The sequence below is a fragment of the Streptomyces sp. NPDC087844 genome, assembly GCF_044742785.1.
GTDB lineage: Bacteria > Actinomycetota > Actinomycetes > Streptomycetales > Streptomycetaceae > Streptomyces.
Genome location: NZ_JBIUVD010000002.1, coordinates 458,907 through 571,962 on the forward strand (window position 1 = coordinate 458,907; position 113,056 = coordinate 571,962).

The window sequence follows — 113,056 nt, forward strand, 5'->3', positions numbered from 1 at the left end:
CAGGACCGACAGGCTCAGCGTGCGGCGCCGGGTGCCGAAGGCGACCAGCGCCGAGAGCAGCTTCTTGCGCTCGCGCAACTGCTCCAGCTGGGAGACCAGCAGGCTCGCCCCGATCAGCGCGAGGACACAGGCCGCGCCGACGAACAGCCCGGTGCGGATGGAGTCGAAGCGGTCCGACCGCTCGCTCCCCGTGTACGCCATGGAGTCCGCGAGCGGGCTGATCCGTGCCGCGGTGTTGCGCACGAGCTCCCTCCCGTCCGGGACCGTCGCGTCGAGCTTGAGGTAGACCGTCCCGCTGGCGGCCGGGACCGCGGCGGCGGGCAGCGCACTCGTGGTGAACAGGAAACCGCCCCGCTCCCAACCCGTCGGGTCCTTGCGCGGATCGGCCTTCTTGATGTCCTTCGGCACGGTCCAGGCCACCTCCGTACCCTTCGTGAGGTCGTCGTAGGAGGGGTCGATGACGAGCTTGTGGCCGGGATCGGCGAACTTCGCGGTCTCCGAGTCGTACTCGGCACCCCGCACGGCGAACACATCGCCCTCGCGGCACGAGGGCAGCTTCGCCACCTCGCGCAGGGCGGCGCAGTCGCCGACCGTGATCAGCGAGGACGTGTCGGGGTTCTTCGCCCGCTCGCTCAGGATGGTGTCGGACAGCGCGACGGCGCCGCGCACACCGCGGGTGTCCGCGAGCTTCTGCCGGGCGTCGGCGAGGGGGACGGACTTCGGTACGGAGATCTCCATCTGGGCACGCGAGAGGTCCTGGCCGGTGGACTTCGTGAAGTCGTCCTGGACACCGGCGAACAGCATCTGCAGGGCGATCGCGCCGGCCACCGCCACCGCGATGCCGTTGACCATGCGGGCCGCGGTGCCACTGCTCAACTGCAGCCGGCGAACTGCCAGTTGCCAGGAGACCGGTCCCGAGTTCAGACGGGCGACGACGGCTTCCACGATCCACGGCAGCAGCGCGGTGATGCCGACGAGGAGCAGGATGACACCGCCGGTCACCATGTACTCGTTGAAGTCGCCGTTGTTGTTGCCCTTGCCGATCATCGGGGTGAGCAGACCGAGGCCGCCCAGCGGCAGCAGCAGCCGCCACCACAGCCGGCGCCGCGCGGGCCTGGCCGTACGCACCACGCCGAGCGGCTCGATGACCACCCCGCGCAGGGCGAGGAGCGTCACCGCCACCGCGGCGGCCGGGACTGCGACAGCGATCAGGAAGGCGAGTACGGGCGTCGGGTTGAGGTAACTCGGGAAGACACTGATCCCGAAGAGCTCCAGGGAACCGGCGATCTGGCGGCCGATCAGGAAGAAGCCGATGCCGAAGAGCAGCCCGAGCAGGGCTCCGGCGAGCGCCTCGCCCGCGGCGATCCGGCGGGTCATCCGGCCGTCGGCGCCGACCAGCCGCAGTGCGGCGAGCCTGCGGTCGCGTCGCTCGCCGCCGAAGCGTACGGCCGCGGCGATGAAGACGCCGACCGGCATCAGCAGCACCACGAAGACCGTGAGGACGAGCAGGAGAAGGACCGGGTCCATCTCCTCCGAGGGCCCCTTCGTCGCGCCGAAGGTGCTGAGGCGCGTGATGCGGGAGCCTTCGTCGAACTCGGCCAGGTCCTGGCCGCCCGTGTAGTAGGCGAGTTCGGCCGAGCCGATCAGGCCGCTCTCGGCGATGGTTCCCGTGACGCGGTACGGCAGCCGGTCGCGCAGCAGATCGGCGTCCTTGGAGTCCAGCAGTTCCTTCAGCGCGGGGGACACGGCCATCTCGCCCGGCGCGGGGAACTTCTCGATCCCGGGCGGCAGCGGTGCCCGCAGGCCCTCGGGTTCCAACTGGCGGCCCCGCACGTCCAGGCCGCGGAACTCGGTGTCGACGTTCGCGACGAGCACCGTGTTGTCGGACTTGGCCGGTTCGACACCGTTCATCACCAGGTCCATCCGGGCGTACTCACGGTCGGACCGTGCCTGCAGCGCGCTCGGGATGGCGGTGGTGAGCAGCAGCAGCGCCACGCCGAGCCCCACGCCGACACCGGTGAGCAGGACCCGTACCCAGCCCTCGCGACCGCCGTTGAACGCGAACTTGACGCCCATGGCGAGGTCCCTGGACCACTGCCGCAGCATGGAGGTCCGGTGGCGCGGATCGTCCCAGGCGGGCGGCTCCGGGGGAGCCTCGGGCGGGGCGGCGGCGGTCGACGCGCGGGCGCTCATACGACGCGCTCCATGTCCCGAGACTTCCCGTCGCGTACGACGATCTCGCGGTCCGAGTACGCGGCCACCCGGGTCTCGTGCGTGACGAGGACGACGGCGGCGTTGGCGGACCGAGCGGCGTCCGTGAGCAGCTCCATCACGCGCTCGCCGTTGAGCGAGTCGAGGGCGCCGGTGGGTTCGTCGGCGAACAGCACCCGCGGGCTCGTGACCAGGGAGCGGGCCACGGCGACGCGCTGACCCTGGCCGCCGGAGACCTCGCCGGGCCGCTTGCCCGCCAGGTCGTCGACCTCCAAGCGCTCCATCCACGACAGGGCGGTGCGCTCGGCCTCCTTGCGGGAGGTGCCGTTGAGGCGCAGCGGCAGGGCCACGTTCTCCACGCAGGTCAGCTCCGGCACCAGCTGGCCGAACTGGAAGACGAACCCGAACTGCGAGCGCCGCAGCGCGCTGCGCCGGGAGTCGTTCATCGTCGCCATCTCGTGGCCGTTGTACGTGATCGAGCCCGAGTCGGGCGTCACGATGCCGGCGAGGCAGTGCAGGAGGGTCGACTTGCCGGAGCCCGAGGGGCCCATCACGGCGACGACCTCGCCCGGGTGGATGGAGAACTCGGCGCCGTCGAGGGCGTTGGTGGGGCCGTACGCCTTGCGCAGGTCGTGGGCCACGAGCAGGGAGCCTGCGGGGGTCATCGGGTCACCGCCTCAGCGAGTTTGCCGAGGCGCGCCGCGGTGAGTTCGAGCCACCGCAGGTCGGCCTCAAGATGGAAGAGGGCGTGGTCGCAGATCAGCTGGTCGGCGAGATCGCCCCTGCGTTTGCGGTCGGTGAGGATGCGCATCATGCGCAGGTGTTCCGAGCGCTGGGTGTCGAGGATCTCGGACGCGTCGCGGTGCGTCAGGAGGGCGAGGACGACCTTCGTGTAAAGGGTCGACTGGAGATACGGCTCCGGCTTCTCCGGCGTCGCGAGCCACCGCTGGACGTCGGTGACGCCCGCCTCGGTGATCGCGTACCGCTTGCGCTCGGGGCCGTCGCCCGCCTCTATCCCGTCGACCTCCACGAGGCCGTTCTTCAGCAGCCGGGACATCGTCGAATAGACCTGGCCGTAGTGGAGCGGCCGGTCGTGACCGAACTTCTCGTCGAAGGCCCGCTTCAGGTCGTAACCGTGACGGGGCCCGGACTCCAGGAGTCCTAGGAGCGTGTGACCGATGGACATGCGGAGCACTCTACACAGTGCGTATACACGCCGTGTATACGCACTGTGCATACCTGCGCCAGGGCCGGGTGTCCCCGCAGCTCAGACCCGATTGTCACGGTTCTGCGACTGCCCGCACGGGGCCGGATCGCGCAGTTCCCCGCGCCCCTGCCTTTGCTTTTCAGGGGCGCGGGGAACGGCGCAATCTTTGAGGGGCGCGGGGAACGGCGCGAACGGCGTCACCCAGCCCGCGCCCGAAAACGGGCGCCGGCGCCTACTCCTCCCCCTCCTCGGAGAGGGGAGGCCGTCCCCGCCGGGGCATCGGACCGGCCCCGCCGGGCAGGCGGCCCGCCTCCCCGAGCGCCCGCCGCAACAGAAACTCGATCTGCGCGTTGGCCGAGCGCAGCTCATCCCCGGCCCACCGGGCCAACGCCTCGTACACCAGCGGATCCAGCCGCAACAACACCTGCTTGCGCTGCTGCGGCGGCCGCCGCCGAGGCGGATCAGGGGGAGTCGGAGGGGCGCCCTCAGGAGATGAGCTCACTGGTAGAGGGACCCCGTGTTCAGGACGGGCTGCGGAGCACGGTCGCCGCACAGGACCACCAGCAGGTTCGACACCATCGCCGCCTTCCGCTCGGAGTCCAGCTCGACGATGTCCCGCTCGGAGAGTTGGGCGAGCGCGGCCTCGACCATGCCGACCGCGCCGTCCACGATCTGGCGCCGCGCGGCGACGACCGCACCCGCCTGCTGCCGCTGGAGCATCGCCGAGGCGATCTCGGGCGCGTACGCGAGATGCGTGAAGCGGGACTCGATGATCTGCACGCCCGCCGCGTCCACGCGCGCACGCAGCTCGACCGCGAGCTTCTCGGTGATCTCCTCCGCGTTGCCCCGCAGCGACAGGCCCTCCTCCTCGTGTGCGTCGTACGGGTACTCGATGGCGATGTGCCGCACGGCCGCCTCGGTCTGGGTGGCGACGAACTCCAGGAAGTCGTCCACCTCGAAGCTGGCCTGTGCGGTGTCCTCGACCCGCCACACCACGACGGCGGCGAGCTCGATCGGGTTCCCGTAGGCGTCGTTGACCTTGAGGACGGCCGTCTCGTGATTGCGTACCCGCGTCGAGATCTTCGTACGGGACGTGAGGGGGTTGACCCAGCGCAGCCCGTCCTCGCGGATCGTGCCGCGGTAGCGGCCGAAGAGCTGGACGACGCGGGCCTCGCCGGGCGCCACCATGTTCAGACCGCACATGGCGACGAAGGCCGCGATCCCGATCAGGATGCCGGCCACGATGAGTACGGCCTTGCCGCCGGTGGCGTCCACCGCGGTGGCGGAGACGACCATCGCGGCGCCCAGCAGCAGTCCGACGAGCCCGAGCAGCAGGGCGAGCCCGCCGCCGATGCTGTGCGCGGTGACCTCCCGTACGCGCGGAGCGGGCATCTCGGGTACGTCGGCGATGTCCTGGGCGTCGTGGCCCGGAGAGCCGTGTGCGGACATGGGTGTTCCCCGTTTCCTGGTGCTTTCGGCGGTGCCTTCGTTGGTGCGTTCAGTGGCGCGTTCAATGGTGCGTTCGGTGCCGTCGACCTGCGTGCGGACGCCTGACTCGATCTATCTAAGTGATATCACTTTACCCGTCACAGCAACCTTCCACTCCCGCGAATCGTCGGTTCCATAGGGGTGGGTGCTGATTCTCACGTCCGTAAAAGGCCGGATCGACAGGCGTTTGTCCGCAGCTGCGGTGTTAGTTTGCTGAGCTGACCTGAGCGATGAACCTGTGAGACACGAGAGACGGAAGCGGAGCGGACGTATCCATGGGACGAGCGGATGAGAGACGAGCGCGGCAGCGCGGTGGACACCGCGGCGCGCCGAAACGCTCGTCCAAGGCGGAGGGCAGGAGCGGCAAGAGCGGTATACGCCGTTTCTTCACCTGGAAGAAGATCCTCGGTACGTTCTTCGGTCTCTGCCTGCTCGTGATGGCCGCCTTCGTCGGGCTCTACCTGATGATCGACGTTCCCAAGGGGAACGCGGCAGCGGTGCAGCAGAGCAACATCTACAAGTACGCCAACGGCGACACGCTCGCCCGTGACGGTGAGGTCAACCGCGAGCTGGTCGACCTGGACCAGGTCTCCAAGGGCGTCCGGATGACCTTCGTCGCCGCCGAGAACAAGTCCTTCTACAAGGACTCCGGCGTCGACATGCGGGGCACGGCCCGAGGTCTGCTCAACACCCTGTCCGGCAAGGGCAAGCAGGGCGGTTCGACGATCACCCAGCAGTACGTCAAGAACTACTACCTCACGCAGGACCAGACCGTCACGCGCAAGCTGAAGGAACTGGTCATCTCGCTGAAGGTGGACCGCCAGCAGTCCAAGGACGCCATCCTCGCGGGGTACATCAACACCAGCTACTACGGCCGTAACGCGTGGGGCATCCAGGCCGCCGCGCAGGCGTACTACCGGGTCGACGCGGACAAGCTCACCGTCGCCCAGGGCGCGTATCTCGCCGCCCTGCTCCAGGCCCCGAGCCAGTACGACTGGGCGGTGGCGAGCGACACCAGCAAGGAGCTCGTCAAGAACCGCTGGAACTACGTCCTGGACAACATGGTCGAGGAGAACTGGCTGGACTCGGCCAAGCGCGACGACATGACGTTCCCCGTGCCGAAGGACCCCAAGGGCGCACCCGGCCTGGAGGGCCAGGCGGGCTACCTGGTGGAGGCCGCCAACTCGACGCTGGAGAAGCAGCTCGTCGAGGAGGGCACGGCCTCCGACATGGACGAGGCCGCGACGCTGGTCAAGGCGGGCGGCTGGACCATCACGCTGAACATCGACAAGAAGAAGCAGGCCCAGCTGGAGAAGGCCGTCAAGGCCAGGCTGACCAGCAAGCTCGACGGGAAGAAGCGGGACGTGGACGCCGACGTCCAGGCCGGCGCCGCCTCCGTCGACCCGAAGACGGGCCGGGTCCTCGCGATGTACGGCGGCGTGGACTACGTGAAGCACTTCACGAACAACGCGACGCGCCGCGACTACCAGCCCGCCTCGACCTTCAAGCCCGTCATCCTGGCCGCGGCCGTCGACAAGGACGCCACGACCCAGGACGACGACCCGATCACGGCGAACACGATCTACGACGGCACCAGCAAGCGTCCCGTCCTCGACGACGGCACGAAGGTCGGTTTCTCCCCGCCGAACGAGGACGACGTCGACTACGGCGACGTCGACGTCCAGACCGCGATGAACAAGTCCATCAACTCCGTCTTCGCGCAGATGGGCGTCGATGTGGGCATGGACCAGGTCATGAAGACCGCGGGCGAGCTGGGCATGGACGTCGAGGGCGTCAAGTCGGTGCCCGCCCAGACCCTCGGCACGATGGGCGCGAGCCCGCTGGAGATGGCCGGCGTCTACGCGACCCTCGACAACCACGGCAAGAAGGTCACCCCGGCCGTCATCAAGTCGGTCGAGCACAAGGACCGCGCGGTCAAGTTCCCGGACGCGATCGGCGAGCAGGTCATCAGCCGCGAGGCCGCCGACACCGTCACCTCGATCCTGACGGGCGTGGTCGACGACGGTACGGCCAGGACGTCGGTACGTGACAACCCGGCCCGGGACGGCCAGCAGGTCGCGGGCAAGACCGGCACGTCCGACTTCAACAGGTCGGCCTGGTTCACCGGTTACACCCCCGACCTGGTCACCTCGGTCGGGATGTTCGGCGAGGACGCGAAGACCCACGCGCAGGTGACGATGCAGGGTGCCACCGGCCTCCTGCCCGGCAAGGGCCGCGTCAACGGCGGTGGCTATCCCGCGCAGATCTGGGCGGCGTACACCTTCGACGCGATGGGCGAGGTGACCAGGTTCGACCTGGAAACGAAGCAGGGCGCGGCCGTCAGGCCCACCCCGACGCCCACGGTCACACCCACACCGACGACCCCGTCCGCGGAACCCTCCACCGAGGACCCGACGACGGAACCGCCGACGAGCACCTCACCACCGGAGTCCTCTCCCGAGGAGACACCGTCGGAGGAGGAACCCACCCCGACGACGAGCGCCCCGTCCTCACCGGGCGACATAGAACTCCCCCCGGACCCGGACGATCCGCAGTCGGAGGACTGACGGGACCCCCGCCAGGGCCGCCCCGTCAGGGGCGCCCCGTCAGGGGCGCCCCGTCAGGGGCGCGGGGAACTGCGCGCTCAGCCACGACGGGCCCGCAGCTCCCCATCGGCACGAGCGCCCGGGGGCCATCGGGGGACGCGGCGCGTGGTCGTCCCTCAGCTGTTGTGGTTCAGCTCGAACCACACGACCTTTCCCGTGCTGAGCCGGGTCGCGCCCCACCGCCTGGCCAGCTTGTTCACCAGGTAGAGACCGCGTCCGCCCTCGTCCGTGGCGCGTGCCTGACGCAGCCGCGGCAGCTGCGGGACGTCGTCGCCGACCTCGCAGCGCAGCACGTCGGTACGCAGCAGACGCAGCGTGACGGGCTTGGTGGCGTACCGCACGGCGTTGGTGACGACCTCGCTGACGAGCAGCTCCACGGAGTCCGTGAGCTCCTCCAGGTCCCAGCGGGACAGCGCCTTGCGGGCCAGCCGGCGGGCCCGGCCGGGCGCCGCGTCCTCGGGGTCCAGGTGCCAGAGCGCGACATCGCTCGGCGCGATCCCGTCGAAACGGGCGGCGAGCAGCGCGATGTCGTCGTCCCGGTCACCCGGACCGAGCATGTCGAGCACCTCGTCGCACAGCGCCTCAAGGGGCGGCGGATGGTCCGGACCGGTCAACGCCGCGGTGGCCGCGATCCGCTCCCGCAACTGCTCTATCCCGGTCCACACGTCACGCAGCCGCGACTCGACCAGCCCGTCGGTGTACAGCAGCAGCGTGGCGCCCGCGGGCGCGTCCAGCTCGACCGCCTCGAAGTCCACGCCCCCTACGCCGATGGGAGCACCCGGCGGTACGCGCAGAACCTCGGCACGCCCGCCCAGATGCAGCAGTACGGGCGGGGGATGGCCCGCGTTGGCGATGGTGATGCGGTGCGCGACCGGGTCGTAGACCGCGTACAGGCAGGTCGCCATGCGGTCGGTGCCCAGGCGCTGGGCCTGCTCGTCCAGGTGGTGCAGGACCTCCTGCGGCGGCAGGTCGAGCCCGGCGAGGGTCTGCGCGGTCGTGCGCAACTGGCCCATGATCGCCGCCGAGGTCATGGAGTGGCCCATGACGTCACCGACGACGAGGGCGACCCGGCTGCCGGGCAGCGGGATCGCGTCGTACCAGTCGCCGCCGACCCGCGCGGTCTCGGCGGCCGGGAGATACCGGGACGCCAGCCGCACACCGGTCGGCCGGGGCAGTGTCTCGGGCAGCATCGTGCGCTGCAGTTCGTCGGCGATGTACGCCTCGCGCCCGTACAGCACGGCCTTGTCGATGCCGAGCGCGCTGTGCGTGGCGAGCTGCGCCGCGACCAGCAGGTCGTCGGTCTCGAAGGCGGGCCGGTCGGGGCGGCGCAGGAACAGCGCGGCCCCGATCACCCGGCGCCGGCCGCGCAGCGGCGCGAGGATCGCGCGCTGGCCGCCGGGCACGGTCAGGTCGTCGCCGATCAGCTCGGGCAGGGCGGCCCGGGCGGCGGGCGCGTCCGCGAAGACGGGCCGCACGCCGCGCAGCACCTCGTTCAGCGCGCCCCCGGGCCGTACGGTGCACAGCTCGGCGGTGACGCCGACGTCGGGCTCGGGCTGGAGCGCGGGCAGCAGGAAGCCCTCGGTGTCCCGGTCCTCCGGGATGCGGTCCGTGCGCCGCAGCCGCAGCACGACGGGCCCGGTGGGCCGCTCGTCGCCCACCGGCAGCGGGTCGCGCAGATAGACGAGGATCGCGTCCGAGAAGGTCGGCACGGTGGCCCGGCACAGCCCCATCACGATCTCGTCGAGGTCGATGCCGCGGGCGATCCGCCGGGTGGCGGCGCCCACGAAGCGCAGCCGGTCGCCGTCCCGGCGCATGGGCATGGGCGCGCCGGGCGCCGTGCCCTGTCCCGTACGACGGTCCTTGCCGCCCAGGTGGACGGCAGGCTCCGCGCCGGACCCGGCGCCCAGGGACTCGGGCCGCGGCCGGTGCGGATCGGGTTCGGTGGCCGACGGCTGGGAGTGCTCGGGCCCGGAACCGGCGGGCGCACCCGTGGCGGCGGCCTGCGCGTCCGCGGTCACGGGCGTGCCGACCGGGCCCTGGCCGTCGGGGACGGGCATGCCGACGGCCCCCGGGGAGTCGGGGGTGTCGTCAGGCCGTCCCTGCGCCGGTAAGCCGGGTGAGCCCTGTGGTGGCGGCTCCGAGGTACGCAGAAGCGCCCCGCGAGGGTCCGCGGGGGCCGTGGGCCTGGCAGCGCTGGGCTGTCGGCGCTCATGGGAGGTGGGGTGCTCCGTCACGCGTGTCGAATCCATCCGTCCGGTGCTGCGCGCCGTGCGTGCAGTTCGTCCCGCAGAGAGCCCGATACCCGGAATGCGTGCCCCAGGAACGGAATCCCCGCGTGATCAGACAGCCTCTCAGAAGAATGACCTTCGGACACCGGCGGGAACAGTCTGATTCGCCGACTCCGGGTCGTACCGCTGTGACCCTCGTACCCCACGCTCACGTCCTGCCGCCCCTCGGTGACGTTCAGTCAAGCTCAGCGCCTTGTGCGGGAGTTGTCGTAGCGCACCCGCCCGCCGTCCGACCACCACTCCTCAACGACGGTGTCGCGCACCGACTCTGACTGTTCGTTCTTCTCCGTTGCGGAGGACGATCCTACGGTTCTACCACGGGGGCGCATCAAGGGTCTCATGTGGACACGTGCGCGGGCGTGCGATCCCAGTCGTCGGGCAGGGACGGTACGGACCAGGCCGGATCGGGGCGCCAACGCTGCCAGCCGTCCGAGAACGGCGGGCCCCAGCGCCGGATCACATCGACCGCGGCGCGCCCGGCCTCCGCCACGCGCGCGGCCAGCCGTTCGTCCATCAGGCCGTCCCGCTGGGCCTGCGCGAACTCGTCCTCGTCGCGCCAGCCCCAAGTCCGGTCCGGGTGCACCGAGATGTCGAGGAAGTGGTCCTCGGAGTCGACCCCGCCGTCCCATCTGGCCAGCGGCTCCTCCAGGTTGACGTACCAGTTCTTGAACTGCCAGCCCGGTTCCCAGAACAGCCACACCGACCAGGGCTCGCCGGGCCGCGCCAGTTTCAGGACACCCGTGCCGAACCAGCGGTCGCGCTGCACGGTCCGCGGCTTGGTGTAGCGGGACTCCAGCGGCTCCGCGTGCACCGGCGTACCGTCCGTGAGGACGGGCCTCACGCACTCCGTACCCGGGGCAAGCCAGACGGCGAGCAGGTCGCCGTCGTCCCGCACGACGGTCACGGGGCGCGCGATGTGGAAGCGATCGCCGGCGTTCTCCCGGTAGCGCCACAGGATCTGACTTCCGGGGTTCCAGTACGCCGCCGAACCGCCCGCTTCCACGTGTGTCACCGCTCCGCCCTCTGCCATGAACAGATATTAGGTGCCCGGGGCATACGACGCTGCGGTAAGCGCCAGGGTTCGCCTGCTCGCCGGACGACGTTACGGCCTTGTCATCCGCAGGACATCCAGGGCCTCGTCCAGCTGCTCCCGGGTGAGGTCGCCGCGCTCGACGTACCCCGACTCCAGGACGACCTCGCGGATGGTCCTCCGCTCGGCCAGGGCCTTCTTGGCGACCTTGGCGGCCTCCTCGTACCCGATGTACTTGTTCAGCGGGGTCACGACCGACGGCGACGACTCGGCGTACTCGCGGGCCCGCTCGCGGTTGGCCGTGATGCCGTCCACGGTCCGGTCGGCGAGCAGCCGGGAGACGTTGGCGAGCAGCCGCACGGACTCCAGCACGTTCTTCGCGATGACCGGCAGCATCACGTTCAGCTCGAAGTTGCCGGAGGCGCCGGCGGCGGCGATCGTGGCATCGTTCCCGGTCACCTGCGCGGCCACCATCAGCACGGCCTCGGGGATGACGGGGTTCACCTTGCCGGGCATGATCGACGAACCCGGCTGCAGATCGGGCAGATTGATCTCCGCGAGCCCTGTCCGCGGCCCGGAGGCCATCCACCGCAGATCGTTCGCGATCTTCGTGAGCCCCACGGCGATGGTCCGCAGCTGCCCGCTGGTCTCGACGATCCCGTCCCGCGCGCCCTGCGCCTCGAAGTGGTCGCGCGCCTCGGTGAGCGGCAGCCCGGTGGTGCGGGCGACCTCGGCGATCACGGCTCCGGAGAATCCGGGCGGCGTATTGATCCCGGTCCCGACGGCCGTCCCCCCGAGCGGCAGCTCGGCGAGCCGCGGCAGTGAGGCCTCCAGCCGCTCGATCCCGTACCGCACCTGGGCCGCGTACCCGCCGAACTCCTGGCCGAGGGTCACCGGCGTGGCGTCCATGAGATGGGTCCGCCCGGACTTCACCACATCGGCGAACTCCTCGGACTTGCGGCTCAGCGAGGCGGCGAGGTGGTCGAGCGCGGGAACCAGATCACGGGTGACGGCGGCGGTCGCGGCGATGTGGATGGAGGACGGGAAGACGTCGTTGCTGGACTGTGAGGCGTTCACATGGTCGTTCGGGTGTACGTCCCTGCCGAGCCGTTCCGTCGCCAGCGTGGCGACGACCTCGTTCGTGTTCATGTTGGACGACGTGCCGGAACCGGTCTGGAAGACGTCCACGGGGAAGTGCGCGTCCCACTTCCCGTCCGCGACCTCGGCCGCCGCCTCCTGGATGGCCTCCGCGACGTCCTTGTCCAGCACGCCCAGACCCGCGTTCACCTTGGCCGCGGCCGCCTTGATCCTGGCCAGGGCCTCGATGTGGGCGCGCTCCAGATGCTGCCCGGAGATCGGGAAGTTCTCGACGGCGCGCTGGGTCTGGGCCCGCCACTTGGCGTCCGCGGGGACGCGGACCTCGCCCATGGAGTCGTGTTCGATGCGGTAGTCGGTCATAGCAGGTATATCGCCCCCACCGCCCGCAACCATTCCCACCCCTGCCTCGGGGGCGCTGCCCCCGAACCCCCGTTGTCCTCAAACGCCGGACGGGCTATCTCCTAGCCCGTCCGGCGTTTGAGGACGAGCGCGCAGCGCGACAGCGGGAGCGAGGGGGCGCAGCCCCCATGCAGTGGACGGGACGGGAAGGGGCGGCGGGGGCGAAAAACTCAGAGCCCGGGCCCTCGCACCGGAATCGACGTGAACGTAGGAGCCGGCGCCGGGTCCTTGAAGAAGTCGTTGCCCTTGTCGTCGACCACGACGAACGCCGGAAAGTCCTCCACCTCGATCTTCCACACGGCCTCCATCCCGAGCTCCTCGTACTCGACGACCTCGACCTTCTTGATGCAGTCCTGGGCCAGCCGCGCGGCAGGACCACCGATCGAGCCCAGGTAGAAGCCGCCGTGTGTCCCGCACGCGTCGGTGACCTGCTGCGACCGGTTCCCCTTCGCCAGCATCACCCGAGACCCGCCCGCCGCCTGGAACTGCTCCACATAGGAGTCCATGCGCCCGGCCGTGGTCGGCCCGAACGACCCGGACGCGTACCCCTGGGGCGTCTTCGCGGGCCCGGCGTAGTACACGGGGTGGTCCTTCAGGTACTGCGGCATCTCCTCGCCCGCGTCGAGCCGCTCCTTGATCTTCGCGTGCGCGATGTCACGGGCCACGACGAGCGGCCCGGAGAGCGACAGCCTGGTCTTCACCGGGTACTTCGTCAGCTCGGCGAGGATGTCGTCCATCGGCCGGTTCAGGTCGATGCGCACGACGTCACCGGCCTCGTCCAGGTGCTCGTCGGTGGTGTCGGGCAGGAACCGCGCCGGGTCGGTCTCCAGCTGCTCCAGGAAGACGCCCTCCGCGGTGATCTTCGCGACGGCCTGGCGGTCGGCCGAGCAGGAGACGGCGATGGCGACCGGGCAGGACGCGCCGTGCCGGGGCAGACGCACCACGCGCACGTCGTGGCAGAAGTACTTGCCGCCGAACTGCGCGCCGATCCCGATCCGCTGCGTCAGCTCGAAGACCTTCTCCTCCAGGTCCTTGTCACGGAAGCCGTGGCCCAGCTCGGAACCCTCGGCCGGAATCTCGTCCAGGTAGTGCGCGGACGCGTATTTCGCGGTCTTCAGGGCGTACTCGGCGGACGTGCCGCCGACGACGATCGCGAGGTGGTACGGCGGGCAGGCGGCCGTACCGAGCGAGCGGATCTTCTCCTCCAGGAACTTCATCATGGAGGCCTCGTTCAGGACGGCCTTCGTCTCCTGGTAGAGGAACGACTTGTTGGCCGAGCCGCCGCCCTTGGCCATGAAGAGGAACTTGTAGGCACCGCCGTCGGCCGCGTACAGCTCGATCTGGGCGGGGAGGTTCGAGCCGGTGTTCTTCTCGTCCCACATGGTGAGCGGGGCCATCTGCGAGTAGCGCAGGTTCAGGTTCAGATACGCGTCGTAGATGCCGTGGGAGAGGGCCGCCTCATCGCCTCCCGCCGTCAGCACGTTCTGGCCGCGCTTGCCCATCACGATCGCCGTGCCGGTGTCCTGGCACATCGGCAGCACGCCGGCGGCCGCGATGTTCGCGTTCTTCAGGAGATCGAGCGCGACGAACTTGTCGTTTCCCGACGCCTCGGGGTCGTCGATGATGCGCCGCAGCTGAGCGAGGTGTGCGGGCCGCAGATAGTGCTGGATGTCGTGGATCGCCTCGGCCGCGAGCGTACGCAGCGCCTCCGGCTCCACCTTGAGGAACGTGCGCCCGTCGGCCTCGAAGGTGGACACACCCTCGGTGGTCACCAGCCGGTACGGGGTGGTGTCCTCTCCCTGGGGGAGCAGATCGGTGTACGCGAACTCAGGCATCTCGCCAAATCCTTCATCGACAGACAGCGGCCGGCCTCCGTTGGCGGCGCCACCAGCGTAGAACCTGCCTCGGACATCTAGCTTGTGAGGTAAGGCTCAGTTCGTCGTCCACACCCGCCGTCCACACCCTCTAGTCGCGATCTATCGCGTTTGGGTACGCTGCTGCCGTGGACCTTCAGAAGCACACCGAGCCCGACCTTCGGAAGCACACCGACCTCCGCGCGTCCGACGCGGACCGTGACCGGATAGCGGACATGCTGCGCGACGCCCACGCCGAGGGCCGCCTCACCGCGGAGGAGCACGCGGAGCGGGTCGAGGAGGTCTTCCGCGCGAAGACCGTGGGCGAACTGGAACCGCTGGTGCGGGACCTGCCCGCGGCCCACCGCCCCCGCCCGTCGGCCGCGTTCGCGACGGCCCCCAGCCGGCCCGCCCCGGGCGCGATCCCGCCGTTCGCCGACGAGAACGTGGTGGCGGTGTTCAGCGCGGCGGTGCGCAGGGGCCGCTGGCGCGTGGGCCGCCGCACGCACGCGTACGCGATCTTCGGCAGCGTGGAGATAGACCTCAGCGAGGCGATCTTCGAGCACCAGCAGGTCGTGATCAAGGCGATATCGGTGTTCGGCAGCGTCGAGGTCCGCGTCCCGGAGAACGTGTCGTTGCGCGGCAGCGGCGGCGGAGTCCTCGGCAGCTTCGAGGTGGACACCCTGGACTCGGGCGAACAGGACGCCCCCGTGGTGTACGTGGACGGGCTGGCCGTACTGGGGAGCATCGAGGCCAAACCCAAGCGGGGCAAGCTGATCGAGGACATCCTCGACCGGGTCACCGGCAAGGTGAACGCCAAGTTGCGCAAACATCTGGGACATTGACGGTCGCGAATCCACGACGACCGGAAGGACGCGGTCCGGAGCGAGGGCTCCGTGCCCGGCCCGGTACCGGCCGGGATCTTCGACGCTTGCCAACTGAGTGCATAGGCGCGCGTACAGCGGGTAGGCCTTGCTGCATCGTCTCTCGCTCGCGAAGCCGTCGTCAGGAGTAGACCGTGCTGCATCCGCCGCGTCAGTCCCTGCAGGTCGCTGCCGTTCCGCCCCAGCCGGTGCCGGTGCGCGAGAGGGACCAGGACGCCCCCTGGCACACGGAGGCCGTGTGCCGCCGCGACGAGGCCGGGCTGTTCTTCGCACCCTCGAAGGAACCCACCGCGGCCCGGCTGTCCCGCGAGGAAGCGGCGAAGCGGGTCTGCGCGCGCTGTCCGGTGATGATCGAGTGCCGGGAACACGCACTGCTGCAACCCGAGCCGTACGGCGTCTGGGGCGGCCTCACCGCCGCCGAGCGCCGCGTGGTCCTGGCCCGGCGCCGCCGCCGCGACCTGGACCTCCAGAAAACAGCCCGGGCCCCGGGCCCGATAGCCGCGGCGGGCTAGCCCGACACGAGCGATGGGGCGCCCCTCCGCACAAGGGACGCCCCATCGACGTACGCGATCACGACCGAGCCCCCGCACCCCCGGCACGCGCCCCGTCAGGGGCGCGGGGAACCGCGCGGCCGGCCACGACGTACCCGCAGATCCCCCGGCCCGCACCGCTCGCCCGAACGGCGGTCTACTTCGCCCTGTCGAAGTCGATCGCGCTGTACGCGCGCAGCTTCTCCAGCCGATGCTCCGAGCTGATCTGCCGAACCGTCCCCGACTTCGACCGCATCACGATCGAGTCGGTGGTAGCGGTCTCGGGCCGGTACCGAACTCCCCGCAGCAGCTCCCCGTCAGTGATCCCCGTCGCCACGAAGAACACGTTCTCCCCGGACACCAGGTCATCGGTGAGCAGCACCCGGTCCAGGTCGTGCCCCGCATTCACGGCGCGCGCCCGCTCCTCGTCGTCCTTGGGCCACAGCTTGCCCTGGATGGTGCCGCCGAGGCACTTCACGGCGCAGGCCGAGATGATGCCCTCGGGCGTACCGCCGATGCCGAGCAGCAGGTCGATGCCGGTGCCCTCGCGCAGCGCCAGGATCGAGCCGGCGACATCACCGTCGGAGATGAGCTTGATGCGCGCGCCGGTCTCCCGGATCTCCTTGATGATCCCGTCGTGCCGCGGCCGGTCGAGGATGACGACCGTGACGTCCTCGGGCGTGACGCGCTTGGCCTTGGCGACCCGGCGGATGTTCACGGATACCGGGGCGTTGATGTCGACGAAGTCGGCGGCCTCGGGCCCGGTGACCAGCTTGTCCATGTAGAAGACCGCGGACGGGTCGAACATGGTGCCGCGGTCGGCGGCGGCCAGCACGGCGATCGCGTTGGTCATGCCCGCCGCGGTGAGCGTGGTCCCGTCGATGGGGTCGACGGCGATGTCGCACTCGGGACCCGTCCCGTCCCCGACGCGCTCTCCGTTGTAGAGCATCGGGGCCTCGTCCTTCTCGCCCTCCCCGATGACGACGACGCCGTTCATCGAGACGGTGGAGACGAGGGTCCGCATGGCCCGGACGGCGGCGCCGTCGGCGCCGTTCTTGTCGCCGCGGCCGACCCAGCGGCCCGCGGCCATCGCGGCGGCCTCGGTGACCCGGACGAGTTCAAGGGCGAGGTTGCGGTCGGGGGCCTCGGAGGGGACCTCTAGTTCGGACGGCAAGTGATGCTCGGTCATCGGAGCGCACCTTTCTGACACGGCGACGGCCGGATGAGGGTTCGGGCCGACTCTATCCTCAGTCCGACAAAATGAGCAGGGGGCCCCACGGATGAGCGGGGCAGTGCACCTGCGACGATGGGGGAGTGGCAGGCAGAAAAGGCAAGCAGTCGGTCCGGGACATGGTGCTGTCCCTGGGCCTGATCGGCATCGTCGCGGGCTTCATCTACGTCTTCATCCCGAAGGACGACTCGGAGCCCCCTCTCGAACGGGTCGACTACCGCGTGGAGCTCCTCACGGCACGCCGTGCGGCCACCTATCCGGTGGCGGCGCCCGAGGGGCTGTCCACGGAGTGGAAGGCGACCTCGGTGCGGTTCCGTGGAGTTGACTTCGACGCGTGGCACCTAGGCTTCCACGACCCCGACGGGGAGTACGTGGCGATCGAGCAGTCGACTCAGAAGCCCGTCACGTTCATCGAGGACGCCAGCCAGGGCGCCCGGGAGACGAACGTCACGCAGCGCATCGGCGACAAGTCCTGGAAGCGGTACCAGGGCGGGAAGTACGACGCCCTGGTGCTCCAGGAGAAGAACTCCACGACCGTGGTCACCGGCACGGCGTCGTTCGCGAAGCTGACGAAGATGGCGGAGTCGCTCAGGACGTCGTGAGTACGGGCGGACGTGGGGGGGGGGGGGGGCCCCCCCCCCGGGGCGCCCCCCCCCCCCCCCGGCCGGGGGGGGGGGGGGGGGGGGGGCGGCCCCCCCCCCCCCCCCCCCCCCCCCCCCCCCCCCCCCCCCCCCCCCCCCCACGTCCGGGGGTACTGTCCGGGGGTCCTGTCCGGCTCAGACCGTCGTGATGACCTGGTCGGCCGCAAGGCGCGGGGAGCGCGGGAACCAGGCGTCCTCGGCGGGCCGGCCGATGTTGACCACCATCAGCGGGGTGTGGTCACCGTCGAGGAACTCCTTCTGGACGCCCGCGAAGTCGAAGCCCGTCATCGGGCCGGCGGCCAGACCCGCGGCGCGGACACCGATGACGAAGTACGCGGCCTGCAGCGCGGCGTTGAGCGCCGCGGCACCCTCGCGGGCCGGGCGCTCGGCGAAGAAGAGGTCCTTGGCCTGCGGGAAGTGCGGCAGAAGGTGCGGCAGCTCCTCGTGGAACTCGTTGTCCGCGGAGAGGATCGCGACGAGCGGGGCGGCGGCCGTCTTCGGCTGGTTGCCCTCGGCCATGTGCCGCACCAGGCGCTCACGGGCCTCGGCGGAGCGGACCAGGGTGATGCGCAGCGGCGACTGGTTGAAGGCGGTCGGGCCGTACTTGACCAGGTCGTAGATCGCCTGCACCTGCTCGTCGGTCACCGGCTCGTCGGTGAAGGCGTTGGCGGTGCGGGCCTCGCGGAACAGCAGGTCCTGGGCGGCGGGGTCAAGAACGAGAGACATGAAGCAAAACCTTCTCGGAGCGTGCGTCGGATCCCGGGGGATCGGCTGGCGGGTCTGACGCTACGCCGGTTAGGTTTAAGATTCAATCAAAAGTGGACCAGGGTGATCCGCTTCACAATTTGCATGGCCAGACCAATCACTTTGGGACGGGAAGGGACAGGGCGGGATGAGGCGAGACGGGGACAGGGCGAGGCGGGGACAGGGTGAGGCGGGTCAGGGCGGACGGGGACGGCTCTGGCCCCACGCCGCTCGTAGTCGACGTCCAGACGTCTACTCGGAGCCGGCGTCCGCAGCCGGCTCCGCCTTCTCTTCCTCCGCCAGCGCCGCGTCGAGGCGGGCGCGGGCCCCGTCCAGCCATCGCCGGCACACCTTGGCCAGCTCCTCACCGCGCTCCCACAGGGCGAGCGACTCCTCAAGCGTCGTACCGCCCGTCTCCAGGCGGCGCACGACCTCGATGAGTTCGTCCCGCGCCTGCTCGTACCCGAGCGCCTCGTCCGTCGTGCCGGCCGTACCGGTCCTGCTGGTCATGCGTCCACCCTAGGGTCTGCCTCAGACATCGACTCGTACCGTGAACTCGCCCTCGGCGACCCGCGCCCGCAGACTCTCGTCCGCCGTCACCTCGTCCGGGGACCGGACGGCGTGGCCGTCGGACTTCTGCAGGACCGCGTACCCCCGCTTCAGGGTCGCGGCGGGGGAAAGGGCCACCACGCGCGCGTGGGTGTGGGTCAGCTCCGAGTCGGCCCGGTCGAGGAGATGGCCGAGCGTGCGGCGACCGCGGTCCAGGAGCGCGGCGACGTGGTCGGCCCGCTCGTCCACCATCCGGTGCGGATCCTCTATCGAGGGGCGGGCCAGCGCGTGCGCGAGCCCCCGCTCCTCGCGCTCGATGAAGGACCCGACGCACCGGCGCGCACGGTCCCGCAGGAACCGGACCCGCTCGTACTCCTCACCGACGTCCGGTACGACCTTCTTCGCGGCGTCGGTCGGGGTGGAGGCGCGCAGGTCGGCCACGTGGTCCAGGAGGGGGTTGTCGGGCTCGTGACCGATGGCCGACACGACAGGCGTACGGCAGGCCGCGACCGCCCGTACGAGCTGCTCGTCCGAGAACGGGAGCAGGTCCTCCACGCTGCCGCCGCCGCGCGCCACGACGATCACGTCGACGTCGGCGAGCGCGTCCAGCTCCTTCACCGCCTGGACGACCTGCGGAACCGCGTGAACGCCCTGTACGGCGACGTTGCGCACCTCGAAGCGGACGGCCGGCCAGCGGTGGCGCGCGTTCTCCAGGACGTCCCGCTCGGCGGCGGAGGCGCGGCCGGTGACCAGTCCGACGAGCTGGGGCAGGAACGGGAGCGGCTTCTTGCGCTCGGCGGCGAACAGCCCTTCCGCGGCCAGGGACTTCTTCAACTGCTCCAGCCTGGCGAGCAGTTCGCCGACGCCCACCGGCTTGATCTCGACGGCCCTCAGCGACAGTTGTCCGCGCGGCGCGTACCACTCGGGCTTCGCGTGGACGACGACGCGGGCGCCCTCGCTCACCACGTCGGCGATGGCGTCGAACACCTGCCGGTAGCAGGTCACGCCCACGGAGATGTCGTGCGACGGGTCGCGCAGCGTCAGGAAGACGACGCCGGCGCCCGGCCGGCGCGACAGCTGGGTGATCTGCCCCTCGACCCACACCGCGCCCAGCCGGTCGATCCATCCCCCGATGAGCCGCGACACCTCACCGACGGGGAGGGGGGCGTCGGCGGACGTGTTGAGAGCCATACGCCGAGCGTAGCGGCACCCTCTGACATGGCCGCTCGTCGGTCGTGGCAGGGTGCGGCCGGGTGGGGGTTGCTCGCGCCGTTCCCCGCGCCCCTCGAAGACGAAAGACTGCGCCGTTCCCCGCGCCCCTGGGCGGGACGGGGCGCAGCCCCTCCCCGAGGGGCGCGGGGAACCGCGCGATCAGCCCTCACCGGCCCCGCAGACGAACATCGGCGCACGGGGCGCAGGCCCAGGGGTGAGAACGCACAAGCTCAGCCGGACGCAGGTGCCCGCCCCCGCTGAGCCACCAGCACTCCGACCCCCACCAAGAACCACACGCCCCCCACCACCTGCGCCGCCCCGGACGCCTCGAAGATCACCAGCACGGTGATCGCCGCCCCCACCACCGGCACCACCACATGCCGCCACCACACGACTGGCCCACCCCGCCGCCGCACGGCGAACCACCCCACCACGCTCGCGTGCAGCAGCGTGAAGGCGGTCAGCGCGCCCACGTCGACCACCGACACCAGATGGTCCATCCCGTCGTCGCGCCGCGCCGCCCACACCGCGGCGACCAGCGTGATGACGGCCGCGCACAGCAGCGCGACCCGCGGCACCCCGGAGTCCGTCTTCGACAGGGCGCGCGGCAGCCGCCGTTCACGTGACATCGCGAACAGCAGCCGCCCCGCCGCCGCCTGCCCGGCCAGCGCCGCGAACGCCGCCCCGATGGCCTTGCTCACGGCCACCAGGTCGTGCAGCCAGGCGCCGACGGAGGTGTCCACGGCGTCGTAGAAGGCCGACCCCTGCTTGACCGGATCGTCGGCGAGCCGCGCCGACGACATCGGCTCCAGGAGAGCGACGAGATACGTCTGTGCGATGAACAGCACACCGGCGAGGGCGAGACAGAACAGCACCGCCCTGGCGACCTTCTCCGAGCTGCCGGTGACCTCCTCCGCGAAGGAGGCGATCGCGTCGAAGCCGAGATACGACAGCACCGCGATCGACACCGCTCCGAGGACCGCGGACAGCGCGAACGCCCCCTGCGAGCCGTCTCCGGAGAACGGCGACAGCCAGCCCCGCTGCGCCCCGTCGCGCGCGAGGACGACGATCGCCGACACGAAGAAGACAAGGAGGACCACGATCTCCATCGCGAGCACCAGAAAACCGACGCGCGCGGCGGCCCGTACGCCCCACAGGTTCAGCAGCGTCGTCACGACGACCGCGAGCGCCGTCCACACCCATCGTGAGACGCCCGGGACCAGGGAGTTCATGGCGATCCCGGAGAAGAGGTACGCCACCGCCGGGATGAGGAGGTAGTCCAGCATCGCCATCCACCCGGCGACGAACCCGGCCTCCTTCCCGAGCCCCACGCGCGCGTAGGCGAACACCGAACCCGCCTGGGGGACGACCCGCACCATCTGCGCGTAGCTGAACGCGGTGAACGCCATCGCGACCGTGGCGACCAGGTAGACCAGCGCGACCGCCCCGTGCGATCTGGCGTCGAGGGTTCCGTAGACACCGACCGGCGCCATCGGGGCGATGAACAGCAGCCCGTACACGACCAGGTCGCGGAAGCCGAGACTGCGCCGCAGGCCCTGTTCGCCGTCGGCCGTGCGGGCCGGTGAATCCGTACCGGACATCCATGCCTCCCGAGAGTCGTGCCGCCTGCGCCCCCTCCCGGCTCCCCAGCCTTCGACCAGTCTCCCCAAAGGGGTGATCCCTGACCTGCCGGGCGCGGCCTTACGATGGGACGCATGACTGCTTCGACTGGCCGCCGTGTCCTGCTCGCCGCTCCCCGTGGCTACTGCGCGGGTGTCGACCGTGCCGTGATCGCCGTCGAGAAAGCCCTGGAGCAGTACGGGGCACCGATCTACGTCCGCCACGAGATCGTCCACAACAAGTACGTCGTGCAGACCCTGGAGAAGAAGGGCGCGATCTTCGTCGAGCGGACCGCGGAGGTCCCCGAGGGGTCCATCGTCATGTTCTCGGCGCACGGCGTCGCCCCCGTGGTCCACGACGAGGCCGCGGCCGGGAAGCTCGCCACCATCGACGCGACGTGCCCGCTGGTCACCAAGGTCCACAAGGAAGCCGTCCGGTTCGCGGACGACGACTACGACATCCTGCTCATCGGCCACGAGGGCCACGAGGAGGTCATCGGCACGTCAGGAGAGGCGCCCGACCACATCACGCTGGTCGACGGCCCCGGTGACGTGGCGAAGGTCGAGGTCCGCGACCCCTCCAGGGTCGTCTGGCTCTCCCAGACGACCCTGTCGGTCGACGAGACCATGGAGACGGTGGACGCCCTCAAGCAGAAGTTCCCGCAGCTCATCTCCCCGCCGAGCGACGACATCTGCTACGCCACGCAGAACCGCCAGCTCGCGGTGAAGCAGATGGGCGAGCAGGCCGAGCTGGTCATCGTGGTCGGCTCGCGCAACTCGTCCAACTCCGTACGGCTCGTCGAGGTCGCCAAGCTCGCGGGCGCGCGGGAGGCGTACCTCGTGGACTTCGCCGACGAGATCGACGACAGCTGGTTCGAGGGCGTCTCGACGGTGGGCGTCACCTCCGGGGCCTCGGTGCCGGAGATCCTCGTCGAGCAGGTCCTGGAGTACCTCACGACCCACGGTTACGAGGACGTCGAGCTCGTGAAGGCGGCCGAGGAGTCCATCACGTTCTCGCTGCCCAAGGAGCTGCGCCGCGACCTGCGCGCGGAGGCGGCGGCCCTGGTGGCGCAGCGCACCGGAACCACCCCCTCGGCCGAGTGACTGTCCGTCCCACGACGTAACGTAGAGCCATGCAGATCTTCGGCGTGGACATCGGCGGTTCAGGGATCAAGGGCGCTCCCGTGGACCTGGACAAGGGCGACCTGGCGGAGGAGCGCTACAAGGTGCTCACGCCGCATCCGGCGACACCCGACGCGGTGGCGGACGGTGTGAAGGAGGTCGTCGGTCACTTCGGCTGGACGGGCCCGGTCGGCATCACCTTCCCGGGGGTGGTCACCGGAGGCTCCACCATCCGCACGGCGGCCAACGTGGACAAGGACTGGATCGACACCGACGCGCGCGCCCTGCTCGGCGACCGGCTGGGCGGGCTGCCGGTGACCGTCCTGAACGACGCGGACGCGGCGGGCGTCGCCGAGATGCAGTTCGGCGCAGGCAAGGGCCGCAAGGGCACGGTCTTCCTCCTCACGTTCGGTACGGGGATCGGCAGCGCCCTCTTCGTGAACGGCACCCTCGTCCCGAACACGGAACTGGGCCACCTCGAACTGAACGGCCACGACGCGGAGAAGCACGCCTCCACGAAGGCCAAGGAGGACCACGACCTCTCCTGGGAGCACTGGGCGCACCGCGTCCAGAAGTACCTCGCCCACGTGGAGATGCTCTTCTCGCCCGAGCTGTTCATCATCGGCGGCGGAGTCAGCCGCAAGTCGCAGAAGTTCCTGCCGCTGATCGAGGGCATCAAGGCGGAGATCGTGCCGGCCCAGTTGCAGAACAACGCGGGGATCGTGGGCGCGGCGATGCGGGCGGCCCAGACGGACTGAGTGCCCGGCCCGCCCCCGTCCCGGGCGCTTTCCGGGGGCGCGGGGAACCGCGCGGCCGCCCCCACCGAACCGCAACTTCGTCACCGTCGGCCAGCCGGGCAGCCAGATCGCCCAGCCGGGCGCTCAGACCGCCCGGCGTCGCTGTGCGGCCTTGCGGGTCATCATCCGCGCCTTGCGCACGGTCACGATGACCCCGGCCAGCAGGGTGCCCCCGTACAGCCACCCGGCGTGCATCGCGAGTGCGGTGACGAGACCCAGTAGCCGGCCGCCGAAGCCGCCGTCGCTGTCGGCGATCGGGAGCAGCCCGACGGCGAAGGCGATCGGCACGGCGACGACCGCGGTGACGAGGTCGGCCCGCCGCACCCACACCGCGGTCAGCACGCAGACCGGCAGGAACAGCACTCCGTAAACGACGAGCGACGCCCCGAACAGCAGCTGGATCAGACAGGCCAGCGCGAACATCGACGCGGTGCAGAACAGTCCGCTGCCCAGCCCGGTGAGCCGGGGGTTGGGAAACCGGCGTACGGCCTGGACGAGCGGTGAGCCGGGCAGTGCGGTACGGGGGGCACGCGGGACACCGGCCCCGGCCTGCCGGGTCGTACGGGCACCGCCCCGCCTGGCCTGCGGGGGAAGGGGAGTGCCGCCTCGTGATGGCTGTGACTGGGGAGGACGTGTCCTGTGTTGCTCCACTGGGACAACTTAGGTCGGGTTATGTGCGGAATGACCCTCTAGACACGCGCTTTGGCCGAGCTTGGCCAAGCGTTCGATACGTCGCCGGTGCGAGGCGCGGCACGCCGTAGACTGGTGGATCGGCCCGAGCATCCTCCTGGCCCAGTCCTCGCCCCACACCCTCACGTACGGGAAGTCGCAACGTGTCGCTCACGATCGGAATCGTCGGTCTGCCGAATGTCGGCAAGTCGACCCTTTTCAACGCCCTGACCAAGAACGACGTGCTGGCGGCCAACTACCCGTTCGCCACGATCGAGCCGAACGTGGGCGTGGTCGGTGTCCCCGACGCCCGGCTGACCAAGCTGGCGGAGATCTTCGGCTCGCAGAAGATCCTGCCCGCCACCGTGGACTTCGTCGACATCGCGGGCATCGTGCGCGGCGCGAGCGAGGGCGAGGGCCTGGGCAACAAGTTCCTCGCGAACATCCGCGAGTCGGACGCGATCTGCCAGGTGATCCGGGCCTTCAAGGACGAGAACGTCGTGCACGTGGACGGCAAGGTCTCGCCGAAGGACGACATCGAGACGATCAACACCGAGCTGATCCTCGCGGACCTGCAGACCATCGAGAAGGTCCTGCCGCGCCTCCAGCGGGAGTCGCGGATCAAGAAGGACGTCGTGGCGAAGGTGACCGCGATCGAGGCGGCCAAGGAGATCCTGGACGCGGGGCAGACGCTGTTCGCGGCGGGCATCACCCAGGGCTCGGACCAGGAGGCCCTGCTCCACGACCTGCACCTGCTCACGGTCAAGCCGTTCCTGTACGTCTTCAACGTCGACGAGGACGAACTGACCGACGACGCGTTCAAGGCCGAGCAGAGCGCCCTGGTCGCCCCCGCCGAGGCGATCTTCCTCAACGCCAAGCTGGAGTCGGACCTCGCCGAGCTCGACGACGAGGAGGCCATGGAACTCCTCCAGTCGGTCGGAGTCGAGGAGCCGGGCCTGGCCAGGCTCGCGCACGTCGGCTTCAACACCCTCGGTCTGCAGACCTACCTCACGGCAGGCCCGAAGGAATCCCGCGCCTGGACCATCAAGAAGGGCGCGACCGCCCCCGAGGCCGCCGGAGTCATCCACACCGACTTCCAGAAGGGCTTCATCAAGGCGGAGGTCATCTCCTTCGAGGACCTCGTCGAGATGGGCTCGGTCGCGGAATCCCGCGCCAAGGGCAAGGCGCGGATGGAGGGCAAGGACTATGTGATGCAGGACGGGGACGTGGTGGAGTTCCGCTTCAACAACTGAACTCCACCACGTCGCTGACGTGGTGGAGTTCAACGCAGAAGTACAAGTGGCCAAGGGGGGCTGGGACGGTTCGTCCCAGCCCCCCTTGGCCATCCTTCGCTGTCACAGGGGCTTGTTCTCGGTCGTATGTCCATCGTGGAAGGCGTAGGGAAGGACTAGCCTTGCCTTCGTCGGCCTGTCACGCTGGCTTCCGAGGCCGAGAACGTAGAGCAGCCACGGCGAATTGGGAAACAGAGTCGTCAGCGTCCCAGCGAGTGATGGTCTTGCCCTGGTCTCGGGGCAGGAAAGGACTCCCCCGCCGCGGTGTGCGGTGAAGGGGAGCCTCGGAGAGCCGACCGCGTACCGGATCAGCTCCCGTCCCCGTCCTCGTCCCGTGCGCGAGGTGCGGCGGGCCGGTGCGGGCTGTGCGAGGTGTCCCAGAAGTACGGAGGCGTCACGTCGTCCTCGCTCGTCTCCCGCCAGTCTTGGTTCCGTTCGCCTGCGCCGCTCTCCGCCGCCCCCGGAGTGAACGTGCCTGCGGTCGCGTCGGTGAACGGTGAGCCCTCGGGGGCGGGGAAGCCCGATGACCAGGGCCCCGAGGTCTCCCCCCTGTCCGAAGGCCCATCTTCCGGCCCCTCGCCCTCGCCCTTGTCGGGCATCGGGAGAAGTGTCCGCCTAATCTCCTCGGCAGCCTCATCCAATCCTGCCGCTTCCAGGCTCCGCACCACACGGTGCACGAACACCGTGTACTCGTCCATGTCCGGCTTCAGGCCCAGTGCCGCTAGCAGCAGGAGCAGCCGATCCGAGACCCCTACTTCCTCCTCGCGGTCGAGTATCCCTCCGCTCCGGCCGTCCCCGCCCCACAGCGGGTCCCCGACGGTAGCTTCGCTCCGCGCGCCCACGGGCGGGACGAGCAGGTGGCGGAAGAGCTCGGGCACCTCCTTGTCGTTGGCCGCCGCCGCGATCTGGGCGAGCGGGCCGATCATGTCGACCGCCTTCTCGATTTCGTTCTCGTGACGGGCCAACCACCACACCACCGCGCTGCCCGCGCTCTTGAGCACGTCGTCACCGAGATAGCGCCGCTTGTTGCGCTCGTGCTGACGCTCGTACTCCCAGATCTCCTCGTCCTTGCGAAGGTCGTTCAACTTCCGCAGGCGCTCACGGTCGGCTGGGGTGAGGGTCAGCGTCACATCGGCCGCCATGGCCGTCACCCGGCCGCTCCGGTTCGGGAGCGGGACGCCCAGGTCCCCCTCCAGGAGATACCGCGCGAAGCTCGCCCGGCCGGGCTGCTCGCGGCGGACGACCTCCACGGCCCGGCTGACGACCGAGGAGACGGCGAGAGCCGGGGAGGCATCATCGGACCGGTCGGCGTGACTGGAGACAGACCTCCACAACACAGTGGCGGAGAACAGGAAGTCGTAGCCGTCCGCCGCGCTCGGCAGCGCCGCGTCTTCCACCCGTGTCTCCTGGTACGGCCGCTCCGTCGGCGCTGCGGGCGGTTCGGGTTCCCTGGGCTCGTACGGGTCGGCCGACGCGCGGCCACCGCTGAGGACCGTCATCACGAGCAGTAGGGAGCCCGAGGCCGTGACCATGGACATGAAGCCCCACAGCAACGCCGACCAGTGCAGGAGGTTTCCGAGCACAGCCGGTGCGAGGCCGCAGAGGGCGACGAACAGCAGGCTGGAAATGCGGTGTTTCATCGTGCCTCTTCCGTGGTCCGTGGTCCGGCGCCCGTACTCTCCGTACGGGCATACTGCGCATGGTCGATGTGCTGCCAGAAGAGGGCGGCGACGGCCGCTCGGGAGGAGTGGTGCGAGCCCCCCGCCCAGCCGCAGGCGATGGCGTAGAGGCGGTGGAGAGCGGCCGCGCGGCAGTGCGTCGCCCCGACCATCACGTCCAGCGCCATCTCCCGCGTACTGTCGCCCGCCACGGCGTTCAGCCAACTACTCACCAGCGGGATCCAGAGCTCCGTGGGCGGCTGGAAGAAAACCGTCTCCCAGCCCAGGAACAGGTCCGGCCACGGCGGGGGGTCCGGTGCCCGGTCGCTCCTCAACAGCTCCGTGAGCAGCCGGAGCTGAGGCTCCGCCGCGTGCGGCTGCCCACGCGTCCGGTCCCGGAGGCGGTCGATCAGCAGCCGGTAGAGCCGACGGTCACGGCCGGCCAGGTCGAGAAGTGCCTCCCGGGCCTCACCCGCTGCCATCCCCTTCCGTACGGCGAGGTAGTGGAGCCGCACCATCGCCTGATCCGGGTGCGACGCGCCGAGAGTCTGGAGACAGGCGGCGGTCAGGACGCGGGCGAGACCGTCCGACAAAGGGCCGGATCTCGCGCATTCGTACATCCGTCTGCGGAACCATCCCCCGAACCTCTCGTGGCTGAGACCGAGTTCGAGGGCAGCCACGGCTCGCGGGTCGATGGACGCCCCGGCCGCGCGGTCAGCCCAGCGCACCACGAGGTCGAAGAGGTGGTCGGGGCGCCCGACGGCCAAGGACCGCTCGCCGAAGCGGACGATGACGTTCACTCGGTCGTCGGTGGTCAGACCGCGCAGTCCGGTGGCATGACCGATCCAGTCCCTGAGGTCGTCGCGCACCCCGGGGAAGTTCGCCCAGAAGTACGTCCGTACCGCGTCGGCGTAGGCCAGCCGTCCGAAGCGGAGCCGACCGTCCGGGCCCCGCTCGATCCCGAGCGCCGCCAGCCGTTCCCCGAAATCCGTCCGCGCGAGCTCGGTCGTCTCCTCTTCCGCGTGCCGCACCGTCCTCATCAGGCCGTGCCACGCCTCGTAGACGGTGTCGGCGCGGGCCTCCTCGAACACCGCCGTCGCGAGTAGGAGAGCCCGCTCGGGCGCGGAGCGGACCATGGCCACCTGTCGACCCGCCTCATCGGCACGGTCGGTCACCGCGTGTATCGCCTGGTCGAGCCAACCTGCGAAGTCGGCGCCGAACCGGCCGCTATCGCGAGCGGCCCTCACCAGCCCCGCGAGTCGCGCCAGTTCCCGCATCGGGGAGCGGTCGCACAGGCGCTGGAGGTCGGCGCTCCCCAAGTCGGCGGAGCGGAAGGCCATCCGGTCCATGCGGAGGTACCGGGTGACGACGGCGACGCCCCGCGGGCGCCCCAGCGTCACCGTGTGCGGTTCGAGGTCGGGCGCATGGGTGTGCTCCAGGCCGGACGGCAGGACGACGACCATGTGGGCCTCCGCCTTCTGGACCTGCGACCGGCGCATGGCCAGGAGGCGCTGGGCCTTGGCGTACGCCTCTTCGTCGGCGATCCCGGAGAGGTCGAGGAGGAAACGGTCGCCCTCACCGGGGGCGAGAGGGGTCTCGTCCTTGTCCGTGGCGGGAAGCTCCTCGAACCGGGCACCCTCCTCGTCGGCGCCCCCCTCCTCACCGAGGCCGTGCAGCAGCATGATCGCCGCGGCGCGGCGGCCGCTGCCGGGCGGAGCAGTCAGCAGCACCACCGATCCGGGCTTCGCCAGGCGGTCGGCGGCGACGCGGAAACCCACCGGCCGAACGAACCGGTCGGCCAGGCGCACCCGGTCCTCACGGGTGATCTGGAGGGACTCGACCCCTTTGCGGATCATCCAGTCTGCGCCGACGCCGTAGAAGACGTACTGGTGCCCCTCGCCGTTGTTCACCGGGCCGCGCGGATCATTGACGGTGACGTGGTCCTGCTCGGTCATCGTCCGTCGTCCGAGCGCCGGCGCTCGCGCTCGAAGTGCTGGTGGACCGTACCGCTGTTGTCGCCCGCCGTGAACTGGACCCCGGTGTTGTCACCCTGGAAGTGGGGCGCGTTGTACTGGTGTCCCCGACCGGTGTTCACGGACCCCTGCGGCTCGTTGACGAAGGTGCCGGACAGGTCTCCGTTGAGGTTTCCGATGCCGCCCCGCACGCGCTGCTCGACGTCGCGCGTCCGTATCCTGGTGGGCTCGGCGTCCTGGACCGACTTCTTGCGGGACTTCGTCTCCGCTCGCTCCCGCGCCGCACGGGCGTCGCGGTCCACCGCGCCCAGCTCGGGCAGCAGCCGGGCGAGGGCGTCGCCGAGCGCAATCAGGTCAGACTCGGCGTTGCGGTGATCGAACCGCCTGTACTGGCAGTCCGCCAACTCCCGCAGATCGCCCGGGAGGACAGCGTGGTCGATCCGCGTGGCCTTTCCGACGAGCACGGGAATCACCAGGATTCCGCGGTCGAGCGCGGTCTGGATCTCACGACGGGTCCAGTCCTGCTCGGCCTCGAGGGCGGGGCGGCCGTTGGCCCCCCGCACCTCCGCCCAGCGCGGGCCGATCACGGCGAGGAGCGCCTTGCACTCCTCCACCGCCCTGGCCAGTTCCACCGGGAAGCGGTGTCCAAGCTCGATCGAGTTGCTGGCGAAGAAGATCCGCTCGCCGCCGAACCGCCGAGTGAGCTCCCGAGCGATCATGGTCGCCACGGATTCCTCGTCGCCTGTGCGGTAGTTGACGAAGACGTCGGACATGAAGGTTCCCTTCGCGAGAGGAAGACGGGGGTGAATGGGTACAAGCGCGGGGGCTGCCGACCCGGGCTCCGAGGCCCCGGTTAGCCCGGGCCATGAGGTCCCGACCGTGTTACGGCATGGCGGGTCCACGGGGGCGGATGGCGGTGCGCCGCCTGGCGCGTCACTGGTCGCGGGCAGCCCGAAGAAGCCGGGGCGCGGTACTAGGCGTCGGGCGGGGAGCAGAGGGGCCCGCCGGGGATCGTGGGATCTGGAGGGCCGCGAAGTCCGGCGAGCCGGGCGGCTCGAGCCGGTGTCGGTCGTGGAGCCGGTGTCAATCGTGCGCGGGGGCGAGTACCCGTGCCAGGGCTGGCTGCAGATCGCGTACGGGCTGGCTGCTCCGGAACCGGGAGAGTTCTCGCGCGAGACGGCGGACGTCGCTGTTCACCGTCGCCGACGGCACGGCCGGCATCACCCCCAAGAGCTCTCCGGCGATCGTGCACGCGTGCTCGACCTCTCCGGAGGCGGCGTGGGCCAAGGACCTGCGGAAGCCGTACCGGGCGCGGGTGCGCAACGCGTGCGGCGGGAGGCGGCGGTACTCCCGGTCGAGGACCTCGGCGGCGGCCTTGGGGCGACCGAGGTCATGCAGGCACCAGCCGGTCGTCATCGCCGCCGGATCGCTCACGTGGGTGGTGCCGATCACGGGCTCGGCGCCGCTGCGGGCGTCGTCACTGTCGAGCAGCTCCTGCGCCCTGTCGAGGCTGCGGAGGCAGTCGCGTTCGTCTCCGACGAGCGCGTGTCCCTGTGCCTCCCGCTGGGCGGCGAGTCCCCGGATGCGCGGCGGGAGTTCGTCGCTCTGGGCCCGGCGGGCCAGGGCGACGGTGCCTGCGGCGTCCCCGTCGTAGAGCGTGACCAGGGCGCGGCGCACGAGCGCGTAGGAACCGAGGTACGGATCGCCCCCGGCGCGCGCAAGTTCGGCGGCCTCACCGGTCCAGCCGAGCGCTGCGTCGCTGTCCCCGGCCTCCTGGGCCATCCAGCCGGTGAACTCCGCGAACCGCGACGCGAGCAGGAGTGCGGGGGCCCGAGTGGAGGACGGGGTGTCGGCGGCCAGCCCTGCGACCGTGCGCGTCTGCGTCTCCAGAAGGGGAAGCAGGACCTTCGGCGCAGTGGACTGGCCGAGCTTTCGTAGCTGGTCGAACTGTGCGAGGAAGGAGGAGAGGAGGGAGTCGGCGGCAGAGGACACCTGACCGCCGAGACTCAGTCCGAGGTCGATCAGCGCCCCCGTACCCGCCGCGAGGACCGCCCGGCGCCCGACGAGCCCGAGGCTCGGGGTAGCAGGGATTTCGGTGGTGTGCGAGTCGGTCTCGAGGCGGACGACCAGGCGCTGCAGCTCGCCGTTCGCGCCGAGGAAGGCGTCGCACCGCCGGGCCAGTTCAGGGGATGCGGGACGCTCTCCGCGCTCGACCTTGCTGAGGTGCCCCTTGTCGTAGCTGAGCGCCACGGAGAACTCGGTCAGAGTGAGCCCCGCTTCCTGTCGTAAACGGCGAAGTTCCGGGCCGAAACATAAATTTGCACTCACCATTGACCTCCCCTTGAACAGCGATTGTGAGGGCCGTGCGCCTTCACGAACTTTGTGTTCGACGTTCACTGGCTGACACGAAGACCGGCGATGAACACCCGTGGTGACGGAGTCGGTTCGCTTCGCATCCGAGAGGAGTTTGGCACGAGGTGCGCCTCAAGAATCGGGGTTCGGCGGGGTTGCCCGTTGCCTCTTCTGTTCTCCGTTGGTCTCCGCGTGTTCCTTGCCGTGACTGGAGTCGACTTCTTTTGGCGTGCGGTCTCGGGGTCGAGCCCTCTCGTGAGCTCGGCCCCTTCGTCCAGCGGGGATCCACCCAACGGCGAGCCGGAACCGAAGGTCTGGCAGAGCGGTCATTCGAGATCGCCGCCGAATTCTCGGACGACCTCGTCGACGGCCTCGGCCACGTCGCGCAGGAACCGGTTCTGGTCGGGCGAGGCGGTCACGGTCGGGATCGGGGCACCGCGTTCGTAGACCTCGCTGGCGATGATCCGCGCCCGCACAAACGTCGATCCGGGGCCTTTCTGCAGGTATGCGTTCTGCCAGCCGCGCCGCACCTCGTCCCGAAGTCGGCGCTGGGTCAGTTCGACGAGGCGGTTGGTGACCGAGTTCAACAACGCGTCCAGGATCGCCTGCTTCTCGTCCTCACCGGGCTCGTCACCGGACCAGCGTTCGGGGCGTTGCAGCATCAGAAGGATCTGTGTCTGCAGGTAGTAGCGAAGTTCGGCGACCGGTTTGAGGTCGTCGTACTCGTCAGCCCATCCCTCGGTAGCCAGGCGCCGGGTGAGCGCCTTGATCCGGGTCCAGTGCGCCTTCGGCGCATCGGGGTTGTTGTCGAGACCGAGGGTTCCGCGCCAGCGGGTGTGGAAGGTCTTGGCGGCTTCCATGACTGCCAAGGAGAGGTTCATGCGATTGAACACCGGGCGGCTCGGGCCGGTCTCCGTGGCGCGCTCGGGGTGAGCGAGCAACGTCAGGAACGCGTCGAGCTGATCGATCGTGCGTGAGCCGGCCTGCTTCTTTGCATCAAGCTGGCCCTGAATCCCGCCGACGAAGAACCGAGCTTGATCAATACGTCGATACAGGACCCGCTCGGCGGCAGGTCCAAGCTCGTCGCCGATCGACTTCAGGACGTTCTCGACGGACGCGAGGACGTGCTGCTCGCGGTCACCGAAGGTGGGCAGGTTGGGGCCCTTGACCTGGTCGAAGTGCGTGAAGACGACGTGCAGCTTCCCGGCGTTGCCGGAAACCGCGATCCCCTTGAGCGCCGCGACCGGCGCCGCCTGCATCGGCTGAGCGGCGTTGTCCACCAACACGATGGCGTCGACATTCTGCAGCTGCGTCGCGACATGGGTCGAGAGTGCTGCGACGGACTTCGGCGTGTGTCCCAACCCCTCGCCGTCCACGAGCACCAGATGGACCGGCTCCGATGCCCAGCCTGGCTGGAAGGGACCGCTGACACGGAGGCCGTTGACCAGGCGTCCGAACAGCGGGGCGAAATTGCTGGAGAAGCGGGTCACCATCTTGAGGAACGCTGCACGGTCGTCAGACTCCCACGACCACGTGGTCGGCCAGCCCTGACGATTGCGCCGCAGCTCGCCGACTTCCAGCGTCGAGAATCGCTTCTCGATCTCGTCGATCAAAGAGTCCACGATCGCGTGGAACTCGCCGGACTGCCGCAGGTCGCTGTCGAGGCTCTCCTCGATGAGCTCCTCCACGACGCGCTCATCGTCCTCGATCTCCTTGAACGCCTCGGCGGTGGCGCTCGAGTGCCGTTCGACGACCGACTTCACCGCCTCGACTGCTGCGGCGACGACAGTGTTCGTGGCCGTCAAGTCGACGGAGCCGTAATCAGCGGGGTCGATGTCAGCGAACTCCTCCTCCTCGTCGTCATCGGCCAGATCGAGGTCATCGTCCTTGAGCACTCCCCGACCGAGGACGTAGCTGAAGCGGAAGCGCTGGTTGACGTGGTCGAGCAGTCGGCGGCGGATCTCGTCTTCGGACCGCTTGCGAAGGACAGCCAGAGCCGCCTCGGACACGTTCTCCGTCAGATAGTCGATGACCTCGTCTCGGGGAACGAAGGTGACGACAGCCCGGTACGAACTGTCTTCAGTCGTGATCAGCTCGGTGTCGGCGACAGTGGTTTTAGCGGTTGATGTCGATGGGAAACGCTCGGTCGTCGGGTCGGTACCAAGGATCTGACGGACGACAGTGGTCTTTCCGGCACCCGTGGTGCCGAGCAGTAGAACCGTTCGATAACCGTCATCATCGCTCGGCAGTGGCAACGCATCCTGCCTCAACTGGACGAAGTCGACCTGGGATGACTCAAGGCCGTCATAGAAGATGTCGACGACGCGGCCGTCGAACCGGCCCAACGCGTTCGGGCGAGCTGTCACCTCCCACAACTCTGGAGTGCTGAGAATGGTGTTCAACTGCTCGACGAGCCAGGGTGGGGAGGACTACACGTCGTGGCTCAAGAACGACCGCAAGATGCTCGCCCGGATCAACAAGCTCATCGAGGACGTCAAGCGTGACCCCTTCACAGGGATCGGCAAGCCCGAGCCGCTGAAGTACCACTTGCCCGGGGCGTGGTCGCGGCGGATTGACGACGAGCACCGGCTCGTCTACGTGGTTACAGACAAAGAGATCGTCATCCTCACCGCCCGCTACCACTACTGATCATATTGCAGGTCGGAAGGGGGTCGGACTCTGCTGAGTCAGGCCCCCTTTTGCGTTCCCGTGCTGCCATGTTGCTGACTCCTCAGCTGCTTCGGGCGGTGTGAGCTTGTCGAGGTCCAGGTCTCCGGCCTGCGTTGTCGGCAGTTTTCTCCCTGTGCCCGTTGCGCATCGTCGTGCGTGTCTCGGTGTGCTCGCCGGGCTCGGCACCGATCCGATCCGGGCCGGGGCCTCGGACTCGATGAGTTCCTGCGGGATCCGCTGGGCCAGGGGCTACGCAGAGATCGCTGCTATGCCACTCGGCGGTCACTCGGCGGGACACCATCGTTAGACGGTGCGGATGACAGGGGCGGGTTTGATGCCCTGGGCGTCGATGAGGGTGCGGATGTCGTTCGGGTCCGAGGTCCAGATGATGGCGCCGAGGCTGGCTGCCATGGTGACGACGGTGGCGTCGACGATGTCGGAGGTGCCGGCCTTGCCGCAGAGGATGCCTGCGGCTTTGGCGGTTTCGAGGCCGACGGGTACGACGTGGCACCCGGCGAGGAACTTGCCGAGTCTGACCTGGCGGCGGGAGTCCCGCCATGCCTGGCTGACGACGACGGACGGGACGTGGATGTCGCGTCCGTCGTCGACGGCGAGGCTATGCCGGGCCCACATACGTCGGTCGTTGTTGTCGATGGCGATGAGTACCCCGGCGTCGTACAGGTAGGGGATGTTCACGCGGCCGAGGCTCCCGGGCTGCTGAGGTATTCGGCGTCGGCGTCGGCCAGGTCCGCGCGGGCGGTGGCGAGCTCTTCAGGGGTGAAGGCGCCGTGTTCGGCCTGCCACTCCTGAATGACGGCCCGGGCGGCCCGCAGGCGCAGCTCGCGTTCTGCTGCTCCGGCGACGAGTCGGGAGAGTGGGATGCCTTCTTCCTCGGCGGCTCCGGCCAGGGCTTCGACCAGTGATTCGTCGAGAGTGATAGTCACCTTCTTGGTAGCCATACATTAACCATAGCGCGGTATGGCCGTCGATGCTGATGTGCGAATCACGTGCCGACGAGCGCGGAGGGCGTAAGCGCATCCAGCGAGAAGGGCTCGATGGCCCGCGGGGCTGCGGGTGAGGTTGGGTCCACATTCGCCAGAAAGAGCGGATTGGTGATGGATGTCTTGCTCGGACGTGAGGTGGCGGTGCACGGTTTCGAGCACGGGCCAGGCGGAGGATCGAGGGCTGGGTGGCGAGCGTTTTTCAGAGGTGCAAGAGGGATGTCCGGGACCGGAACTTCCCCTGTGATCGTTCGCGGTGTCGGCATGGGTGGACGGTGCGGTACCGGGAGGCGGGCGGTAGGCGTGGACGGCAACGGGAGAGGTCGTTTCCCCGTCGGGTGGGTTCGGATGGTGCGGACGCTTTCGCCGACAAGGTCGAGAACGACAAGAAGGCCGGCATTCGCTTCGATCCTGCGCGTGGGCTCGTGCCATTGCGGGTCTGGGCTCGGGAGTGGCTGGAGCGGCGGGTTATCGGTGAGTCGACGCGCTGCAACTACGAAGGGTTCATCCGTATCCATCTCGTGCCGCGCCTCGGGCGGAAGATGCTGGCCGGGCTGGCAGGGCGCGACTTCGAGGAGTTCGCCAAGGACGTGCATGCCTCGGGTGCAGGGTTGGCAGTCTCCACGGTCAATGACCGGATGGTGATGGTGGCCGCCATGTTGGAGGCGGCCGTCGTTGACAAACGCATCCCGGACAACCCCGCGCGCGGCGTCCGGATATCCCGGGCGGCCCCGTGCGCGGTGGACGAGGACGAGATTCCGACGCTGGGCGAGGTCGATCTGATCGCGGAGCGCATCGCCCCGCAGTACCGGCTCGCGGTCTACCTTCAGTCGGGTACCGGCCAGCGCCCCAGCGAGGCCCTGGCCTTCTCCACCGAGTGTCGACGGTCTGGCTTCGTCAGGGTCCGCTGGCAGGTCAGCGCCAAGGCTCGCCGCGATGCCTGCCGCACGGTCTTCGTGCCGCTCAAGCACCGTGCGGAGGGTGAGTACCGGGACGTCCCGGCCGCTCCGTTGGTCGAGCAGGAGATCGACGACCACCTGTCGCGGTGGGAGCCGGTGCCCATGGCCTTCACCGGTCAGCGGGGCAGACGACGGCGACTGGAGGTCTTCTTCGCCCCGCGCCAGCGTGGCAAAGGCGTGATGCCCACCGCCTCCACCTATGGCTACCACTTCAAGAAGGCGTGCGTGTCGGCCGGCCTGGTCGATGTGGACGGCAAGGCCAAGTACACGCCCGGCAGTCTGCGGCACTTCTTCGCCTCGACCGCGTTGGCGAACGGTGTACCGATCCGCGAAGTCTCGCGCTGGCTCGGCCACAAGTCGATCAAGACCACCGTGGACATCTACGGTCACCTTGTCCCAGAGGCGTGGGATCGTTGTCGAGACATCATGCAGAACGCCATGCGCCCGGCGGTCGAGGAATCGGAGGAATCTGTCTCCGCGGCTTGACGTGCTGGATGTGCTGGATCGGTCCCGACGGTGCTGGATCGATGCTGGATACGATCACTTGAAGGAACGTTTTTGCAGGTGGGGGCTCTGTGTTGAATGTTCCGCTTCAACGTCTAGTCCCGATTCGAATCGCCCCTCGGTCTGCACGGACGCAGGCCAGGGGCTTTTTGCTGTCCGGGGCCGTGCGTCGTGGCGGAACGATCGAGGTGAGAGGGGCGGGCTCCGGTGCGGGCCGTAGCGAGGTGATCGGTATCGGTCGGCGGCACCGTTCATAGGGACAGAAGCATGCGGCGGCTGCCCCGGTGCCGGGTGCTCACCGGCCTCGACGCCGACCGGGCGACGGTCCTGGACAGGCCGCGGGTCGGTCCGTACCGCATCTGGCCACCCACGGCGACATCCAGGAGTTGACCCCTTACCTCATACCTCAGCCGCCTGGCGCTCGCCGGTCGGGACCACCTCGGCGTGGACGACCTGCTGAGCCCGGACCTCACTCCCGACCTCCTCGTGCTGTCCGCCTGCGAGACCGGCCGGGCACCGCGACCGCCGGTGGTGAGGTGCTCGGGCTGACCCGTACGGCCGTCATCAGCGGGGCTCGGCACGCGGTGGTGTCGCTCTGGCCGGTCGATGACGTGACGGGCTGTCCGGTGATCACCCGGATGTACCGGCACCTGACGTCGGCGGACCGTGTGACGGTGGGTACCGCACTGGCCCGAGCCCAGCGCGAGGTCCGCGGGGCTGCCCCGGAGGAGCGGGAGGAGGAGTACGCCCGCCTCGCCGAGGGTGCCGACGTGCCGGCCGGTCGCACCGGCCGACGGGTGCGGGTCCGTGACAGCGGCCCCCGCCTCGTCGCTGCCGTGACCGACCGGCACCATCCGTTCCACTGGGCGTCCTTCATCCACGTGGGCGTCTGAGGAGCGGCAACCCGCAACGGAGAGGTGAGGAGACCGTCATGGTGATGCGTGCCCTGCTGATCGGAGCCCAGTCCTACGACCTGACCGGCGTGGCCGAGGACGTGACCGTCATGGAACGGCTGCTGGCCGACCGTGGGTTTCACGGATATGCGTGTCTGCCGGGAGGCCGCGGAGACGGGCTACCACGGCATGAAGGAGGCATTGGCGAGACTGGCCGAGGAGACGGAGACGGAGACGGGCGACGCGGTCGTCGTCCACTACTCGGGCCACGGCGCGCTCCTCCCGCTGCCCCCGGCCCTGCGGGAGCTCCACCCCGGCAGGCCCGCCCACCTCCAGTATCTGGTGCCCAGCGACCACGAGGCCGGGACCGCGACCGACTTCCGCGGCTACCTGGCCGAGGAACTCACCGCCGTACTGCGGTCTCTGACGACGATCACCCCCAACGTCACCCGCATCCTCGACCGCTGCCACTCCGGCGGAATGGTTCGTGCCCCGGGCGGTCGGCGGATCAGATCGGTGAGATACGAAGTCCCCGTCGAGGCGGGTGTGGAACGGTCGGTCGGGCTCGCCACCGCATCACGCCTGTCCGATCCGGACGTGGTGCGGCTGGTCGCGTGCCAGAGACTGGGCGTCGCCTACGAGAACGAGCGGCAGGGCCTGTTCACGGCCGCGCTGGCGCGGACGTTGGAGGACAGGCCGGTGAGTTCGTATGGCAGTCCGCACCGGTGGACATCTGGTGGCCCGAGGACGTACCGGCCGAGGGCAGGCGTCCGGAGAGTGTGCTGCTGCTGGTCGGTGATCGTGAAATGGACCTGAGCCCGCTGGCCGGTGCCGCACGCCACCGCCGGTCGGGGCCCGCCGCCTTGAGCGCGCTGCTGGACGCGGTCTGCGAGGGCGTCAGGGATTCAGGCCTGTCGATCACCGTGGAAGCGCTGCGGTACCGGGTGTTCGGCTGGCACACCACCGTCGAGCCGCCGTCATCGTGCACGTCATCGTGAAAGGTCATGGTGAAGAAAGTGGGCGAGAGGCGGGGAGTGCGGGACATGGGCGAGTCGGCGGGCGCCGACGCACCGGCGCGGCACGAGATCTCCCGTGTCGGTTGCGTCAGGCCGACGGCCAGCCGCTCAGCGCCATGTCCGCGACCAGTCGGAGGTCCTCGCGGGTGGCGCCGCCGGCCGCCTGGACGGCGATGCCGTTCGCGACGGTCATGAGGTAGCGGGCGAGCAGGCCGGGATCGAGGTCCGACGACAGGTCGCCTTCGTCGACGGCCCGCCGGAAGCGGTCGCGGAGGAGGGTGATGCCCTCGTTGCGCCAGGTGACGAGGGCATCCCGGGCGTTGCGTCCCGGATCGCCGGCGGCGAGGGCGCCCTGGACGCCGAGGCATCCGGCGGGGCAGCCGGGCTGGGTGCTCGCCCGGACGGAACCGCCGAGGAACGCGGTGGCCACCTGCCGTGCGGTCGGCTCCCGCGTGGCCCGGACGCCGTATGAGGCCGGCCCCTCGGTGTAACGCTCAAGCGCCTTGCGGAACAGGTCCTCCTTGTTGCCGAAGGCCGCGTACATGCTCGTACGCGTGATGCCCATGGCGCTGGTCAGCTCGGTGAGGCTGGCGCCCTCGTAGCCCTGCTCCCAGAAGACCCGCATCGCACGCTCAAGGGCCTCTTCGGCGTCGAAGCCTCTCGGTCGGCCGATCGCTGCCTTCTGTCGCGTCTCCATGCGACCCACCCTACCTTTCCGTACCGGTCGGTGCAGATGTGTTACGGTCCTCACTCGGTGTCAATCGGTACCGATCGGTACTGATGTTTCTGGAGGTCATTCGTATGGGGCAGCTCGAAGGCAAGACCGCCGTCGTCACCGGCGGCAGCACCGGGATCGGCCTGGCCACCGCCGTGCGGCTGGCGGCCGAGGGTGCGCACGTGTTCGTCACCGGTCGGCGCAGGGCCGAGCTGGACGAGGCCGTCGAGGCCATCGGTCCGGCGAGGGCCACCGCGGTGGCGGGTGACATCTCCGAGCCGGCCGACCTGGACCGGCTCTACGACGCGGTCCGCGCCCGGGGCCGGGGCCTGGACGTGGTCTTCGCCAACGCCGGCACCGCGTCGTTCGCGACGCTGGAGCAGATCACCGAGGAGCACTTCGACCGGATCTTCGGCGTCAACGTCCGGGGCACGGTCTTCACGGTGCAGAAGGCGCTGCCGCTGCTCAACGACGGCGCCTCGGTGATCCTCAACTCCTCGGTGCGCGCCGATGACGGCGTCGCCGCGTTCGGCGTGTACGCGGCTTCCAAGGCGGCGATCCGGTCCTTCGCCCGGACCTGGGCCAATGAGCTCAAGGGGCGAGGTATCCGGGTCAACGCGATCTCCCCGGGCACGATCGACACTCCCGGGCTCGACGCCGTCGTCGCCACGCCGGACACGCCGGACACGCCGGACACGCCGGACACAGCGGACGCGTCGGGTGCGGCGGGTGCGTCCGGCACAGCGGACGCACCCGTCACCAAGTCGCAGTTCGCCGCGGCCGTCCCGCTCGGCCGGATCGGGCGCCCGGACGAGGTCGCGGACGCGGTGGCCTTCCTCGCCTCCGAGCAGAGCGGCTTCATTCTCGGGGCCAACCTCTACGTCGACGGCGGCGAGAACCAGATCTGACGGACGCGACGCCCGCCCTCCCCGGCTCCCCGAGAGCCACGTTGTCCCCCACGTGAGCGACAAGCAATGCCCACCCCGGCGGGACGTTGCGAGGTACCCCCTCCTCATAGCGTTCCTCTCGATGCAGGGGCGGCCCGGCCGCCGGTCGAGGAGGGGAAGATCTGATGTCGCTCTGGAACACGCGGGCCGTGCGGTGGGTCAAGCACCAGTACGCGCAGTCGCACGTCGAGCCCACACGCCGGGTATGGCCGGCCGGGGTGCGGCTGGCGGCGATGGTGGTGCTGTTCGTCCTGGTGACGGGCCTCGCCGCGGGGATGAGGAGCGTGGCGGGTGACAACCCGGTGCTGTCCCTGCTGTTCGGCGCGGCAGCCGCGGTGATCGCCCTGACGGTCTACGCGGCGGCGGTACGGTTCCTCGAACAGCGCCCCGCGACCGAGCTGGACACCACCGCCGCCGGGCCCGGCCTGCGCGTCGGCGTCGCCGTCGGCCTCGGACTCTTCGTCGCGACGCTCGCGCTGATCGCCCTGTTCGGCGGATACGGCACGAAGGGCGGGGTGTCCGTCGGCGGCGCCCTGACCGTTCTCGGGATGATGGCCGGGGTCGCGGTCGTCGAGGAACTCCTCTTCCGCGGCATCGTCTTCCGCCTCGTCGAGGAACTCACCGGTACGCGGGGCGCGATGGTGGTCTCGGGCGTGCTGTTCGGAGGCCTGCACCTGGTCAACCCCGGTGCCACCGTGTGGGGCGCGCTGGCCATCGCCATCGAGGCCGGCCTGATGCTCGGCGCCGTCTACGCGGCCACCCGCACCCTGTGGATGCCGATCGGCCTGCACTTCGGCTGGAACTTCGCTCTGAGCGGCATCTTCGGCGTCACGGTCTCCGGCAACGACGACATGCCCACCGGCCTGCTCCGCGGTGTGCTGTCCGGTCCCGAGGCGATCACCGGCGGTGACTTCGGCCCGGAGGCCGGCATCTTCGCCATCCTGGTCTGCACCGTCCCCACGGTCGTGTTCCTGCGCATGGCCAAGCGCCGGGGCCGCCTCCACCCCCGCCGCCGGCTCCGGTCCGCGGGGACGCCCGCCTCGTCCTGACCACCGGCCGGGGCCAGGACAACCGGCCCCGCCGGACGAAGAGCGCCTGCGGAATCCGGAAGTCGGTAGGTGCTCCTGCCTCTGGGCGTCCGAATCTGGCGTCCGGGTCTGGCGTCCGGGTTGGGAGTCCGGTCCGGGCGTTCGGGTCAGGTCACCAGTCCCTGGCGGTACGCGTACACCACCGCCTGGACCCGGTCGCGCAGATTGAGCTTCGCGAGGATGCGGGAGACGAAGGTCTTGACCGTCTCGGGGCTGATCACGAGGGTCGCGGCGATCTCGCTGTTGGAGAAGCCGTTCGCGATGAGGCGCAGGACCTGCAACTCGCGGGGCGTCAGCGGGATGTCGTGCGCGGTGCCGCTGTCGACGGGGCGGATGCGGGCGGCGTAACGGCCCACGAGACGGCGTGTCACCTCGGGGTCCAGCAGGGCCGCGCCCGCACCCACGATCCTGATCCCGTGCAGGAGTTGGGCCGGCGGCGCGTCCTTGAGCAGGAAACCGCTCGCCCCCGCGCGCAGCGCCTCGTACACGTACTCGTCGAGGTTGAACGTGGTCACCACGAGCACCTTGACGGGGTGCGGCACCCCGGCGCCGGCCAGCAGGCGGGTGGCCTCGATGCCGTCGAGCACCGGCATGCGTACGTCCATCACCACGACGTCCGGGCGCACCCGGGCGACGAGGTCGACCGCGGCCTGCCCGTCCCCGCACTCGCCCACCACCTCCAGGTCGGGCTGGGCGTCGATGATCGTCACCAGGCCGGTGCGGATCAGCACCTGGTCGTCGCAGACCAGGACCCGGATCGGCGCGGTCACGGGCGCGGTCACGGGCGCGGTCACGAAGGGCTCCCGGCGGGTATGCGCGCCCGTACGACGAAGCCGCCGGCCGTCCGCCGGCCCGCGCTGAAGTCGCCGCCCAGGACGTCCACCCGCTCGCGGAGGCCGGCGAGGCCCCGCCCGCTCCCGCCCGGGGACCCGGCCCCCGAGCCGGTGCCGTCCGTACTGACCTCCACGGTGATCTCCCTTTCGGCGTGCCGTACCCGAACCGCGGTCCGGCTGCCGTGAGCGTATTTGAGGGCGTTGGTCAGGGCCTCCTGCACGACCCGGTAGGCCACGAGTTCGGCGCTGCCGGTCGACTGCGCCGGGGTGCCCTCCTCGGCGAACTCCACCGGCTGCCCGGCCCGCCGCGTCTGTTCCACGAGCGTGAGTAGCCTGCCACCGGAAGGCGTCCGCGGCTCGGTGGCCCGGCCGGTCGCCTCACCTGCCCCCCGGTCGGTGCCGTGGCCCGTGCCGTGGTCGGGGTTGAGCAGGTCGAGCAGGTGCCGCAGATCGGCGATGGCCCGCCGGCCGGTGTCCGTGACGGCGGTCAGGGACTGGTCCAGGCGGTCGGGCGAGGCGGTGAGATAGCGCGCCGCCTCGGCCTGCACGACCATCGCCGTCACATGATGGGTCACGACGTCGTGCAACTCCCGGGCGATACGGGTGCGTTCGGTGGTCCGGGTGTCCTCGGCGATACGGAGCCGGTGCTCGGCGTCCGCGACCCGGGTCGAGCGCAGCCACGCCCCGATGCCCCACGCCAGGACCATCGCCAGATAGAAGGTGACGAGTTCGCTCGGTGGCTCTCCCGGATCGAGCCGGGCGAACGCGACCGCCACCGGCACGTACGCCACGGAGAAGACGATCGCGACGGTACGCCGGTGCCGTTCCAGGTGGGCCCCCACGCTCAGCAGCGCGATCGGCAGCGCGGTGCCCGCGAACGAGTGGTAGCCGCGGAGTTGGTCCACGGCGAACCCCACCGACACCAGGGCGAGGCAGACGGCCGGCCAGCGGCGGCGCACGGCGAGCGGCAGGCTCTGGAGGGCGATCACCAGGAGGGCCAGGGCGTCGAGGGGACGGGTCGGCAGGCCGCCGATCTGCGTTCCGTGGGACTCCGGCAGGAACGAGGCGGCGAGAAACAGCAGCCCGAGCGGAAGGTCCCGGACGGTGACATCGGATCGTCGCCACCACTGCGGGGCCCGCCGCCGGATCAAGGCGGGCCACCGCTCAAGGGCCCGCCGCGGTCCGACCATCCCGATCACCGGGGGAGTTTAGCGGTGGCATCGGCGCGTTCGGTACGCCTGTGACGCGGCACCACACGCCCGCGCCGGTGGGCCAGCCACATGAACGCGATCGTCGCCAGCACGCAGAACAGCACCGAGTACACACTTCCCTCCGGCCCGAAGTCGCCGCCGGTGAGCAGCGAGGGGCCCGACATCGAGGAGTCCAGCAGCCCCGGAGGGGTGTCGTTGCCCGAGACCTCGGTACCGAAGAGGCCGGACGCGGCGAAGTTCCAGCCGAAGTGCAGGCCGATGGGCAGCCACAGCGAGCGGGTGGCGACGTACGCGGCGGTGAGCATGCCGCCCGCCTCGACGGCGACGGCGGCGGCGCCCCACGCGGTGGCGTTCGGGTTGAGCAGGTGTGACAGGCCGAACAGGGTGCCGGTCAGCACCAGTGCGATCCAGGTGCCGATGCGCTCCTCGGCAATACGGAACAGGACGCCGCGGAAGATCAGTTCCTCCGTCACCGCGGCGGCGGCCATGAAGCCGAGCAGGCCCACCGCGCCCGTCACCGAGTCGATGCCGTCGACCTCGTAGTACCCGGCGGTGAAGAGGTTGGCGATGACGGCCCCGAACAGCGCGACGCCCATCAGGGCTCCGCGGCCCAGCGTGGCGGGGGCTCCTTCCCGAGCCAGTTCGGTGACCGGGCGCCGCTCGGTCCGCCCCACCACCCACCGGTAGACGAACACCGCGAGCACGGCCGTCGGTACGCCGACGAGCAGTTGAAGCCACGGTCTGCCCTCCGCCGCCGTGACTCCCTGACCACCGACGAAAGCGACCGCGGCGACGGCCACGAGTTGCCATACGAACCTCATGAGGGCTCCTGCACCAGAGCCGCGGCCGAGCGCCGCGGGCTGTGCAGAACGCTATGGACGCGGCGGCCGGGAATCGTCACCGTCCGGTGGACACCTGCGCGTAGCTCGGACGGGGGACAGACCCGCGCGGCCGGCGGACGCGCCTTCTCCCGCCCCGCGGCGGGAACCGGCCCGTGCCCTTCGCGCGTTGGACGGTACACAGGGACCGGCAGGTGACCGACGGGGGCTTCCATGGCGTACGAGCGGCAGGGCGTGAGCCTTACCGCCCCGATGTCCCGGGGTGAGCGGGCGAGGAGCGCGGCCCTGCTGACCGCCGGCTGGGTCGCGCTGCTCTGGGTGCTCGAAGGTGTCGACGCGGTGAGCGGTCATGCCCTGGACACGTTCGGCATCACCCCGCGCGAGTTCGGCGAGCTGCGTGACGTCGTGCCCGCGGCCTTCCTGCACTTCGGCTTCGACCATCTCGCGGCGAACAGCCTGCCGCTGCTCGTCCTCGGCTTCCTCACCGCGGTGTCCGGCATCCGCCGCTTTCTCGCCGTCGTCACCGTGACGATCCTCGTCAGCGGCCTGGGCGTCTGGCTCACCGCACCCGCCGACTCCCTGACCGCGGGCGCGTCCGGCGTCGTGTTCGGCCTCTTCGGCCATCTGCTGGTACGGGGCTTCGTGGACCGCCGCATCGGTGACGTGGTCGTGGGACTCCTCGTCGGCGCGGTGTACGGCTCGATCCTGTGGGGCGTCCTGCCGACGGCGACCGGAGTCAGCTGGCAGGGGCATCTCTTCGGGCTGCTGGGCGGGGTGTTCGCGGCCTTCGCGTTCCGCCGCCCTCGGGACGCCCGAATACGCGTATAGCCGATGCATGCGCGTATACCCGGCGTACGGGCACCGGCCGCGTACGGCCCGGGTGTGCGAGCCGGTCCGGAGCGCCCCCTCGTGCGTCCCGGACCGAACGCGCCCTGCCCCGACTCCAGGTTGGACAGGACGTCGCCGACGAGCCTCTTCCCCCAAAGAGCGCCCGTCGGCGACGAACTCGTGCGGCCCGTCCGGGCAGACCGCACCTGCGCGGGTCACCGGCACCCTGCGACAAGGCCGGGGCGACGCCGTGCGGACACGTTGGTGCCGCGCGGTGGCCAGTGCTCCTGTCTGCCGGTGACCAAGCCCTTGCTCCCGATAGGCTCCGCACGGACAGGTTCGTGCATATCCGCGGTGATGTGGAGTGGTCTGCTGTTGCCAGCGCGTGTTTGGCAACACGGGGCGGGCAGCGGACTGTTGGGGGGATGACGATCGAGGACAACGCCTTGGGTGCCGAACTGCGCCGCCGCCGCGTCGCAGCAGGACTGTCGCTCAGTGAACTGGCCCACAAGGTGCACTGCAGCCGCAGTTTCCTGAGCCGGGTCGAGACCGGTCAGCGACGGGCGTCCGTGGAGCTGGCACAGCTGTGTGAGCAGGTGCTGGACGCCAGGGGGGCGTTGACCGCTCTGGCCCCACCGAGCCTCGACTCCTTACCGAGGCCGGTCGGGACCGGGTCCGGAAGACGGGCGGCCAAACCGGCCGGAGGCGGCGCACTCCGGGCCGGCGCCCAGCGGAACCACGAGTTCGACCGGCTGCTCAGACGCGGCGACCTGAGCCACACCACCGGTGACATGCGGGAGGCCGACCGTCTCTACCGGGCCGCGCTCCACGGTGCCGCGGGGGACCCCCGGGCACAGGCCGAGGCCGTGATCCGGATGGCCCGGCGCTGGTCGGACCCCGGACAGGTCGACCACGAACTGCTGCATCTGATCAGGAACAGTCTGGCCGAGTTACAGGGCGACGGCGGGGCCGAGGCCGTGGGCCTGCGGCTGCGCCTCACCGCACACCTGGCGAAGAAGGTGTCTATGGCGGTCAGCGAGGACACCGCGACCGGCCGGGTGGGCCCCGAGGAAGGGGCCGGACTCGCCGACGACACACTGAGCCGATTATCGGCGGACGGCAGGGACGGCAGGGACGGCAGGGACGGCAGAGACGGCAGAGACGGCAGCGGCGCTCGGGACGACGAGGTGCGCTGTGAAGTGCTCACCGAATGCCGCTGGGCGCGCTACGACTTCACACCGGCGGCCGACGCCCTGGCGCTGTCCCGGCAACTGCACGACGCCGCGGTCCGGCTCGACTCCCCCTACTTCCACGGCGAGGCGCTCATGGCCCTCGTCATCGACCAGTTGCGCACCGGCAGGGTCTACAGCGCGCTGGCCACCGCGAGCCAGTACCGCAAGTACGCCGCCGACACCCGCAGCGTCCTCGCCACCTGGCAGCGGCACACCCTGGACGCCCTGCTCGACCTGTGGCACGGCAGGTTCGACGCGGCGGCCGACTGGATCCTCGGCGAGGCGCCGAAGTACATCGAGTCACTGCACGCCGATCTCGCGGTCCCCGCCGACACCCTGCGCCAGACCCGCGTGGGCCAGGCCTTCTGGCTGCTGCGCGAACAGGGCCGGATGGCGGAGCTGTTCACCTCGGACCTGGCCGAGGACGTCGAACGGCACGCCTACTTCCCCATCTGGCGGGCCGGCCTCGCACTCGCCCTCTGCGAGACCGGGCAGCACGCCGAGGCGGCGGACCTGCTGGTGGGCTTCGCCGCCGACACCGTCGCCTTCAGCCGGTTCCCGCCCTCCGGCTGGGCGGTGCCCACCCTCGTCGTACTCGCCGAGGCCTGCGCGGCCCTGGACATCCAGGGCGGCTACGAGAGCCGGCTGAGGGAGCTTCTGCCGGGACTGCGCGAGCGGTTGGCGCCGCACGACGGACAGCAGATCGCGCTCGCCGGCTGGCCCACCGTGCTGGTCGGCTCGACCGCGCGGGCCCGTGGTCTGCTGGCACTGGCCGCGGGGGAGCCGGAAACCGCACTCGGCCACTTCCGGCAGGGCGCCGTACCCGCCCGTTCGTCGCAGCCGGAACTCGCCAGGCTCCGGCTGGCCCGGGCCCGTGCGCTGCGCGGCGTCGGCGGCGCCGGCAACGAGGCCGAGGCGCGGAGCCTTCTGCAGGAGGCCCTGCGCAGCGCACGGGCCTACGGCATGGCGGGACTCGCGGCACAGTGCGGGCGGCTCCTGGAGAACCCCGGCCGGGACTGACCGCGCGTTCGCGGCCGGCCCGTGCGGTGCAGGGGCCGCGCAATTCACGGCCCAGCCCGGTTCACGGTCCGGCTCGGTTGTCGGACCCCCGTGCAAGGATGACCGCTCGATCGGGGTCAGCGGGGTATGAGGGGCGTCATGGCGGAGGGTGAGAGGGCTGTCGGCAGTCCCGTGGCGGCGGGGCGCAAGGCGCGGGAGGTCCTCGCGCGGGGCGAGCGGCTGGGCGGGCTCGTACGGAACGTGCTCGCCGACCACGTCCGGGCGGTGGAGCAGGTACGGGCCGCCCTCGCCCCTCTCCTCGCCGAGCTGGTCGCCCAGGAACTGGAGGGCATCCCCGTCTCCCGGCTGAAGGACGTCACCGAGGGGCGGCTGCGGCTCGGGGCCCTGGAGAGCGCCGGATTCGGCAGCGTACGCCCGGTGTTCGAGGCGAGTCGGTACGAACTGCGGCAGATTCCGGGAGTCGGCGCGCAGACCGCCGACCAGGCGCTCGCCGCCGCCCGGCAGATCGCCCGCGCCCTGGAAGAGACCGTGTCCGTACGGATCGACGTGGACCACCCGGAGCCGCGGACCACCGCCCTCGTCATCGCGCTGCGGCGGATCGTCGAGGCGGGGCCCGACCTGCGCAGGGCCGTGGACGCGGCCCGGGGACTGCAGCGACAGCTCGCGGCCCTCCTTCCGGCGGCGCGGCCGGCCGGCGGACGTCTGCGGATGGCGCTGATGGGCAGGGCAGGGCGGGAGAGCGTACTCGCGGCGGTGGCCGAGCTGCGCACGCTCGTCGCCGAAGCCGTCTCCAAGGGCGTACCGATGCTGCTCACCCAGGCCTCCACCGACCTGCTGCGGGAGTCCTCGTCCGACGCCGGGGCGTGGGTGGACTTCGAGCTGCGGTCCGCGGAGTACTACAGCCAGCTCGCCGAGATCGCCGGCAGCGCGCCCGACGTCGAGGCGTCCGAGGGCTTTCTGCCGGCGGAGGTCGCCGACCGGGTGCACGCTCAGGGGCTCGACGACACCCACCGCCGGGTCTCGTTGCGCGGCTACCAGTCCTTCGGCGCGCGGTTCGCGCTGGCCCAGCGGCGGGTGGTCCTCGGCGACGAGATGGGGCTCGGCAAGACCATCCAGGCCATCGCGGTCCTCGCGCACCTCGCCGCCGACGGGCACCGGCACTTCCTGGTGGTGTGCCCGGCGAGCGTGCTGATCAACTGGACGCGGGAGATCGGCGCCCGCAGCACCCTGCGCGCGGTGCCCGTGCACGGCCCGGAACGGCTGGACGCGTACGCCGAGTGGCGTGAGCGCGGTGGGGTCGCCGTCACCACCTTCGACGTGCTGCACAGCCTGCCGGATCCGAAGAAGGCCGAGAAGAACCCGCTGGACGCGCCCGCCGCGCTCGTCGTCGACGAGGCCCACTACGTGAAGAATCCCGAGGCCCGCCGCTCCCGTGCCGTCGCGCGCTGGACCGACCGCTGCGAGCGCGTCCTGTTTCTCACGGGTACGCCCATGGAGAACCGCGTGGAGGAGTTCCGTACGCTCGTCCGCTACCTCCAGCCCGACCTGGTGCCGAGGATCCAGGGCAGTGACGCCGTCGCGGGGCCGCACACGTTCCGCAGGTCCGTCGCCCCCGCCTATCTGCGGCGCAACCAGCAGGACGTGCTGACCGAACTGCCCGCGCTGGTGCAGGTCGACGAATGGGAGGAGTTCAGCGCGGCCGACGAGGACGCTTACCGGGAGGCGGTCGCCGCGGGGAATTTCATGGCGATGCGCAGGGCCGCGTACGCGCACGCGGAGAAGTCGGCGAAGCTTCAGCGATTGCGTGAGCTGGTGACCGAGGCGGCCGCGAACGAAATGAAGGTGGTCGTCTTCTCGTACTTCCGTGACGTGCTCGCCGCTGTGCAGCAGGCTCTGGGAGGTGTTGGCGTCGGCGCGGGCGCAGGAGCCGGCGTTGTGCTGGGGCCGCTCGCCGGGGGTGTGCCGGCGGTGCGTCGGCAGCAGCTCGTCGACGAGTTCACGGACGCGGCCGGGCACGCGGTGCTGCTCTGTCAGATCGAGGCGGGCGGGATCGGGCTCAATCTGCAGGCCGCGTCCGTGGTGATTCTGTGTGAACCGCAGGTCAAGCCGACGCTGGAGCATCAGGCTGTCGCGCGGGCGCATCGGATGGGGCAGGTGCGGTCGGTTCAGGTGCATCGGTTGCTCGCGACGGACAGTGTGGACGATCGGTTGTTGCGAATTCTTGAGAGCAAGGCGCGGCTTTTCGATGCGTACGCCCGGCGTAGTGATGTGGCTGAGGCTTCGCCTGATGCGGTTGATGTGTCTGACGGGGCGATAGCTCGGCGGATAGTGGAGGAGGAGCAGGAGCGGTTGGCTTTTGCGCCCCGCGCTTGAGGGGGTGCGCCGTTTTCGGCGCCCTGAAGATTGCGCCGTTCCCCGCGCCCCTCAAGACAAAAGACTGCGCCGTTCCCCGCGCCCCTTAAAGGCGAAAGGCGAAAGGCGAAAGACTGCGCCGTTCCCCGCGCCCCTGGAGGGCGAAAGGCGAAAGATTGCGCCGTTCTCCGTGTCCCTAAGTGGCGGGGGTTGCCGGGCCTGATTTCAGGCCTGCGCCGCATAGGGGGATTACTGCTGTGCGGGGGCCCAGGGCGCCTTCTCGGGCCGCTGCCCAGCACGCGGCCCCTGTCGATTCCACGTACAGGCCCTGGGAGGCCAGGTCGGTCTGGGCGTGGCGGATCTGGTCCTCCGTCACGGTGAGGAACGTGCCGCCCGACTCGCGTGCCGCCCGCAGGATCTGGCGGGCCCTCGGCGGGCGGGGGATCGCGATGCCCTCGGCGAACGTGGGGGCGGCCGGGGTGACCCCGACCAGGTCGTCCGCCCCGTCGTGCCAGGCGCGGGCGAGCGGGGCGACCGCGGCGGACTGGACCGCGTACAGCGCGGGTCTGCGGTCGATCAGACCCGCCGCGTGCAGTTCGGCGACGGCGAGTGCCGCGCCGAGCAGGAGCGTGCCGTTCCCGACGGGTACGACCAGCACCTCGGGGAGCCGTCCGCCGAGCTCCTCCCACACCTCGTGGACGTACGTCTTCGTGCCGTGCAGGAAGTACGGGTTGAAGACGTGCGAGGCGTAGAACGTGCCCTCCTCGTCCGCCGCCTTCCGGGCCGCCCACGCGGTCGCCTCACGGTCGCCCGCAACCATCTCAAGCCGGGCCCCGTGCGCCGCGATCTGCTCCAGTTTCTTGGCGGACGTGCCCTCGGGGACGTACACCGTGCACGACAGCCGGGCCCGGGCGCAGTACGCGGCGACGGCCGTGCCCGCGTTGCCGCTGCTGTCCGCGACGACCCGCCGGGGCCGCAGCCGCAGGGCCAGCTCGGCGAGCATGACGGCCCCGCGGTCCTTGAAGGAGAGCGTCGGCATGAGGAAGTCCAGTTTGGCCGTGACGCCCTCCCGGAGCGGGACCAGCGGGGTGCGGCCCTCGCCCAACGACACCGAGGGGGCCGGCAGCGGCAGGCACTCCGTGTACCGCCAGAGTGAGTTCACCCTGCCCGTCAGGGATTTGAGGGTCGCGGGCGTCGGTGCGAAGTCCAGGTCGAGCGGGCCGCGGCAGACCGGGCAGCACCACGCGAGGGAGTCCGTGGGGACGCGTGTGCCGTCCACCGGGCAGAAACAATCCGGCAAGGGAGTCATCCCCGCAGGTTAGATGCCCCGCTTGATGACGGTCTGTCATGGCGGGCATATGTCAGCCCCGTTGCGTCGGCGCAGGACTCTTGTGCATTTCCTGTGGGAGCCGCAATCTTTCTGGCTGAGCGCATGGTTCGGCGTGCTGAACAAGCCGGAGTGAACCTGCCTCGGGCGCGCCCGTGCGACCCGCACCACCTTGTGAGTGCACGACCGCACCCCTCTCAGCGCCGCACCACCACTGCACCACCAGTGCACCGTCAGCGCACCACCGATCGAGGAGGATCCCTCAGATGGCAGTGATGCGTCATGCCCGGCGAAGACTTGCCGGTGGAAGATGTGCCGGTATCGCTCTCGGTATCGGCTCGGCGGCTCTTGTCGGCAGCCTCGTCTCCGCGCTCCCGGCCCAGGCCGCGGGCCCCGAAGGCTTCATCCAGTACGCGGGCGCGCCCGGCGCGATCGCGGACAGCTACATCGTGACGCTCCACGCGGACGTCGCGAAGGCCGGCTCGGCCGAGGGCAGGGCCCTGGCCCAGAAGTACGGCGCCACCGTCGAGCGTACGTACAAGAAGGCGCTGAACGGTTACGCCGTCGAGGCGAGCGCGGCCGAGGCGAAGAGGTTCGCCGCCGACCCGGCCGTCGACTCCGTCGTCCAGAACCGCGTCTTCTCGATTCTGACGACCCAGCCCAACCCGCCCTCCTGGGGCCTGGACCGTATCGACCAGGCGGCCCTGCCGCTGAACCAGAGCTACACCTACGACGACACCGCGGGCGAGGGTGTCACCGCGTACATCATCGACACCGGTGTCCGTATCAGCCACACCGACTTCGGCGGCCGGGCCTCCTACGGCTACGACGCCGTCGACAACGACAACACCGCACAGGACGGCCACGGCCACGGCACGCACGTCGCCGGCACGGTCGGCGGCACGTCGTACGGCGTCGCCAAGAAGGCGAGGATCGTCGGCGTACGGGTGCTCAACAACGCGGGCTCCGGAACCACCGCCCAGGTCGTCGCGGGCATTGACTGGGTGACGTCCAACGCCGTCAAACCGGCCGTCGCCAACATGAGCCTCGGCGGCACCGTCGACACGGCGATCGACACCGCCGTACGCAACTCCATAGCCTCCGGCATCACCTACGCCGTCGCGGCCGGCAACGAGAGCACCAACGCCTCCACCCGCTCGCCCGCCCGGGTCACCGAGGCCATCACGGTCGGCGCCACCACCAGCACCGACGCCAGGGCGAGCTACTCCAACTACGGCGCCGTCCTCGACCTCTTCGCCCCCGGCTCGTCCATCACCTCCGCCTGGGGCACGGGCGACAGCGCGACCAACACCATCTCCGGAACGTCGATGGCGACCCCGCATGTCGCCGGGGCCGCCTCGCTCTACCTGGCGGACAATCCCACCGCCGCGCCGGCCGCCGTGCAGAGCGCGCTGGTCGCCGCGGCCACGACCGGGGTCGTCACCAGTCCCGGCACCGGGTCGCCGAACCGGCTGCTGCGGGTCGGCGACGGGGGTACGCCGCCGCCGACCGGTTCGTACTTCGAGAACACGGCGGACTACGCGATCGCCGACAACTCCACCGTGAACTCGTCCGTGACGGTGAGCGGGGTCACGGGCAACGCGCCCGCGGCGCTCAGCGTGCCGGTGAACATCGTCCACACGTACATCGGTGACCTCCAGGTCCAGTTGGTCGCTCCCGACGGGACTGCCTACACGCTGAAGGCGTACGGGACGGGTGGCTCCACGGACAACATCAACACCGCGTACACGGTGAACGCGTCGGCCGAGGTCGCCAACGGGACGTGGACGTTGCGGGTGAGTGACAACGCGTCGCTCGACACGGGGTACGTCAACTCGTGGGCTCTGCAGTTCTGACCCGGGCCCCGTCTTTCCGCCCCCGCCGCCCCTACCCTTCCCGTCACTGACTCGGGGGCGCTGCCCCCGAACCCCCGGTCCTCGAACGCCGGACGGGCTGAATACGTTCCAGCCCGTCCGGCGTTCGAGGACGAGCGCGAAGCGCGACACGGGGGCGAGGGGGCGGAGCCCCCATGCGGCCGGCGGAAGAAAACGCTGTTCCGCCTCGCCCGCACCCCGCTTACCATGCGCTTTGTCGCACACGGTTCCACTCGGACGAGGAGCACAGCACAAGTGGAGATACCCCCGCCCGGGTACGGGCAGCAGCAACCGCAGGCCCCGTACCCGGGCCAGGGGCCGTACCCGCCGCAGGGACCCGCCCCGTACGGGTATCAGCCCTGGGGGCACGGCTACTCCCCGTACAACACCCCGGCGCCCGTCAACGGCCTCGCCATCTCCGCGCTGGTGCTCGGCGTCCTCTGCTTCCTGCCGCTGGTCGGGCTGGTTCTCGGGCTCGTCGCGCTGGGGCAGATCAAGAGGAAGGGCGAACGCGGCAAGGGCATGGCGATCGCCGGGATCGTCCTGTCCGGCCTCGGCACCGCGATCCTCGCGCTCGCGCTCGCCACCGGCGGCGCGGCCGGTTTCTGGGAGGGCTTCAAGGAAGGCGCGCGCGACGCGGGTGGCAGCGGCGCCGTCTTCTCGCTGGAGAAGGGCCAGTGCTTCGACACGCAGGGCGGTTCCCTGGAGGGCATGGCCTACGACGTCGACACGGTGCCCTGCGAGGGTGAGCACGACGGAGAGGTCTTCGCGAACTTCCCGATGCAGGACGGCGGGTACCCGGGCGACGACGCCGTCACCGAGGCCGCCGACGACAAGTGCTACTCGCTCCAGTACGCCTACGCGATGGACTCCTGGGCCGTCCCGGACGACGTCGACATCTACTACTTCACGCCCACGCGCGACAGCTGGGGCTTCGGGGACCGCGAGATCAGCTGCGTCTTCGGCAACATGGACGAGAAGAGCACCCTGACCGGCTCCCTGCGCCAGGACGCGACGACCCTCGACGCCGACCAGGTCGCCTACCTGGAGGCGGCGGAGGTCCTCAACGAGGCGATGGACTCGGCGCCCGAGGAGGAGTACGTCGAGGACGACCTGCCCGGTCACAAGGCGTGGGCGACCCGGGTCTCGGACGCTCTCACCGAGCAGGTCGGCCTGCTGCGCACGCACCAGTGGCCCGCCGACGCCGAGAAGCCGGTCGCCACACTCGCCGGGCACCTGGAGTCCGCGAAGAAGGAGTGGGCCGACGCGGCGAAGACCTCCGACGTGGACACCTTCTACGAGCACTACGGCAGGGCGCTGGACCTGACCGACGCGAAGAAGTCCGTCACGACACGCAAGGCCCTGGGGCTTGAGTCGACCCCGCCGCCCGCCTACGAGGACGGCAACGGTGAGGACGGCAGCAGCGACGACGAGGGCTCGGGAGGCGGCGGCGCCGAGGTGTGAAACCGGCTGTAGCGGAAAGAAAGTGCCTGCGTAAAGCCCCCGAAGGCCCTAAATCATCACATCGAGTGATTCTCTGGCCTTTACTTGCCTGGTACATCCCACGGTTGCCACCCTGTTGCTGTCTGTACAACCTGAGGGAGTGGCCAGTGACATTCGGTGAGCAGCCGGCGTATCTGCGCGTCGCCGGCGATCTTCGCAAGAAGATCGTCGACGGATCGCTGCCACCGCACACCAGACTCCCGTCGCAGGCCAGAATCCGCGAGGAGTACGGGGTCTCCGACACGGTCGCCCTGGAGGCCCGCAAGGTGCTGATGGCCGAGGGGCTGGTCGAGGGCCGCTCCGGGTCCGGTACGTATGTGCGCGCGCGCCCGGTGCCCCGCCGTGTCGCCCGCTCCGGATACCGCGCGGACAGCGGCTCGACCCCGTTCCGCCAGGAGCAGGCCGACCCGGCCGCGCGCGGTACGTGGGAGTCGCACAGCGCGCAGACGGAGGCGAGCGTCGCCGTCGCCGAGCGGCTCGGCGTCGAGGCCGGCGAGCGGGTGATGTGCACGAAGTACGTCTTCCGGGACGCGGGCGAGGCGATGATGCTCTCCACCTCCTGGGAGCCCCTCGCCGTCACGGGCCGCACTCCGGTGATGCTCCCCGAGGAGGGGCCCCTCGGCGGGATGGGCGTGGTCGAGCGCATGGCCGCCATCGACGTGGTCGTGGACAACGTCACGGAGGAGGTGGGCGCCCGGCCCGGCCTCGCCGAGGAGTTGTCGGCGCTGGGCGGAGTGCCGGGCCATGTCGTGCTCGTCATCCAGCGCACGTACTACGCGTCGGGCCGCCCGGTCGAGACGGCGGACGTGGTCGTGCCGGCGGACCGGTACCGGATCGCCTACCACCTGCCGGTGAAGTAGGTCCTGCCGTCAGCCGTCAGCCGTCAGCCGTCAGCCGTCAGCCGTCAGCCGTCAGCCGTCCGTCGGGCGGTCCGCCGGTGCAATCCGGTCGTTCTGACGGCGGGGCCGGGGCCGGTCCGCGCCCCGTCGGCGGGGCGCATCGGGGGTGGCAGGGGGTGTCAGGGGGCGTATCCACGAGGATGTGCCCTTTCCGTGCTGGCCGGTTGCTTACGCCGTGCGTACCTCTTTGTGTAAAGCCGTATTCGCTGCGTGAAGGTTAGGCGTAGGCTCCGGCATATGCGGATTGCGGTTTCCTTATGGAACGGCGCTGAGCGCGAACCGGGGGCGGGGAGTGGAGGGACGCGATGAACGACGGCACGATCACACTTCCCTGGCTCGTCGTCCGACAGGACGACAACGGCAATCGCTATCGCGTCGGCAGGTACGCGACCAGGGCCGAGGCCCAGAAGATCGCGGACAGCCTCGACGACCGGGGGCACAAGCAGCTGTACTGGGTCGAGCGCATCGCGCAGAACGGCGCCAGGTGACGGCCGCCGGGTGATCGGCGCCTGACGGTTCCCGCAGCTCCCGTAGGCTCCCGCGCATGACCGAACTGATCGTGGTGGTGGGGGCCGCCGTGCTGAGTGACGGGCGCCTGCTCGCCGCGCGTCGCAGTGCGCCTGTGGAGTTGGCCGGGCGCTGGGAGCTTCCCGGGGGGAAGGTCGAACCCGGGGAGAGCCCTGAGCGGGCGCTGGTGCGGGAGCTCCGGGAGGAGCTGGGGGTCGAGGCGGAACTGGTGGGGCGGGTACCGGGGGAGTATGCCCTGCGGTCGCCTCATGTGCTGCGGGTGTGGACGGTTCGCCTGCTGCCCGGTTCGCCTGAGCCCCTCGCCCTCCAGGACCACGACGAGCTGCGCTGGTTGACTGCGGACGAGTTGTGGCACGTCGACTGGTTGGACCAGGACGTGCCGGCTGTCGCCGAGGTCGCGCGGGTGGTGTGGGGTGTCACCTACTCAGGGGCTCCGCCCCCGAACCCCCGCTCCTTAAACGCCGGAAGGGCTGTCGGTTAGCCCGTCCGGCGTGTGAGGACGAGCGCGCAGCGCGATTGCGGGGGTATGGGGGCGGCAGCCCCATAAGCGGGAGCCGTGGCACAGAACAACGTCGTGCGGGGGTGCGATACGCGCGTCGTACGTGGGACGCTCGCTCTCGCGGGGCGCGTGTGGAGAGTGATGCGGGCTCGGAGTACGCCGTTCGTGGCACGGCACGCCCTCACACACGGTACTTCGCCCGGGATATCGGGTATGTGCCCATTAACCCCGTGAAACCGGACACGGTCCGCTGCAGGCCTGGGAGTGAGCTGCGTGATTCACGCCGAGGGCGATGTCGCCGAGTGGACCTTCCCTGCGGAGCCTGGCGCCGTCGGAACCGCCCGTGCCGTGGTCCGCGGCCAACTGCGCGCCTGGGGCCTCGATCCCCTGAGTGATGTGACGGCGTTGCTGGTCAGCGAGCTGGTGACCAACTCCCTGCGGCATGCGACCGGCCCCATCGGCGTCCGCCTCGTACGTCCCTCGGGTCTGCTGGGCGCCCTGCTGGTGGAGGTTTCCGACCCGCTGCCCGACCCGCCCCGGCAGCGCTCCGCCCAGCCCGACGACGAGACCGGTAGAGGGCTCCAGCTGGTGGCGGACTCCGCGCGCCGCTGGGGCACCAGACCAGGCGAAACGGGTAAGACGGTGTGGTTCGAGCTGGCCCTCCCCGGCTGATCGCCCGCTCTTCGGTGAGGTCCGCGAGCGGTCCGGCCCGTCTCGGCCACAGAGACGGACCGGGTCGGTGGTTCGAGGGGGTGTCACGTGGTTAGAAGACTGGGAGTGTTTGTCGCAGCCGGTCCTAAAAGCATCGGGACCGTGCTGTGATCGTGAACACCGTGTTGTGCGGCTCCGTAGTGCTGGATACTGCGGGCAGCCGCTTTCGGTGACCGGTGCCGGGCGCGGTGAGCTGGAGGGGACGGTTCGCGTGAGCGAGATACCAGCGAAGGCCACGGAGTCCGAGGACCCGTCGGGCGGCGCGATGGCTGATGCGACGACAGGCGATGACGCCACGCCCGCGGCGGGCAGGACGACGGCCGGAGCGTTGGACGGAACGTCGGACGGAGTGCTCGGCGCAGCGCCGGACGAAGCGTCGGGCGACACGTCCGGTGAGGTCGTGTGGCAGAGCAGTCCGCCCGGTTCGATCTACGACTACATCAAGGTCGCCTCGTTCTCGATCGGCCCCGACGGCCTCGTCGACCAGTGGAGCCTGCGCGCCGAGCAGCTCTTCGGCATCCCGGCCGACCGCGCCGTGGGCCTGGACCCCATCGAGGCCTTCGTGGCGGAGGACAGGCGCGACGTCGGCCAGCGGAAGATGGCCGAAGTCCTCGACGGCAGGGAGTGGACCGGTGTGGTCCCCTTCCGGCTGCCCGACCCCGAGGGCAGCGGCCGGGTCATCGAGGGGCTCGCCGAGGTCTACGTCATGCCGACGCGGACCGAGGAGGGCGAACGGGCCGCCGTGTGCATCGTCGTGGACGTACGCACGCTCCGCAGTATCGAAACGGACCTCGCCGCCTCGCAGGCAATTTTCGGCCAATCTCCCTTCGGTTTCCTCCTGATCGACCCGGACCTGCGGATTCGCCGCGCCAACCAGCGGTTCGCCTCGACCTTCGGTGGCACCGTCGACGACCACCGCGGCCGCACGGTCAAGGACTATCTGTCGCCGGGCGAGACCGACCGCGTCTCGGCGATACTGCGCCGGGTCCTGGAGACGGGCGACTCCGTCACCGAGATGCTGGTCACGGGCACCGTCCCCGGTTCCACCGAGCGCCGCCACTGGTCCATCAACCTCTATCGCGTACACGGCGGTTCGGGCCGTCCGATCGGCGTCGCGTGGCTGGGTACCGACATCACCGCGCGCCGCGCCGCCGCCCGTGAGGCCGCGCAGGCCCGGCGCAATCTCGCCCTCCTGAACGAGGCGGGAGCGCGTATAGGGAACTCGCTCGATCTGGAGACCACGGCCCGCGAACTCCTCGACGTGGCCGTCCCCGGCTTCTGCGACCTGGCCGCCGTCGACCTCTACCAAGGTCTGCTCGCCGGTGACGAGACCCCGCCGGGCCTCGCCGACGGCAGCGCCGAACTGCGCCGGGTCGCCTACGCCAGCGCCGTGTCCGACGCGCCCTTCGTCGGCGGCCGCAAGCCCGTGAGCGTCGGCGCGGTCCACCACTTCGCCTTCAACTCCTCCTGCGCGGACGCCCTGCGCACCGCCAAGCCGCAGTTCGTCGCCGCGGAGGAGGGCGGGCTGATCCAGTCCACGCTCGCGGTGCCGATGGTCGCCCACGACACGGTCGTCGGCATCGTCCAGTTCTCCCGTACGAAGGGCAGCGAGCCGTTCGGGGAGCGCGACCGGGCGCTGGCGGTCGAGCTGGCCGCACGGGCCGCCGTCTGTATGGACAACGCGCGCCTGTACCGCCGCGAGCACGAACGCGCCCTGATCCTCCAGCGCTCCCTGCTGCCCCCGGGCGACCCGGAGGCCTCCGGCCTGGACATCGCCTGCCGCTACCTCCCGGGGAACGCGGCCACGGAGGTCGGCGGCGACTGGTTCGACGTCATCGAACTGCCGGGTCACCGCACGGCGTTGGTCGTGGGCGACGTCATGGGCCGCGGTCTTCGCGCGGCTGTCGCGATGGGTGAACTCCGCACGGCCGTACGCACCCTGGCCCTTCTCGACCTCGAACCGGCCGAGGTGCTCTCCGCGTTGGACGAGGTCGCCCGGGGCCTGGGCACGCCGGGCGGCACCCAGCAATCTACGCGCGGTGCCCGCCAGTCCCGGGACGCCGACCTCTCCGAGGTGTACCTCGCCACCTGTGTGTACGCGGTCTACGACTCCGTGACCCGCCGCTGTACGTTCGCCAACGCCGGCCACCTTCCGCCGGTCCTCGTCGAACCGGGCGAGAGCGCGCTCATGCTCGACGTACCGCCGGGAATACCGCTCGGCGTCGGTGGCGAGCCGTTCGAGGAGGTGGAGGTCGAACTCCCGGAAGGGGCCCTCCTGGCGCTCTACACGGACGGACTGGTCGAATCCCGCGACCACCCCCTCGATGAGGGCCTGCAGGCCTTCGTGGGCGCCCTCACCGACCCCTCCAGCCTGCTGGAGGACGTCTGCGACCACGTCCTCAGCACCCTCGACACGCACCACGGCGAGGACGACATCGCGTTGTTGATGGCACGTGTCCAGGGGCTGCCCGCCGACTCGGTGGGCGACTGGACGCTGCCGCGCGAGCCGCGCAGTGTGGGCCGCGCACGCGAGTTCGCCAGGAACCAACTGGTCGGCTGGGACCTGGAACCGCTCGTCGACACGGCCGAACTGCTCGTCAGTGAACTCGTCACCAACGCCCTGCGCTACGGCGAGGGCGAGATCCGCCTCCGTCTCCTCCTCGACCGCACCCTGGTCTGCGAGGTCTGGGACGCCGGTCTCGTCCAGCCCCGCCGCCGCCGGGCCCGCGACACGGACGAGGGCGGCCGCGGACTCCAGCTGGTGGGGCTCCTCAGCACCTCCTGGGGCTCCCGCCGCACACCCCGCGGGAAGACGGTGTGGTTCGAACTCCCCCTGCCCCACGCCGGAAAGCCCCTCACGGACCCCGCGGCGGCCCTGCTGAGCCTGTTCTGACCCCGCCGCCCCTCTCACCCTCCTGAAGAACGCCTGCCGATCTTCGAACCCAGCCAGACCAGCGGGTCGTACTTGCGGTCGATCGCGCGTTCCTTCAGGGGGATCAGGGCGTTGTCCGTGATCTTGATGCCCTCGGGGCAGACCTCGGTGCAGCACTTGGTGATGTTGCAGTAGCCGAGTCCGTGCTCGTCCTGGGCGGTCCTCCTGCGGTCGAGGCCGTTCTCGTCGGCCGCGTCCAGCGGATGCATGTCCAGCTCGGCCACCCGCATCAGGAAGCGCGGACCGGCGAAGGCGGCCTTGTTCTCCTCGTGGTCGCGCACCACATGGCAGGTGTCCTGGCACAGGAAGCACTCGATGCACTTGCGGAACTCCTGCGACCGGTCCACGTCCTCCTGCATCATCCGGTACTCACCCGGCCCGACGCCTTCCGGCGGCACGAAGGCGGGCACCTCCCGCGCCTTCGTGTAGTTGAAGCCGACGTCGGTCACGAGGTCGCGGATCACCGGGAAGGCCCGCAGGGGAGTGACGGTGATCGTCTCCTCCCGGGTGAACACCGACATCCGGGTCATGCACAGCAGCCGGGGCCGGCCGTTGATCTCCGCCGAACACGAACCGCATTTGCCCGCCTTGCAGTTCCAGCGCACGGCGAGGTCCGGGGCCCGGGTCGCCTGGAGCCGGTGGATGATGTCGAGGACCACCTCGCCGTCGTTCACCTCGACCCCGAAGTCCTGCAGGCCGCCGCCCTCGACGTCCCCGCGCCACACCTTGAAGCGGGCCTCGTAGCTGCTCACTCGTGGAGCTCCTCTTCGGCGAGGTACTTGACCAGCTCTTCCTTCTCGAAGAGAGCGAGCAGGTCGGGTCGGATGGGTTCGGTGGTCTCCCGTACGAGGTCGATCTGACCGTGCACCGGGTCCGTCGCCGCCAGGCCGCCGGTGGGGTCGGTCAGCTGACAGAGCAGGTTCACGCGCCGCCAGGCCCGGTCCATCGCCGGGTGGTCCTCCCGGGTGTGGCCGCCGCGTGACTCGGTGCGCTCCAGCGCGGCCCGCGCCACGCACTCGCTGACGAGCAGCATGTTCCGCAGGTCGAGCGCGAGGTGCCAGCCGGGGTTGAACTGCCGGTGCCCCTCGACGCCGGCCCGCCGTGCCCGTACCCGCAGATCCGCGAGTTTCTCCAGGGCCGCCTCCATCTCCGCCTCCCGGCGGATGATGCCGACGAGGTCGTTCATCGCCTGCTGGAGCTCCTGGTGGAGGGTGTACGGGTTCTCCGGCGGCCGGCCGGCCTCCTCGCCGGGCGCGGGCCCCTCGGCCGAGAAGGGCCGCAACGCCTCGGCGGCGGCCGCGTCGACCTGGGCGTCGTCCACGAGGGGGCGCCCGCCGGCGGGTCCGGTGAGCCCGGTGGCGTACTCCGCGGCGTGCAGTCCGGCCCGCCGCCCGAACACCAGCAGGTCGGAGAGCGAGTTCCCGCCGAGCCGGTTGGAACCGTGCATCCCGCCCGCGACCTCACCGGCCGCGAAGAGGCCGGGCACCCCGCGGGCCGCCGCGGTGTCCGACTCGACCGCGATGCCGCCCATCACGTAGTGGCAGGTCGGCCCGACCTCCATCGCCTCGGCGGTGATGTCGACGTCCGCGAGCTCCTTGAACTGGTGGTACATGGACGGCAGCCGACGCCGGATCACCTCGGCGGGCATCCGGGTCGACACGTCCAGGAACACCCCGCCGTGGGGCGAGCCGCGACCCGCCTTCACCTCGGAGTTGATGGCCCGTGCCACCTCGTCCCGGGGGAGCAGTTCGGGTGGGCGCCGATTGTGGTCCGGGTCCTCGTACCAGCGGTCGCCCTCCTCCTCGGACTGCGCGTACTTCTCCTTGAACACGTCCGGGATGTACTCGAACATGAACCGCTTGCCCTCGGAGTTCCTGAGCACCCCGCCGTCCCCGCGCACCGACTCCGTGACGAGGATCCCCTTCACGGACGGCGGCCAGACCATGCCCGTCGGGTGGAACTGCACGAACTCCATGTTCAGCAGCGGCGCCCCGGCGAGCAGCGCCAGCGCGTGCCCGTCGCCCGTGTACTCCCACGAGTTCGACGTCACCTTGAATGACTTGCCGATACCGCCGGTGGCGACCACGACCGAAGGTGCCTCAAGCACGAAGAAGCGGCCGGACTCCCGTGCGTAGCAGAAGGCCCCGGACACGCGGCTGTCCTCCTTGAGGAGCCGGGTGACCGTGCACTCCTGGTAGACCTTCAGGCGTGACTCGTAGTCACCGGTCTCCTTGAAGTCCTCCTGCTGGAGCGACACGATCTTCTGCTGGAGCGTGCGGATCAGTTCCAGGCCCGTACGGTCGCCGACGTGCGCGAGTCTCGGGTACTCGTGTCCGCCGAAGTTGCGCTGGGAGATGCGCCCGTCCGCCGTACGGTCGAAGAGGGCGCCCCAGGTCTCCAGCTCCCACACGCGGTCGGGGGCCTCCTGGGCGTGCAGCTCGGCCATCCGCCACTGGTTGAGGAACTTGCCCCCGCGCAGGGTGTCGCGGAAGTGGACCTGCCAGTTGTCGCCCGAGTTGACGTTGCCCATGGCCGCCGCGATGCCGCCCTCGGCCATCACGGTGTGCGCCTTGCCGAACAGCGACTTGCAGATGACGGCCGTACGCGCGCCGCGTTCCCGCGCCGCGATCGCCGCACGCAGGCCGGCTCCTCCGGCACCGACCACGACGACGTCCCACTCCTGCCGGTCGACCACGGACATCAGAAGCACCTTTTGTCTGTTAGAAGAAGGTCGGATCACTGAAGGCGCCGGACGCGACCAGGTACACGTAGAAGTCGGCGACCGCCACGCTCACCAGCGACGCCCAGGCGAGCTGCATGTGGCGGGCGTTGAGGCGGCCCACCAGCTGCCAGGCCCGGTAGCGCACGGGGTGCTTGGAGAAGTGCTTGAGCTTGCCGCCGACGATGTGCCGACAGGAGTGGCACGAGAGGGTGTACGCCCAGATCAGCACGATGTTGACGAGGAACACGAGCGTGCCGAGCCCCATGTGGCCCCACTCGTACTCCTCGTTCCGGAAGGCGAGAACCGTGTCGTACGTGAGGATCCCGGCGACCGGTACCGCCGCGTAGAAGAAGTAGCGGTGGATGTTCTGCAGGATCAGCGGGAAGCGCGTCTCGCCGGAGTACTTCTTGTGCGGCTCGGCGACCGCGCAGGCGGGCGGCGAGGCCCAGAAGCCCCGGTAGTAGGCCTTGCGGTAGTAGTAGCAGGTCAGCCGGAAGCCGAGCGGGAAGATCAGCACGAGCAGGGCGGGGGACAGGCCCCACCAGCCGCCGAAGATCTCCCAGTTCGGGCCGCTCCTCATGGGCTCGCAGTTCTCCGCCAGACAGGGCGAGTAGAACGGCGAGACGTACGGGGCGGCGTAGTAGTCGCTGTTCGAGAACGCCCGCCACGTCGAGTAGACGACGAAGGCCAGCAGCCCGGCCGCGGTCGCGGCGGGCGCCAGCCACCAGCGGTCGGTCCGCAGATGCGGGGCGGTGATCGCGGCGCGCGTACCGTTCCGTACGCCGCCGCTCTTCATTTGGGGTTCCGTACCAGTGGCCAAGGAGAGCTCCGGTCGGGGATCAGGGTGCGTGGCGGTCGCGGGCGCCGAGACCCTCGTCGTCCGAGTCCGTCCACAGGGTCGTGTCGTACGGGGTGTCGGGGATGGACACGAGCTCGGGGCGGGTCGTCCTGGCGATGCCGGGTGCGGCCTCGCGCAGCAGCGCCACGCTCTCGCGCAGGTGATCGGCGTCGGTGCGCACCCTGCGCATCTCCAGGCCGCCACCGTCCACTTGCTGTTCCAGGCGCTTCACCGACCTCACCAGGTCGTCGAGGCAGCGCTGGACTGACGTCAGTTCGTCGTGCACGGACATGACTTGCCCTCACTTCCGCGGACCCATCGGTCCAAGGCGGCAACGTTCATGCGCCTGCGAGTGTCGCGCGTCACACCGGCTGGTGGGAAGGGACGTGCATGGATTGGGAAGATCCGGCAGAAGCCCTCCCGGGGGCGTGCGGGTACAGATCCCGCTCCGGCGCGCGGGCCCGGGGCATTGCGCCGCACGGGTGGGCTTCCCCGGGCCCGTCGCCGTGTCGCTGCCCGGTGCCGGAACCTTTCCTCTTCAGTGGCCGCATAGATCTGATCAGCTCCAAATACCGCCAAACGTGATCAGACCACCCGTGTTCACCCGTGGAGCGGCCCCCCGGAGGTACCAGTCATGTCCCACGACGGCGTCGGACTGCGCGCGGTGACGCGCTCGGTAGCGTTCCTCACGGCGGGCGTCCTCGCGGTGCCCGTGCTCGCCGGGTGCAGTGAGCAGGACGAGGCCGGCAAGCCCGCCGCCGGCCAGGACATCGCGTCCGCGAAGCGCGATCGGGTCGCCGACGGCGGCACCCTGCACTGGGCCGTGGACAGCGTCCCCGAGACCCTCAACACCTTCCAGGCGGACGCGGACGCCGCCACCTCCCGGGTCGCCGGCGCCGTACTGCCCTCCCTGTACCGGCTCGACGCGAACGGCCGCGCCCAGCGCAACCCCGACTACCTGGAGGCGGCGAAGGTCGTCGAGCGCGAGCCCCGGCAGGTCGTGCTCTACAAGCTCAACCAGCAGGCAGTGTGGAGCGACGGCCGCGAGATCGGCGCCGCGGACTTCTCCGCCCAGTGGCGCGCCCTGTCCGGCAGGGACACCGCGTACTGGACCGCCCGCAACGCCGGCTACGACCGCATCGAGAAGATCGAACGCGGCGCGAACGACCTGGAGGTGCGGGTCACGTTCAAGAAGCCGTACGCGGACTGGCAGTCGCTGTTCTCGCCGCTGTACCCGAAGGACGTCATGGGCACCCCGGACACCTTCAACGACAGCGCACGGCGCAGGCTGAAGGTCACCGCGGGCCCCTTCGCCGTCGACACGGTCGACCGCAGGGCGGGCGACGTCACCCTGAAGCGCAACCCCCGGTGGTGGGGCCGGCCGGCCAAGCTCTCCGCACTGGTCCTGCGGGCCGTGCCACGGGAGAAGCGTGCCGCCGCGCTCGCCGGCGGCCGGCTCGATCTGGCCGAGATCGACGCGTCCGAGGCCCACCGCATCACGTCCGCCGACCGGGAGGCCGGTAGCGGCACGGGCGGCAAGGGCGCTCCGCTCACCCATGGCCCCGCCGCCGCCCTCACGCCGGGCAGGGCGCTGCGGTCCTGGGCGATCGCGCACGGCTCCGACGAGGAGGCGGCCGAGGAGGAGACCACGGCCCGCGAGAAGCGCGCCAAGGCCGTGGCGAAGTACGCCGGCCAGCAGTCCGCCCTGCGTGATTTCGTGGTCCGCAAGTCCCTCGAACCGGCCTTCACCCAGCTCGCGCTGAACGGCTCTCAGGGCCCGCTCGCCGACGAACGGGTCCGCCGGGCCGTAGCCCGCGCCCTCGACCGCGAGGAGCTCGCCAAGGCCGTGCTGGAGCCGCTCGGCCTGCCCGCCGAGCCGGTCGGCAGCCACCTCGCGCTGGCCGGACAGCGCGCGTACGCCGACAACAGCGGAGCGCTCGGCGACCAGGACACCCGGGAGGCGCAGGCCCTGCTCTCCGACGCCGGCTGGGTGGTGGGCGGCTCCGTCGAGAAGGGGAAGAAGCCCAAGAAGGCGGCCGGCGCCGAGGCATCGAAGGCCGCCAGGGACTCCAGGGTCTCCAAGGACTCCAAGGACTCCAAGGACTCCAGGGTCTCCAAGGACCTCACGGACGCGGACGGCTCCGGGGACGACGGCACGTACATCGTCGGGGGTACGGACGACAAGCGCGCCGACGAGCCGAGCCCCACCGTGCTCGCGCCCGGGTCGCGGGACGGGGCGGGCGGGGCGGGCGGGGCGGAGAAGCACCTCGCCCAGGACGGACAGCAGCAGCTGAAGCCCGGCGGCGCCCCGGGGGCGTACGCGCCCAGGGGTACCCGCGCCCCGGGCCCCGCGGCCGCGGGACCGCTCGCCAAGAACGGCAAACCGCTGTCGCTGCGGTTCGTGCTCCCCGCGGGCCCCGGATCCCAGTCGCTGCGGGCGGTCGGGGACCGGATCGCCCGGATGCTGGACCGCGTCGGCATCCGTACGGAGGTCTCCAAGGTCGCCGACGACAGCTACTTCAAGGACCACATCGCCTCGGGCCAGTACGACCTGGCGCTGTACTCCTGGCCCGCGTCCGCGTTCCCCGCGACCGACGCCCGCCCCATCTACGCCAAGCCGGTCCCGGCGGCGGACGGCTCCCTGAACGTCGAGCAGAACTTCACCCGGGTCGGCACCGACCAGGTGGACCAGCTCTTCGACCAGGCCATCGCCGAACTGGACGCGGACGAGTCCCGCTCCCTGGTCCGCAAGGCGGACGCCCGCATCTGGGCCGCCGCGGCCTCGATCCCCCTCTACCAGCGCCCCCAGCTGGCAGCGGCCCGCACAGATCTGGCCAACGCGGGCGCCTTCGGTTTCCAGACCCCCGCCTACGAGGACATCGGTTTCCTGAAGAAGTCCGAAAACCGCAGGTGAGCCCCCCGGCCCCGGCCCCGTAAGGGGTGCGGGGCCGTGCCGTTCGCGGCTTCGGCGCGGGGCGCGGCAAGCCCTCACAGGCCCGCATTGCGGGCACCGGCCGGAGCCCCGTCGGGCCCATGCGGTTGCGGGCCCGTACGATGGGGTAAGGCCGTGGCACGTTTCAGCCCGGCAGGGCCCCGCGCAGCGGATGGCCGTCAACTCACTCCGGGAGAAGCGCCTCAATATGGCCACGCGCCACGACATTCGCAACGTAGCCATCGTCGCCCACGTCGACCACGGCAAGACCACCCTGGTCGACGCCATGCTCAAGCAGGCCGGTGCCTTCGCCGCGCACGCCGCCGAGTCGCTCGACGACCGCATGATGGACTCGAACGACCTGGAACGTGAGAAGGGCATCACGATCCTGGCCAAGAACACGGCGGTGAAGTACCACCCGAAGGATGGCGGCGACGTCATCACCATCAACATCATCGACACCCCCGGCCACGCCGACTTCGGTGGTGAGGTCGAGCGCGGTCTGTCGATGGTGGACGCGGTCGTCCTCCTGGTCGACGCCTCCGAGGGCCCGCTGCCCCAGACCCGCTTCGTGCTGCGCAAGGCCCTCCAGCAGCGCCTGCCGGTCATCCTGTGCATCAACAAGACGGACCGCCCGGACTCCCGGATCGACGAGGTCGTCAACGAGACCTACGACCTCTTCCTGGACCTGGACGCGGACGAGGAGCAGATCGAGTTCCCCATCGTCTACGCGTGTGCGCGGGACGGCGTGGCCTCGCTGACCAAGCCGGCGGACGGCACCGTCCCGGCCGACAGCGACAGCCTGGAGCCCTTCTTCTCCACGATCCTGTCGCACGTCCCGGCCCCGTCCTACGACGAGGACGCCCCGCTCCAGGCGCACGTCACCAACCTGGATGCCGACAACTTCCTCGGCCGTATCGCGCTCCTGCGCGTCGAGGAGGGCGAGCTGCGCAAGGGCCAGACGGTCACGTGGATCAAGCGTGACGGCACCATGTCGAACGTGCGCATCACCGAGCTGCTGATGACCGAGGCGCTCACCCGCAAGCCCGCCGAGAAGGCGGGCCCCGGTGACATCTGTGCCGTCGCCGGTATCCCGGACATCATGATCGGCGAGACCCTCGCCGACCCCGAGAACCCGATCGCGCTGCCGCTCATCACGGTCGACGAACCGGCGATCTCGATGACCATCGGTACGAACAACTCCCCGATGGTCGGCCGCGGTGCCACCGGCAAGGGCGCGGACGCCAAGGCCGTGGTCAAGGACCGTAAGGTGACCGCCCGCCAGGTCAAGGACCGCCTCGACCGTGAGCTGATCGGCAACGTCTCGCTGCGCGTCCTGGACACCGAGCGCCCGGACACCTGGGAGGTGCAGGGCCGCGGTGAGCTGGCGCTGGCCATCCTGGTCGAGCAGATGCGCCGTGAGGGCTTCGAGCTGACCATCGGCAAGCCGCAGGTGGTCACGCAGGTCATCGACGGCAAGGTGCACGAGCCGGTCGAGCGCATGACGATCGACGTGCCCGAGGAGCACATGGGCGCGGTCACGCAGCTCATGGGCGTCCGCAAGGGCCGGATGGACAACATGTCGAACCACGGCTCGGGCTGGGTCCGGCTGGAGTTCGTCGTGCCGTCCCGCGGCCTCATCGGCTTCCGTACCGAGTTCCTGACCGGCACGCGCGGCACGGGTATCGCCCACTCGATCCACGAGGGCCACGAGCCGTGGTTCGGCGTGCTGACGACCCGCAACAACGGCTCGCTGGTCGCCGACCGCTCCGGCTCCGTCACCGCCTTCGCGATGACGAACCTCCAGGAGCGCGGTGTGCTGTTCACCGACCCCGGCACCGAGGTGTACGAGGGCATGATCGTCGGCGAGAACTCGCGCGCCGACGACATGGACGTGAACATCACCAAGGAGAAGAAGCTCACCAACATGCGGTCGGCCGCGGCCGACTCGTTCGAGGCGATCGTCCCGCCGCGCAAGCTCTCGCTTGAGCAGTCGCTGGAGTTCTGCCGCGACGACGAGTGTGTCGAGGTGACCCCGGAGGCCGTGCGCATCCGCAAGGTCAACCTGGACGCCCGTGAGCGCGGTCGCGCCGCGAGCCGCGCCAAGCACGGCTGACCCTGCTCAAGAAGTGCCCGGTTCTCCGCACGACGGGGGGCCGGGCCTTCGGCGTATCCGCATGCCGAAAAACGGCTCAGTTCGGACAACGGCGGAGAGGGTGCGGCGGCGTTCGCATATCGGTCAATGCCCAATCAAGTTTCGGACACGTAAACGAAATTATCTCTACAGATGACCGTTTTGCCGGAATCTGATCTCACCTGTCAAGCGCGCGTAGGTGTCATTCTCTGCAATTTTTGTTCAAAATTTCGACGGTAGGGAGATCCCTATGTCTTCCGCCCTTGACGCGCGTTGACCCACTTGGTGAAAGTTCCCTGAAACCACAGAACCTGCCGGTATCTGTGCTGCGCTCAACTCTCCATCCCCCGGGGGAAGAACAAAGATGACCAGTCCAACCAAGGCCGAGGGCTCCGGGCCGTCGGCGGCCTTGGACCCCGAGCTCGTGTCGAACGCCGAGCCCACCGAGGCCGAGCAGCTCGTAGGCCGTTCCCCCGGGCAGTTGATGTGGCATCGCTTCAAGCGAGACCGTACCGGAGTCATCTCCGCGTGCGTGGTGATTTTTTTCTTCGCGGTCGCCGCCCTCGCCCCGGTCATCTCGTCCCTGTACGGCAAGGACCCCTACACGCTGTACGCACAGGAGCCCGACTACCCCTTCCTGCTCGACGACTTCGCGATGCCCACCGGCTCCTTCGGCGGAATATCCGGTGACTTCTGGTTCGGCGTCGAGCCCAAGCTGGGGCGCGATGTGCTCACCATGCTGCTGTACGGCATGCGCACCTCGCTCTACATGGCCGTACTCGTCACGGTGTTCAGCGTCCTGACAGGCGTCGTCCTCGGCATGATCAGCGGCTACTTCGGTGGCAAGGTCGACTACTGGCTGGGCCGGGTCACCGACTTCTTCCTCGCCTTCCCGCAGCAGCTGTTCTTCATCGCCTTCATGCCGGTGGTCACCGCGCTGTTCGTCTCACCGACGGACGAGACCCCCACCTATCTGCGCGCCGTGGCGATCATTCTGGTGATGTGGTTCCTCGGCTGGATGGGCATGGCCCGTCTGGTGCGCAGCTCCGTACTCTCCCTGCGGGAGCGGGAGTTCGTGGAGGCGGCGAAGGTCTCGGGGGCCTCTCCGGCGCGTATTGTGCGCAAGGAGATCCTGCCGAACATCGTCACGCCGATCCTGGTGCAGGGCACCTACATGCTGCCCAGCTCGATCCTCTCGATCGCGTTCCTCAGTTACGTCGGCGTGGGCTTCACCGAGCCGACGCCGGACTGGGGCCGGATGTTCGCCATCGGTGCCGGGATCTACGAGCAGGACCCCGCGTTCATGTTCTTCCCGGGTATCGCCATGGTGGTCTTCGTGCTCGCCTTCAACCTTCTCGGCGACTCCGTCCGGGACGCATTCGACCCCAAGACCGGACGCTAAACGTCCATTGGTGGTGGGGGGGCTGCCACCCCCGTTCCGGCTCGTCCGGACCGTCAGGCAGCACTCGTGGACAACTATCGACAGGTAGGTCATCGGCATCATGAAGCCCATAAGAATGCGCACCGTGCGCGCCATCACCGTCGCCGTCGCGGCAGGGTCGCTCGCGCTGACCGGCTGCAGCGACAGCGGCAAGGACACCTCCAAGGACGACTCCAAGTCCAAGGAGGACGCCAAGGCGCAGTCGGCGCCTGTCGCCTACGGCGACGCCCAGGCGTCGAACGGTCCGGCCGAAGCGGTGACCGGGGCCAAGACCGGTGGCACCATCAACGTGTACCAGCAGTCCGACCTGTCCCACATGGACCCGGGTCAGATCTACGTCAGTGACGCCGGCCAGTTCGCCAACCTGATCCACCGCGGTCTGACGAACTTCCAGGAGGACGAGAAGGGCAACCTGACCGTCGTCGGTGACGTCGCCACCGACTCCGGAAAGTCGTCCGAGGGCGGCAAGACCTGGACGTACACGCTGAAGGACGACATCAAGGACGAGGACGGCAACGTCATCACGTCCGCCGACATCCGGCACACCATCGAGCGGCAGTACTCGAAGGTGATCTTCGACGGACCGACCTACGTCCAGACCTGGCTCTCGGGCTCCGACTACCGCAAGGCGCTGCCGGACGGCCCGTACAAGGGCAAGCACCTCCCGGACTCGGTCCTGGAGACCCCGGACGCGAAAACGGTCGTCTTCCACTTCAAGACCGCCCAGCCGGACCTCCCGCAGGCCCTGGCCATGGCCGGTTACGCCATCGTGCCCGAGAAGCAGGACACGAAGGAGAAGTACGACAAGGCCCCCGCCGCACTCGGCCCGTACAAGATCGCCGAGTACAAGGCCGGCAAGTCCCTCAAGCTGGTCAAGAACGACCAGTGGGACGAGAAGACGGACTCGGTGCGTCACCAGTACGTCGACGGCTACAACTTCACCAACACCATCGACCAGGCCAGCCAGACCAAGCGTCTGATCGCCGACCAGGGCGAGGCCAAGAACGCCATCCAGTTCACGGACTCGGTGGACCCGGCCCAGCTGTCGACGGTCATCGGCAACGCCAAGGCCAAGAAGCGCACCATCCAGGGCTACCAGGTCTACGTCTGGGCCCTGAGCTTCAACCTCGACAGCGCCCAGATGAAGGACAAGAAGATCCGGGACGCGATCACCTACGCGATCCCGAACCAGTCCATGGTGCAGGCGGACGGCGGCCGGTACGGCGGTGAGGTCGCGGGTGGTCTGCTGGCTCCGACCCTGCCCGGCTTCGACCCGAAGTACGACCCGTTCGGCAAGCTGAAGAAGCCCAACGGTGACCCGGCGAAGGCCAAGGCACTGCTGAAGGAGGCCGGCTTCAAGCAGGGCACCAAGCTCAGCTACGCCTACTCCAACACCCCGCGTGGCCAGGCCCAGATGGTCATCATCAAGGACGCGCTGAACAAGCTCGGCTTCGACGTCCAGGCCAAGGAGATCGACCGCGCGACCTTCTACGAGCAGGTCGGCAAGCTCAAGAACCCGTACGACCTGTACATGACCGGCTGGGGCCAGGACTGGCCGTCGCCGTCCACGGTCATCACCCCCGTCTACGACGGTGACCTGGTCGCCGACGGTGCTCCGAACTACTCGCACATCGACGACCCGAAGGTCAACGACCTCATCAAGAAGGCCGTGACGGAGCAGCCCGAGCAGGCCGCCAAGACCTGGGAAGAGGCCCACCACGCCATCGTGGAGGACACCAACCCCAGCGCCCCGGTCTACTACTCGAAGCAGATGCAGCTCTACGGTTCGAACATCGGTGGCGCCCGGTTCAGCACGGAGTCGAGCTACATCGACATTAACGACCTGTTCCTGAAGCAGCCGTAATCCCCCTGCTCGGCTGATCCGCGGGGGTGTGCGCCAGGCGGAGCGCACCCCCGCGGACGGTATCCCCCTCCTGCCGCCGCGTTCCGAAGAGAGCACCCACCCGCCATGCTTCAGTTCCTCATCCGCAGGCTGAGCGGCGCCGTCGTGATCATGTTCCTGATCGGCGCTTTCACGTTCTTCCTGTTCTACTCGATCCCGCAGGACTTCGCCCAGCTCGCCTGCGGCAAGAACTGCTCGCCCGAGAACATCGCGGTCATCCGTGAGAATCTCGGCCTGGACAAGCCCATCACCACACAGTTCTTCGACTTCATGAAGGGCATCGTGGTCGGCCGGGACTTCCCGCAGGGACACTGCTCCGCGCCGTGCCTGGGTGTCTCGTTCGACAGTGGCGACTTCGTGTGGGACTCCATCATGGACCGCTTCCCGCTGACGCTCTCGCTGACCATCGGCGGCCTGGTGATCTTCCTGCTGTTCGGCCTCGGTACGGGTCTGATGGCGGCGTGGAAGCGCGGCACCGCCCTCGACAAGGTGGTCAGCGGCTCCTCGATGGTGCTCAGCTCGTTCCAGATCTACTTCCTGGGCCCCATCGTCCTTAGCCTCCTCGTCTACCAGACCGGCTGGCTGGAGAATCCCAAGTACGTGTCGTTCACGGAGAACCCGGGCAGCTGGTTCATGGGCATGCTGATCCCCTGGGCCGTGATGGCCACCATCTTCACCGCCCAGTACACGCGTATGGCGCGCTCGACGATGATCGAGCAGCTGCAGGAGGAGCACGTCAGGACCGCGCGCGCCAAGGGCATGCGGCAGCGTTACGTCTTCTTCCGCTACGCCTGGCGCGGTTCACTCATCCCGATCGTCACCATCATCGGCATGGACCTCAGCGCGCTCCTGTCGGGCGCGGTGGTCACGGAGTTCACCTTCGACCTTGCCGGTATCGGGCGTCTCGCGGTCGAGGGCTCGCTGACCAAGGACCTTCCGCTGACGATGGGCGTCATGCTGTTCGGGGCCTTCTTCATCCTGATCCTGAACATCATCGTGGACCTCGCCTACGCCTACATCGACCCGCGCGTGCGCCTCGCCTAGGAGAAATACCGTGACCACACTGACCAAGACCGAAGGCGAGAGGGCCCCGAGCGGGCCGGAGGCCTTCCTCTCGGTCCGCGACCTGCGGGTGCGGTTCTCCACAGAGGACGGCATCGTGAAGGCCGTCGACGGGCTCTCCTTCGACGTCGAGCGTGGCAAGACGCTCGGCATCGTGGGTGAGTCGGGATCGGGCAAGTCCGTCACCAACCTGACCGTCCTCGGCCTGCACAACCCGCAGACGGCCACCGTCGAGGGCGAGATCGTCCTCGACGGCAAGGAACTGGTCACCGCGACCGAGAAGGAGATGGAGAAGCTTCGCGGCAACAAGGTCGCGATGATTTTCCAGGACCCGCTGACCGCGCTCTCGCCGTACTACACGGTGGGCCGGCAGATAGCGGAGCCCTTCATGAAGCACACCGGCGCCTCCAAGAAGGAGGCGAGGCTGCGGGCCGTCGAGATGCTCGACAAGGTCGGCATCCCGCAGCCCGCGATGCGCTTCGACGACTACCCGCACCAGTTCTCGGGCGGTATGCGCCAGCGCGCGATGATCGCGATGTCGCTGATCTGCAACCCGGACCTGCTGATCGCGGACGAGCCGACCACGGCCCTGGACGTGACCGTGCAGGCCCAGATCCTGGACCTGCTCAAGGATCTCCAGCAGGAGTTCGGCTCGGCGATCATCTTCATCACCCACGACCTCGGCGTCATCTCCAAGGTGGCCGACGACCTGCTGGTGATGTACTCGGGCCGCGCCGTGGAACGCGGCAGCGTCCGCGAGGTACTGCGCGCGCCCCAGCACCCGTACACCTGGGGCCTGCTGAGTTCCATGCCGCGGCTGGGCGGTGACACGTCGCAGGCGCTCACCCCGATCCCGGGGACACCGCCGAGCTTGCTGAACCCGCCGTCGGGCTGCCCGTTCCATCCGCGGTGCGGCTTCACGTCCGAGGTCGGCGGCAACCGCTGCTCCGGCGAGCGACCGGAGCTGCCCGCGGGCCGCGGCGCCGCCTGTCACCTGGACGACGCGCAGAAGTCGACCTTTTTCATCGAGCAGATCAAGCCCCGGCTGGGCTAGGGAGAACGACTCATGAGCGACAAACTCACCCTGCCGAAGCCGCAGGGCCCGGTGGACGGAGCCGCCGAGGCGCTGCTCTCCGTCGAGGGCCTGACGAAGCACTTCCCCATCTACGGCGGCTTCCCGATCAAGCGCAAGGTCGGAGCCGTACAGGCCGTCGACGGGGTCGACCTGACCGTCGGCGTCGGCGAGAGCGTCGGCCTGGTCGGCGAGTCCGGCTGCGGCAAGTCGACGACCGGCCGGCTCATCACCCGGCTCCTGGAGCCGACGGCCGGCAAGATCACCTACGCGGGGCAGGACATCTCGCACGCCTCGCGCCGGCAGATGGCGCCCGTACGGTCCGAGATCCAGATGATCTTCCAGGACCCGTACTCCTCGCTGAACCCGCGGCAAACGGTCGGCAGCATCATCAAGTCGCCGATGGAGGTCAACGGGATCAACCCGAAGGGCGGCCTGGAGAAGCGCGTACACGAACTGCTGGAGCTGGTCGGGCTCAACCCCGAGCACTACAACCGCTTCCCGCACGAGTTCTCCGGAGGCCAGCGCCAGCGCATCGGGGTGGCCCGCGCCCTGTCCCTGAACCCGAAGCTGATCGTGGCGGACGAGCCGGTCTCCGCGCTGGACGTGTCGATCCAGGCGCAGGTCGTCAACCTGCTCCAGAAGGTCCAGGAAGAGATGGGCATCGCCTTCCTCTTCATCGCCCACGACCTGGCGATCGTCCGGCACTTCTCGCAGCGCCTCGCGGTGATGTACCTCGGCAAGATCGTGGAGGTCGGCGACCGCGACTCCATCTACAACCGGCCCCGTCACCCGTACACCCACGCCCTGCTGTCGGCCGTCCCCGAGGTCGCGCTCGACGACGAGACCGAGGACCGGGAGCGGATCCGGCTCTCCGGCGACGTGCCTTCGCCGATCCACCCGCCGTCCGGCTGCCGTTTCCGTACGCGCTGCTGGAAGGCGCAGGACAAGTGCGCGACGACCGAGCCGCCGCTCGTCCAGATCTCCGGCAACCGTGAGAACCACCTGACGGCCTGCCACTTCCCGGAGGACCCGACGACGGAGGCCCGGGACGAGGACGTCGTCATGGACCCGGCGCTGAAGGCGCTGGAGAGCGAGGCGAAGTAGGTGGTCAAGTAGGTGGTCGGGGGCGCTGCCCCCGGGCCCCCGGTCCTCGGACGCCGGACGGGCTGAAGATGTCGCGGACGGGCCGCGCTTCTTCAGCCCGTCAGCCCGTCCGGGGGCACCCTCAGCGGTAGCTGGGGGAGTGTGAGGACGATGCCGCTCAGGCCGACCAAGGGCCGCCGGGTTCGTTCTGCCAGCGGTGGAAGACCTCGCCCGTGTCGTCGACGCCGAAGACGGCCATCCCCGAGCCGTGGTCCACCACCGACGGAATGCCGGTGCTGACGCGCGGGGCGGGCAGGGCAGGCGTGCCCGTGGCCTCCCGCGCCTCGTCGAGGAGAGCGCGGGCCTTGTCCGCGACCTGGTCGTACCGCTCCGGGAAGGCCGAGCGCTGCACCTTCTGGGCCGTCTGCCCTGCGGTGAGCTGCGGCGACTGTTCCTCGACGCGTACGGCGCGGACGAAGAACTGCCGGGCCGCGTACGGCACGTGCCGGATCTGTTCCGGGGTTCCCCAGCCCTGGCTGGGCCGTTGCTGGAAGACGCCGAGGGAGTCGCGGTCGCCGCAGTCGAGGTTGTTCATGTGCGACTCGACCCAGCCGGCCTCGAAACCGGCGAGCATCACCTTGTCCGAGACCTGGAGTTCGAGGCCGACGAGGTAGACGGCCTTGGTCACTTCGGGATCGTGGTGGGGCGGGATGTGGCACGCGGCCATCCTGGGGCTCCTGATCAGTGAGAGGCGTCGGCCGCCGGGACCTGGTCCGGGACCTGGGCCGGGGTGCGAGGAGAGGCGAGTACGTCGGTGGCGGCCGGGGCGTCGGGGTCGGCGGCGAGGCTGCCCTCCATGTCGACCCAGTTGTCGTTCCAGGCATGCCCGTTCTCCGGACCGCGCTGCCAGGTGTGGGTGACCCGGCCCCGCGGGTCACGGCCGAACACGGAGAGGTCGCCGCTGGGGTTGAGGACCACGGCCGGGTCGGTGGTGAGGTGTCCGCCGAGGGGGTTCCAGTCGGACCAGGGGCCGCCGGTGCCGGTCTGCCAGCGGTGGTGGAGGGCGTTGTCGGTGCCGCGTGCGAAGAGGACCATGCCTCCGTCGCGGCCGACGAGTACGGTGGGCCGGCCTTGTGTGGCGCCGCCCATGTCGACCCAGGTGTCGTGCCAGGCGTGGCCGTGTTCGGGGCCGCGCTGCCAGGTGTGGGTGATGCGCCCCTCGGGGGCACGGGCGAACACCGACAGGGCGCCGTTCGGGCTGAGGACCACGGCCGGGTCGCTCGTCAGGTGTCCGCCGAGAGGGCTCCAGTCGGACCAGGGGCCGCCGGTGCCGGTCTGCCAGCGGTGGTGGAGGGCGTTGTCGGTGCCGCGTGCGAAGAGGACCATGCCTCCGTCGCGGCCGACGAGTACGGTGGGCCGGCCTTGTGTGGCGCCGCCCATGTCGACCCAGGTGTCGTGCCAGGCGTGGCCGTGTTCGGGGCCGCGCTGCCAGGTGTGGGTGATGCGCCCCTCGGGATCACGGGCGAACACCGACAGGGCGCCGTTGGGGTTGAGCACCACCGACGGGTCGCTAGCCGGCCGGCCACCCAGGGACACCCACTCCGGCGCCCAGGCGCCCGCCTCCGACTGCCAGGTGTGCCACAGCGCCCCGTCGGCTCCCCGGACGAACACCGTCAGCTTGCCGTAGCGGCCGACCAGCGCCCACGGCCGTCCCACCGCGCCGGAGGACGGGCGGCCCAGTGGCGTCCACGCCGACCACGCTCCGCCCGCCTGGTTCTGCCAGCGGTGCGCCACGTCGCCCGTCGCCTCGACCCCGGACACGACCATGCCCGAGCCGTGGTCCACCACGGACGGGACCCCGACGCCGACCTGCGGCGCGACCGCCCGGCCGCCGGTCCACCAGGTGGTCTCCCTGCGCGCCCCCGCCCAGCCGAAACTGAAGTGGACGTGGTCGGTGTGCGGACTGCGACCGGTGTACGGGGTCCAGTCGGAGTCCGCGCGGGCGGCCTGCCAGATCCGCCGGTTCCAAATCATGTACATGATTCCGAAGCGGCGGGCGAGGGCGTGGCGGTTGCCGTGCCGGTCGGTGGCGAGCAGCCAGCCGATGAGGTCGTCGGCGAGGGGGGCCTGGCCGGCCGCGATGCCCCAGTCCCAGGCCCTGCCCTCCTTGTGCTCGCTGACCCCCGGTTTGTCACACTCCCTGCTGATGCCAAGGCTGTGCGTGTCCGGGTAGGCGGCGAGGACCAGGTCGCGGAAGCCGAGGAGGCCCGGCTTCGCCGCCGGGTCGCAGCCCCGTTGCCCCTCGTGGGGGGCGTAGTCGTCGATGAGGGGACCGAAGTCCGGGGCGGTGGGGGGCATAGGTGGCCTCCTGGCGTGAGGTGACGTGACGTCAAGGCATGGCGTCAAGACGTGACGTCAAGACGTGACGTGAGGCGATGGGCGGACCGTTTGGCCTTGGCTTCCTGTCTCCACACCCTGGCGCGCCGCGCTGTCATCCCGCTCGGCCCTCGGCCACTTCCGCCCCAACGGATGAACGGCCCCTACGGGTTCACGTCACGGCTCGCGGTGGGCGCTGACGCCGCCGATGGTCGCCTGCCACCTCCCACGGGACAGGTGAACGACCCCGTCCTCCGGTGTGATGTGGACCCGCGCGCCGAGCAGGGGCAACGACCCCTCTCCCGGCTTCGCGTGGTCGGCGTGCAGCCCGCCGACCCTGGTGACCAGCGAGCGGTCCGCGTACGCGGCGTCCGCCCATGCCCCGGAGTCGCTCGCTCCGTCGCGGAGAACCCACCCGCCCGAGGCCGGAGTTCGGCGAACTCCCGCCAGTGCGGGTGGACGGTCGGCTCGCCCTTGATGAGCTGGATGGGGATGCCGAGCGCGGTGGCGTCGATGATGACCGATCGCCAGTCCACGGGGGTCATGGATCCGTGCGATGCCTGCGGATCGCGGACCGGACCCGCCCGGACAGCGGCGGCTGGTTCCTCATGACGGACCCGGAGGGCAACGAGTTCTGTGTGGAGCTGGGGGACTCGGACCACGCGCAGACGCCTGACACCCGGCAGCGACGCCTTTCCCCTGCGCCTGCGGAAGGCCACCCCCGACAACGTCGAGGCCGCGATCGCACTGAAGGTCCCGTCCCGACCAGAGCGGTTCGTCTCGACCGTCGTGAAGTCCCTCGCCGAGGCCCACGCGAACCCGAGAACCGTCTGGCCGCGGCTGGTCCACGACGGCGACGAGCTGCGGCTGGACATCGACGAGGGCAGTCAGGCCGTTACCCGCCCGCTGCCGAAAGTACCGGTCGACCCTGCGGAACGCTGTCAGAGCAGCGTCGGCTTACCCGACCGGAAGTCCCGCAGGGAGTCGACCGGGAGGATGGCCACATCCTGGCCCGCGGCACCGAGGGCGTCGCGGTAGGCGCACAGGTCGTCCGGGTCGGAGGTGAGGATGACGGCGCGATCATGGCGTGCGGCGACCACTGTCACGAGGGCGTCCACCGCATCGGGTGCCTTCTTGGCGGGCAGGACAGCTCGCGCCGCTACGACACCCGCGCGTTTACCGTCGTCGACAGCGTGACCCGCTTGGCACAGACCGCACGTGCCGAGGTCCCGCTGTGCCGAGAACACCACGCACTCGGCCAATGCCTTGGACAGAGGTGTCCAATGCCCGGGCTGCGGGCACCAGACCTGGGCCAGGACGGGAACGAGCACGATGGGCGGGTGGAAACCCTCCCGAGCGGAAAGCCGGGAGTGGAAGCGCTGGGTCTCCGGATCCTTACGCTCCAGGGCGATCAGCGCGCCTGTGTCGTAGACGAAGACGCTCACGCGACCGTGCTTCCGCGAGTGCCGAAGCCCCCGTCGATGGCGTCCAGGTAGGCGTCCATGGCGGCGTCGTCCTCGGGGGAAGCGTCGGGCTGGTCTTCGGGCGCGTTGCCCTCGGCGGCGCGGCTGACCGCGTCCACCTCGGCGAACCGGTCTCGGATGCGTCGGCACCGCGCCACCTCGGCGAGTGCCGCGGTGCGCAGGAACGCGGACAGATCGAGGCCGTACTCGGCTGCAGCCTCGCGGATCGCGGCATCCTCGCCGGGATCGAGGGTGAGGGTGATGCGGTTCTTCGCCATGGACCTACCGTAGGACGGCGTAGGACGGCGTAGGACGGCGTAGGACGGCGTAGGACGAGTTTGCAACGCAGGTCGGGCGGAGCCCGGGATCGCCATGCCGCGGCTGGTCCACGACGGCGACGAACTCGTTGCCTTCGTCATGGCCCCTATGCGATGTCCGCTTCGACCGCGACAGCCCATTCGACCGCGACAGCCCGGAGGGCAGAAGGTCGGACCGGTCAGCTCACGCTGTCTCCGGCGTTGCCGTAGCGGCGGAAGGCCCCGGTCTCCACGGTCCAGGAGCCGAACGGCACCGCATCCCCGAAAATGTAGGAGTCCTTGGCCTGGTAGCGGTCCTTGCACGGGTCCGAGTGCACCTCGCGACCGGTGGGGGCGAGGCACGGAGTGCCCGCCCTCAGGGGCGCGGGGAACTGCGCGGCCCGCCCCCACCGGCCCGCACGGCGGATACCGCATGCACCCATGTGGATCGCCAAATGTGCGGCATGTGAGATTCGCGCCGATATTGGGCGCAAAGGAACTGGCTCCGGCGCCGGAGCCGCAGCGCACCGATGAGGAGGCACTCCATGCGTGGAGCCACACACGCCAGATGGGCCGTATGCGCGACGGCGGCAGCCCTCGCCGCGACGGCCTGTGGGGGAGACGGGGGCGGCGACAGCGGTGGCGGCGGCGACGGCTCGGGGATCCTCAGTTCGTCGTGGGGCGACCCGCAGAACCCCCTGGAGCCGGCCAACACCAACGAGGTGCAGGGCGGCAAGGTCCTCGACATGCTCTTCCGCGGTCTCAAGCGCTACGACGCCAAGACCGGCGAGGCCGAGGACATGCTGGCCGAGAAGATCGAGACCTCGGACTCGCAGAACTTCACCGTCACCGTCAAGGACGGCTGGACGTTCAGCAACGGCGAGGCCGTCACCGCCAAGTCGTTCGTGGACGCCTGGAACTACGGCGCCAGTCTCAAGAACAACCAGAAGAACGCGTACTTCTTCGGGTACATCGACGGCTATGACAAGGTCCACCCGGAGGACGGCGGGAAGCAGACGGCCCAGGCCCTGAGCGGGCTCAAGGTCACCGGTGACCACACCTTCACCGTCAAGCTCAACCAGAAGTTCTCGACCTTCCCCGACACCCTCGGCTACGCCGCCTTCGCCCCGCTGCCCCAGGCGTTCTTCGACGACCACGCGGCCTGGCTGAAGAAGCCGGTCGGCAACGGCCCGTACACGATCGACTCGTACGCCAAGGGCTCGGCGATGAAGATGCGCAAGTGGGACAAGTACCCGGGGGAGGACAAGGCCGAGAACGGCGGGGTGGATCTGAAGGTCTACACCGACAACAACACCGCCTACACGGACCTGATGGCCGGCAACCTCGACCTCGTGGACGACGTGCCCGCCGCCCAGCTCAAGAACGCCAAGAGCGACCTCGGCGACCGGTACATCAACACCCCCGCCGGCATCATCCAGACCCTCGCCTTCCCGTTCTACGACAAGAACTGGGGCAAGGAGGGGATGGAGAAGGTCCGTACCGGCCTGTCCATGGCGATCAACCGGAAGCAGATCACCGAGACCATCTTCCAGAAGACGCGGACCCCCGCCACCGACTGGACCTCGCCCGTCCTCGGTGAGGACGGCGGCTACAAGGAGGGGCTGTGCGGTGACGCCTGCGAGTACGACCCCGACGAGGCCAAGAAGATGATCCAGGAGGGCGGCGGGCTCCCCGGCGGGCAGGTCAAGATCTCGTACAACGCGGACACCGGCTCCCACAAGGAGTGGGTGGACGCCGTCTGCAACTCCGTCAACAACGCTCTGGACAACGACAAGGCCTGCGTCGGCAACCCGGTCGGCACGTTCGCCGACTTCCGCAACCAGATCACCCAGTCCAAGATGTCGGGCCCCTTCCGGGCCGGCTGGCAGATGGACTACCCGCTGATCCAGAACTTCCTGCAGCCGCTGTACTACACCAACGCCTCCTCCAATGACGGCAAGTGGACCAGCAAGGAGTTCGACGGCCTCGTCGACAAGGCCAACGGGGAGACCGACCAGGCCAAGGCCGTCGACCTGTTCCAGCAGGCCGAGGAGGTGCTGCGGGACGACATGGGCGCCATTCCGCTCTGGTACCAGAACGGCAGCGCCGGCTACTCGGACCGGATCTCGAACGTGGCACTGAACCCGTTCAGCCTGCCCGTCTACAACGAGATCAAGGTCAGCTGAGCCACGGGGGCGCGCACTTCGGCGAAGAACCAGGCGTGCGCCCCCGCCTACCTCCGGAGCCCTCATGGGACGGTATGTGATCCGGCGCCTGCTGCAGATGATCCCGGTCTTCATCGGCGCCACCCTGTTGATCTTCCTGATGGTGAACGTGATGGGCGACCCCATCGCGGGCCTGTGCGGCGACCGGCAGTGCGACCCCGCGACGGCGACCCAGCTGCGCAAGGAATTCGGCCTGGACAAGCCCGTGTGGCAGCAGTACGCGACCTACATGGGCAACGTCTTCACCGGCGACTTCGGCACCGCGTTCAACGGGCAGGAGGTCACCGAGCTGATGTCGACCGCCTTCCCGGTCACCATCCGGCTCACGGTCGTCGCGATCGTCTTCGAGGTCGTCATCGGCATCGCACTCGGTGTCGTCACCGGACTGCGGCGCGGCAGGCCCGTCGACACCGGTGTCCTGCTGATCACCCTCGTCGTCATCTCGGTGCCCACCTTCGTCACCGGTCTGCTGCTGCAGCTGCTGCTCGGCGTCAAATGGGGGTGGATCAGCCCGTCCGTCTCCTCCGAGGCGCCCTTCGAAGAGCTGATCGTGCCCGGCCTGGTGCTCGCGTCCGTCTCCCTCGCCTATGTGACCCGGCTGACCCGGACGTCCATCGCCGAGAACCGGCGCGCCGACTACGTCCGTACGGCCATCGCCAAGGGCCTGCCCCGGCGCCGGGTCATCACCCGGCACCTGCTGCGCAACTCCCTCATCCCGGTGGTCACCTTCATCGGCACCGACATCGGCGCGCTGATGGGCGGCGCGATCGTCACCGAGCGGATCTTCAACATCCACGGCGTCGGCTTCCAGCTCTACCAGGGCATCCTGCGCCAGAACACGCAGACCGTCGTCGGCTTCGTGACCGTCCTCGTCCTCGTCTTCCTGGTGGCCAACCTGCTGGTCGACCTCCTGTACGCCGTACTCGACCCGAGGATCCGCTATGCCTGAGCAGCCGACGCCGCCGGAGCGGCCCCTGCCCTCCATGCCGCCGGGGCCGTACCTGTCCGGCGGCGGGCGCGCCCCCGAGGACGGCGCCATCGCCGCGACCGGCATGGGCGGCGCGATGGACCTCGCCACCGAGGAGGGCGCCTCCCTCCAGAAGGTCCCCGGCGGACCCGACGGCACGGGCCCGCAGGACAAGCCCCGTTCCCTGTGGTCCGACGCCTGGCGCGACCTGCGGCGCAACCCCGTCTTCATCGTCTCGGGGCTCGTCATCCTCTTCCTGGTCGTCATCTCCCTGTGGCCCTCGGCGATCGCCTCCGGCAACCCCCTCAAGTGCGACCTCGCCAAGTCACAGGAGGGCTCCCAGCCGGGCCACCCCTTCGGCTACAACGGCCAGGGCTGTGACGTCTACACGCGCACGGTGTACGGGGCCCGGGTCTCCGTCACCGTCGGCGTGTGCGCCACGCTCGGGGTGTCGGTCCTCGGCTCGGTGCTGGGGGGACTCGCCGGGTTCTTCGGCGGGGCGTGGGACGCGTTCCTCTCCCGTATCACCGACATCTTCTTCGCCATTCCCGTCGTCCTCGGCGGTCTGGTGCTGCTGTCCGTCGTCACCAGTTCCACCATCTGGCCGGTGATCGGCTTCATGGTGCTGCTCGGCTGGCCGCAGATCTCCCGCATCGCCCGCGGGTCGGTCATCACCACCAAGCAGAACGACTACGTGCAGGCCGCCCGCGCGCTCGGCGCCTCCAACACCCGCATGCTGCTGCGGCACATCACGCCCAACGCGATCGCCCCGGTCATCGTCGTGGCGACCATCGCGCTGGGGACGTACATCTCGCTGGAGGCGACCCTGTCGTTCCTCGGCGTCGGACTGAAGCCGCCCACGGTGAGCTGGGGCATCGACATCTCCTCGGCGTCCCAGTACATCCGCACCGCGCCGCACGCCCTGCTCTGGCCGGCCGGGGCGCTGGCCGTCACCGTCCTCGCGTTCATCATGCTCGGCGACGCGGTGCGCGACGCCCTAGACCCGAAGCTGAGGTGAGTGACGTGCTGCTCGAAGTGCGCGACCTGCACGTGGAGTTCAAGACCCGGGACGGCGTCGCCAGAGCCGTCAACGGCGTCACCTACAGCGTGGACGAGGGCGAGACGCTCGCCGTGCTCGGCGAGTCCGGCTCCGGCAAGTCCGTGACCGCGCAGGCCGTGATGGGCATCCTCGACACCCCGCCCGGCAGGATCACCGCGGGCGAGATCCTCTTCAAGGGCCAGGACCTCCTGAAGTTCAAGGAGGAGGCCCGGCGCAAGGTCCGCGGCGCCCAGATGGCGATGATCTTCCAGGACGCGCTGTCGTCCCTGAACCCGGTGCTCAGCGTCGGCGCCCAGCTCGGCGAGATGTTCACGGTCCACCGGGGCATGTCCAGGAAGGACGCGAAGGCCAAGGCCGTCGAGCTGATGGACCGGGTACGCATCCCGGGCGCCGCCTCCCGGGTGGGCGACTACCCCCACCAGTTCTCCGGCGGCATGCGCCAGCGCATCATGATCGCGATGGCGCTGGCCCTCGAACCGGCCCTGATCATCGCCGACGAACCCACCACCGCCCTCGACGTCACCGTCCAGGCCCAGGTCATGGACCTCCTCGCCGAGCTCCAGCGCGAACTCAACATGGGCCTCATCCTCATCACCCACGACCTCGGCGTGGTCGCGGACGTCGCCGACCGGATCGCCGTGATGTACGCGGGCACGATCGTCGAGTCCGCCCCGGTCCACGACATCTACAAGGCCCCCGCGCACCCGTACACCAAGGGCCTCCTGGAGTCGATCCCACGGCTCGACCAGAAGGGCCGGGAGCTCTACGCGATCAAGGGCCTGCCGCCCAACCTGATGAACATCCCGCCGGGCTGCGCCTTCAACCCCCGCTGCCCCATGGCCCGGGACGTCTGCCGCACCGACGTACCGCCGCTGTACGAGGTGACCGATGCGGGCCCGGACCGCAGGAGCGCCTGCCACTTCTGGAGGGAGTGCCTCCATGGCTGAGCCGACGAGCGGACCGGTGGCCGAGCGCCCGGCCACCCCGGTGTCCGACCCACTCCTCCAGGTACGCGGCCTCGTCAAGCACTACCCGCTCACCCAGGGCGTCCTGTTCCGCAAGCAGGTGGGCGCGGTGAAGGCCGTCGACGGCGTCGACTTCGACCTCGGCGCCGGGGAAACCCTCGGCATCGTCGGTGAGTCCGGCTGCGGCAAGTCGACGGTCGCCAGGATGCTGGTCAATCTGGAGAGACCGACCGCGGGCGAGATCAGATACAAGGGCGACGACATCACCAAGCTGTCCGGCCGCGCCCTCAAGGCCGTCCGCCGCAACATCCAGATGGTCTTCCAGGACCCGTACACCTCGCTCAACCCCCGTATGACCGTCGGCGACATCATCGGGGAGCCGTACGAGATCCACCCGGAGGTCGCGCCGAAGGGGGACCGGCGACGCCAGGTCCAGGACCTGCTGGACGTGGTCGGGCTCAACCCGGAGTACATCAACCGCTATCCGCACCAGTTCTCCGGCGGCCAGCGCCAGCGCATCGGCATCGCGCGCGGCCTTGCCCTGCGCCCCGAGATCATCGTCGCGGACGAACCGGTGTCGGCCCTCGACGTGTCGGTACAGGCGCAGGTCATCAACCTGATGGACCGCCTCCAGAGCGAGTTCGCCCTCTCCTACGTCTTCATCGCGCACGACCTGTCGATCGTGCGGCACATCTCCGACCGGGTCGGGGTGATGTACCTCGGCCGGATCGTGGAGACCGGCCGGGACGAGGAGATCTACGACCATCCGACGCACCCGTACACCCAGGCGCTGCTGTCCGCCGTGCCCGTCCCGGACCCGGAGGCTCGCGCGCACCGGGAGCGGATCATCCTCTTCGGTGACGTGCCCTCCCCGGCGAACATCCCCTCCGGCTGCCGCTTCCGCACCCGCTGCTGGAAGGCCCGCGAACGCTGCGCGATGGAGGTCCCGCTGCTCGCGGTGCCCGCGGAGTTCCGCTACGAGGCCGGTCCCGCCGCCCACGACTCGGCCTGCCACTTCGCGGAGGAGAAGCAAGTCGTCCCGCCGGAGGAGCCGCAGAAGCCGGAGAAGCCGCAGGAACCGGAGAAGCCGCAGGAACCGCCGGGCGGACCGGCATAGGCTGACAAACGTGCAGCAACCGCGTTAACGCGCAGGCAACTTGGCCGACCCGGTACCGATATACGGACGCGTCACTCTGAACAGCGTACGGCCGTGCGGGTGCCGTGGACCGGCCGGGGAGCGCCATGTCTCCCCGGCCGGTCGCCACCCCGCCGCCGGTCGCCCTACCGCAGGCCCAGCGACCGCTTCAGGAAGTCCACCTGGAGCAGCAGCAGGTTCTCCGCGACCTGCTCCTGCGGGGTCATGTGCGTGACCCCGGACAGCGGCAGCACCTCGTGCGGACGGCCCGCGGCCAGCAGCGCGGAGGACAGCCGCAGGGAGTGCGCGACCACCACGTTGTCGTCGGCGAGACCGTGCACGATCATCATGGGCCGCGCCGGTTCGACCGCCCCCACCAGCCCGTCGTCGTCGATCAGCGAGTTCGCCGCGTACACCTCGGGCCGCTGGTTCGGATCGCCCAGATACCGCTCCGTGTAGTGGGTGTCGTACAGCCGCTGGTCGGTGACCGGCGCGCCCACCACGGCCGCGTGGAAGACGTCGGGGCGGCGCAGTACCGCGAGCCCCGCCAGATAACCGCCGAACGACCAGCCGCGGATCGCCACCCGGGTCAGATCCAGGGGAAAGCGCTCGGCGAGGGCCTGCAGCGCGTGGATCTGGTCGTCGAGGACGACCGCCGCCAGATCGTCCTTGACCGCCTTCTCCCAGGCCGGTGAGCGGCCCGGCATGCCCCGCCCGTCCGCCACGACCACGGCGAACCCCTGATCGGCGAACCACTGGGGCGCGAGGTACGCGTTGTGCGCCGCCAGCACGCGCTGCCCGTGCGGCCCGCCGTAGGGATCCATGAGCACCGGCAGCGGACCGTCGGTGTAGCCCGTGGGGAGCACGACGGCGCACGGTACCCGGCGCGCACCGGCTTCCGTGAGGTGCACGCGCGGGCTCATTCCGGGGTTCTCGGCGTACGAGGTCACGGTCACCGCCGCCGCGCGGCCTCCGGCCCGGCCGCTCCCCGTCGCCTTCCGGCCCCCGTCGCGCACCACCCTGACCTGGGCTCCCGGCCGGTCGGGCACGGCCGACACGAGCACGGTCACGCCGCCCGCCCGCACCGCCGAGTGCACGCCTGGCTCCTGGGAGATCCGCTCCATGCCGAGGTCGTTGACCCGGTAGACGTGCACTTCCCCGATCTCCGGGACGGCCGCGTCCGTGCCGGCCGACGCGGACACGAGCACGTCGTCGTCGGACACGTCGAGCACGGCGCGCACGTGCAACTGCGCTCCTGTGAGGGGGCGTTCGCCCACGGCCAGGACACGCGCCCCTCCCTCGTCGGCGATCCGCACGAGCTGCCCGCTCGGGCTCCAGCTCGGCACACCAGGGAAAAGATCAAGCCAAATCGGATCTTCGTCCGCGTGCACCATCCTGGTCGTCCCGCTGTCCGGATCGACGGCCAGATAAAGCTGACTCGCCTGGTCACGCGCCTGTACGAGCAGCAGCGGAGCCCCGGCGGCCGACCAGTGCACTCGCGCCAGATACGGGTAACGGGCCCGGTCCCACCGGACCTCCGTACGTGCCCCGTCGAGCCCCAGTACGAAAAGCCGTACCTCCGCGTTGTCGGTGCCCGCGGCCGGATACGCGACCTGCTGCGGCTCCCGCTCGGGATGCGCGGGGTCCGAGATCCACCAGCGGCGTACGGGGGCGTCGTCGGCCCGCGCCACCAGCAGGCGGTCCGACTCCGGGGACCACCAGAAGCCCCGTGAGCGGCCCATCTCCTCGGCCGCGACGAACTCGGCGAGCCCGTAGGAGACCGTGTCCGACTCCGGCTCCGCGAGCGCCCGGTCGTCCTCGCCCTCGGCGCCGACGACGCGCAGGGTGCCCCCGGCCACGTACGCGACGAGCCGTCCGTCGGGGGACGGGCGGGGGTCGATCACCGGGCCGTGAACCCGCAGTTCACGTGCCGTCCCGGCCCTCAGTTCGGCGGTGAAGAGCCGCCCCGACAGGGCGAAGGACGCCAACTCCACGGCGGCGTCCGTGGCGTAGCCGACGATGCCCGCGCCACCCTCGCGGCTGCGCTCGCGCCGGGCCTGTTCCGCCGCCGGAAGACGCTCGGAGGAACCCCCGAGGAGCGCCCCCGGGTCGGCTGCCGGGCGCTCCTCGCCGCTCGCCACGTCGAGGACCCACAGCTGGTTCGCCCGGTCCGTGCCGGACGAGGACCGCAGGAAGACCACACGTGAACCATCGGGCGCCACGGTGAACGCGCGGGGCGCGCCCAGCGTGAAACGCAGGGTGCGCGCCTGCCGGCGCGGGAAGGAGAGAGGCTCGGTCGTCATGCTCTGACCATATTGGCCATGCGCCCCCTTGTGCGGCAGTGCGCCGATCAATGCGCACGCACGAATAGTTATGATCACTAGCGCTGTGTGGGTATCAACCCGATGTCTGCTGTATGGATTTGCTGCCCCCCGATGTTCGACCCCACCCCCCGTTGTCCCTGGGATCTTTGGAGGTGAGCCGCCGTGGCACTTTCGATTTCGGCGGTGGTGCTACTGGCGATCATCGTCTTCATCCTGGTCAAGAAATCAGGGCTGAAGGCGCCTCACGCCATCGTGTGTGTCCTGCTCGGCTTCTACCTGGCGAGCTCGACGATCGCCCCGACGATCAACGAGCTGACCACGAACATCGCCGGCATGATCGGAGACATCAAGTTCTGATCCCCGTCGAAGGGTGGGCTCTGGGCCGCGGGAGGCCGGAGCCCGCCTCGGCCGACCGCCCTGGTCAGCCTTCGGACACGTACGGCACGAAGTCGGCCCACGCCTGCGGTGAGAGCTGGAGGCGTGGGCCGGCGGCGTTCTTGGAGTCGCGGACGTGGACGGTGCGGGGGGTGGCGGCGAGTTCGACGCACGAATCGCCTTCGTTGCCGTCGCTGTAGCTGCTCTTGAACCACGCCGGTTCGGAGGCGTGTCCGGCGGCAGTCTTGCGGATCATGTCTCTCCCAGCAGTTGGTCGACAGACCGTCCTGGTCAGCTCTTGGACGCGTACGGCACGAAGGCTGACCAGGTGGTGGGGGAGAAGGCCAGGCGGGGGCCGTCCGTCTCCTTCGAGTCACGGACACGGACGGTCTCGACGTCGGTAGCGATCTCGACGCACGAATTGCCGTCGTTGCCGCCGCTGTAGCTGCTTTTGAACCAGGCCAGCTCGTAGGCGTCCCCTGTGGAGGCCTTGCGGATCATGTTTCTCCCAGCAGTTGCTCGATGAAGGCCAGCGACTCTCGCGGAGAGAGAGCCTGCGCCCGGATGGTGCCATACCGCAGCTCAAGGACGCGCAGCTGCTTCGGATCTGAGGTCGGGCGACCGTTGAACGCACCGTCAGATCTCCCAACCGCGGAGCCGTCCGGAAACTTCAGAACCTCGACCCGTCCATCCAAGCCGGAATGGACCTCACAGTTCATCGGCATCACCTGAAGCACGACGTTGTGGCGCTGAGCGACTTCACGCAGGTGTTCGAGCTGCTGTCGCCTAACCATTGTGCCTCCGATGGGGCGCCGCAGCACCGCCTCCTCCAACACGAAGTGGATCGACGGAGCCGGATCGCGTGCGAAGACCGACTGCCGGGCCAAGCGGGCGGCCACCATGCGTTCCACGTCGTCCGGCGAGTACGGAGGCTGAGCCGCGCCGATCACGGCCCGCGCGTGCTCCGGCGTCTGCAACAGTCCCGCGATGATGTTGCACTCGTACACGCCGATCTCGATCGCTTTGCTCTCCAGTTTCCCCAGCTCGCGCACCTTCTTCGGGTACCGGACCTTCCGCACGTCCTCCTTCATCGCCGAGAGCAACCCACCCGCCCCCAGCACCTCGTCCGCCTTGTCCAGGTACTCGGGCTGAGGAATCCGTTTCCCGCCCTCGATCTTGTAGACCATGTCCTCGCCGTATCCGACGGCGATCCCGAAGTCGGCGGCCCGCATCCCCACCGCCTCCCGCCGCAGCTTCAGTTGCCGCCCCACGGTGGCAACGACCGCCACACCCCAGTCGTCGTCCGGGTCGACCTCCCAACCCGGCTCGTCCGCCTCGGTCCTGAGCCGACCTTCGCCACTGTCCTCGTGCATAGCGCGCCTCTCCGACGGTCCTCCACTGCTCAACGCGCCCTACCCGCACGGGTGGCTTCGACAGCCCGGACAGCGCCGGACAAGTCCCAGACAGTCACCGTACGTATCGACGTCGTCACTGTTCACGGTAAGCAGTTGCGGCCACTCTGAGTGACGTGATCCAAGAAACCCCCGCCACCGAGGCCCGCCTCGCCCACCCCATCCGCACCTTCAGCGTGCAGCTGTCTCCCACGCCTCGCGGGGCCCGCCTGGCCCGACTGCTCGCCACGGAGCAACTGCGTGCATGGGGAGCCCCGTTGGACCCGGCACGCCACCTCGTCGCCGAACTCGCCGCCAACGCGGCCACGCACGGCCGCGTTCACGGCCGGGACTTCCGGCTCACGCTCGTCGTTGTCGCGGAGACCCTGCGCATCGAGGTGACCGACACCTGCGGAGAGTTGCTGCCGCGTCCGCAGGACCTCGACCCCGACAGCGAATCCGGTCGGGGGCTCGTCCTCGTGGAGGCACTCGCCGACCGCTGGGGCGTCACCCGGGGCCCGCATCCCCGGAAGACGGTCTGGGCGGAGCTGAAGATGTCACCGGATCCCGACCGCACGTGCTTCGGCGACAGGGGCGCTCTCCCCAAAGAACCGGGACTGCCGGGTGATGGAACCCACACCCGTCCGAAGGCGCGCGGACAAGTGACGGAAGGACCGTCGGGCACGTGATGTCTGGGCGCGTGCGCCTCGTAGGGTGAGGGCATGACGGAACTGTCCTCCCGGCGTCTGCTCCTGGTGCACGCGCACCCGGACGACGAGGCGATCAACAACGGCGCCACCATGGCCAGGTACGCGGCCACGGGCGCCCAGGTCACCCTCGTGACCTGCACACGGGGCGAACTGGGTGAGGTCATCCCGCCAGGACTCGCGCATCTGTCGGGAGAGCACCTCGGCGAGTACCGCCTGGCGGAGCTCGCCGAGGCGATGCGCGAACTGGGGGTCCGGGACACCCGCTCGCTCGGCGGCGCCGGCCGCTACGAGGACTCCGGGATGATGGGCCTCCCGGACAACGACAACCCACGCTGCTTCTGGCGCGCACATGTGGATGAAGCAGCCGCGCACCTGGTCGGCGTGATCCGCGAGGTACGCCCCCACGTACTCGTCACCTACGACCCGGACGGCGGATACGGCCACCCGGACCACATCCAGGCCCACCGTGTCGCCATGCGGGCCGCCGACCTGGCGGCCGAGCCGGACTTCCGGGCCGACCTCGGCGAACCGTGGACGATCGCGAAGATCTACTGGAACCGCGTGCCGCGTTCCGTCGCCGAGGAGGGCTTCGCCCGCCTGAAGGACGTACTCGACGAACTGCCGTTCCCCGCCGCGGCGACGGTCGACGACGTGCCGGGCGTGGTGGACGACCCGGTGGTCACCACGGAGATCGACGGGACCGACCAGGCCGCGGCCAAAGCCGCCGCGATGCGGGCGCACGCCACCCAGATCGAGGTCGCCGAACCGTGGTTCGCCCTCTCCAACCGGCTCGCGCAGCCCCTCTTCCTCGTGGAGTTCTACGAGTTGGTGCGAGGCGAGCGCGCCGGGACGGCCCGGGAGACCGATCTGTTCGCGGGAATCACGGATCTGTCGGCGGAGAGCACATTCGCAGAGATCACAGAAGCAACCACCGAGGGCGGTACCCGATGAACGCGGCGAACAGAGCGAAGGCGGACCGGTCGCACGCGGACCGGTCGAACGCGGGCGCCGTGCTCGCCCAGCCCCTGCGACCACCGTCGGCCGTCCGGATCATCGTCCACCTGGGCCTCCTCGTGCTCGGCGCCGTGGTCGCGGTGGCCGGGGCGCTGGTCCAGTCGGGCTGGTTCCCGGGCGGGCTGCTGCTCGCGCTGGCCGGTGCGGCGGGCCTGTTCCTCGGGGGATCGCATGCGACCGGCGGCCGGACCGGCGCGGTCGCACCCGCGGCCGGCTGGATGATCGCCGTCGTCCTGCTCACCGCCAGCCGCCCCGAGGGCGACTTCCTCTTCGCCGCGGGAGCGGGCTCCTATCTCTTCCTGCTCGGCGGTATGGCGGTGGCTGTGATGTGCGCCACCCTTGGCCAAGGGCGGCAACCAGGCGGCGCCGCCGCCCGACTTGGCAAGTGACGTACCACTTCGCCACAGCGCGCAGGTGCGCGTCCGGTGTGGGTTTCCCCGACGGCCGCAAAATGAGGGGGACAAGTGGCCAGTATGGTGGAGCGCGCCGCCGAGCCGCCCGAATCGAGGTCGAGGTCGAGTAACCGGGCGGTGGAGCCAACCAGGAGAACCTGCCTTGAGTCGTGAAACTGACAGTCCGTCCTCCGGGCCCAACGGGCGCGGGGGAACCGCATACCCGTCGGGGACTCCGCCGTACGGAACGCCGATGGCTTCCGACGGCACCGCCGACGCGGGGCGTACCGCCGGTGACCGGCCGGAACAGCCCAAGACCGAGACCACGCTGACGACGCGGATCCGGATCAACATCCCCGGATCCCGGCCGATTCCGCCGGTCGTCGTACGCACGACCGTGGCCAACGCGGAGTCCTCCGACGCCACAGGTGCGTCCCCGGACGCCGGACCGGCCACCGGTCCGGGCGGGCCCGTGGACTCCGACACGGGGTTCCACCCCATGCCCGGCCCCGGCCCCGGTGGCGCCGGTGGCGGTGGCGGTGGCGGCGCCGAGGAGAAGCGGAGCGACTGGTTCGCCCCCCGCAAGGCCGGTGCGCCGAAGGGCGGACCGGGCGGCGGCAACGCCAACGGCGCGGGCATGGCCGCCGGTTCGAGTGCCCAGAGCCCGGCAACGGGTGCCGGTGGGGGAGTTGGCCCCTCCGGCGCGCCTGGTGCGCCCGGTACGTCTGGTGCGCCCGCGGCGCGGCGCGGCGGCGGTACCAACGGCGCGGGGCCGGCCGGCGCGGGCGGCACCGGGCCGGTGGCTCCCGGGCACGGCGGCGGTACCGGCTCCTTCGACGTCTCCCGGGCGCTGGCGGCGGGGCCGCTGGGCACCGGGCCGAGCGGATCGCCGTATCCGACGGGCGCCACGGCGGGCGACAACGGCGGCGCCGAACCGCGCCGCGACGGACTCCCGTACTTCTCCGACGGCGGCCAGGGCGGCCAGGGTGGTCAGAGCGGGCCCTTGGGCCCGACCGGCGGCCCGGTCAGCGGCGACACCCCCCTGGCGGCACCCGGTGCCCCGGGTGGGCAAGGCTTCCCCGCAGGTCCCGGTGGCCCCGGTGGCCCCGGTGGCCCCAATGGTCCCGGAGGCCCTGGTGGTGCTCCCGGCAGCCAGGGCGGCCCAGGTGGTCACCGTGCCATCGGCGGCCCCGGCAGCTCCGGCGCCCCTGCGGGCCCCAGCGGCCACCGTGCTCCCGGCGGTCAGGGTGCTCCCGGCAGCCCCGGCAGCCCCGGCAGCCCCGGCGCGTCTGCGGGTGCTGGTGGCCCCGGCAGTCACCGTGCCCCCGGCGGCCCCGGCCCCGGTGGTCCGGGTGCTCCCGGTGCCCCGGACGCCGCCGGTTTCCCCGGCGGCAAGGGGGCCCAGAGCGGCTCCGCCTTCTCCGGTGCCCCTGCGGGGGCGGGCCGTCCCGGTGGCGGGCTGAGCGACGACACCGCGATCCTCACCCCGCAGGTCCCCGCGCCCGAACCGGGCGCGCCGGGCTACGGCGGCGCCGGTGAGAACGTCTCCGGACACACCCTCACCAGCGGCATCCCCGTCGTGCCCCCCGCCCCGAACTCACCGTTCGGACCGGGCGCGCACACCGACGGACCGCTGCCGCACCAGCCCCCGAAGCTGCCGGAACCGGTCTCACCGGCCGCGCCCGCCGCCGCCCGGACCAAGAAGAAGAAAAAGGGCCGCAACAAGCTGGTGCTCCTGGTCACCGGCATGGTGACCCTGGGCGGCATCGCGTACGGCGCCGGACTGCTCATGAACCACTCCGATGTCCCCAAGGGCACCAGCGTGCTCGGTGTGGACATCGGCGGCGGTACGCGCGACGAGGCCGTCCAGAAGCTCGACGACGCCTTCAAGGCGTCGGCCGCCAAACCGCTGCAGCTCTCGGTCGACGGCGACACCGTCGCACTCAAGCCGGACCAGGCCGGGCTCCAGCTCGACAGCCAGGCCACGGTGCGGGCCGCGGCGGGCAGCGACTACAACCCCGTCTCCGTGATCGGCTCGCTGTTCGGCAACGAGCGGGTCGTCGCCCCAGTGATGCCCGTCGACGAGGAGAAGCTGGCCGCCGCCCTCGAAGGCGCCGCGGGCGGCTCCGGTTCGGCGACCGAGGGCACGATCAAGTTCCAGTCGGGCAAGGCCGTCGCCGTGTACGGCAAGGCGGGCCAGGGCATCGACATCGGCCGGTCGACGGACGCCGTCGAGGACGCGTACCGCACCCAGGTGGAGACCGGGAAGTCGGCTGCCGTGAAGGTGCCCACCACGGCGAAGGAGCCCAAGGTCTCCAAGGCCGAGGTCGACCGCATGATGAAGGAGTTCGCGCAGCCCGCGATGTCCGGGCTCGTGACCGTCAAGGCGGGCACGGCGGTGGTCCAGTTCAGCCCCGAGAACTCCCTGTGGAAGTTCCTCGGCGTCAAGGCGACCTCCGAGGGCAAGCTGGTCGACTACTACGACCTGCCCGCGCTGAAGGAGCTGTACGGCGGCGCGTTCGACGGTGTGACGATCGCCCGTGGCAACGGCAAGAAGACCGCCGTGACCCCGCAGGACGTGGTCGGCGCACTGCGTGAGGCACTCCTCGGCAAGACGGCGACGGACCGCGTCGGAGTGATCGAGATCAACCCCACCTAGAACAACCAAGAACAGGTCCAGGCGGCAGCGGGGCACCCGGTGATGGCCGGGTGCCCTCTGGCCGTCCAGGGCTCCTGAACTGCCGGACCGGATTCAGTTGAGCATCGCGCGGGCCGCGTGCGCCTGGCCCCGTACGCGGGCCGCCGCCGGTTCGTCGACGGCGGCCACGATCTCCGCGTACGCGTCGAGTTCGGTGGCGCCCGTGAGGAAGTCGCCGCGCTGGACGAGGAGCTGGGCGCGCTCGTAGCGCAGGCGGGCCGGGTGCGAGGGCAGCAAAAGGGAGAGATCGACCGCCCAGAGGGCCACGTCGGAGCGTTCGGGACGGGCGGCGGCCCAGGCGCGGATGTTGTTGAGGATGCGCAGGACGACGTCGAGCGGATCGGCGGGCGAGAGCATGGACGGGTCGAGAGGTGAGCCGGTGGCACCGGCCACCAGCAGTTCCGCGTCGGTGCCGGTCAGTACGCGGCCGCCGACGAAGGGATCGACGAGGATCTGCTGCTCGGGTGGACCGAAGCCGACGACGAAGTGACCGGGCAGCGCGACCCCGTAGACGGGCGCACCGGCCCTTCTCGCGACCTCCATCCACACCACGGAGAGCAGGATGGGCAGTCCCCGGCGGCGCTTCAGCACCTTGTCCAGCAGTGACGACTCCAGTCGCTGGTAGTCGCCGGGCGTACCGCGGAAGCCGAGGCCGCCGCCGAGGTGCTCGGAGAGCGCCGCGGCCCAGGACCGGGGGCCGCCGGGCCGGAACGGCAGCTCTCCGGCCAGCCGGTCCAGCTCGATCTGGGCCGCGTCCATCCCGGCCTCGGTCAGTTCCCCGTCCGCCTGGGCGCCCACCAGCAGACACAGGGCCGACAGGTCGGGGCGCTCGGCTCGTGCCTCTTCGCCGAACCGCCGCCGCCATTCGGCGCTTCGCGCCGGCTCGGGGGGATGCAGTGGACGCATAGCTGCTTCGTGCCCTTTCACGCCGATCGATACCGGTCCGTGGTGGCGCCACGCGGTTCCCCGTGGGGGGTCTGGGGGGCTTTCCGGGATGCGTCCGTGGGGTGGGCTGGTGTGGGTGTGGGTGTGGGTGTGGGTGCGGGTTCGCTGTGGCTGGGCGCGCCGTTCCCCGCGCCCCTTACGGGGCTCGCCCCTTGCGGGGACGGGGCGCGGTAGTGGTGGTACGCGTGGTGGGGGGTGAAGTTCATTCGGGTGTACAGGCCCCGGGCGCCCGTGTTGTCCGTCTCCACCTGGAGCCAGGCGGCCGAGGCGCCCTCGGTCAGGGCCTGGCGGGCGAGGGCCGTCATGACCGTGGTGGCGAGGCCCTGGCGACGCAGCGCGGGGTCCACCTCCACCGCCGCGAACCCGGCCCAGCGGCCGTCGACCACACAACGGCCGATCGCCGCGGGCACGCCGGGCTCGCTGCCGGGCACGGTCGCGAACCACACCGAGGGGCCGCTGCCCAGCACCTTCAGCGCCACCTCGCTCACCCCCTTGCGCTGGTAGCGGCTCAGCCATGCCTCGTCGGCCTCGCGCGACAGCGCGACCGTCCGGCCGGGGCCGGGCTCCGGCAGGTCGGCCACCGGCGCCAGCGCGCCGGTCCACAGCTCCGCGGAGACCTCACGCACCCACCCCCGCGCCTCCAGTTCCGCGCACAGCGCTTCCTGCGTACCCTCCGCGCCCGTGGCGGTCTGCGTGTAGGCGGGCAGCCCGCGGGCCGCGTACCACTCCCGTACGAGCGACAGCGCCTCGTCCAGGGGCACGCCCGGATCGCCGAGTGGGAGCACCGAGTTTGCGCGCCGCGTGAAACCGGACGCGGCCCGCAGCTCCCACCCACCGAGCCGTTCGCGCTCCACGGGCTGCCAGGCCCGGGCGGCGACCCGCGCCAGCTCCTCGTACGAGGCCGCGGGACCCCGTCTGCGAGCCGGCGCGGAGGGGACGATCTTGCCCGCCACCAGCGCCGATTCCGGAATGCGGACGCTTTCCCCGGACCGGCGTGTGATCAGCAGCACACCGTCGTCCCATGATGTGAGAACACCGACCGTGTCGGTGAACTTCTCACCCTTGGGAGTCCCTTCGCGCAACCGTCGTACCGAGACGCGTTTTCCCACGTCAGCGGGGGTGACACGGACCTCAAGCCGGAAGTGCGGAGAGAAATCCACAGCTCAGTCCAACCCTCCTGTTCGGATCATGCCCAAGAACGGAGATACTAGGTGCGGGCATCGACGACGCCGCGCTCCCGCGCGCCAGGTGGCGGAGCCTGAAGACGGCTCGCCAGCGCCCTATCGAGGAGGAACGACAGCGTGACCTACGTCATCGCGCAGCCTTGTGTCGACGTCAAGGACAAGGCGTGCATCGAGGAGTGCCCGGTCGACTGCATCTACGAGGGCCAGCGGTCCTTGTACATCCACCCGGACGAATGCGTCGACTGTGGTGCCTGTGAGCCGGTCTGCCCGGTCGAGGCGATCTTCTACGAGGACGACACTCCGGAGGAGTGGAAGGACTACTACAAGGCGAACGTCGAGTTCTTCGACGAGCTCGGCTCGCCCGGCGGTGCCAGCAAGCTGGGACTCATCGAGCGCGACCACCCCTTCGTCGCAGCGCTGCCGCCGCAGAACCAGTAGACGGCCCGAGCGCCGGCGGCCCCGCCGGGGCGGCAGCCGTGGGCGCCGCCCCGGTCCCGTACGGCCCGCCGCCGTGCGGGGCCGCCGTGTCTGCCGTGCAGAAAGTGAGCCAGAACCCGTGTCCGCAGTCTCCGACCGGCTTCCCGCCTTTCCCTGGGACAAGCTGGAGCCCTTCAAGGCGAAGGCCGCCGCTCACCCGGACGGCATCGTCGACCTCTCCGTCGGCACCCCGGTGGACCCGGTGCCCGAGCTGATCCAGAAAGCTCTGGTCGCGGCCGCCGACTCGCCCGGCTATCCGACGGTGTGGGGCACGCCGGAACTGCGGGACGCGCTGGTCGGCTGGTGCGGGCGACGGCTGGGCGCCCGGGACCTCACCCACCGCAACGTCCTGCCGGTGGTCGGTTCCAAGGAACTCGTGGCCTGGCTGCCGACCCAGCTGGGGCTCGGCCCGGGGGACAAGGTGGCCTACCCGCGCCTGGCGTACCCGACGTACGAGGTCGGCGCCCGCCTGGCCCGCGCGGACCACATCGCGTACGACGACCCCACGGACCTGGACCCCACCGGCCTGAAGCTGCTGTGGCTCAACTCCCCGTCCAACCCCACGGGCCGGGTGCTCTCCCAGCAGGAACTCACCCGGATCGTCGCCTGGGCGCGCGAGCACGGCATCCTCGTCCTCGCCGACGAGTGCTACATCGAACTGGGCTGGGAGGCCGACCCGGTCTCCGTCCTGCACCCCGAGGTGTGCGGCGGCTCGTACGAGGGGATCGTCGCGGTCCACTCACTGTCGAAGCGGTCGAACCTCGCGGGCTACCGGTCGGCGTTCCTCGCCGGTGACTCCGCGGTCCTGGGCGACCTGCTCCAGATCCGCAAGCACGGCGGCATGATGACGTCCGCGCCCACGCAGGCCGCCACGGTGGCCGCCCTCTCGGACGACACGCACGTCCAGGAGCAGCGCGAGCGGTACGCGGCCCGCCGCGAGGCCCTCCGGGACGCCCTCGTGCGGCACGGATTCCGCATCGAGCACAGCGAGGCGAGCCTCTATCTCTGGACGACCCGCGACGAGTCCTGCTGGGACACGGTGGCCCACCTGGCCGCCCTGGGCATCCTGGTGGCCCCGGGTGACTTCTACGGCCCGGCAGGAGCCAGTTTCGTACGGGTGGCACTGACGGCCACGGACGAACGGGTCCAAGCGGCAACATCCCGCCTGACGCCACCCACCACCTGACGCCACCCACAGCCTCCTGGCACCCACCGCCCGGACGGCACCCACCGCCCGGACGGCACCCACCGCCCGGACGGCACCCACCGCCTGCCGCCCACCGCCTGCCGCACCCACTGCCTGCTGCCCACTGTCTGCTGGCGCCCACCGCCTGAAGGCACCCACTGCCTGACGGCATCCACCATCTGACGGCACCCACCGTCTATCGGCGCCCAGCGTTTATCGGCGCCCGAAGGGCCGCCGTCCAGGGGCGCGGGGAACTGCGCGACCAGCCACGACGCTCCCGCACCCGACAGCCCCGCCCCGCCCCAGCCCGCCGCAGGCGCACGCAGGCGCACGCAGCGCAGGCGCACGCAGCGCAGGCGCAGGCGCAAAGGCGAAGGGGCCCAGGGGGAAACCCCCTGAACCCCTTCACCACAAGCCAAGCCGGCGGCAAACCGATCAGCCGAGCGGCAGCCCCTGCAGCGGCAGCCCCTCGGCAGGCAGCCCACCCTTCGAGACCGCGTCGGTCGGCAGCCCAGCACCGGTCGCCGACCCAGCGGTGTCACCGAGCACGTCACCCGTGGTCCCGGCAACGTCCCCGGCGGTCTTCTGCGCGGCGGGCGTCGCGGTCTTGATGGCCTTGCCGCCCGTCTTGCCCGCGCTCGGCACGGCCTTCTTCACAGCCTTGCTGCCCGTTTCGCCGGCCATCCCGGTGGCGTTCTGCGCGGCGCCGTCGACGGTGGTGCCCGCGTTGTCCAGCGCGCTCAGGCCGCCGAGGTCGGGGGCGGCCGGCAGTGCGGCCGCGCTCGCGGAGCCGGCCGCACCGACCACGGGTGCCGCTCCCGCTGCAATGAGCAGCGCGACACGGGCGATCCGACGGGTCAGGGGGAGGGACATGGTGCTCCTTTGACGGGGAGAGAACGATGAAATCTTCTGCCGCGCCCGGCAGTTGACCGACTGGCTGTCGACTGGCTGTCGACTGGCTGTCGACGGGTTGTCGACCGGCTGTTGATCGTTCCGGGCTCGGACGCAGTGACTACCGCTCGAAGCCCGCGAAGGTTGCGGTGGCCCCAAGTAAAGAGTTGGTAATGCGTCGCATTATCGGCTGCGGAGAAACCCGGGCAAAGAAGGCTCGGTCGCGAAGCCCGCCGAATCCCTACAGCCCTTTGCTGACAAGGGATCTGACGCCTGTGGGACAGGTGCGGGACAAGCGCGCGAAAGGGCCGCAGAAAACTGTGGCGGCCTGTCGACGTGGCACGCCGCGAGTGCCACCAACGGGTGAGGGTCCGTACTACTGCTCGGTGACGATTCGAACCTCGCCCGTGGCGTTCCGGGCGACCGGATCGTCGTCGTGCCACTCGCTCCGGGTGTTCCCGGCCGTCCACACCCGGCCCGCGTAGGAGACCCGCTCGACGTGCAGCGCGGAGGAGTTGGCGACGGCCCAGTGCGCGAGGGCCCAGCCGCGCTGCCGCTGCCCGCCCCCGGTGGCCGCCGTCTTCGGCACGGGCACGGTCACCGTGCGCTTGCCGCCGGAGCCGCTCACCGAGGCGGACGGCGCGGACGGGGTCGACGGCGTGCGCGAAAGGTCGGTCGACGGATCGGTCGACGGGTCGGCCGAAGGGCTCGCGGCCACCGCGGCGCCCGCCTCCTGGAAGGCCCCGCGCCCGAAGTCCCGTACGAGCGCGGTGCGTACCGACTCCGGGCCGCCGGGCCGCGTGTCCGGGCGGCCCTCGCAGGTAAGGGTGGCGGCGGCGCGGCCGGTCAGGGCCGCCGCGAGGAGCGTCGCGTCCGGCTCGTGCTTCGCGTACGCCTCCGGGTAGCCGCTGCGCTGGACGCGCTGCGCGGCGACGGTGAGCGGCAGTCGCGCGTAGTCGGGCACCTTGCCCAGATGGTCGTAGAACTCGCCCGCCGCGTACGCCGGATCCAGGATCTCCCGCTCGGTGCCCCAGCCCTGCGAGGGCCGCTGCTGGAAGAGGCCCAGTGAATCCCGGTCGCCATGGCCGAGGTTGCGCAGGGCGGACTCCTGGAGCGCCGTCGCCAGAGCGATCGTGACGGCCCGCTCGGGCATACCGCGGTTGGTGCCGACCGCCGAGATCGTCGCCGCGTTCACCGCCTGCTCGGCCGTGAACTCGTACGACGTGCCGTCGCCCTCGGCCGAGACGACCGTGCACTTGGGCACTCCGCTTCCGCCGGTCAGGTACTGCGCGGTGAGATAGGCCGCGACGCCGAGGAGTACGACGAGAGCCGCTCCGAAACGGAGGAGGCGGCCACGGCGTACGGGAGCGACGGAAGTGGGGGACGGCTCAGGCACGCGCACAACGTACTGGAGAGTACCGTCGGGGCCGTGTGAGGTTCCGGAGATCCGTGGGCTCGTGGACAAGCCTGTGGGGAGGCCGGGAGGCCGGGAGACCGGGAGGGCCGGGCGCGTTAGGGTCGAGGCCATGGCCGACACCCCACTTGACCTCACGCTGGACGCCGCCCGGCTCACCGCGCGGCTCGTCGACTTCCCGTCGGAGAGCGGCACGGAGAAGCCCCTCGCGGACGCCGTGGAGACCGCCCTGCGCGCCCTGCCGCACCTCACGGTCGACCGGTACGGCAACAACGTCTTCGCGCGGACGAACCTGGGCCGGGCCGAGCGCGTGATCCTGGCCGGGCACATCGACACGGTGCCCATCGCGGACAACGTGCCGTCGCGCCTGGACGAGGACGGCGTGCTCTGGGGCTGCGGCACCTGCGACATGAAGTCGGGCGTCGCGGTACAGCTGCGGATCGCGGCCACGGTGCCGGCCCCCAACCGCGACCTCACTTTCATCTTCTACGACAACGAAGAGGTCGCCGCCGACCTGAACGGCCTCAAGCACGTGGCCGAGGCCCGCCCCGAGTGGCTGGAGGGCGACTTCGCGGTCCTCCTGGAGCCCTCCGACGGGCAGGTCGAGGGTGGCTGCCAGGGGACCTTGCGGGTGCTCCTGAAGACCACGGGGGAGCGGGCGCACTCCGCGCGCGGCTGGATGGGCTCCAACGCCATTCACGCCGCTTCCGCGATCCTCGCCCGCCTCGCCTCCTACGAGCCGCGCTACCCCGTCATCGACGGCCTCGAATACCGCGAGGGCCTGAACGCCGTCGGGATCTCGGGCGGGGTGGCGGGCAACGTGATCCCCGACGAGTGCGTGGTGAGCGTCAACTTCCGTTACGCGCCCGACCGCAGCGAGGAGGAGGCCATCGCCCACGTCCGCGAGGTCTTCGCCGACTGCGGCGTGCACGAGTTCGTGGTCGACGACCACAGCGGGGCGGCGCTGCCGGGCCTCTCGCATCCGGCCGCGGCGGCCTTCGTCGAGGCCGTCGGAGGCACCCCGCAACCCAAGTACGGCTGGACGGACGTCTCCCGCTTCAGCGCGATGGGCGTCCCGGCGGTCAACTACGGCCCCGGCAACCCGCACTTGGCGCACAAGCGCGACGAACGGGTGGAAACCGCCAAGATCCTGGCGGGCGAGGAGCGGCTGAGGGCCTGGCTGACGGCCTGACCGGCGCCCGATCCGAGGCGGACATGCCGGCGTCCCCCCTCCTTGACCCGTGTAGATCTACGCTGAGGTGGAACGATCGGCAAGCGGAGGGAGCGGACATGGCTACCGGCAACCCCGAGGGCAGCAAGCAGCCACCGGAGGAGCAGCAGCTGGGCCCCGTGCTGCGCAGGCGGGGGCAGGTGCAGGCGAGCACGACGGACCAGCGGCTGCTGGACGCCGGCGGGCCGTCGGACTGGGTGCACACCGATCCCTGGCGCGTGCTGCGCATCCAGTCGGAGTTCATCGAGGGCTTCGGCACGCTGGCCGAACTCCCGGCCGCCATCAGTGTGTTCGGCTCGGCGCGCACACCGGCGGGCTCGCCCGAGTACGAGGCGGGGGTCGCGCTCGGCCGAGGCCTGGTCGAGGCGGGCTTCGCGGTGATCACCGGCGGCGGTCCCGGTGCGATGGAGGCCGCCAACAAGGGCGCCTGCGAGGCGAAGGGCATCTCCGTCGGCCTCGGCATCGAGCTGCCCTTCGAGCAGGGGCTCAACGAGTACGTCGACATCGGTCTCAACTTCCGGTACTTCTTCGTCCGCAAGATGATGTTCGTCAAGTACGCGCAGGGGTTCGTGGTGCTGCCGGGCGGTCTCGGCACGCTCGACGAACTCTTCGAGGCCCTCACCCTCGTGCAGACCAAGAAGGTCACGCGCTTCCCGATCGTGCTCTTCGGTACGGAGTACTGGGGCGGGCTGGTCGACTGGCTCAAGAACACCCTGATCGCCCAGGGCAAGGCCTCGGAGAAGGACCTGCTCCTGTTCCACCTCACGGATGACGTGGACGAGGCGGTGGCGTTGGTGTCCAAGGAGGCGGGGAGGTAGGAGGGGCTTCCGCCCTTGCCTCGGGGGCGCTGCCCCCGAACCCCCGCTCCTCAAACGCCGGAGGGGCTACCCACTCAGCCCGTCCGGCGTTTGAGGACGAGCGCGCAGCGCGATACGGGGGCGGAAACCCCCTACGCCAGCCCCCGCCGGGCCACCGCCGGCGGCCGGAGCCCCGCGATCGACGCCACCATGTCAAGAACCTGCCGCGTCTCCGCGACCTCATGCACCCGATACACCTGAGCCCCCAGCCAGGCCGACACGGCAGTGGTCGCGAGCGTCCCCACCACCCGCTCCTTGACCGGGCGGTCCAACGTCTCCCCCACGAAGTCCTTGTTGGACAACGACACCAGCACCGGCCACCCCGTGGACACCATCTCCCCGAGCCGACGCGTCGCCTCCAGACTGTGCCGCGTGTTCTTCCCGAAGTCGTGCCCGGGATCGATCAGCACGGACTCCCGGGGCACCCCGAGGGACACCGCCCGTTCGGCCAGCCCCACCGTCACCTCCAGGATGTCGGCCATGACGTCGTCGTAGGCGATGCGATGCGGCCGCGTACGAGGCTGCGTACCGCCCGCGTGCGTGCACACGATCCCCACCCCGTACCGTCCGGCGACCTCGGCGAGCCGCGGATCGACCCCGCCCCAGGCATCGTTCAGCAGGTCAGCGCCGGCCTCGCACACGGCCTCGCCGACCTCGTGCCGCCAGGTGTCGACGCTGATGATCACGTCGGGGAAGCGGCGCCGCACTTCGGCGACGAACCCGACGGTCCGCCGCGCCTCCTCCTCGGCGGTCACCTCCTCGCCCGGCCCGGCCTTGACCCCGCCGATGTCGATGACGGCGGCTCCCTCGGACACCGCCTGCTCCACGCGCGCGAGCGCCGGCTCGTCGCGGAAGGTGGCTCCCTGGTCGTAGAAGGAGTCCGGGGTCCGGTTCACGATCGCCATGACCACCGGCTCGTGCGCGTCGAACTCGCGCCTGCCCAGCCTGAGCATCCCCTGTGACCTCTCCCAGTAGTTGTCGCCGTCGGGCCGCCTGCGACCCTAACGGCCAGCGTCGCATGGCACGATCGGTGCCTGACACTTTCCGTGCCGACGCGCCCCGCGTCGGCATCAGAGCGTGGGGGCCTCAGAGATGTTCATGTTCTTGTTCCTGGTCGTCGCCCTCGTCGTCGTGGTCGGCGCGGTGACCCTCTCCGTCGTGGGAGGCGGTGACAGCGGCGCCCTTCCCGAGGCACTGCCGGAGCGTCTGCGGGACCCGCTTCCCCCGGACCGTCCCGTGCGCCGCGGCGACGTGGAGGCACTGCGTTTCCCGTTGACCCTGCGCGGCTACCGCATGGCGGACGTGGACGACGCCCTGAACCGCCTCGGCGCCGAACTGGCCGAGCGGGACGCCCGCATCGCCGACCTGGAGGCCGCGCTGTCCGGCGCCCGCTCGGCCACCGCCACCGCCACGACCGCCTCACCGGCCACCTCCCTGGAGAAGCCCGCGGAGGAGGACCACCGGTGAGCGACGCCCTGAAGGGCGCCGACGGGGCCCTGCGCTGCCCCTGGGCGCTGTCCACCGACGACTACGTGGCGTACCACGACGAGGAGTGGGGGCGCCCGGTCCACGGCGACGACGCGCTGTACGAGCGGCTGTGTCTGGAGGCCTTCCAGTCGGGCCTGTCCTGGATCACGATCCTGCGTCGCCGCGAGGGCTTCCGGGCCGCCTTCGCGGCTTTCAGGATCGCCGATGTGGCGGCATTCACGGACACCGACAAGGAGCGTCTCCTCGCCGACACGGGGATCATCCGCAACCGCGCCAAGATCGAGGCGACGGTCGCCAACGCGCGCGTGCTCGTCGGCTGGGCGCCGGGCGAACTGGACGAGCTGATCTGGTCCTTCGCCCCCGACCCGGCCTCGCGCCCGGCCCCGAAGTCGCTGTCCGACGTCCCGGCGGTGACCGACGAGTCGATCGCTCTCTCCAAGACCCTCAAGAAACGAGGCATCCGCTTCGTGGGCCCCACGACGGCCTACGCCCTGATGCAGGCCTGTGGCTTGGTCGACGACCATTTGGCGGACTGCGCGTCCAGGAACGGCGCCCGGTAGAGCCGCCCCGCAGGGCCGCTGCTGAGGGGCGCTGCTGAGAGGCGCTCCTGAGGGCGCGGGGAACTGTGCGCCCGGCCCTCACCGGACCGGCACCATCCACCGAACCGGCCCCGAGGGCGAACCGTCACCGAGGGCGAACCGTCACCGCCCCAGATACTTCGGCTTCTCCTTGTTGACGAACGCCTGCACGGCGATCAGGTGATCCTCTGATTCCCCCGCCCGCGACTGCAGCTCGTCCTCCTTCTCCAAGGTCTCGTCCAACGAGTGCGTGAGCCCGAACGCGAGGGACTCCTTGAGCGCGGCGTACGCGAGAGTCGGTCCCTCGGCCAAGGAGCGGGCCAGCTTCAACCCCTCCGCGGCCAGTTCCGCGGACGGCACGATCCGATTCGCGATCCCCAGCTCGTACGCCTCCTGCGCCGTGATGCTGCGCGGGAAGAGCAGCAGGTCGGCGGCGCGGGAGGGCCCGACGACGCGGGGCAGCGTCCAGGAGATCCCGGAGTCGGCGGTGAGCGCGACCCCGGCGAACGACGTGTTGAAGGCGGCCGTGTCGGCGACGATGCGATAGTCCGCGGCGAGCGCGAATCCGAGACCCGCGCCGGCCGCGACGCCGTTGACGGCCGCCACCACCGGCTTCGCCGCGCCCGTCAGGGCCCGCACGATCGGGTTGTAATGCTCCTGGACCGTGCTCATGACGCCTTCGCCCGCGCCCGACTCGCGCGCCGCCAGCAGTCCGCCGACATGCTCCTTGAGGTCCTGGCCCACACAGAACGCCCGGTCACCGGCGGCGGTGAGGAGCACGGCCCGTACGGACTCGTCCGCCGCGGCCGCCTGCGCCGCCTCCCGGAAGGCCACCTTGGTCTCGGTGTTCATCGCGTTCATCGCCTCGGGGCGGTTCAGCGTGATCGTCGCGAGTCCGTCGCTCACCTCGTAGAGCACGGTGTCGGCCATGATGGTCCCCTCAGGTGTCGCGGATTCGTCGTACCCGTCGGTACGCACTGCTTCCGAGGACAGCATGGCGGAGATCATGGTGGGCGGCGGCGTTCGTACATGTGACCTGCGTCAAAGAATTCCGGTGTCCGAAAGTCCATGCGGTGGCGCAGTATCGCAGTCACACCGCCGAAATGAGTGGTTTTGATCAAGCGCGTTGCGCAAGCGATGCCGACTGATGTTGGTCATCGGGTCCTGAGATGCGGGATAATGGCTGGGAAGCAATGTGTTCGATGCCGGTGACGCGTGTCCGACGAGAGGACGCGTGCCCTTCAACGGGGCCGTCGGCGACGATGAGCTGGTTTCAGGAAGGGGAACGAGCATGGCGGCCATGAAGCCGCGGACGGGCGATGGCCCGCTCGAGGTGACAAAGGAGGGGCGGGGCATCGTCATGCGCGTTCCGCTCGAAGGCGGCGGACGGCTCGTCGTAGAGCTGACCCCCGACGAGGCTGACGCGCTCGGCGACGCCCTCAAGAAGGTCGTCGGCTGACGCGGAACGCGACCATACCCTTCCACTGCCCCGGCATCAACGCGATGCCGGGGCAGTGGTGTTTCCAGGGGTTCCAGGGGTTCTGAGGATTCTGCGGCTTCCAGTTGGTGCGGGGAGCCCGTGTGCGGGTGCCGAGGCCGTACGCCCGGTCCCGGGGCCGTTACGGCGGGCAGGGGCCGGGGATCAGCGCTTGACCGCGCACAGCAGGCCGTCGCCCACCGGAAGCAGTGAGGGAACCAGTTCCTGGCTCTCGCGGATCGCGCGCAGCAGTTCGCGCAGCCGCAGCACCTCCGTGGGCTGCGGGCCCGACTCCACCGTGCGCCCGTTCGCGAACACGCCCTCGAAGACGACGAGGCCGCCCACCCGCAGCAGGCGCAACGATTCAGCGAGGTAGTCGAGGCACTCCAGCCGGTCGCCGTCGCAGAAGACGAGGTCATAGCCCGCGTCCGCGAGCCGGGGCAGGACGTCCAGCGCGCGGCCCGGGATGAAGCGGGCCCGGTTGCTGGCGAAGCCGGACGCGCGGAAGGCCTGGCGGGCGAACTGCTGGTGCTCCGGCTCGGGATCCACGGTCGTCAGTACGCCGTCCGGCCGCATGCCGTGCAGCAGATGGATACCGGAGACTCCGGTTCCGGTACCGATCTCCGCGACCGCCTTGGCGTCCACGGTGGCAGCGAGCAGTCGCAGGGCTGCGCCCGTGCCGGGCGACACCGAGCGCAGCCCTGCTTCCCGGGCCCGGTCCCGGGCCCAGTGCAGTGCCTCGTCCTCGGGGACAAAGGCGTCGGCGAACGCCCAGCTCGTCAGCCGGTTGCCGGTAATGGCCCTCTCCTGTCCCCGTGGTTGCCTGGGCGTGACTGTATCCGTTGCCGCCGGGAACCCGCAGATGGGACCAGGCGTTTAGAGAGGGTGGGGAACAAGGGTCGGGAACTGCACGGGGGTGGCGGATGGAGCGGGACGGTCGGCAAGTGCTGACGCTGCCATATGAGCGCGTATCAATTTCTCGTAAAACCGCTTATCCGGAGCTAACGGGCGAGGTGGCTATGGTAGGGGCTCCACTGGACACCACCAGAGCCGACAGGGGAGGTGCGGCTGAACCTGTGGATCGAGGTGGGGTGCTCCGGCGCCTGCTCAGATCGTCGGGGGAGCCGAAATCCGTGAACAACACTGCTGACCGATCCCGCATCGCTGACTCCGCTCAGACCGCGACCTTCACGTCCGACGCGGACTCGCAGGCGTGGACTCCCCCCACGTGGGAGGAGATCGTCAGCACACACAGCGGCCGGGTGTACCGGCTCGCCTACCGCCTGACGGGCAACCAGCACGACGCCGAGGACCTGACCCAGGAAGTCTTCGTCCGGGTCTTCCGCTCCTTGTCGACCTACACACCCGGCACCTTCGAGGGCTGGCTCCACCGCATCACCACCAACCTCTTCCTGGACATGGTCCGGCGCAAGCAGCGCATCCGTTTCGACGCCCTCGGCGACGACGCGGCCGAGCGCCTGCCCAGCCGCGAGCCCTCCCCGCAGCAGGTCTTCAACGACACGCACTTCGACGCGGACGTCCAGCAGGCTCTCGACACCCTGGCGCCCGAGTTCCGCGCCGCGGTCGTCCTCTGCGACATCGAGGGACTTTCGTACGAGGAGATCGCCGCGACCCTGGGCGTCAAGCTCGGTACGGTCCGCAGCCGGATCCACCGCGGCCGCTCCCAGCTCCGCAAGGCGCTCGCCCACCGTTCCCCCGAGGCCCGTGCCGAGCGCCGCGGTTTCGCGGTCACCGGTGTGCCCGCTCTGGGAGGAGGGGGCGCGAGCGCGTGAGTGGATCACGGCTGAATCCTGCCGACGGACCCCTTGCCGAGCAGCACCTCGGCGACCGGCTTTCCGCCCTGGTGGACGGTGAGCTCGGTCATGAGGCGCGCGAGCGCGTCCTGGCCCACCTCGCCACCTGCGCGAAGTGCAAGTCGGAGGCCGACGAGCAGCGACGACTGAAGAACGTGTTCGCGGAGGTCGCCCCGCCGCCCCCTTCCGAGAGTTTCCTGGCCAGACTGCAGGGGCTCCCCGGAGGAGGTGACTCGGACGGCGACAGCTCGCGACTGGGCCGGGGAGCGTTCGGAGCGTCCGGAGTCTTCGACATGACGCCGGACTCCTTCGGTTACCTGCCCTCCGGCCCCCATGCGACCGCGCTGCCCTCGGAACAGCGCGGATTCCGCATCCATGACATCAGCCGGCGCGAGGCCGAGCGCTCCGCCTCCAGGGGACTGCGCTTCGCGGCCGCCGCGGCCGGTGCCGTCTCGCTCGCCGCGATCGCGCTCGGCGGGGTCTCGACCGGCGTCCCGGCGGACACCGCGGACGCACGCGGCGGTTCGGGCACCGGAAGCAACGTGACCCCGATGCGCACAGCGAGTACGACCGGTGCCACCGGCTCCGACTCGCAGCGCCGCCGGTCCCTCGCACCGCTGCTCGCCCAGGGACAGCGTTCCTTCGGCAACGAAGGGGGCGCGCGGACCGAGATGTCCGCGCCGCTGCTGCCCGGTGTGCCGGCGCCCGGACTGCCCTCGACCGGCGAGCAGAACAAGGGCTCGGGATCGATGCACGCGCTGACCACCCCCGTGGTGGCGGGTGTCGCCGCGATGTCCCCGCTGATACGTCCGTTCGCGCCGGCCCCACGGGTCACGCTGACCGCGTGGTCGTCGGGACCTGAGTTCGAGGCGTCCGTCCTGTCGGCCGTGCCGTCGTTCGACCCGTCCGCCTCACCGGCGCCTTCCTCCTCCGGCTGAACCGGCCCTCTGCGCGGCGGCCCGCGAACCTGGTTGAATCCAGGGATGGGCCGCGCCCGCCGCTGGGATCCGGGCGCGGAGGTCGAGACAACGCGGCGAGCGCTGACATGCCGTGCCGCGGGTCAGGTGTGGGGAGAGCATGGACGAGGGGAAGCCCACGAAGCCGAAGTGGTGGAGCCGGCCACGGACCCAGGTGCCGGATTCCGCTCCGGCGGACTCGGTTTCCACGGGGGACGGCGCGAGCGGGTCGCACGGGGGAGACATGGACGGCGACTTCGAGCTGGAGAAGCCCGCTGGTACGGGTGCGACCGCCGTCGGAGACGCCGTCACCGGCGCTGGCGCGAGCCCCGTCGCCGCGCGGGCCGCGGACGAGGTGAGCGACGGCGTGAGCGCGCCCGCCCCCGGTGAGCGGCCCAGGCCCCTGCACGATCCGGACCCCTACAGCACACCGCCGTACGGCGGACCGGGCCCCTGGGCGCCCGCGCCGCCGGTGCAGCACCCCGGGACGACGCCCGCGCACGGCACGACGGTGGAGGCGGCGGCTCCGCCCCAGGACTCTCCGGAGGAGGCACTCTCCGGGGCGCCGGGCCCGCATGCGCCGGGCCCGTATGCTCCGGCCCCGCGTACGCCGGGCCGGCACGCACCGGCCCCGCACACGACCGTTCCGCACCTGGCCGTGCCCTACATGCCCGCGCCGCGAACGCCCGCCGCTGAGGCAGCCGTCCAGCAGGCACCGGCCCGGCAGACGTCCGTCCCTCAGACGTCCACCCCTCAGATGTCTGCCCCGCAGACGCACAGCGCCCTCGGTCCGGAGTCGCCTGTCGGCCTTCAGACCGACGAGGCCTCCGCCCTCGCCACCAGCGCCCCTTGGCAGAACTACGACCCCTGGGCCGCCGCCCCCCTCCAGCATCACGGGGCCGCGGCCGAGGCGCCGGACGGGCGCCGCAAGCGGACCGGGCGTGCGCTGGTCCTCGGCGCCGTACTGCTCGCCCTGGTCTCCGGAGGTGTGGGCGGGGCCGTGGGCGCCTATCTGGAGCGGACCGGGGGGATCGACGACGTCGAGCTGCCGCAGGCCGGAGTGGAGGCCAAGGGGCGGGCGCCGGACAGCGTGGCCGGTATCGCGGCCAGCGCCCTGCCCAGCGTGGTGACACTGCACGTCAGCGGCTCGGAGGCGCAGGGCACCGGCACGGGGTTCGTCCTCGACCGGCGCGGCCACATCCTCACCAACAACCACGTCGTGGAACCCGCGGACGGCAGCGGCGAGATCACCGTGACGTTCAGCGGTGGTGAGACCGCCAAGGCCGAGGTCGTGGGCCACGACAGCGGCTACGACCTCGCCGTGGTCAAGGTCGCCCATGTCAGCGGGCTCAAGCCCCTCTCGCTCGGCAACTCGGACAACGTCCAGGTCGGCGACCCGGTGGTGGCCATCGGAGCGCCCTTCGACCTGGAGAACACCGTCACCGCGGGCATCATCAGCGCCAAGGAGCGCCCCATCACGGCGGGTGGCGAGGAGGGCGACGGCAGCGACATCTCGTACGTGGACGCGCTGCAGACGGACGCCCCGATAAACCCCGGCAACTCCGGCGGCCCCCTGGTCGACTCCAAGGCCCGTGTCATCGGCATCAACAGCGCCATCCGTTCCGCCGACAGCGGCTCCGACCTGGAGGGCGGCCAGTCCGGTTCGATCGGCCTGGGCTTCGCCATACCCATCAACCAGGGCAGGCGCGTCGCCGAGGAGCTCATCAACACGGGCAAAGCCACCCATCCGGTGATCGGCGTGACGCTCGACATGGAGTACTCCGGCGACGGAGCCCGCGTCGGCACCGAGGGCACCGAGGGCAATGAGGGCAACGACGGCGACTCGGCGGTCACCCGGGGCGGCCCCGGCGCCCGGGCCGGCATCGAGGCCGGTGACGTCATCACCGAGGTCGACGGGCAGCGGGTGCGCTCCGGCGAGGAACTCATCGTCAAGACGCGGTCCCACCGGCCCGGCGACCGGCTGGAGCTGACGCTGGAGCGTGACGGCAAGGAGCGGAAGGTCACCCTCGTCCTCGGCTCGGCCGACGGGGACTGACACGGCGGACGACCGATACGTACAAGGGGATGAACCGGGCCGGAAGCGGGGGCGGACGGTTGATCACGAATCCGACAGGAAGTTCACAGGAAACGGCCCGGCCCCCTGTGCCACAAGGCAAACAACCGGGAAAACCCGCCGTGTACACGCGGTCCGGCGCCCCGGGACAGTACCGGTCGGACAGGAACGCCGGGTACCGTGGACCCGGCCCGGACCACGGACGACCTGCCGAGCGCCGAGGACATCGCAAGGAGCTGCAAGGTGTTCAATGACATAGGACCGCTTGAGCTGGTCACGCTCGTTGTCCTTGCCGTGCTCGTCTTCGGCCCGGAGAAGCTCCCGAAGATGATCCAGGACGTCACACGGACCATTCGCAAGATCCGTGAGTTCTCCGAGAGCGCCAAGGCGGACATCCGCGAGGAGCTGGGTCCGGAGTTCAAGGACTTCGAGTTCGAGGACCTCAACCCCAAGACGTTCATCCGCAAGCAGCTGGACAACGACGAGCTGGGGCTCAAGGAGATCCGTAACGGCTTCGACCTGAAGAAGGAGATGGCCGAGGTCACGGACGCCGTGCACGGCCGCGAGTCCGACACGCCGTCCTCCTCCTCGACCTCATCGTCCTCGTCCTCGTCGGCGGGCTCCACCGGCGGCACCGTGGACATGACGAAGAAGCGCGAGAAGCCGGCGCCGGAAGAGCGCCCGCCGTTCGACGCGGACGCGACCTGAGGCGACCCTGAGGTGGCCCTGAGGCGATCTGACGCGGCCTGACCCCGGGCGGCGCGCCCGCCGTCCGGAACACGCTTCACTTTCAGTCGAACGCCGTCCGTCTCCCCGTACCCCGCTTGGGTTCCGTCCGTTCGGGATGCGCCGGATCGGGTACGTATGTGAGTCATGTGCCGACCGGTTTTCCGGCCTTCGGTGGAGCTGTGACTATCCTGCCTAGTTGTTGTGCGGACCGGACGGACGCCCGAAGGGGGGCGGGCCACCCGGTCCGACGAGAGCAAGGAGGCGTCCGGGCAGATGGAGACGACAAGTCGGGTAGGCGCGCAGGCGCCGGCTGCGGAGGGTGGACAACAGCTCCCCTCCGCCCGGCGCATGGTCGACGGCTACCTGCTGGCGCCCTTCCCGTGGTACGGCCTCGATGAGGCCTTCACGGGGCCGCGCTGGCTGATGCAGGTCGGCACCGCGGCCGACGGAGCCATCGAACACGGCTCGATCGGACACGGTGACGAGCCGTCGGTGCGCAGTGAGTCCACCGAGGACAAGGAGCGATTCGCGGTCGTGGTGACCGTCGCGGGCAACCCCGTGCGGCGCAGCGCCGACGGCACGGGGCTGCTGGAGGCCACCTCGGTCTCCTCCGCGGCCTGGCTCGCCGGAGTGGGGCTGCTGTCCTTCACCTGGCCCGGCCAGATGGACCACACCCTGCGCGACGACTGGCTGGACCAGCAGACCGAGACGGCGTGGGTCCTCGCGGACGATCTGAACGGGTCCGACTGGTCCACGCTGTCCCTTCCCGTGGACGGGGTGCCGACGCCGTTCCACTACAGGGAATCCGAGTTCGGCTGGGTCCTCGCGGGCTCGACGCAGGAAGGGGTTCATGTGGGGGCGTACGGGCGGGGGATGAGTGCGTACGGGGTGGCTTTCGCCATGATCAAGGACATCGGCACGTACGCCTAGGCGGCGGGCCCCCGCGGGGCTCGGGCCGGATGTGTTGTGCGGGTCGTCGTGGGCTGAGCGCGCAGTTCCCCGCGCCCCTTGAAAGCAGGGGCGGAGCCCCGCTTCAGGGGCGCGGGGAACTGCGCGAGCAACCCATACGCACCTGCACCCGACAGCGCGGCCGAGGTCACGCGCCCAAAAGGGCGCGGGGAACTGCGCGGTCGGCCACAGCGCCCGCGGTCGCCCGGTGGCAGACAGTCGCCGTGCCGCTCGTGGGGTCTAGAACTTGTTCCTCGGGGTGATGCCCAGCGACATGCCCGACAGGCCCCGCTGGCGGCCCCCCAGCTTGCCTGCGATCGCGCGGAGCGCGGAGCCGGCCGGCGAGTCGGGGTCGGTCAGGACGACCGGCCTGCCGTCGTCGCCGCCCTCGC

Annotated in this window: 100 protein-coding genes and 1 pseudogene (2 of these 101 only partly in view); 53 read left to right on the forward strand and 48 right to left on the reverse strand. The window is 70.2% G+C overall.

The window, feature by feature from the left end; all coding sequences use genetic code 11:
• The 5 genes from ACIOKD_RS05655 to ACIOKD_RS05675 all read right to left on the reverse strand — a co-directional run.
• Window positions 1–2,106, reverse strand: partial view of an ABC transporter permease gene (locus ACIOKD_RS05655; RefSeq protein WP_402079222.1) — the 5' portion only. 225 nt of this gene lie to the left of the window's left edge; only the first 2,106 of its 2,331 coding nucleotides appear in the window; it begins with the start codon at window positions 2,104–2,106; its stop codon lies off the left edge, out of view.
• Between the two features lie 83 nt (window positions 2,107–2,189).
• The gene (locus ACIOKD_RS05660) at window positions 2,190–2,876 is read right to left on the reverse strand and encodes an ABC transporter ATP-binding protein (RefSeq protein WP_402078581.1); all 687 of its coding nucleotides are present in this window, start codon (window positions 2,874–2,876) and stop codon (window positions 2,190–2,192) included.
• On the reverse strand, window positions 2,873–3,397 hold the full coding sequence (locus ACIOKD_RS05665; RefSeq protein WP_402078584.1) for a PadR family transcriptional regulator: 525 nt from the start codon (window positions 3,395–3,397) through the stop codon (window positions 2,873–2,875). Before ACIOKD_RS05665 ends, ACIOKD_RS05660 begins: the two co-directional genes overlap by 4 nt.
• Before the next feature lie 253 nt (window positions 3,398–3,650).
• Window positions 3,651–3,920 carry a hypothetical protein gene (locus ACIOKD_RS05670; protein ID WP_402078587.1) on the reverse strand — a complete coding sequence of 90 codons (270 nt, stop codon included), beginning with the start codon at window positions 3,918–3,920 and terminating at the stop codon, window positions 3,651–3,653.
• Complete coding sequence (locus tag ACIOKD_RS05675; RefSeq protein ID WP_402078590.1) at window positions 3,917–4,867, reverse strand: SPFH domain-containing protein; 951 nt, start codon at window positions 4,865–4,867, stop codon at window positions 3,917–3,919. Before ACIOKD_RS05675 ends, ACIOKD_RS05670 begins: the two co-directional genes overlap by 4 nt.
• Before the next feature lie 314 nt (window positions 4,868–5,181).
• Here ACIOKD_RS05675 and ACIOKD_RS05680 point away from each other — a divergent pair, with 314 nt between their 5' ends.
• Complete coding sequence (locus ACIOKD_RS05680; protein WP_402078592.1) at window positions 5,182–7,473, forward strand: transglycosylase domain-containing protein; 2,292 nt, start codon at window positions 5,182–5,184, stop codon at window positions 7,471–7,473.
• A 155-nt stretch (window positions 7,474–7,628) separates the two neighbouring features.
• On the opposite strand, the gene ACIOKD_RS05685 is transcribed toward ACIOKD_RS05680, so the two are convergent.
• The 4 genes from ACIOKD_RS05685 to ACIOKD_RS05700 form a co-directional block, all read right to left on the reverse strand.
• Complete coding sequence (locus ACIOKD_RS05685) at window positions 7,629–9,761, reverse strand: SpoIIE family protein phosphatase (protein ID WP_402078595.1); 2,133 nt, start codon at window positions 9,759–9,761, stop codon at window positions 7,629–7,631.
• A gap of 376 nt (window positions 9,762–10,137) precedes the next feature.
• Window positions 10,138–10,830 (reverse strand): DUF402 domain-containing protein, encoded by a 693-nt coding sequence (locus ACIOKD_RS05690; protein ID WP_402078597.1) that lies wholly within the window; start codon window positions 10,828–10,830, stop codon window positions 10,138–10,140.
• Window positions 10,831–10,902: 72 nt separating this feature from the next.
• Window positions 10,903–12,288, reverse strand: coding sequence for a class II fumarate hydratase (locus ACIOKD_RS05695; RefSeq protein WP_402078600.1), 1,386 nt, complete (start codon window positions 12,286–12,288; stop codon window positions 10,903–10,905).
• Window positions 12,289–12,497: 209 nt separating this feature from the next.
• Window positions 12,498–14,162 carry a fumarate hydratase gene (locus tag ACIOKD_RS05700; RefSeq protein ID WP_402078603.1) on the reverse strand — a complete coding sequence of 555 codons (1,665 nt, stop codon included), beginning with the start codon at window positions 14,160–14,162 and terminating at the stop codon, window positions 12,498–12,500.
• 167 nt (window positions 14,163–14,329) lie between these two features.
• Here ACIOKD_RS05700 and ACIOKD_RS05705 point away from each other — a divergent pair, with 167 nt between their 5' ends.
• Complete coding sequence (locus ACIOKD_RS05705) at window positions 14,330–15,025, forward strand: DUF1707 domain-containing protein (RefSeq protein WP_402078605.1); 696 nt, start codon at window positions 14,330–14,332, stop codon at window positions 15,023–15,025.
• Between the two features lie 173 nt (window positions 15,026–15,198).
• Window positions 15,199–15,576, forward strand: a complete 378-nt coding sequence (locus tag ACIOKD_RS05710; RefSeq protein ID WP_402078609.1) for a WhiB family transcriptional regulator — start codon at window positions 15,199–15,201, stop codon at window positions 15,574–15,576.
• 175 nt (window positions 15,577–15,751) lie between these two features.
• Here the strand turns inward: ACIOKD_RS05710 and glpX are convergent, their stop codons facing one another.
• Window positions 15,752–16,783: a class II fructose-bisphosphatase gene (gene glpX, locus ACIOKD_RS05715; protein WP_402078612.1), complete on the reverse strand. Its 1,032-nt coding sequence runs from the start codon at window positions 16,781–16,783 to the stop codon at window positions 15,752–15,754.
• 125 nt (window positions 16,784–16,908) lie between these two features.
• Between glpX and ACIOKD_RS05720 the strand changes: the two genes are divergently transcribed.
• Window positions 16,909–17,427, forward strand: coding sequence for a DUF4245 domain-containing protein (locus tag ACIOKD_RS05720; RefSeq protein WP_402078615.1), 519 nt, complete (start codon window positions 16,909–16,911; stop codon window positions 17,425–17,427).
• A 174-nt stretch (window positions 17,428–17,601) separates the two neighbouring features.
• On the opposite strand, the gene ACIOKD_RS05725 is transcribed toward ACIOKD_RS05720, so the two are convergent.
• From ACIOKD_RS05725 to ACIOKD_RS05740, 4 genes are all read right to left on the reverse strand, one after another.
• Window positions 17,602–18,192 (reverse strand): malonic semialdehyde reductase, encoded by a 591-nt coding sequence (locus ACIOKD_RS05725; protein WP_402078617.1) that lies wholly within the window; start codon window positions 18,190–18,192, stop codon window positions 17,602–17,604.
• A gap of 270 nt (window positions 18,193–18,462) precedes the next feature.
• Window positions 18,463–18,720 (reverse strand): exodeoxyribonuclease VII small subunit, encoded by a 258-nt coding sequence (locus tag ACIOKD_RS05730; protein ID WP_402078622.1) that lies wholly within the window; start codon window positions 18,718–18,720, stop codon window positions 18,463–18,465.
• A gap of 21 nt (window positions 18,721–18,741) precedes the next feature.
• Complete coding sequence (xseA, locus tag ACIOKD_RS05735) at window positions 18,742–19,950, reverse strand: exodeoxyribonuclease VII large subunit (protein WP_402078625.1); 1,209 nt, start codon at window positions 19,948–19,950, stop codon at window positions 18,742–18,744.
• Between the two features lie 251 nt (window positions 19,951–20,201).
• Window positions 20,202–21,572, reverse strand: a complete 1,371-nt coding sequence (locus ACIOKD_RS05740; protein ID WP_402078628.1) for an APC family permease — start codon at window positions 21,570–21,572, stop codon at window positions 20,202–20,204.
• Window positions 21,573–21,677: 105 nt separating this feature from the next.
• On the opposite strand from ACIOKD_RS05740, the gene ACIOKD_RS05745 reads away from it, so the two are divergent.
• The gene (locus ACIOKD_RS05745) at window positions 21,678–22,694 is read left to right on the forward strand and encodes a 4-hydroxy-3-methylbut-2-enyl diphosphate reductase (RefSeq protein WP_402078630.1); all 1,017 of its coding nucleotides are present in this window, start codon (window positions 21,678–21,680) and stop codon (window positions 22,692–22,694) included.
• Between the two features lie 29 nt (window positions 22,695–22,723).
• The gene (gene ppgK / locus ACIOKD_RS05750; RefSeq protein ID WP_402078634.1) at window positions 22,724–23,470 is read left to right on the forward strand and encodes a polyphosphate--glucose phosphotransferase; all 747 of its coding nucleotides are present in this window, start codon (window positions 22,724–22,726) and stop codon (window positions 23,468–23,470) included.
• A 123-nt stretch (window positions 23,471–23,593) separates the two neighbouring features.
• On the opposite strand, the gene ACIOKD_RS05755 is transcribed toward ppgK, so the two are convergent.
• The gene (locus ACIOKD_RS05755) at window positions 23,594–24,160 is read right to left on the reverse strand and encodes a DUF6542 domain-containing protein (protein WP_402078636.1); all 567 of its coding nucleotides are present in this window, start codon (window positions 24,158–24,160) and stop codon (window positions 23,594–23,596) included.
• Window positions 24,161–24,342: 182 nt separating this feature from the next.
• Here ACIOKD_RS05755 and ychF point away from each other — a divergent pair, with 182 nt between their 5' ends.
• Window positions 24,343–25,431 (forward strand): redox-regulated ATPase YchF, encoded by a 1,089-nt coding sequence (gene ychF / locus ACIOKD_RS05760; protein WP_402078640.1) that lies wholly within the window; start codon window positions 24,343–24,345, stop codon window positions 25,429–25,431.
• A gap of 347 nt (window positions 25,432–25,778) precedes the next feature.
• Here ychF and ACIOKD_RS05765 read toward each other — a convergent pair whose 3' ends face one another.
• The 5 genes from ACIOKD_RS05765 to ACIOKD_RS05785 all read right to left on the reverse strand — a co-directional run bounded on the left by ACIOKD_RS05765 (window position 25,779) and on the right by ACIOKD_RS05785 (window position 33,855).
• The gene (locus ACIOKD_RS05765) at window positions 25,779–27,110 is read right to left on the reverse strand and encodes a hypothetical protein (protein WP_402078644.1); all 1,332 of its coding nucleotides are present in this window, start codon (window positions 27,108–27,110) and stop codon (window positions 25,779–25,781) included.
• Window positions 27,107–29,083, reverse strand: a complete 1,977-nt coding sequence (locus ACIOKD_RS05770) for a hypothetical protein (protein WP_402078647.1) — start codon at window positions 29,081–29,083, stop codon at window positions 27,107–27,109. The genes ACIOKD_RS05765 and ACIOKD_RS05770 overlap by 4 nt, the downstream gene beginning before the upstream one ends.
• Window positions 29,080–29,874 carry a TIR domain-containing protein gene (locus ACIOKD_RS05775; RefSeq protein ID WP_402078649.1) on the reverse strand — a complete coding sequence of 265 codons (795 nt, stop codon included), beginning with the start codon at window positions 29,872–29,874 and terminating at the stop codon, window positions 29,080–29,082. Before ACIOKD_RS05775 ends, ACIOKD_RS05770 begins: the two co-directional genes overlap by 4 nt.
• A gap of 310 nt (window positions 29,875–30,184) precedes the next feature.
• Window positions 30,185–31,432 (reverse strand): helix-turn-helix domain-containing protein, encoded by a 1,248-nt coding sequence (locus ACIOKD_RS05780; protein WP_402079225.1) that lies wholly within the window; start codon window positions 31,430–31,432, stop codon window positions 30,185–30,187.
• A gap of 347 nt (window positions 31,433–31,779) precedes the next feature.
• Entirely contained in the window at window positions 31,780–33,855 is a 2,076-nt protein-coding gene (locus tag ACIOKD_RS05785; protein WP_402078652.1) for a hypothetical protein, read from the reverse strand.
• Here ACIOKD_RS05785 and ACIOKD_RS05790 point away from each other — a divergent pair.
• On the forward strand, window positions 33,845–34,102 hold the full coding sequence (locus ACIOKD_RS05790) for a Txe/YoeB family addiction module toxin (RefSeq protein ID WP_402078656.1): 258 nt from the start codon (window positions 33,845–33,847) through the stop codon (window positions 34,100–34,102). The two genes, ACIOKD_RS05785 and ACIOKD_RS05790, sit on opposite strands and share 11 nt — an antisense overlap.
• Window positions 34,103–34,426: 324 nt before the next feature.
• On the opposite strand, the gene ACIOKD_RS05795 is transcribed toward ACIOKD_RS05790, so the two are convergent.
• The gene (locus ACIOKD_RS05795; protein WP_402078658.1) at window positions 34,427–34,819 is read right to left on the reverse strand and encodes a twitching motility protein PilT; all 393 of its coding nucleotides are present in this window, start codon (window positions 34,817–34,819) and stop codon (window positions 34,427–34,429) included.
• Entirely contained in the window at window positions 34,816–35,082 is a 267-nt protein-coding gene (locus tag ACIOKD_RS05800) for a hypothetical protein (protein WP_402078661.1), read from the reverse strand. The genes ACIOKD_RS05795 and ACIOKD_RS05800 overlap by 4 nt, the downstream gene beginning before the upstream one ends.
• A 380-nt stretch (window positions 35,083–35,462) precedes the next feature.
• On the opposite strand from ACIOKD_RS05800, the gene ACIOKD_RS05805 reads away from it, so the two are divergent.
• The 4 genes from ACIOKD_RS05805 (at window position 35,463) to ACIOKD_RS05820 (ending at window position 38,478) form a co-directional block, all read left to right on the forward strand.
• Window positions 35,463–36,569 (forward strand): tyrosine-type recombinase/integrase, encoded by a 1,107-nt coding sequence (locus tag ACIOKD_RS05805; RefSeq protein WP_402078664.1) that lies wholly within the window; start codon window positions 35,463–35,465, stop codon window positions 36,567–36,569.
• Between the two features lie 302 nt (window positions 36,570–36,871).
• Window positions 36,872–37,480 (forward strand): CHAT domain-containing protein, encoded by a 609-nt coding sequence (locus tag ACIOKD_RS05810; RefSeq protein WP_402078666.1) that lies wholly within the window; start codon window positions 36,872–36,874, stop codon window positions 37,478–37,480.
• A gap of 147 nt (window positions 37,481–37,627) precedes the next feature.
• Window positions 37,628–38,296 (forward strand): caspase family protein, encoded by a 669-nt coding sequence (locus ACIOKD_RS05815; RefSeq protein ID WP_402078669.1) that lies wholly within the window; start codon window positions 37,628–37,630, stop codon window positions 38,294–38,296.
• Window positions 38,287–38,478: a hypothetical protein gene (locus ACIOKD_RS05820; RefSeq protein WP_402078672.1), complete on the forward strand. Its 192-nt coding sequence runs from the start codon at window positions 38,287–38,289 to the stop codon at window positions 38,476–38,478. Before ACIOKD_RS05815 ends, ACIOKD_RS05820 begins: the two co-directional genes overlap by 10 nt.
• A 106-nt stretch (window positions 38,479–38,584) precedes the next feature.
• Here the strand turns inward: ACIOKD_RS05820 and ACIOKD_RS05825 are convergent, their stop codons facing one another.
• Window positions 38,585–39,193, reverse strand: a complete 609-nt coding sequence (locus ACIOKD_RS05825) for a TetR/AcrR family transcriptional regulator (RefSeq protein ID WP_402078675.1) — start codon at window positions 39,191–39,193, stop codon at window positions 38,585–38,587.
• A gap of 104 nt (window positions 39,194–39,297) precedes the next feature.
• Between ACIOKD_RS05825 and ACIOKD_RS05830 the strand changes: the two genes are divergently transcribed.
• Window positions 39,298–40,119, forward strand: a complete 822-nt coding sequence (locus ACIOKD_RS05830) for an SDR family NAD(P)-dependent oxidoreductase (protein ID WP_402078678.1) — start codon at window positions 39,298–39,300, stop codon at window positions 40,117–40,119.
• Window positions 40,120–40,283: 164 nt separating this feature from the next.
• Entirely contained in the window at window positions 40,284–41,207 is a 924-nt protein-coding gene (locus tag ACIOKD_RS05835; RefSeq protein ID WP_402078682.1) for a lysostaphin resistance A-like protein, read from the forward strand.
• A 146-nt stretch (window positions 41,208–41,353) separates the two neighbouring features.
• Here the strand turns inward: ACIOKD_RS05835 and ACIOKD_RS05840 are convergent, their stop codons facing one another.
• Genes ACIOKD_RS05840 through ACIOKD_RS05850 form a run of 3 tightly spaced genes read right to left on the reverse strand, consistent with a single transcriptional unit; the run spans window position 41,354 to window position 44,111 of the window.
• On the reverse strand, window positions 41,354–42,016 hold the full coding sequence (locus ACIOKD_RS05840; protein ID WP_402079228.1) for a response regulator: 663 nt from the start codon (window positions 42,014–42,016) through the stop codon (window positions 41,354–41,356).
• A 20-nt stretch (window positions 42,017–42,036) separates the two neighbouring features.
• Window positions 42,037–43,269, reverse strand: coding sequence for a sensor histidine kinase (locus tag ACIOKD_RS05845; protein WP_402079231.1), 1,233 nt, complete (start codon window positions 43,267–43,269; stop codon window positions 42,037–42,039).
• Between the two features lie 5 nt (window positions 43,270–43,274).
• Window positions 43,275–44,111 carry a lysostaphin resistance A-like protein gene (locus ACIOKD_RS05850; protein WP_402078685.1) on the reverse strand — a complete coding sequence of 279 codons (837 nt, stop codon included), beginning with the start codon at window positions 44,109–44,111 and terminating at the stop codon, window positions 43,275–43,277.
• Window positions 44,112–44,342: 231 nt separating this feature from the next.
• Here ACIOKD_RS05850 and ACIOKD_RS05855 point away from each other — a divergent pair, with 231 nt between their 5' ends.
• The 3 genes from ACIOKD_RS05855 (at window position 44,343) to ACIOKD_RS05865 (ending at window position 49,582) form a co-directional block, all read left to right on the forward strand.
• Entirely contained in the window at window positions 44,343–44,957 is a 615-nt protein-coding gene (locus tag ACIOKD_RS05855; protein ID WP_402078688.1) for a rhomboid family intramembrane serine protease, read from the forward strand.
• A 425-nt stretch (window positions 44,958–45,382) separates the two neighbouring features.
• Window positions 45,383–47,209, forward strand: a complete 1,827-nt coding sequence (locus ACIOKD_RS05860; RefSeq protein ID WP_402078691.1) for a helix-turn-helix domain-containing protein — start codon at window positions 45,383–45,385, stop codon at window positions 47,207–47,209.
• A 138-nt stretch (window positions 47,210–47,347) separates the two neighbouring features.
• Window positions 47,348–49,582, forward strand: a complete 2,235-nt coding sequence (locus tag ACIOKD_RS05865; RefSeq protein WP_402078693.1) for a DEAD/DEAH box helicase — start codon at window positions 47,348–47,350, stop codon at window positions 49,580–49,582.
• 175 nt (window positions 49,583–49,757) lie between these two features.
• On the opposite strand, the gene ACIOKD_RS05870 is transcribed toward ACIOKD_RS05865, so the two are convergent.
• The gene (locus tag ACIOKD_RS05870; RefSeq protein WP_402078696.1) at window positions 49,758–50,870 is read right to left on the reverse strand and encodes a threonine synthase; all 1,113 of its coding nucleotides are present in this window, start codon (window positions 50,868–50,870) and stop codon (window positions 49,758–49,760) included.
• 284 nt (window positions 50,871–51,154) lie between these two features.
• Between ACIOKD_RS05870 and ACIOKD_RS05875 the strand changes: the two genes are divergently transcribed.
• From ACIOKD_RS05875 to ACIOKD_RS05905, 7 genes are all read left to right on the forward strand, one after another.
• Window positions 51,155–52,744 carry a S8 family peptidase gene (locus tag ACIOKD_RS05875; RefSeq protein ID WP_402078698.1) on the forward strand — a complete coding sequence of 530 codons (1,590 nt, stop codon included), beginning with the start codon at window positions 51,155–51,157 and terminating at the stop codon, window positions 52,742–52,744.
• A gap of 273 nt (window positions 52,745–53,017) precedes the next feature.
• Window positions 53,018–54,226 (forward strand): DUF4190 domain-containing protein, encoded by a 1,209-nt coding sequence (locus ACIOKD_RS05880; RefSeq protein WP_402078701.1) that lies wholly within the window; start codon window positions 53,018–53,020, stop codon window positions 54,224–54,226.
• A 146-nt stretch (window positions 54,227–54,372) separates the two neighbouring features.
• Entirely contained in the window at window positions 54,373–55,125 is a 753-nt protein-coding gene (locus ACIOKD_RS05885; RefSeq protein WP_402078704.1) for a GntR family transcriptional regulator, read from the forward strand.
• Window positions 55,126–55,469: 344 nt separating this feature from the next.
• Window positions 55,470–55,652, forward strand: coding sequence for an SPOR domain-containing protein (locus ACIOKD_RS05890; RefSeq protein WP_402078709.1), 183 nt, complete (start codon window positions 55,470–55,472; stop codon window positions 55,650–55,652).
• Window positions 55,653–55,708: 56 nt separating this feature from the next.
• Entirely contained in the window at window positions 55,709–56,173 is a 465-nt protein-coding gene (locus tag ACIOKD_RS05895) for a (deoxy)nucleoside triphosphate pyrophosphohydrolase (protein ID WP_402078712.1), read from the forward strand.
• 291 nt (window positions 56,174–56,464) lie between these two features.
• On the forward strand, window positions 56,465–56,863 hold the full coding sequence (locus tag ACIOKD_RS05900) for an ATP-binding protein (protein WP_402078715.1): 399 nt from the start codon (window positions 56,465–56,467) through the stop codon (window positions 56,861–56,863).
• Between the two features lie 250 nt (window positions 56,864–57,113).
• Window positions 57,114–59,795, forward strand: coding sequence for a SpoIIE family protein phosphatase (locus tag ACIOKD_RS05905; RefSeq protein ID WP_402078718.1), 2,682 nt, complete (start codon window positions 57,114–57,116; stop codon window positions 59,793–59,795).
• Between the two features lie 14 nt (window positions 59,796–59,809).
• On the opposite strand, the gene ACIOKD_RS05910 is transcribed toward ACIOKD_RS05905, so the two are convergent.
• The 4 genes from ACIOKD_RS05910 to ACIOKD_RS05925 are packed head-to-tail and all read right to left on the reverse strand — an operon-like array spanning window position 59,810 to window position 63,686.
• Window positions 59,810–60,586: a succinate dehydrogenase/fumarate reductase iron-sulfur subunit gene (locus ACIOKD_RS05910; RefSeq protein ID WP_402078721.1), complete on the reverse strand. Its 777-nt coding sequence runs from the start codon at window positions 60,584–60,586 to the stop codon at window positions 59,810–59,812.
• Complete coding sequence (locus tag ACIOKD_RS05915; RefSeq protein ID WP_402078724.1) at window positions 60,583–62,535, reverse strand: fumarate reductase/succinate dehydrogenase flavoprotein subunit; 1,953 nt, start codon at window positions 62,533–62,535, stop codon at window positions 60,583–60,585. Before ACIOKD_RS05915 ends, ACIOKD_RS05910 begins: the two co-directional genes overlap by 4 nt.
• Before the next feature lie 19 nt (window positions 62,536–62,554).
• Window positions 62,555–63,352, reverse strand: a complete 798-nt coding sequence (locus ACIOKD_RS05920; RefSeq protein ID WP_402078727.1) for a hypothetical protein — start codon at window positions 63,350–63,352, stop codon at window positions 62,555–62,557.
• Between the two features lie 43 nt (window positions 63,353–63,395).
• Window positions 63,396–63,686: a hypothetical protein gene (locus ACIOKD_RS05925; protein WP_402078730.1), complete on the reverse strand. Its 291-nt coding sequence runs from the start codon at window positions 63,684–63,686 to the stop codon at window positions 63,396–63,398.
• 342 nt (window positions 63,687–64,028) lie between these two features.
• Here ACIOKD_RS05925 and ACIOKD_RS05930 point away from each other — a divergent pair, with 342 nt between their 5' ends.
• The 7 genes from ACIOKD_RS05930 (at window position 64,029) to ACIOKD_RS05960 (ending at window position 75,045) form a co-directional block, all read left to right on the forward strand.
• The gene (locus ACIOKD_RS05930) at window positions 64,029–66,308 is read left to right on the forward strand and encodes an ABC transporter family substrate-binding protein (protein ID WP_402078733.1); all 2,280 of its coding nucleotides are present in this window, start codon (window positions 64,029–64,031) and stop codon (window positions 66,306–66,308) included.
• Between the two features lie 226 nt (window positions 66,309–66,534).
• Complete coding sequence (typA, locus tag ACIOKD_RS05935; RefSeq protein ID WP_402078735.1) at window positions 66,535–68,442, forward strand: translational GTPase TypA; 1,908 nt, start codon at window positions 66,535–66,537, stop codon at window positions 68,440–68,442.
• A gap of 382 nt (window positions 68,443–68,824) precedes the next feature.
• Entirely contained in the window at window positions 68,825–69,862 is a 1,038-nt protein-coding gene (locus ACIOKD_RS05940; protein WP_402078737.1) for an ABC transporter permease, read from the forward strand.
• A 100-nt stretch (window positions 69,863–69,962) separates the two neighbouring features.
• Window positions 69,963–71,765 carry an ABC transporter substrate-binding protein gene (locus ACIOKD_RS05945; protein ID WP_402078739.1) on the forward strand — a complete coding sequence of 601 codons (1,803 nt, stop codon included), beginning with the start codon at window positions 69,963–69,965 and terminating at the stop codon, window positions 71,763–71,765.
• A gap of 105 nt (window positions 71,766–71,870) precedes the next feature.
• Window positions 71,871–72,848, forward strand: coding sequence for an ABC transporter permease (locus tag ACIOKD_RS05950; RefSeq protein WP_402078742.1), 978 nt, complete (start codon window positions 71,871–71,873; stop codon window positions 72,846–72,848).
• Window positions 72,849–72,858: 10 nt separating this feature from the next.
• Window positions 72,859–73,920 carry an ABC transporter ATP-binding protein gene (locus ACIOKD_RS05955; protein ID WP_402078744.1) on the forward strand — a complete coding sequence of 354 codons (1,062 nt, stop codon included), beginning with the start codon at window positions 72,859–72,861 and terminating at the stop codon, window positions 73,918–73,920.
• A gap of 12 nt (window positions 73,921–73,932) precedes the next feature.
• Complete coding sequence (locus ACIOKD_RS05960; protein ID WP_402078747.1) at window positions 73,933–75,045, forward strand: ABC transporter ATP-binding protein; 1,113 nt, start codon at window positions 73,933–73,935, stop codon at window positions 75,043–75,045.
• Between the two features lie 157 nt (window positions 75,046–75,202).
• On the opposite strand, the gene ACIOKD_RS05965 is transcribed toward ACIOKD_RS05960, so the two are convergent.
• The 5 genes from ACIOKD_RS05965 to ACIOKD_RS05985 all read right to left on the reverse strand — a co-directional run bounded on the left by ACIOKD_RS05965 (window position 75,203) and on the right by ACIOKD_RS05985 (window position 79,602).
• Window positions 75,203–75,751: a hypothetical protein gene (locus ACIOKD_RS05965; protein WP_402078750.1), complete on the reverse strand. Its 549-nt coding sequence runs from the start codon at window positions 75,749–75,751 to the stop codon at window positions 75,203–75,205.
• A 14-nt stretch (window positions 75,752–75,765) separates the two neighbouring features.
• On the reverse strand, window positions 75,766–77,382 hold the full coding sequence (locus ACIOKD_RS05970) for a hypothetical protein (RefSeq protein WP_402078752.1): 1,617 nt from the start codon (window positions 77,380–77,382) through the stop codon (window positions 75,766–75,768).
• Window positions 77,383–78,341: 959 nt separating this feature from the next.
• Window positions 78,342–78,845: a hypothetical protein gene (locus ACIOKD_RS05975; protein ID WP_402078755.1), complete on the reverse strand. Its 504-nt coding sequence runs from the start codon at window positions 78,843–78,845 to the stop codon at window positions 78,342–78,344.
• On the reverse strand, window positions 78,842–79,141 hold the full coding sequence (locus ACIOKD_RS05980; RefSeq protein ID WP_402078756.1) for a hypothetical protein: 300 nt from the start codon (window positions 79,139–79,141) through the stop codon (window positions 78,842–78,844). Before ACIOKD_RS05980 ends, ACIOKD_RS05975 begins: the two co-directional genes overlap by 4 nt.
• A 218-nt stretch (window positions 79,142–79,359) precedes the next feature.
• On the reverse strand, window positions 79,360–79,602 hold the full coding sequence (locus ACIOKD_RS05985) for a hypothetical protein (RefSeq protein WP_402078758.1): 243 nt from the start codon (window positions 79,600–79,602) through the stop codon (window positions 79,360–79,362).
• A gap of 102 nt (window positions 79,603–79,704) precedes the next feature.
• Between ACIOKD_RS05985 and ACIOKD_RS05990 the strand changes: the two genes are divergently transcribed.
• The 5 genes from ACIOKD_RS05990 to ACIOKD_RS06010 all read left to right on the forward strand — a co-directional run bounded on the left by ACIOKD_RS05990 (window position 79,705) and on the right by ACIOKD_RS06010 (window position 85,493).
• Window positions 79,705–81,345, forward strand: coding sequence for an ABC transporter substrate-binding protein (locus tag ACIOKD_RS05990; protein WP_402078762.1), 1,641 nt, complete (start codon window positions 79,705–79,707; stop codon window positions 81,343–81,345).
• A 64-nt stretch (window positions 81,346–81,409) separates the two neighbouring features.
• Window positions 81,410–82,333 carry an ABC transporter permease gene (locus tag ACIOKD_RS05995; RefSeq protein ID WP_402078765.1) on the forward strand — a complete coding sequence of 308 codons (924 nt, stop codon included), beginning with the start codon at window positions 81,410–81,412 and terminating at the stop codon, window positions 82,331–82,333.
• Window positions 82,326–83,369 carry an ABC transporter permease gene (locus tag ACIOKD_RS06000; RefSeq protein WP_402078767.1) on the forward strand — a complete coding sequence of 348 codons (1,044 nt, stop codon included), beginning with the start codon at window positions 82,326–82,328 and terminating at the stop codon, window positions 83,367–83,369. The genes ACIOKD_RS05995 and ACIOKD_RS06000 overlap by 8 nt, the downstream gene beginning before the upstream one ends.
• Window positions 83,370–83,374: 5 nt before the next feature.
• On the forward strand, window positions 83,375–84,358 hold the full coding sequence (locus ACIOKD_RS06005) for an ABC transporter ATP-binding protein (RefSeq protein ID WP_402078770.1): 984 nt from the start codon (window positions 83,375–83,377) through the stop codon (window positions 84,356–84,358).
• Window positions 84,351–85,493 (forward strand): ABC transporter ATP-binding protein, encoded by a 1,143-nt coding sequence (locus tag ACIOKD_RS06010; protein WP_402078773.1) that lies wholly within the window; start codon window positions 84,351–84,353, stop codon window positions 85,491–85,493. The genes ACIOKD_RS06005 and ACIOKD_RS06010 overlap by 8 nt, the downstream gene beginning before the upstream one ends.
• A gap of 164 nt (window positions 85,494–85,657) precedes the next feature.
• Here ACIOKD_RS06010 and ACIOKD_RS06015 read toward each other — a convergent pair whose 3' ends face one another.
• The gene (locus ACIOKD_RS06015; RefSeq protein ID WP_402078776.1) at window positions 85,658–87,814 is read right to left on the reverse strand and encodes a prolyl oligopeptidase family serine peptidase; all 2,157 of its coding nucleotides are present in this window, start codon (window positions 87,812–87,814) and stop codon (window positions 85,658–85,660) included.
• A gap of 183 nt (window positions 87,815–87,997) precedes the next feature.
• Between ACIOKD_RS06015 and ACIOKD_RS06020 the strand changes: the two genes are divergently transcribed.
• Window positions 87,998–88,192, forward strand: coding sequence for a hypothetical protein (locus ACIOKD_RS06020; protein WP_107020199.1), 195 nt, complete (start codon window positions 87,998–88,000; stop codon window positions 88,190–88,192).
• A gap of 64 nt (window positions 88,193–88,256) precedes the next feature.
• On the opposite strand, the gene ACIOKD_RS06025 is transcribed toward ACIOKD_RS06020, so the two are convergent.
• Genes ACIOKD_RS06025 through ACIOKD_RS06035 form a run of 3 tightly spaced genes read right to left on the reverse strand, consistent with a single transcriptional unit; the run spans window position 88,257 to window position 89,583 of the window.
• The gene (locus ACIOKD_RS06025; RefSeq protein ID WP_402078780.1) at window positions 88,257–88,466 is read right to left on the reverse strand and encodes a DUF397 domain-containing protein; all 210 of its coding nucleotides are present in this window, start codon (window positions 88,464–88,466) and stop codon (window positions 88,257–88,259) included.
• A gap of 35 nt (window positions 88,467–88,501) precedes the next feature.
• The gene (locus ACIOKD_RS06030; protein ID WP_402078783.1) at window positions 88,502–88,711 is read right to left on the reverse strand and encodes a DUF397 domain-containing protein; all 210 of its coding nucleotides are present in this window, start codon (window positions 88,709–88,711) and stop codon (window positions 88,502–88,504) included.
• Complete coding sequence (locus ACIOKD_RS06035; protein ID WP_402078787.1) at window positions 88,708–89,583, reverse strand: helix-turn-helix domain-containing protein; 876 nt, start codon at window positions 89,581–89,583, stop codon at window positions 88,708–88,710. Before ACIOKD_RS06035 ends, ACIOKD_RS06030 begins: the two co-directional genes overlap by 4 nt.
• A gap of 155 nt (window positions 89,584–89,738) precedes the next feature.
• Here ACIOKD_RS06035 and ACIOKD_RS06040 point away from each other — a divergent pair, with 155 nt between their 5' ends.
• The 4 genes from ACIOKD_RS06040 to ACIOKD_RS06055 all read left to right on the forward strand — a co-directional run bounded on the left by ACIOKD_RS06040 (window position 89,739) and on the right by ACIOKD_RS06055 (window position 94,376).
• Window positions 89,739–90,290, forward strand: coding sequence for an ATP-binding protein (locus tag ACIOKD_RS06040; protein WP_402078789.1), 552 nt, complete (start codon window positions 89,739–89,741; stop codon window positions 90,288–90,290).
• Window positions 90,291–90,323: 33 nt separating this feature from the next.
• Window positions 90,324–91,262, forward strand: a complete 939-nt coding sequence (gene mshB / locus ACIOKD_RS06045) for an N-acetyl-1-D-myo-inositol-2-amino-2-deoxy-alpha-D-glucopyranoside deacetylase (protein ID WP_402078792.1) — start codon at window positions 90,324–90,326, stop codon at window positions 91,260–91,262.
• Window positions 91,259–91,714 carry a DUF6113 family protein gene (locus tag ACIOKD_RS06050; RefSeq protein WP_402078795.1) on the forward strand — a complete coding sequence of 152 codons (456 nt, stop codon included), beginning with the start codon at window positions 91,259–91,261 and terminating at the stop codon, window positions 91,712–91,714. Before mshB ends, ACIOKD_RS06050 begins: the two co-directional genes overlap by 4 nt.
• 256 nt (window positions 91,715–91,970) lie before the next feature.
• Complete coding sequence (locus tag ACIOKD_RS06055; RefSeq protein ID WP_402078797.1) at window positions 91,971–94,376, forward strand: hypothetical protein; 2,406 nt, start codon at window positions 91,971–91,973, stop codon at window positions 94,374–94,376.
• 93 nt (window positions 94,377–94,469) lie between these two features.
• On the opposite strand, the gene ACIOKD_RS06060 is transcribed toward ACIOKD_RS06055, so the two are convergent.
• Complete coding sequence (locus ACIOKD_RS06060) at window positions 94,470–95,321, reverse strand: tetratricopeptide repeat protein (RefSeq protein ID WP_402078800.1); 852 nt, start codon at window positions 95,319–95,321, stop codon at window positions 94,470–94,472.
• A gap of 188 nt (window positions 95,322–95,509) precedes the next feature.
• Window positions 95,510–96,520, reverse strand: a pseudogene (locus ACIOKD_RS06065) (GNAT family N-acetyltransferase); the annotation flags it as partial.
• A 141-nt stretch (window positions 96,521–96,661) separates the two neighbouring features.
• Between ACIOKD_RS06065 and fdxA the strand changes: the two are divergent.
• On the forward strand, window positions 96,662–96,982 hold the full coding sequence (gene fdxA / locus ACIOKD_RS06070) for a ferredoxin (RefSeq protein ID WP_003973842.1): 321 nt from the start codon (window positions 96,662–96,664) through the stop codon (window positions 96,980–96,982).
• Between the two features lie 118 nt (window positions 96,983–97,100).
• Complete coding sequence (locus tag ACIOKD_RS06075) at window positions 97,101–98,207, forward strand: bifunctional succinyldiaminopimelate transaminase/glutamate-prephenate aminotransferase (protein ID WP_402078803.1); 1,107 nt, start codon at window positions 97,101–97,103, stop codon at window positions 98,205–98,207.
• Window positions 98,208–98,642: 435 nt separating this feature from the next.
• On the opposite strand, the gene ACIOKD_RS06080 is transcribed toward ACIOKD_RS06075, so the two are convergent.
• The gene (locus tag ACIOKD_RS06080; RefSeq protein WP_402078805.1) at window positions 98,643–99,080 is read right to left on the reverse strand and encodes an ATP-binding protein; all 438 of its coding nucleotides are present in this window, start codon (window positions 99,078–99,080) and stop codon (window positions 98,643–98,645) included.
• Window positions 99,081–99,474: 394 nt separating this feature from the next.
• Complete coding sequence (locus ACIOKD_RS06085; RefSeq protein ID WP_402078808.1) at window positions 99,475–100,494, reverse strand: heavy metal transporter; 1,020 nt, start codon at window positions 100,492–100,494, stop codon at window positions 99,475–99,477.
• Between the two features lie 130 nt (window positions 100,495–100,624).
• On the opposite strand from ACIOKD_RS06085, the gene dapE reads away from it, so the two are divergent.
• Both dapE and ACIOKD_RS06095 read left to right on the forward strand, forming a co-directional pair.
• Window positions 100,625–101,704 carry a succinyl-diaminopimelate desuccinylase gene (dapE, locus tag ACIOKD_RS06090; protein ID WP_402078810.1) on the forward strand — a complete coding sequence of 360 codons (1,080 nt, stop codon included), beginning with the start codon at window positions 100,625–100,627 and terminating at the stop codon, window positions 101,702–101,704.
• Between the two features lie 98 nt (window positions 101,705–101,802).
• Window positions 101,803–102,561 (forward strand): TIGR00730 family Rossman fold protein, encoded by a 759-nt coding sequence (locus tag ACIOKD_RS06095; RefSeq protein WP_402078813.1) that lies wholly within the window; start codon window positions 101,803–101,805, stop codon window positions 102,559–102,561.
• Window positions 102,562–102,692: 131 nt separating this feature from the next.
• Here ACIOKD_RS06095 and folP read toward each other — a convergent pair whose 3' ends face one another.
• Complete coding sequence (gene folP, locus ACIOKD_RS06100; RefSeq protein ID WP_402078816.1) at window positions 102,693–103,553, reverse strand: dihydropteroate synthase; 861 nt, start codon at window positions 103,551–103,553, stop codon at window positions 102,693–102,695.
• A 139-nt stretch (window positions 103,554–103,692) separates the two neighbouring features.
• Here folP and ACIOKD_RS06105 point away from each other — a divergent pair, with 139 nt between their 5' ends.
• Together ACIOKD_RS06105 and ACIOKD_RS06110 are read left to right on the forward strand one after the other, a co-directional pair.
• Window positions 103,693–104,067: a DivIVA domain-containing protein gene (locus tag ACIOKD_RS06105; protein WP_402078819.1), complete on the forward strand. Its 375-nt coding sequence runs from the start codon at window positions 103,693–103,695 to the stop codon at window positions 104,065–104,067.
• Complete coding sequence (locus ACIOKD_RS06110; protein ID WP_402078824.1) at window positions 104,064–104,648, forward strand: DNA-3-methyladenine glycosylase I; 585 nt, start codon at window positions 104,064–104,066, stop codon at window positions 104,646–104,648. Before ACIOKD_RS06105 ends, ACIOKD_RS06110 begins: the two co-directional genes overlap by 4 nt.
• A 141-nt stretch (window positions 104,649–104,789) precedes the next feature.
• On the opposite strand, the gene ACIOKD_RS06115 is transcribed toward ACIOKD_RS06110, so the two are convergent.
• A complete protein-coding gene (locus ACIOKD_RS06115) occupies window positions 104,790–105,596 on the reverse strand; it encodes an enoyl-CoA hydratase/isomerase family protein (protein WP_402078827.1) in 807 nt (268 codons plus the stop codon).
• 361 nt (window positions 105,597–105,957) lie between these two features.
• On the opposite strand from ACIOKD_RS06115, the gene ACIOKD_RS06120 reads away from it, so the two are divergent.
• Window positions 105,958–106,125, forward strand: coding sequence for a DUF3117 domain-containing protein (locus ACIOKD_RS06120; protein WP_003966491.1), 168 nt, complete (start codon window positions 105,958–105,960; stop codon window positions 106,123–106,125).
• A 183-nt stretch (window positions 106,126–106,308) separates the two neighbouring features.
• Here the strand turns inward: ACIOKD_RS06120 and ACIOKD_RS06125 are convergent, their stop codons facing one another.
• Window positions 106,309–107,007 (reverse strand): O-methyltransferase, encoded by a 699-nt coding sequence (locus ACIOKD_RS06125; protein WP_402079233.1) that lies wholly within the window; start codon window positions 107,005–107,007, stop codon window positions 106,309–106,311.
• Between the two features lie 227 nt (window positions 107,008–107,234).
• On the opposite strand from ACIOKD_RS06125, the gene sigE reads away from it, so the two are divergent.
• The 5 genes from sigE to ACIOKD_RS06150 all read left to right on the forward strand — a co-directional run bounded on the left by sigE (window position 107,235) and on the right by ACIOKD_RS06150 (window position 112,646).
• Window positions 107,235–107,936 (forward strand): RNA polymerase sigma factor SigE, encoded by a 702-nt coding sequence (sigE, locus tag ACIOKD_RS06130; RefSeq protein ID WP_328494168.1) that lies wholly within the window; start codon window positions 107,235–107,237, stop codon window positions 107,934–107,936.
• Window positions 107,933–108,895, forward strand: coding sequence for an anti-sigma factor family protein (locus tag ACIOKD_RS06135; protein ID WP_402078830.1), 963 nt, complete (start codon window positions 107,933–107,935; stop codon window positions 108,893–108,895). Before sigE ends, ACIOKD_RS06135 begins: the two co-directional genes overlap by 4 nt.
• A 139-nt stretch (window positions 108,896–109,034) precedes the next feature.
• Window positions 109,035–110,969 carry a trypsin-like peptidase domain-containing protein gene (locus ACIOKD_RS06140; RefSeq protein WP_402078832.1) on the forward strand — a complete coding sequence of 645 codons (1,935 nt, stop codon included), beginning with the start codon at window positions 109,035–109,037 and terminating at the stop codon, window positions 110,967–110,969.
• Window positions 110,970–111,230: 261 nt separating this feature from the next.
• Window positions 111,231–111,695, forward strand: a complete 465-nt coding sequence (locus ACIOKD_RS06145) for a sec-independent translocase (RefSeq protein ID WP_402079236.1) — start codon at window positions 111,231–111,233, stop codon at window positions 111,693–111,695.
• 294 nt (window positions 111,696–111,989) lie between these two features.
• Window positions 111,990–112,646 carry a hypothetical protein gene (locus tag ACIOKD_RS06150; protein WP_402078835.1) on the forward strand — a complete coding sequence of 219 codons (657 nt, stop codon included), beginning with the start codon at window positions 111,990–111,992 and terminating at the stop codon, window positions 112,644–112,646.
• A gap of 258 nt (window positions 112,647–112,904) precedes the next feature.
• Here ACIOKD_RS06150 and ACIOKD_RS06155 read toward each other — a convergent pair whose 3' ends face one another.
• On the reverse strand, window positions 112,905–113,056 hold the final stretch of the coding sequence (locus ACIOKD_RS06155) for an Mrp/NBP35 family ATP-binding protein (RefSeq protein ID WP_402078837.1). The gene runs 982 nt beyond the window's last position; the window shows 152 of its 1,134 coding nt (coding positions 983–1,134); the start codon falls outside the window, past its right edge — the gene reads right to left on this strand; it ends in the stop codon at window positions 112,905–112,907.

What these genes read in the sequence shown, in the direction of transcription:
- ACIOKD_RS05850 (WP_402078685.1), bottom strand. Translation starts at nt 44,111, where the DNA reads ATGAGGTTCGTATGGCAACTCGTGGCCGTCGCCGCGGTCGCTTTCGTC.
- ACIOKD_RS05895 (WP_402078712.1), top strand. Translation starts at nt 55,709, where the DNA reads ATGACCGAACTGATCGTGGTGGTGGGGGCCGCCGTGCTGAGTGACGGG.
- ACIOKD_RS05745 (WP_402078630.1), top strand. Translation starts at nt 21,678, where the DNA reads ATGGGACGCATGACTGCTTCGACTGGCCGCCGTGTCCTGCTCGCCGCT.
- folP (WP_402078816.1), bottom strand. Translation starts at nt 103,553, where the DNA reads ATGCTCAGGCTGGGCAGGCGCGAGTTCGACGCGCACGAGCCGGTGGTC.
- ACIOKD_RS05725 (WP_402078617.1), bottom strand. Translation starts at nt 18,192, where the DNA reads ATGTCTCTCGTTCTTGACCCCGCCGCCCAGGACCTGCTGTTCCGCGAG.
- glpX (WP_402078612.1), bottom strand. Translation starts at nt 16,783, where the DNA reads ATGACCGAGCATCACTTGCCGTCCGAACTAGAGGTCCCCTCCGAGGCC.
- ACIOKD_RS05740 (WP_402078628.1), bottom strand. Translation starts at nt 21,572, where the DNA reads ATGTCCGGTACGGATTCACCGGCCCGCACGGCCGACGGCGAACAGGGC.
- ACIOKD_RS06095 (WP_402078813.1), top strand. Translation starts at nt 101,803, where the DNA reads ATGGCTACCGGCAACCCCGAGGGCAGCAAGCAGCCACCGGAGGAGCAG.
- ACIOKD_RS06055 (WP_402078797.1), top strand. Translation starts at nt 91,971, where the DNA reads ATGGCTTCCGACGGCACCGCCGACGCGGGGCGTACCGCCGGTGACCGG.
- ACIOKD_RS05865 (WP_402078693.1), top strand. Translation starts at nt 47,348, where the DNA reads ATGGCGGAGGGTGAGAGGGCTGTCGGCAGTCCCGTGGCGGCGGGGCGC.
- ACIOKD_RS05920 (WP_402078727.1), bottom strand. Translation starts at nt 63,352, where the DNA reads ATGAAGAGCGGCGGCGTACGGAACGGTACGCGCGCCGCGATCACCGCC.
- ACIOKD_RS05730 (WP_402078622.1), bottom strand. Translation starts at nt 18,720, where the DNA reads ATGACCAGCAGGACCGGTACGGCCGGCACGACGGACGAGGCGCTCGGG.
- ACIOKD_RS05825 (WP_402078675.1), bottom strand. Translation starts at nt 39,193, where the DNA reads ATGGAGACGCGACAGAAGGCAGCGATCGGCCGACCGAGAGGCTTCGAC.
- dapE (WP_402078810.1), top strand. Translation starts at nt 100,625, where the DNA reads ATGGCCGACACCCCACTTGACCTCACGCTGGACGCCGCCCGGCTCACC.
- ACIOKD_RS06035 (WP_402078787.1), bottom strand. Translation starts at nt 89,583, where the DNA reads ATGCACGAGGACAGTGGCGAAGGTCGGCTCAGGACCGAGGCGGACGAG.
- ACIOKD_RS06105 (WP_402078819.1), top strand. Translation starts at nt 103,693, where the DNA reads ATGTTCATGTTCTTGTTCCTGGTCGTCGCCCTCGTCGTCGTGGTCGGC.
- ACIOKD_RS05770 (WP_402078647.1), bottom strand. Translation starts at nt 29,083, where the DNA reads ATGACCGAGCAGGACCACGTCACCGTCAATGATCCGCGCGGCCCGGTG.
- ACIOKD_RS05925 (WP_402078730.1), bottom strand. Translation starts at nt 63,686, where the DNA reads ATGTCCGTGCACGACGAACTGACGTCAGTCCAGCGCTGCCTCGACGAC.
- ACIOKD_RS05860 (WP_402078691.1), top strand. Translation starts at nt 45,383, where the DNA reads ATGACGATCGAGGACAACGCCTTGGGTGCCGAACTGCGCCGCCGCCGC.
- ACIOKD_RS06010 (WP_402078773.1), top strand. Translation starts at nt 84,351, where the DNA reads ATGGCTGAGCCGACGAGCGGACCGGTGGCCGAGCGCCCGGCCACCCCG.
- ACIOKD_RS05790 (WP_402078656.1), top strand. Translation starts at nt 33,845, where the DNA reads ATGGTGTTCAACTGCTCGACGAGCCAGGGTGGGGAGGACTACACGTCG.
- ACIOKD_RS05965 (WP_402078750.1), bottom strand. Translation starts at nt 75,751, where the DNA reads ATGGCCGCGTGCCACATCCCGCCCCACCACGATCCCGAAGTGACCAAG.
- ACIOKD_RS05700 (WP_402078603.1), bottom strand. Translation starts at nt 14,162, where the DNA reads ATGCCTGAGTTCGCGTACACCGATCTGCTCCCCCAGGGAGAGGACACC.
- ACIOKD_RS05950 (WP_402078742.1), top strand. Translation starts at nt 71,871, where the DNA reads ATGCTTCAGTTCCTCATCCGCAGGCTGAGCGGCGCCGTCGTGATCATG.
- ACIOKD_RS05870 (WP_402078696.1), bottom strand. Translation starts at nt 50,870, where the DNA reads ATGACTCCCTTGCCGGATTGTTTCTGCCCGGTGGACGGCACACGCGTC.
- ACIOKD_RS06150 (WP_402078835.1), top strand. Translation starts at nt 111,990, where the DNA reads ATGGAGACGACAAGTCGGGTAGGCGCGCAGGCGCCGGCTGCGGAGGGT.
- ACIOKD_RS05800 (WP_402078661.1), bottom strand. Translation starts at nt 35,082, where the DNA reads ATGGCTACCAAGAAGGTGACTATCACTCTCGACGAATCACTGGTCGAA.
- ACIOKD_RS05675 (WP_402078590.1), bottom strand. Translation starts at nt 4,867, where the DNA reads ATGTCCGCACACGGCTCTCCGGGCCACGACGCCCAGGACATCGCCGAC.
- xseA (WP_402078625.1), bottom strand. Translation starts at nt 19,950, where the DNA reads ATGGCTCTCAACACGTCCGCCGACGCCCCCCTCCCCGTCGGTGAGGTG.
- ACIOKD_RS05990 (WP_402078762.1), top strand. Translation starts at nt 79,705, where the DNA reads ATGCGTGGAGCCACACACGCCAGATGGGCCGTATGCGCGACGGCGGCA.
- ACIOKD_RS06120 (WP_003966491.1), top strand. Translation starts at nt 105,958, where the DNA reads ATGGCGGCCATGAAGCCGCGGACGGGCGATGGCCCGCTCGAGGTGACA.
- ACIOKD_RS05660 (WP_402078581.1), bottom strand. Translation starts at nt 2,876, where the DNA reads ATGACCCCCGCAGGCTCCCTGCTCGTGGCCCACGACCTGCGCAAGGCG.
- ACIOKD_RS06030 (WP_402078783.1), bottom strand. Translation starts at nt 88,711, where the DNA reads ATGATCCGCAAGGCCTCCACAGGGGACGCCTACGAGCTGGCCTGGTTC.
- ACIOKD_RS05940 (WP_402078737.1), top strand. Translation starts at nt 68,825, where the DNA reads ATGACCAGTCCAACCAAGGCCGAGGGCTCCGGGCCGTCGGCGGCCTTG.
- ACIOKD_RS05695 (WP_402078600.1), bottom strand. Translation starts at nt 12,288, where the DNA reads ATGACCGACTACCGCATCGAACACGACTCCATGGGCGAGGTCCGCGTC.
- ACIOKD_RS05970 (WP_402078752.1), bottom strand. Translation starts at nt 77,382, where the DNA reads ATGCCCCCCACCGCCCCGGACTTCGGTCCCCTCATCGACGACTACGCC.
- ACIOKD_RS05945 (WP_402078739.1), top strand. Translation starts at nt 69,963, where the DNA reads ATGAAGCCCATAAGAATGCGCACCGTGCGCGCCATCACCGTCGCCGTC.
- ACIOKD_RS06115 (WP_402078827.1), bottom strand. Translation starts at nt 105,596, where the DNA reads ATGGCCGACACCGTGCTCTACGAGGTGAGCGACGGACTCGCGACGATC.
- ACIOKD_RS05985 (WP_402078758.1), bottom strand. Translation starts at nt 79,602, where the DNA reads ATGGGTGCATGCGGTATCCGCCGTGCGGGCCGGTGGGGGCGGGCCGCG.
- ACIOKD_RS05690 (WP_402078597.1), bottom strand. Translation starts at nt 10,830, where the DNA reads ATGGCAGAGGGCGGAGCGGTGACACACGTGGAAGCGGGCGGTTCGGCG.
- ACIOKD_RS05960 (WP_402078747.1), top strand. Translation starts at nt 73,933, where the DNA reads ATGAGCGACAAACTCACCCTGCCGAAGCCGCAGGGCCCGGTGGACGGA.
- ACIOKD_RS05855 (WP_402078688.1), top strand. Translation starts at nt 44,343, where the DNA reads ATGGCGTACGAGCGGCAGGGCGTGAGCCTTACCGCCCCGATGTCCCGG.
- ACIOKD_RS06060 (WP_402078800.1), bottom strand. Translation starts at nt 95,321, where the DNA reads ATGCGTCCACTGCATCCCCCCGAGCCGGCGCGAAGCGCCGAATGGCGG.
- ACIOKD_RS06025 (WP_402078780.1), bottom strand. Translation starts at nt 88,466, where the DNA reads ATGATCCGCAAGACTGCCGCCGGACACGCCTCCGAACCGGCGTGGTTC.
- ACIOKD_RS05875 (WP_402078698.1), top strand. Translation starts at nt 51,155, where the DNA reads ATGGCAGTGATGCGTCATGCCCGGCGAAGACTTGCCGGTGGAAGATGT.
- ACIOKD_RS05780 (WP_402079225.1), bottom strand. Translation starts at nt 31,432, where the DNA reads ATGGTGAGTGCAAATTTATGTTTCGGCCCGGAACTTCGCCGTTTACGA.
- ACIOKD_RS06080 (WP_402078805.1), bottom strand. Translation starts at nt 99,080, where the DNA reads ATGTCCCTCCCCCTGACCCGTCGGATCGCCCGTGTCGCGCTGCTCATT.
- ACIOKD_RS05890 (WP_402078709.1), top strand. Translation starts at nt 55,470, where the DNA reads ATGAACGACGGCACGATCACACTTCCCTGGCTCGTCGTCCGACAGGAC.
- ACIOKD_RS05930 (WP_402078733.1), top strand. Translation starts at nt 64,029, where the DNA reads ATGTCCCACGACGGCGTCGGACTGCGCGCGGTGACGCGCTCGGTAGCG.
- typA (WP_402078735.1), top strand. Translation starts at nt 66,535, where the DNA reads ATGGCCACGCGCCACGACATTCGCAACGTAGCCATCGTCGCCCACGTC.
- ACIOKD_RS06050 (WP_402078795.1), top strand. Translation starts at nt 91,259, where the DNA reads ATGAACGCGGCGAACAGAGCGAAGGCGGACCGGTCGCACGCGGACCGG.
- ACIOKD_RS05685 (WP_402078595.1), bottom strand. Translation starts at nt 9,761, where the DNA reads ATGGATTCGACACGCGTGACGGAGCACCCCACCTCCCATGAGCGCCGA.
- ACIOKD_RS05980 (WP_402078756.1), bottom strand. Translation starts at nt 79,141, where the DNA reads ATGGCGAAGAACCGCATCACCCTCACCCTCGATCCCGGCGAGGATGCC.
- ACIOKD_RS06140 (WP_402078832.1), top strand. Translation starts at nt 109,035, where the DNA reads ATGGACGAGGGGAAGCCCACGAAGCCGAAGTGGTGGAGCCGGCCACGG.
- ACIOKD_RS05995 (WP_402078765.1), top strand. Translation starts at nt 81,410, where the DNA reads ATGGGACGGTATGTGATCCGGCGCCTGCTGCAGATGATCCCGGTCTTC.
- ACIOKD_RS05665 (WP_402078584.1), bottom strand. Translation starts at nt 3,397, where the DNA reads ATGTCCATCGGTCACACGCTCCTAGGACTCCTGGAGTCCGGGCCCCGT.
- ACIOKD_RS05845 (WP_402079231.1), bottom strand. Translation starts at nt 43,269, where the DNA reads ATGGTCGGACCGCGGCGGGCCCTTGAGCGGTGGCCCGCCTTGATCCGG.
- mshB (WP_402078792.1), top strand. Translation starts at nt 90,324, where the DNA reads ATGACGGAACTGTCCTCCCGGCGTCTGCTCCTGGTGCACGCGCACCCG.
- ACIOKD_RS05830 (WP_402078678.1), top strand. Translation starts at nt 39,298, where the DNA reads ATGGGGCAGCTCGAAGGCAAGACCGCCGTCGTCACCGGCGGCAGCACC.
- ACIOKD_RS05835 (WP_402078682.1), top strand. Translation starts at nt 40,284, where the DNA reads ATGTCGCTCTGGAACACGCGGGCCGTGCGGTGGGTCAAGCACCAGTAC.
- ACIOKD_RS06000 (WP_402078767.1), top strand. Translation starts at nt 82,326, where the DNA reads ATGCCTGAGCAGCCGACGCCGCCGGAGCGGCCCCTGCCCTCCATGCCG.
- ACIOKD_RS05775 (WP_402078649.1), bottom strand. Translation starts at nt 29,874, where the DNA reads ATGTCCGACGTCTTCGTCAACTACCGCACAGGCGACGAGGAATCCGTG.
- ACIOKD_RS06015 (WP_402078776.1), bottom strand. Translation starts at nt 87,814, where the DNA reads ATGACGACCGAGCCTCTCTCCTTCCCGCGCCGGCAGGCGCGCACCCTG.
- ACIOKD_RS05815 (WP_402078669.1), top strand. Translation starts at nt 37,628, where the DNA reads ATGCGTGTCTGCCGGGAGGCCGCGGAGACGGGCTACCACGGCATGAAG.
- ACIOKD_RS05820 (WP_402078672.1), top strand. Translation starts at nt 38,287, where the DNA reads ATGGACCTGAGCCCGCTGGCCGGTGCCGCACGCCACCGCCGGTCGGGG.
- ACIOKD_RS05680 (WP_402078592.1), top strand. Translation starts at nt 5,182, where the DNA reads ATGGGACGAGCGGATGAGAGACGAGCGCGGCAGCGCGGTGGACACCGC.
- ACIOKD_RS05765 (WP_402078644.1), bottom strand. Translation starts at nt 27,110, where the DNA reads ATGAAACACCGCATTTCCAGCCTGCTGTTCGTCGCCCTCTGCGGCCTC.
- ppgK (WP_402078634.1), top strand. Translation starts at nt 22,724, where the DNA reads ATGCAGATCTTCGGCGTGGACATCGGCGGTTCAGGGATCAAGGGCGCT.
- ACIOKD_RS05915 (WP_402078724.1), bottom strand. Translation starts at nt 62,535, where the DNA reads ATGTCCGTGGTCGACCGGCAGGAGTGGGACGTCGTCGTGGTCGGTGCC.